The organism is Streptomyces sp. NPDC046925, assembly GCF_040644915.1.
Taxonomy (GTDB): Bacteria; Actinomycetota; Actinomycetes; order Streptomycetales; family Streptomycetaceae; genus Streptomyces.
The window spans coordinates 55,855-168,089 of sequence record NZ_JBEYWZ010000011.1; the positions used below are offsets into that span (position 1 = coordinate 55,855).

The window sequence follows — 112,235 nt, forward strand, 5'->3', positions numbered from 1 at the left end:
TCGGTGAGAACTCCGAGTACGCCGTGGTGAAGAACACGCTGACCAAGATCGCGGCCAACGAGGCCGGGATCAACACGCTGGACGACCTGTTCTCGGGTCCGACGGCGGTTGCCTTCGTCACCGGTGACCCGGTGGAGTCGGCGAAGGGTCTTCGTGACTTCGCCAAGGACAACCCGAACCTCATCATCAAGGGCGGTGTCCTTGACGGTAAGGCGCTGTCCGCCGATGAGTTCAAGAAGCTCGCGGACCTCGAGTCCCGCGAGGTTCTGCTCGCCAAGCTGGCCGGCGCGCTGAAGGGCAAGCAGACGCAGACTGCGCAGCTCTTCCAGGCTCTGCCGTCGAAGTTCGTCCGCACCGCGGAAGCGCTTCGTGCCAAGAAGGCCGAGCAGGGCGGTGCCGAGTAATTCGGCTCGCGCATTGATCGCCGCCCGCTAGGGCGACGGTCGCAGCGGGCCGCACGTACGCCCGCCTTCATATACACCCGGCACCAGCCGAATTAGTGGAAGGATCGCCCATCATGGCGAAGCTCAGCCAGGAAGACCTGCTTGCCCAGTTCGAGGAGCTCACCCTCATCGAGCTCTCCGAGTTCGTGAAGGCCTTCGAGGAGAAGTTCGACGTCACCGCCGCCGCGGCCGTCGCCGCCGCCCCGGCCGGCCCGGGCGCCCCGGTCGAGGCCGCCGAGGAGCAGGACGAGTTCGACGTCATCCTCACCGGCGCCGGCGAGAAGAAGATCCAGGTCATCAAGGTCGTGCGCGAGCTCACCTCCCTGGGTCTCAAGGAGGCCAAGGACCTCGTCGACGGCACCCCGAAGCCGGTCCTCGAGAAGGTCGCCAAGGAGGCCGCCGACAAGGCTGCCGAGTCCCTCAAGGCTGCCGGCGCCTCGGTCGAGGTCAAGTAACCTCGCGAGTCTTCCGACTCCTTTCAGGCGCTGCTCAGGCAGCGCCTCGTCAAGGGCGATCACCCATCTGGGTGGTCGCCCTTCGGCGTTCTCCGGCGCACCCTTACGGCTGCCTTGCGCTGTCGGTCCCGACGAGTATGGTGATCTTCGTTGTGCCTTGGGACGGCCGTGACGGTGACGATCCGAGAGCCAAGTCGGGGCAGGGGGGCCTTGACGAACCGCACGCAGCGCGCAATTCTCAGGACGCGTCGTCACAACGATCCGCATCCGAGGCATGGATCGGCGGCGAAGAGGGCAGTATCGATGTGCATCGAGGGCGTGGCTTGCAGCAGGGGTTGAGAACAACGAGGGTCTCCCAGAACCCGCACTGGACATCAGTGGGCCAACTGGCTACACTGACCCTTTGCGCTGCCTGTTAGCTGCCTCCTGCCCGTCACCAGGGGCATGCCCATGCTTGAGCACCGTGGACCGAATCCTCCCTGACCAGGGAATTCTGTCTCTGTGCCCAGCCTGGGACCGGTACGCGCGTAGTGAGTCCGAGCCCTCGGAAGGACCCCCTCTTGGCCGCCTCGCGCACTGCCTCGACCGCGAATACGAACAACGGCGCAAGCACCGCCCCGCTGCGCATCTCCTTTGCAAAGATCAAGGAGCCCCTCGAGGTTCCGAACCTTCTTGCGCTGCAGACCGAGAGCTTTGACTGGCTGCTCGGCAATGAAGCGTGGAAGGCTCGTGTCGAGGCGGCTCTGGACAGCGGACAGGACGTCCCCACCAAGTCCGGTCTGGAGGAGATCTTCGAGGAGATCTCCCCGATCGAGGACTTCTCTGGGTCGATGTCGCTGACATTCCGCGACCACCGTTTTGAGCCTCCGAAGAACTCCATCGACGAGTGCAAGGAGCGCGACTTCACGTTCGCCGCCCCGCTCTTCGTCACCGCCGAGTTCACCAACAACGAGACCGGCGAGATCAAGTCCCAGACGGTCTTCATGGGCGACTTCCCGCTCATGACGAACAAGGGCACCTTCGTCATCAACGGCACCGAGCGTGTCGTCGTGTCGCAGCTGGTCCGTTCGCCGGGTGTTTACTTCGATTCCTCCATCGACAAGACGTCCGACAAGGACATCTTCTCCGCCAAGATCATCCCGTCCCGGGGTGCCTGGCTGGAGATGGAGATCGACAAGCGCGACATGGTCGGTGTCCGCATCGACCGCAAGCGCAAGCAGTCGGTCACCGTTCTGCTCAAGGCTCTCGGTTGGACGACCGAGCAGATCCTCGAGGAGTTCGGCGAGTACGAGTCCATGCGCGCCACCCTGGAGAAGGACCACACCCAGGGCCAGGACGACGCGCTGCTCGACATCTACCGCAAGCTCCGTCCGGGCGAGCCGCCGACCCGTGAGGCCGCTCAGACCCTGCTTGAGAACCTCTACTTCAACCCCAAGCGCTACGACCTCGCGAAGGTCGGCCGCTACAAGGTCAACAAGAAGCTGGGTGCGGACGCTCCGCTCGACGCGGGCATCCTCACGGTCGAGGACATCATCGCCTCGATCAAGTACCTGGTGAAGCTGCACGCCGGTGAGGTCGAGACCGTTGGCGACAGCGGCACGTCGATCGTCGTCGAGACCGACGACATCGACCACTTCGGCAACCGTCGTCTGCGCAACGTCGGCGAGCTCATCCAGAACCAGGTCCGTACGGGTCTGGCTCGTATGGAGCGCGTCGTCCGCGAGCGCATGACGACCCAGGACGTCGAGGCGATCACGCCGCAGACCCTGATCAACATCCGCCCCGTGGTGGCGTCGATCAAGGAATTCTTCGGCACCTCGCAGCTGTCGCAGTTCATGGACCAGAACAACCCGCTGTCGGGTCTCACCCACAAGCGCCGTCTGTCGGCTCTTGGTCCGGGTGGTCTCTCCCGTGAGCGGGCCGGCTTCGAGGTCCGTGACGTGCACCCGTCCCACTACGGCCGTATGTGCCCGATTGAGACGCCTGAAGGTCCCAACATTGGTCTGATCGGTTCGCTGGCCTCCTACGGCCGCGTGAACGCGTTCGGCTTCGTCGAGACGCCGTACCGCAAGGTCGTCGAAGGTGTCGTCACCGACGACGTCGACTACCTCACGGCCGACGAAGAAGACCGCTTCGTGATCGCGCAGGCCAACGCCGTGCTCGGCGAGGACATGCGCTTCACCGAGTCGCGCGTCCTGGTCCGCCGTCGTGGCGGCGAGATCGACTACATCCCCGGCGACGACGTCGACTACATGGACGTCTCGCCGCGCCAGATGGTGTCGGTCGCGACCGCGATGATCCCGTTCCTCGAGCACGACGACGCCAACCGTGCCCTCATGGGCGCGAACATGATGCGTCAGGCCGTGCCGCTGATCACCGCCGAGGCTCCCCTCGTCGGCACCGGCATGGAGTACCGCTGCGCGGTCGACGCCGGTGACGTGATCAAGGCCGAGAAGGCGGGTGTGGTCCAGGAGGTCTCCGCGGACTACGTCACGGTCACGAACGACGACGGCACGTACACCACGTACCGCATCGCCAAGTTCTCCCGGTCGAACCAGGGCACCTCCGTCAACCAGAAGGTTGTCGTCGACGAGGGCGCCCGCGTGATCGAGGGCCAGGTCCTGGCCGACGGTCCCGCGACCGAAGAGGGCGAGATGGCCCTCGGCAAGAACCTGCTCGTGGCGTTCATGCCCTGGGAAGGTCACAACTACGAGGACGCGATCATCCTGTCGCAGCGCCTCGTACAGGACGACGTCCTCTCCTCGATCCACATCGAGGAGCACGAGGTCGACGCCCGTGACACCAAGCTCGGCCCGGAGGAGATCACCCGGGACATCCCGAACGTCTCCGAAGAGGTCCTCGCCGACCTCGACGAGCGCGGCATCATCCGTATCGGTGCCGAGGTCGTCGCCGGCGACATCCTCGTCGGCAAGGTCACGCCCAAGGGTGAGACCGAGCTGACGCCGGAGGAGCGCCTGCTCCGCGCGATCTTCGGTGAGAAGGCGCGCGAGGTGCGCGACACCTCGCTGAAGGTGCCGCACGGCGAGATCGGCAAGGTCATCGGCGTCCGCGTCTTCGACCGTGAAGAGGGCGACGAGCTGCCGCCGGGCGTGAACCAGCTGGTTCGTGTCTACGTGGCGCAGAAGCGCAAGATCACGGACGGCGACAAGCTCGCTGGCCGGCACGGCAACAAGGGTGTCATCTCCAAGATCCTTCCGATCGAGGACATGCCCTTCCTTGAGGACGGCACGCCGGTCGACATCATCCTCAACCCGCTGGGTGTCCCGTCCCGAATGAACCCGGGTCAGGTCCTGGAGATCCACCTCGGCTGGCTCGCCAGCCAGGGCTGGGACGTCTCCGGTCTCAGCGAGGAGTGGGCGCAGAGCCTGCAGCGCATCGGCGCCGACCAGGTGGCCCCGCGGACGAACGTCGCGACTCCGGTCTTCGACGGCGCCCGCGAGGACGAGCTGGCCGGTCTCCTCGAGCACACCGTCCCGAACCGCGACGGCGACCGCATGGTCCTCCCGTCCGGCAAGGCGCGGCTGTTCGACGGTCGCTCGGGCGAGCCGTTCCCGGACCCGATCTCGATCGGGTACATGTACATCCTCAAGCTGCACCACCTGGTCGACGACAAGCTGCACGCTCGCTCGACCGGTCCGTACTCCATGATCACCCAGCAGCCGCTGGGTGGTAAGGCTCAGTTCGGTGGTCAGCGCTTCGGTGAGATGGAGGTGTGGGCGCTGGAGGCATACGGCGCCGCATACGCCCTCCAGGAGCTGCTGACGATCAAGTCCGACGACGTGACCGGCCGCGTGAAGGTCTACGAGGCCATCGTCAAGGGCGAGAACATCCCCGAGCCGGGCATTCCCGAGTCCTTCAAGGTGCTCATCAAGGAAATGCAGTCGCTCTGCCTCAACGTGGAGGTGCTGTCCTCGGACGGCATGTCCATCGAGATGCGCGACACCGACGAGGACGTCTTCCGCGCGGCGGAGGAGCTCGGTATCGACCTGTCCCGGCGCGAGCCGAGCAGCGTCGAAGAGGTCTGACGGGTTGGCCGGCCGGATCTCGTATCCGGTCGGCTCTCCCCGGACCCGTTCAGACCATGATTGAGACACGACCCCGAAAGAGGGATTGACGACAAGTGCTCGACGTCAACTTCTTCGACGAGCTGCGGATCGGCCTTGCCACCGCGGACGACATCCGACAGTGGTCGCACGGCGAGGTCAAGAAGCCGGAGACCATCAACTACCGCACGCTCAAGCCCGAAAAGGACGGACTCTTCTGCGAGAAGATCTTCGGTCCGACCCGGGACTGGGAGTGCTACTGCGGTAAGTACAAGCGTGTCCGCTTCAAGGGCATCATCTGCGAGCGCTGCGGCGTCGAGGTCACTCGCGCCAAGGTGCGTCGTGAGCGGATGGGCCACATTGAGCTGGCCGCCCCTGTCACGCACATCTGGTACTTCAAGGGCGTTCCGTCGCGCCTCGGCTACCTGCTTGATCTCGCCCCGAAGGACCTCGAGAAGGTCATCTACTTCGCGGCGTACATGATCACGTTCGTGGACGAGGAGCGCCGTACGCGTGACCTGCCCTCCCTGGAGGCGCACGTCTCCGTGGAGCGTCAGCAGGTCGAGAACCGTCGCGACTCCGACCTGGAGGCCCGCGCCAAGAAGCTCGAGACCGACCTGGCCGAGCTCGAGGCCGAGGGTGCCAAGGCCGACGTGCGCCGCAAGGTGCGCGAAGGTGCCGAGCGGGAGATGAAGCAGCTGCGCGACCGTGCGCAGCGCGAGATCGACCGTCTCGACGAGGTCTGGAACCGCTTCAAGAACCTCAAGGTCCAGGACCTGGAGGGCGACGAGCTGCTCTACCGCGAGCTGCGTGACCGCTTCGGCACGTACTTCGACGGTTCGATGGGTGCCGCTGCCCTGCAGAAGCGCCTTGAGTCGTTCGACCTGGACGAGGAGGCCGAGCGCCTCCGCGAGATCATCCGTACCGGCAAGGGCCAGAAGAAGACCCGTGCGCTCAAGCGCCTCAAGGTCGTCTCCGCGTTCCTGCAGACCAGCAACAGCCCCAAGGGCATGGTGCTCGACTGCGTGCCGGTCATCCCGCCGGACCTGCGTCCGATGGTGCAGCTGGACGGTGGCCGCTTCGCGACCTCCGACCTGAACGACCTGTACCGCCGCGTGATCAACCGCAACAACCGCCTGAAGCGGCTTCTCGACCTCGGTGCGCCCGAGATCATCGTGAACAACGAGAAGCGCATGCTCCAGGAGGCCGTGGACGCCCTCTTCGACAACGGTCGTCGTGGTCGCCCGGTCACCGGTCCCGGCAACCGCCCGCTGAAGTCCCTGAGCGACATGCTCAAGGGCAAGCAGGGTCGCTTCCGTCAGAACCTTCTCGGTAAGCGTGTGGACTACTCCGCGCGTTCCGTGATCGTCGTCGGCCCGCAGCTGAAGCTGCACCAGTGTGGTCTGCCGAAGGCCATGGCACTGGAGCTCTTCAAGCCGTTCGTGATGAAGCGCCTGGTCGACCTGAACCACGCGCAGAACATCAAGTCGGCGAAGCGCATGGTCGAGCGCGGCCGCACGGTCGTGTACGACGTCCTGGAAGAGGTCATCGCGGAGCACCCGGTTCTCCTGAACCGTGCGCCCACGCTGCACCGCCTCGGCATCCAGGCCTTCGAGCCGCAGCTGGTCGAGGGCAAGGCCATTCAGATCCACCCGCTCGTCTGCACCGCGTTCAACGCGGACTTCGACGGTGACCAGATGGCCGTGCACCTGCCGCTCTCCGCGGAGGCGCAGGCCGAGGCCCGCATCCTGATGCTGTCCTCGAACAACATCCTGAAGCCGGCCGACGGTCGTCCCGTCACCATGCCGACCCAGGACATGGTCCTCGGCCTCTTCTTCCTCACGACCGACGAGGAAGAGCGCAAGGTCATCGGTGAGGGCCGTTCCTTCGGCTCCTCCGCCGAGGCGACCATGGCGTTCGACGCCAAGGAGCTCTCGCTCCAGGCGAAGGTCGACATCCGCTTCCCGGTGGGCACCATCCCGCCGCGCGGCTGGACCCCGCCGGCCGTCGAAGAGGGCGAGCCCGAGTACCAGCAGGGCGACAGCTTCCGGCTGCGTACGACCCTGGGCCGCGCGCTCTTCAACGAGCTGCTGCCCGAGGACTACCCGTTCGTCGACTACTCGGTGGGCAAGAAGCAGCTCTCCGAGATCGTCAACGACCTGGCCGAGCGCTACCCCAAGGTCATCGTGGCGGCGACGCTCGACAACCTGAAGGCGGCCGGCTTCTTCTGGGCGACCCGTTCCGGCGTCACCGTGGCCATCTCCGACGTCGTGGTCCCCGAGGCCAAGAAGGAGATCGTCGCGGGCTACGAGGCCCAGGACGAGAAGGTCCAGAAGCAGTACGAGCGCGGTCTGATCACCAAGGACGAGCGCACGCAGGAGCTCATCGCGATCTGGACCAAGGCGACCAACGAGGTTGCCGAGGCGATGAACGCGAACTTCCCCAAGACGAACCCCATCTTCATGATGGTTGACTCGGGTGCCCGAGGAAACATGATGCAGATGCGTCAGATCGCCGGTATGCGTGGTCTGGTGTCGAACGCCAAGAACGAGACGATCCCGCGCCCGATCAAGGCCTCCTTCCGTGAGGGCCTGTCGGTGCTCGAGTACTTCATCTCGACGCACGGTGCTCGTAAGGGTCTTGCGGACACGGCTCTCCGTACCGCTGACTCCGGTTACCTCACCCGTCGTCTGGTCGACGTCTCGCAGGACGTCATCATTCGCGAGGAGGACTGTGGCACCGAGCGCGGTCTGAAGCTGAAGATCGCGGTCAAGGGCGAGGACGGTGTGCTCCGCAAGACGGAGAACGTCGAGACCTCGGTGTACGCCCGCATGCTGGCCGAGGACGTCGTCATCGACGGCAAGGTCATCGCGCCGGCCAACGTCGACCTCGGTGACGTGCTCATCGACGCCCTGGTCGCCAACGGCGTCGAGGAGGTCAAGACCCGTTCGGTCCTGACCTGCGAGTCCGCGGTCGGCACCTGTGCCTTCTGCTACGGCCGTTCGCTCGCCACCGGCAAGCTGGTCGACATCGGTGAGGCGGTCGGCATCATCGCCGCCCAGTCCATCGGTGAGCCCGGCACGCAGCTGACGATGCGTACGTTCCACACCGGTGGTGTCGCCGGTGACGACATCACCCAGGGTCTGCCCCGTGTCGTCGAGCTCTTCGAGGCTCGTACGCCCAAGGGTGTCGCCCCGATCTCGGAGGCGGCAGGCCGCGTCCGTATCGAGGAGACCGAGAAGACCAAGAAGATCGTCGTCACTCCGGACGACGGCAGCGACGAGACGCCGTTCCCGATCTCGAAGCGTGCCAAGGTCCTCGTGCGTGAGGGTGACCACGTCGAGGTGGGCCAGAAGCTCACCTTCGGTGCCACCAACCCGCACGACGTGCTGCGGATCCTCGGTCAGCGCGCGGTCCAGGTCCACCTGGTCGGCGAAGTCCAGAAGGTCTACAACAGCCAGGGCGTGTCGATCCACGACAAGCACATCGAGATCATCATCCGGCAGATGCTGCGCCGCGTGACGATCATCGAGTCCGGCGACGCGGAGCTGCTGCCGGGCGAGCTCGTCGAGCGCTCGAAGTTCGAGACCGAGAACCGTCGTGTGGTCACGGAAGGCGGCCACCCGGCCTCCGGCCGTCCGCAGCTGATGGGTATCACCAAGGCCTCGCTGGCAACGGAGTCGTGGCTGTCCGCGGCCTCCTTCCAGGAGACGACCAGGGTCCTGACGGACGCGGCGATCAACGCCAAGTCCGACTCCCTGATCGGCCTCAAGGAGAACGTCATCATCGGTAAGCTCATCCCGGCCGGTACGGGTCTCTCCCGCTACCGCAACATCCGGGTGGAGCCGACCGAGGAAGCCAAGGCCGCGATGTACTCGGCCGTCGGCTACGACGACATCGACTACTCGCCCTTCGGGACGGGGTCGGGCCAGGCTGTGCCGCTGGAGGACTACGACTACGGGCCTTACAACCAGTAGGCGTGCTCAGCTAGCCGCTTGAGTTGATGGGCGGTCATCCCGACAGGGGTGGCCGCCCTTCGGCGTTTCAGCGCCCGCCGTCCAGACCCTGCTGGAGGTGGTGTAGCCGGGTGTGCAGATCGGGGTGCGAGGAGAGCAGCCGGGCGATCAGGCCGGGCACCCGGAGCGGTGAGCCGAGTGCCGCTGCCGTGGCGCGTTCTGATTCCTGGCCCGCCTGCTCTTTGCGGAGCACCGCCATGAGCTGGGGCGCGAAGCCGAGCGCCGCCGCGTGCCGATCAGCCCGGAGTTCTGACTGCCGGGCGACCGCTGCCACCAGATAAGGCGTGACCAGGGGCAGGAGCACCAGGCCGTACGTGGCGACCGCGACGGCCAGTAAAGCGGCTCCGGCCAGGGTGACCACGGCGGCCGTCGCTCCCACGGAGAGCCGGTCGACGAGCGAGGCGAGCCGGAGCAGGAGGCGCCAGGCGATGCGCCCCGGCAGCGCGTACCAGAAGCTGAGCAGCGATGCCCATGCGTGGCCCCTGGTGTGGTGACCGAGTTCATGCGCGAGTACGCCGCCGAGCTGGGCGGACGGTAGCTCGTTCAGCGAATGGCTCGTGACCCCGACGATGTGCCCGGCGGCCGCCATGGCGTTGATGCCATCGCTGTCCTCGACCCACAACTGGTAGGCGTTCCCGTCCACTCCGGCACGCGCCGTCACCTCACGCCAGACCGGCCCGAATCGCCGGTGCTCCTCCTGGGTCGGATGGCGAAGGCCGAAGAGGTGGCGGGCCAGGACGCGTTCGCTGGGGCGGTGGAAGACGAGAGTTCCGCTCAGGGCCCACGCTCCGACACCGACCCACCAGGGGATGCCGATGAGGGCATCGATGGCGTACGACACGAGGAAGACCACAGCCGCGCTCATGGCCACGTGGGGCAGGTGCAGCAGCAGACTGCCGAGTGTGAGAGCGTCCGCACGGCGCTGCCTGGCCGTGATGTGAACTCGTCCGTCGCGGAAGGCGAGGTCCGGGTCCTCCGGGGGCTCCGGCGCGCGGGGTATCTCGGGTTCGGGAGGCGGGGACATGTGTGCTCCTTCCATGGGCGGTTCAGTCGATGAGCAGCGATCCGGTGAGCAGGAGCGAGGCGCAGCCGAAGGCGATCAGGCCAATGCGGATCCACAGGTGCTTGCGCGCCGCGATGCGGCTGGTCTCGGTGAGGGTGGGGAGCAGACCGCGCATGGGATCCAGCCCGGCCTCGGCTAGGGCGGCGTCGAGCTGTCCGGCCCGTGCTGCCCGGTGCACGTCGCCGAAGTAGGTAAGTGGCTCGCCTGACCTCCAGCGGCTTCTGCGGTAGCGGGGGATCACGGCGAGCAGGAGGGAGATGAGCGCGCCGGCGAGGGAGGTGACTCCTGCCCACCACAGGACGCCGGCGGGAGCCGAGAGCAGGGAAGGGGTCCAACTTCGGCTGGCCAGCAGACCGCCGAGCAGTCCGGTCGACATGCTGAGTGCTCCGACCAGAACGGTGGCTTTGGAGTCGGCGCGGGCGATCTCCGTACGGAGGTCGGCGAGCAGCTGTGCGCCTGCATGAGTCCGGGGGTCGCCCACGGTGGTCATGCCGGGCGCTCCGGACGCTTCTCGACCGGTGGCTGCGGGGGCAGCTCCGGGTAATGGGGCGGGAGTTCGTCCGGGGCTTCGGACGTCGGCTTGAGGATGTCCGTCATGCGCTCGGCGATGAGTCGATGGGGCTCCTCCATCTGGTAGTCCTCCAAGCCCTGGCTCTCCAGGGCCTGGTCGATCAGATGGAGCTGGGTCTGTACGAGTTCGGCCTGGTCGGCGCGGAGATGCTCCAGGACCAGCTTGGTGTCCTCGCGGTGTTCGGCCAGGTGCAGGGAGAGCGCGCCGACACCGCCCTTGGCCAGGTGGCTCTCGTAGAACTTGATTTTCTCGGCCATGAGCTGCCGGTCCTGCTCGTCGCGCAGCACCGCCACCTCGTGCTCGGGCGTGGCAGCCTCCCTCTCGTGCAGGGCTGTCCGCAGCCGGTCCTGATGGGCACGCTCGGAGGCGTCACGCCGCAGGCGTACGGAGCAGTCGACCCACAGGCCTTCGCGGCCGCCGACGCCGCCACCCCTCTCCACCGCCTGCTGGACATCGATCTCGGCGGCGGCGCTCGCGGTGATGGAGTGGCGGCGGCCAGCCGCGCGCATGAGCCGCAGCAGTTCGCGGGTGAGGAGGGCTGGGACGTCGCGCTCCTGGCTGATCACGAAGCACTTCGGGTCGGCGACGCGCCAGGTGACGTCCACGGCGGCCTCGAACTCGAAGCTGTCCACCGAACTGGGGAGGGGGACACGCACCGAGAAGGAGTGCGGGTCCGTGTTCACCTCGTACAGGGCTACGTACCGCCTGAGGGAGGTGGGGCGAGCGGGCGGTGGGAACGTCTCGTACTCCCCTTTGCGGGTGACGAGGACCAGGGTGTGGTCGATGCGACCGGTGTAGCGGCGGCCACCGAGGCTGATGCGCGGCAACTGCCACACGGTGATCACCGGGTCGGGCCGTTGCGAGTAAGTCGTAGGGGACTCGGGCCTCTGCTGCAGCCAGTTGGGTTCGTCGGGCTGTATGTGGGTGTCTTCCATGTTCCGTCTCCTCGGCGAGGGGTCAGGCAGCGGACAGCGCCGACAGCAGCCGTGTGCTCGCCTCCGGTATCCGGCCGTCGGTGCCGCGTGCTGTGCGCAGCAGATGGCCGATGCGCTGGCGGTCGGCGGGCGCGGTGGCAAGAGCGGGAAGCAGTGCGGTGAGCGCTGCTTCGGACGCCGGGTCCCGGTCCGCGATGCGCACCCAATCGCGCAGCACGCTCAGGGCCTCTGAGGTGTGGGCGCGGTCGTTGAGCGCGTTGTGCCAGAAGGTGAGCAGGTGTTCCCGGTCCTCGGGCGTGTCCTCGTCTGCCGCGCGGGCATACCAGCCGAGGACCAGCGGGCGGTCGCTGTCCTCCTCCAGTTGCTCGCAGGCGTGGAGAAAGGCGAGCAGCGCGTGATCCCGGACCGTGTGATCGTCACGAATGTATTCGGCGAGGCGGGCGAGGACCGGTCCTTCCACCGCGAGGAGCAGCAGTTCGAGGGCGTCAGCGAGCTGCAGCGCCTCCTCCTGCTCGCCCGCCTCTTCTTCCGCGTTCCACCGCTGTTGGCCGGCGACGTCCAGCAAGGATTGGAGGGCCTCCTCGTGGAGCACAGGGCCCAGCAGTCCGTATGCGCGGATGGCTGTCCAGCGACGGCTCTCGTTCTCGCCGGTGCACCAGCCGTGCAGGATCTGGGGGACGGCGGGCACTTTCAGGAGTACGGCCAAGGTGAGGGCATTCGCCGCGTTCAGCCAGGCGCCATGGCTGTTCGCGTCGGCCCACGGCTCGATGAGCAGGGCCAGCGAGGACGGCAGATCCGCCGCTGCCAGTAGCGCAGCCGCCGCGGCGGCACGGGTACGCACGAGGGGGCGGCCGTCACTGGCGAGCTGTTTGATCCAGGCGACCAGGGCGGGGCGGGCGGACGGGTGCAGATTCCACACCTCGTGGAGCAGGATCCGGGCGATGTCCCGGTCCCGGAAGCCGGCGACGAACTGCTCGACCGCGCCCCACTCGGTGACCTCCGTTCCCATGTGGCCCTCGGCGCGGGCCATTTGGAGGCGGTCGGCCCGTGTGCTGCCGAAGACGGGGATGCGGGGTGGCTCGTCGGGGTCCTCGATCTTCTGCAGCAACGCGAAGAGCCGGTCGCCGAGCTCGGCTGTCACCGCGTACGAGGCTCCGTCGAAGACGGCGAGCGAGATGAGGAACGCCTTGTCGAGCAGCGGGGGCTTCTCGCCGGTCAGCCACTGGGTGACCTGGGCGGCGACATCGGCCTGTCCGTGGGCGACCAACTCCTGTTCGCTGGTCTCACCGCGGTGCAGGGCGACGAGCCGCTGTGCGAACCGGGCGATCTCATCCGGTCGATGCTCCCGGTCGAGGAACTCCCGCACCGGCGCCAGTCGGCACAGCTCCGCCCACGCAGCCGCTCCCACGGACTGGGTGACATGGGCGCACAGCATGTCCTGCACTGGTGGGGGTGCCCAGCGCACGGACGGTACGTCGCCGAGCGCCGCAGACGGTTCGATCGTGATCACCAAATGGCCGCCGGCGTGCTCCAGTTGCTCGCGCATGCTCCGCAGATGCAGCTCTCGCAAGGGGCGACTCCTGCTGGTCGCCAGGTTGCACAGGACGTATCCGGCTGCGCCGTCCAGATGCTCGCGCAATGCCGCGGGGGAGGTGCCCGGTTCCAGGTCACGCATCCGCTCCACGCCCAGCTGAAGCAGCAGCATCATCGCGGCGGAGCGGCGGCCCGTCGCGTGGCCCCCGGACAGGACCACGACGCGCTCGGTCCGCAGCCGGGCGAGCGCCTCGTCGAAGCTGGGGCAGCGCTGGAAGACCGCTGCCAGCGCCTCGATCTCGGCCCGGGGGATGGGTCCGGATGCAGGGCCGGCGAGCGTGTCTGAGGGGCCGCCGAACTGGTAGATCACGTTGCCCTGTACGTGCCCGCCGCTGACTCCGTACTGGTCCCGCTTGACCAGGCTGGAGACGAAGGACGGGGCGTGCTCGATCAGGTCCCGCCGGGCGGCCCAGGCCTTCTGGCGCTGTTCCTGCGCGTCGGGCGTCCCCTCCTGCTTCTGGTCGCCGCCCTCGGTGGTCTCGTCGGCCGTGGCCGTGCCTTCTGCCTCATCCTGGCTCATCGTCCGTCCCCTCCGCCGAAGCGGTAGTGGACGTCGCCCTGGACGTGGGTGTTGCCGCCGTACTGGTCTCGGCCCACGTGCGTGGTGTTGTGCTGCATTCCCGGCTCGGGTTCCTGCGGCGCTCTGTCTTCGTGAGCGGTGGACGGCGCGGCGCCGCCGGCCTCGCCGTGCACCCACGCGATCGTCGGCCCCTCCTTCGCGTCCACTGTGATCCGCCGGAACTGTTCCGGCCGCACGCCCAGGGGCCCGTGCCGCACCACCCCTTGGTAGACGCCGTCGGACACGCACAGCACGCTGTCCTCCTCGCGTTGCCGCAGCGCCTCGCGCAGGGGGGCTGCGTCCAGCAGTCGGCAGGCATGGTTGAGATCCGAGCCGACCCAGCCGTTGAGTTCGTCCACGGCGACGTGGCCCGTGGAGAGGACGATGCGCAGACGCATCTGGGCGCTGTTCGAGGCCACGCGGTTCTTGTTGCGCAGCAGCGCAGGGGTCTCGGCCAGCAGGCTCTTCAGGAGCACGGACACCGGGATGTTGGCGTCGATGAGTTCCATGACGGAATCGCCGCGGTCGGCGCGCAGCCGGGCAGTCTCGTCGATGCCCGCGGCCGTGAGGGTCTGGTCGGCGACGTCGTACAGCAGACGTCGCAGGAAGGCCTGCTCCACGTCGTCGCGCCTGCCGAACTGCTCGATGTCGAAGAGCAGGATCGTGCGGTTCACAGTGGCGGTCATGTCTGCCTCTCGCTGAGCCGGTCCGTTGACCAGCACGATGGCGGTCCGGGACGGGGACGGCAGAGGGCGGATGACACGGACGAAGTGTGACCGTATACATAGAACAACAACAGGTGACGACTCAGCTACTTTCCGCCACCCATCATGCGGCGCAGGATGTCGGGTCGTACGACAACGATGCGGCGGCGGCTCGTGACGACGACTTGGCGGTCGCGCAACTCCTTCAGGAGCCGGGCCACTGCCTCGCGTGAGGAGCCGACCGAGCCCGCGAACTCCTGCTGGCTGAGCGGGACGGTCAGCTCGATGCCCTCCTCGGTCCGCGTCCCGTGCGTGCGTACGAGATCCAGCAGCAGGACGGCTAGCCGCTCGCGCACCGAGAGCGCCGCCCACTCCAGACGGCGGCGGTCGGTCGAGCGCTGACGGTCGGTGGCCAGGCCGAGGAGCTTGAGCGCCACCTGCGGGCTGCCCGTGAGGAACCGGGTGAAGCGGCGCTCCTCGATGGCGGTCGCTTCGACCTGCTCCAGGGCGGTCACGGTCGCCGAGCGGCCACGACCGCTCAGGGCGGCGCCTTCGCCGATGATGTCGCCGGGACCGCGCAGGGCGAGGAGTGCTTCGTAGCCGTTGGCCGCAGTGGCCGTGACCTTGGTCCAGCCCTGAAGGAGAAGCAGGACATGAGTGGACGGCTCGTCCTGGCGCATGATGACGCTTCGTGCTGGATAGCTCAGGGGTCGGCCGATGGCGAGCAGGGCCGTGCGATCGTCCCTCTCCAGTCGCGCCAGAAAGGGCACCCGGTCGTCCAGGCCGTCATCGTCCCGCGTGTGCGTTTGTCCCCCGGCCATCCCGCTGCCCCCGTGTTCACGTGCGCCGATGCCGCTGATCTCGCAACCAGTCAACGTACTTGAGGTGTCCGTGGAGGGAACGGGTGATAATCGGCCCTCGTGGCCGAGTCCGGTCAGGTCAGCGCCGAAAAGCCCGGCGTGTCGCCCCCCACCGCATTTGTTTTGACCGAACCCGATGAGGTAGGTACGCTCAGACCTTGTGCCTGGGGTGTGCCTGGGCTCGTGCGCGTGTCTTCAGCCGCAGCGCGAGTCCGAGAACGGCCACCGCAATCTGCGCTCCCTTCCGCCTTGCGGCGGGAGTCTGCAGCATTCGACACACCCGACCGCGTGGGTCGGCGACGTTCCAGGTTAGCTTTACTATTCGGCACACAGAAACCGGAGAAGTAGTGCCTACGATCCAGCAGCTGGTCCGGAAGGGCCGGCAGGACAAGGTCGAGAAGAACAAGACGCCCGCGCTCGAGGGATCGCCCCAGCGCCGCGGCGTCTGCACGCGTGTGTTCACGACCACCCCGAAGAAGCCGAACTCGGCACTCCGTAAGGTCGCGCGTGTGCGTCTGACCTCCGGGATCGAGGTCACGGCCTACATTCCGGGTGAGGGACACAACCTGCAGGAGCACTCCATCGTGCTCGTGCGTGGTGGCCGTGTGAAGGACCTGCCGGGTGTTCGCTACAAGATCATCCGCGGCTCCCTTGACACCCAGGGCGTCAAGAACCGCAAGCAGGCCCGCAGCCGCTACGGCGCCAAGAAGGAGAAGTAAGAATGCCTCGTAAGGGCCCCGCCCCGAAGCGCCCGGTCATCATCGACCCGGTCTACGGTTCTCCTCTGGTGACCTCCCTCATCAACAAGGTGCTGCTGAACGGCAAGCGCTCCACCGCCGAGCGCATCGTGTACGGCGCCATGGAGGGCCTGCGCGAGAAGACCGGCAACGACCCGGTCATCACGCTCAAGCGCGCGCTGGAAAACATCAAGCCGACCCTCGAGGTCAAGTCCCGCCGTGTCGGTGGCGCGACCTACCAGGTCCCGATCGAGGTCAAGCCGGGCCGTGCGAACACGCTCGCCCTGCGCTGGCTGGTCGGTTACTCCCGCGCCCGTCGCGAGAAGACCATGACCGAGCGTCTGCTCAACGAGCTCCTCGACGCCTCCAACGGCCTTGGTGCCGCTGTGAAGAAGCGCGAGGACACCCACAAGATGGCCGAGTCCAACAAGGCCTTCGCGCACTACCGCTGGTAGTCGCTACCCCCATCGAGACCGAGAGAAGACTGAGCCGATATGGCTACCACTTCACTTGACCTGGCCAAGGTGCGCAACATCGGCATCATGGCCCACATCGACGCGGGCAAGACGACGACCACCGAGCGGATCCTGTTCTACACCGGTGTCTCGTACAAGATCGGTGAGGTCCACGACGGTGCCGCGACCATGGACTGGATGGAGCAGGAGCAGGAGCGTGGCATCACGATCACCTCTGCTGCCACCACCTGTCACTGGCCGCTGAACGACGTCGACCACACCATCAACATCATCGACACCCCGGGTCACGTCGACTTCACCGTCGAGGTAGAGCGTTCGCTCCGTGTCCTCGACGGTGCCGTGACGGTGTTCGACGGCGTCGCCGGTGTTGAGCCCCAGTCCGAGACCGTGTGGCGTCAGGCGGACCGCTACGGCGTCCCCCGCATCTGCTTCGTCAACAAGCTCGACCGTACGGGTGCCGAGTTCCACCGCTGCGTCGACATGATCGTCGACCGCCTCGGTGCGACCCCGATCGTCATGCAGCTGCCCATCGGCGCAGAGGCTGACTTCCAGGGCGTCGTCGACCTCGTCACCATGAAGGCCTTCGTCTGGTCCGCAGAGACCAAGATGGGCGAGGCCTACGACATCGTCGACATCCCCGCCACGCACACCGAGGCCGCCGACGAGTACCGCGGCAAGCTCCTCGAGGCCGTCGCGGAGAACGACGAGCAGATGATGGAGCTGTACCTCGAGGGCCAGGAGCCCACCGAGGAGCAGCTGTACGCGGCGATCCGTCGCATCACCATCGCCTCCGGCAAGGGCGGCGACACCACCGTCACCCCCGTGTTCTGCGGCACCGCGTTCAAGAACAAGGGCGTCCAGCCCCTGCTCGACGCGGTCGTGCGGTACCTGCCTTCGCCCCTGGACGTCGAGGCCATCGAGGGCCACGACGTCAAGGACCCCGAGACCGTCGTCAAGCGCAAGCCTTCGGACGAGGAGCCCCTTTCGGCTCTCGCGTTCAAGATCGCGAGCGACCCGCACCTCGGCAAGCTCACCTTCGTCCGGATCTACTCCGGTCGCCTCGAGGCCGGCACCGCGGTGCTGAACTCGGTCAAGGGCAAGAAGGAGCGCATCGGCAAGATCTACCGCATGCACGCGAACAAGCGTGAGGAGATCGCGTCGGTGGGCGCCGGTGACATCGTCGCCGTCATGGGTCTGAAGCAGACCACCACGGGCGAGACGCTCTGTGACGACAAGGCCCCGGTCATCCTGGAGTCCATGGACTTCCCGGCGCCGGTCATCCAGGTCGCCATCGAGCCGAAGTCCAAGGGTGACCAGGAGAAGCTGGGTGTCGCCATCCAGCGCCTCTCGGAGGAGGACCCCTCCTTCCAGGTGCACTCGGACGAGGAGACCGGCCAGACCATCATCGGTGGTATGGGCGAGCTTCACCTCGAGGTGCTCGTCGACCGCATGAAGCGCGAATTCCGCGTCGAGGCGAACGTCGGCAAGCCCCAGGTCGCGTACCGCGAGACGATCCGTCGGGCCGTCGAGCGCGTGGACTACACCCACAAGAAGCAGACCGGTGGTACCGGTCAGTTCGCCAAGGTGCAGATCGCGATCGAGCCCATCGAGGGCGGCGAGGCGTCGTACGAGTTCGTGAACAAGGTCACCGGTGGCCGTATCCCGCGGGAGTACATCCCGTCGGTGGACGCCGGTGCGCAGGAGGCCATGCAGTTCGGCATCCTGGCGGGCTACGAGATGACTGGTGTTCGCATCACGCTTCTCGACGGCGCCTACCACGAGGTCGACTCCTCCGAGCTGGCGTTCAAGATCGCCGGTTCGCAGGCCTTCAAGGAGGCCGCGCGCCAGGCAAAGCCCGTGCTGCTCGAGCCGATGATGGCCGTCGAGGTCACCACGCCCGAGGACTACATGGGCGATGTCATCGGTGACATCAACTCCCGCCGTGGCCAGATCCAGGCCATGGAGGAGCGCAGCGGCGCTCGCGTCGTGAAGGGCCTCGTGCCCCTCTCGGAGATGTTCGGCTACGTCGGAGACCTCCGCAGCAAGACGTCGGGTCGCGCAAGCTACTCAATGCAGTTCGACTCCTACGCCGAGGTTCCGCGGAACGTCGCCGAGGAGATCATCGCGAAGGCCAAGGGCGAGTAACTCACCCGAGTTGACGCTTTAGGCTTGACTCCGGAGTCTCCGGGGCATTCCGACCCTCTTCGGGCCGGGTGCCCCGGGCCCCGGGTATCCCAGCAAAGATCACCTGGCGCCGATGAAGCAAGGCGTACAGAACCACTCCGCAGGAGGATTCAGTGGCGAAGGCAAAGTTCGAGCGGACTAAGCCGCACGTCAACATCGGCACCATCGGTCACATTGACCACGGTAAGACGACCCTCACGGCCGCCATTACCAAGGTGCTGCACGACGCGTACCCCGAGCTGAACGAGGCCTCGGCCTTCGACCAGATCGACAAGGCTCCCGAGGAGCGCCAGCGCGGTATCACCATCTCGATCGCGCACGTCGAGTACCAGACGGAGACGCGTCACTACGCGCACGTCGACTGCCCGGGTCACGCGGACTACATCAAGAACATGATCACGGGTGCCGCGCAGATGGACGGCGCGATCCTCGTGGTTGCCGCCACCGACGGCCCGATGCCGCAGACCAAGGAGCACGTGCTCCTGGCCCGCCAGGTCGGCGTTCCGTACATCGTCGTCGCCCTGAACAAGGCCGACATGGTGGACGACGAGGAGATCCTGGAGCTCGTCGAGCTCGAGGTCCGTGAGCTCCTCTCCGAGTACGAGTTCCCGGGCGACGACCTGCCGGTCGTCAAGGTCTCGGCGCTCAAGGCGCTCGAGGGCGACAAGGAGTGGGGTGAGTCCGTCCTCAACCTGATGAAGGCTGTCGACGAGTCCATCCCGGAGCCCGAGCGTGACGTCGACAAGCCGTTCCTGATGCCGATCGAGGACGTCTTCACGATCACCGGTCGTGGCACCGTCGTCACCGGTCGTATCGAGCGCGGCATCCTCAAGGTCAACGAGACCGTCGACATCATCGGCATCAAGACCGAGAAGACCACCACCACGGTCACCGGCATCGAGATGTTCCGCAAGCTGCTCGACGAGGGCCAGGCCGGTGAGAACGTCGGTCTGCTCCTCCGTGGCATCAAGCGCGAGGACGTCGAGCGCGGCCAGGTCATCATCAAGCCCGGTTCGGTCACGCCGCACACCGAGTTCGAGGCCCAGGCCTACATCCTGTCGAAGGACGAGGGTGGCCGTCACACCCCGTTCTTCAACAACTACCGCCCGCAGTTCTACTTCCGCACCACCGACGTGACCGGCGTCGTGACCCTCCCCGAGGGCACCGAGATGGTCATGCCGGGCGACAACACTGAGATGACCGTTGAGCTCATCCAGCCCGTCGCGATGGAAGAGGGCCTGAAGTTCGCCATCCGCGAGGGTGGCCGGACCGTCGGCGCCGGCCAGGTCACCAAGATCAACAAGTAAGCTCCGCTTGCTTGAAGATCGGGGTAACCCGGTCGCTCTGAACTGAGAGCACAGCAGTACGGCAGTAACGGAAGGGCCCGCACGACTTCGGTCGTGCGGGCCTTTTCGTGTTGCGTGGCGGGGGAGAGTGATCACTGTGGCGGGAGGGCCCGAGATGATCAGCCGACGTGGTGCGTGCTCCGTCGCGATCCTGGCGGCCGGCCTCCTGCTGTCCGGGTGCGGAGTGCCGGACGCGGGGGATCGCCCGGTGACCGAGGGCCGCGACTGGCACTGGCACTGGGACCGGGATGCGGGAGCGGACGAGGCATCGGCCTTCATGGGCGTGGCGGTGCCCGAGGGTGCGGCACAGCTCAGAGGTGCCGTCCAGGTCAACCCGCAGGAGGACGTGTACCTCCTCTCCTTCGTCACGGGGGAGAAGGGCGCCGAGGGCGTCGCGGAGGCGCTGCACTCCGAAGAGCCCCTCAGGGCGCGTACAGCGGAAGCCGTGCCGAAGGCCGAGCTCTTCGGACATCTGGGGCTGGCCGAGCCGCAGACGCTGGAGGGGGCGCGCTGGGCGGGCGTCTGCCCGCCGTGCGTGAAGGACGAGCACCGTAAGAAGGTTCAGTGGATCGAGATCCATGTCCAGGCTCTCGGGTCCGACCGGGCGCGGGTCTACCTGCAGGCGTTCTAAGACTCTCTGGACTCAGAAGCCCAGGTAGGTCAGCTGGACGACATAGACGCGTTCGCTGCGTACGACGATCTGGTAGCGGAACATTCCGCCGGGGACGGTGATGTCGCCGCCCTTCGGATCGACATCTTGGTGACCGCGGCCGTGTACGTACAGCGCCTCGGCCGCCCTGACCAGCTCTGCGGCCTTGCGCTCCACTTCGGCGAGAAAGGCTGGTGACGCGGTGCGGGCGGCTTCCTCTGCCGCGAAGGCGTACTCCCAGCGCCAGTTCAAGTCCTTACTGCCTTCATGGCCTCGTCCAAGACGCCGCTCAGCTCGCGCAAGGCGTCATGGGCGACGGAGGCGTCCTCGTGCTCAAGGTCCCGCGTGGCGCGGGCGTGCCGGGCGGACAGGTCGGGGCGGCGGGCGATCTCGATGTCCCGGGCCCAGGCAAGGACCCAGCTTTGCACCGGGCTGAGGGACTGCCATTCGACGGCCTTGGCGAAGGCCTCGTCCTTGGTCCGCTGCATCTCCGGCAGGCGCGCGGGGGCGACGACGGCGAGGGCGGCGCGCAGGGCGTCCGGGGTCTGCTCGGGGCGCGGCGCCAGCTCGTGCCCATGGTCTGACTGCGTGCTCATGGAGTCCTCCCGTGAGTGCACTGGCCAGGTTAGTCGGCTGGGGCTCGCGGGGTGTGGGGACGCGAACATTGCTGGGTATTTCCCCTGGTCAGGCGACGTGCGGGGCGCTGTGGCAGGCGAGGCAGCGGCCTGATTCCGGGCTGCGGAAGGCGCGGTCACAGGGGTCGCAGTTCTGGAGGGGGTGCCGGGTCGGTGGTGCGGACGGCGTCGGCGGCAGCAGTGCGGTGAGCCGGTGGGCGAGCAGCGCGGCCGGGCGGCGTGGGCCCTCAGGGGGCAGGTCGCGTGTCAGGGCGAGGCATACGGCATCGGGGGCCACGTCTCGTTCCAGCCAGGCGGCGACGCCAGGGGCGAGGTGGGCGGCGTCGCGAGCCGAGAGGAGCAGCCGTGGGTCTTCGTGGCGCAGATCGGCCAGCAGGTCGGTGGCCTGCTGGAGGAGGGGTGGGGCCGGGTAGGCCGGGTGCGGCACGGCAGGGAGGGGGCGGGCCTTCTTGCGAGGAGGGTGTGGGGCGCAGGGCTCGCTGGGCTTGGGCTCTGGGGGCCGTGCCGGGGCCGCGTGCGGCTGGTTGCAGGATGTCGTGCGGGTGACGATGCGGCCGGCGGGGGTGCGTTCGCGTTCGCGGCGCAGGTAGCCGTGGGCCTCCAGCTCGCGCAGAGCGGCTGCGATGCGGGTCGCGCCTTCGGGGAAGCGGGCGGCGAGCGTCTTGATGTCGACGCGGGCTCCGGCGGGTAGTGACTGCATGTGGCAGCCCAGGCCGATCGCCAGGAGGGAGAGGTCCTGGTGCTGCGTGAGGTGGTTGCCGATCACCGTGAAGCGGGCGATGTGGCGGGTGTTGTCGTGGGCGATGCCGGACGGGCGCGCAGCGGTGGGGCGGGGCTGGCTGCGGGGGCGCCGGGTCGCTCGTGCGTGGGATTGACTGCCGCCAACGGCGGACCGGGCGCGCGGGGGCGCGCTAAGGTTTTGGGTGTCCATCGGGAAGCCTCTTTCTTCCTCGGTGGTCAGGCCCTCGCCTCGGGATTGCCGTCCCGGCGGGGGCCGTCGCATGTCTGCTGTTGTTTTGCGTGCTCGGGCTGAGATTAGGGCAGTCGGGGGATCGGAAATCCAGCTGAGCAGGTGATGTTCACTCGCGTGAGTGAGCGGCGTCCCGTGGGTTGCCGACCAGCACAAGGACCAAGACCGGCCCGTGGCCGTGCGGGCCTGGCCGTGGGCGGGTGGGGTGGGGCTTGGTGGGTTCTTTCTCCCTCGGGTTACTTGGGAGAAAGGCGCCGGTGATACCGGAACACGAGGGGCCGGGTGCCGGTGGAGAGGGGTTCCGGCTCGCGCGGCTGGAGGGTCGGGTTTGATCTCCGGCGGGTACGGGGTAGTCTCTCCGGCCCCGATTGGCCAGGTCCTACGCTCGTATGGCAGACTGTCGGGGTTGCTCGGTTGAGTGCCGATGCTGCGCGCCTCCCGCCGGGGGGACCGGAAGCGAGTCCCACAGTACTCGTCGCCCCATCTGCCGTAAGGCAGCGCTGGAGCGGACGTACGGGAATCTTCTGGGAAGTGCAGTGCGGAAGCTTAGCCAGGCGCCCGGTGGGTTTCTTCCCCCGGACCCGCGGTCATCTGGGCCGCAGCCCCTAGCAGGGAAATCCTTCGGGAAATCTCCGTGAGCGGGACTGCGACACGCCCGACCGCGTGGGTCGGAGGAAGTAGAAAAAAGGGCCTCCCGGGAGCCAGAGCGTTCGAGACAAAGGACTACCAAGTAGCCATGGCGGGACAGAAGATCCGCATCCGGCTCAAGGCCTACGACCACGAGGTCATCGACTCCTCGGCGAAGAAGATCGTCGAGACGGTGACTCGCACTGGTGCGTCGGTCGCGGGCCCGGTGCCGCTGCCCACTGAGAAGAACGTGTACTGCGTCATCAAGTCGCCGCACAAGTACAAGGACTCGCGCGAGCACTTCGAGATGCGCACGCACAAGCGCCTGATCGACATCCTCGACCCGACGCCCAAGACCGTTGACTCGTTGATGCGCCTGGACCTTCCGGCCGGCGTCGACATCGAGATCAAGCTCTGAGAGGCGCGGACAGATGACTAAGCAGATCAAGGGCGTCCTGGGCGAGAAGCTCGGCATGACCCAGGTCTGGGACGAGAACAACCGTGTCGTCCCGGTCACCGTCGTCAAGGCCGGGCCCTGCGTCGTTACCCAGGTCCGTACGAATGACTCCGACGGCTACGAGTCGGTCCAGATCGCCTTCGGCGAGATCGACCCTCGCAAGGTGAACAAGCCCCTCAAGGGTCACTTCGCCAAGGCCGACGTGACCCCCCGCCGCCACCTGGTGGAGATCCGCACCCCCGACGCCAGCGAGTACACGCTGGGCCAGGAGGTGACTGCCGAGGTGTTCGAGTCCGGCGTCAAGGTTGACGTCACGGGCAAGAGCAAGGGCAAGGGCTTCGCCGGTGTCATGAAGCGTCACAACTTCAAGGGACTCGGCGCCGGTCACGGCACCCAGCGCAAGCACCGCTCTCCCGGTTCCATCGGTGGCTGCGCCACCCCGGGCCGTGTGTTCAAGGGCCTCCGCATGGCGGGCCGTATGGGCAACGAGCGGGTCACCACCCAGAACCTGACCGTTCACGCCGTTGACGCGGAGAAGGGCCTGCTCCTGATCAAGGGCGCAGTTCCCGGTCCGAACGGCGGCCTCGTCCTGGTCCGTACCGCGGCCAAGGGGGCTTGAGGAACCGATGAGCACCATTGACATCCTTTCGCCGGCAGGCGACAAGGCCGGGACCGTCGAGCTCCCCGCGGAGATCTTCGACGTCGAGAAGATCAGCATCCCGCTGATCCACCAGGTCGTTGTCGCACAGCTGGCCGCTGCCCGTCAGGGCACGCACAAGACCAAGCGCCGCGGTGAAGTCCGCGGTGGTGGTAAGAAGCCGTACCGCCAGAAGGGCACCGGCCGCGCGCGCCAGGGTTCGACCCGTGCGCCGCAGTTCGCAGGCGGTGGCGTCGTCCACGGCCCGCAGCCGCGTGACTACTCGCAGCGGACCCCGAAGAAGATGAAGGCCGCGGCCCTGCGCCACGCCCTCACCGACCGGGCCCGCAACGCTCGTATCCACGTTGTCACCAACGTGGTCGAGGGCGACATCTCCACGAAGGCCGCGAAGACGCTGCTCGGCAAGGTCAGCGAGCGCAAGAACGTGCTCCTGGTCATCGACCGCGCGGACGAGACTTCGCTGCTCTCCGCCCGCAACCTGCCCCAGGTGCACATCCTGGAGCCGGGCCAGCTGAACACGTACGACGTGCTCGTCTCGGACGACGTGGTCTTCACCAAGGCCGCCTTCGAGTCCTTCGTGTCTGGCCCCCAGGCCGTTGAGACCGAAGGGAGCGAAGCCTGATGGCTACGCGTCACCCGAGCATCGCCCCGAAGGCGGCCAAGGCCGCCAAGGCAGCGCGCGTCGCCAAGGCGAAGCGCCACGCCACCGAGGGCAAGAACACCGTCGAGACGCCGCTGAGCAAGAGCTTCACGGACCCCCGTGACGTCCTCGTCAAGCCGGTCGTCTCCGAGAAGAGCTACGCGCTCCTCGACGAGGGCAAGTACACCTTCATCGTTGCGCCCGGCGCCAACAAGACCCAGATCAAGCAGGCCGTCGAGGCGGTCTTCTCGGTCAAGGTCACTGGGGTCAACACGATCAACCGCCAGGGCAAGCGCAAGCGCACCCGCACGGGCTTCGGTAAGCGCGCTGACACCAAGCGCGCGATCGTGACCCTCGCTGAGGGCGACCGTATCGACATCTTCGGCCAGGCCTCCTAACGGAGCGCCCTGGTCCGAATATCGGACGAGGACTGAGAAATGGGAATCCGCAAGTACAAGCCGACTACGCCGGGCCGTCGTGGCTCCAGCGTCGCCGACTTCGTCGAGGTAACGCGGTCCACGCCGGAGAAGTCGCTGGTCCGCCCGCTGCACAGCAAGGGCGGCCGTAACAACGCCGGTCGTGTGACCGTTCGCCACCAGGGTGGCGGACACAAGCGCGCCTACCGAGTGATCGACTTCCGTCGTCACGACAAGGACGGCGTGCCGGCGAAGGTCGCGCACATCGAGTACGACCCGAACCGCACCGCGCGCATCGCGCTCCTGCACTACGCGGACGGCGAGAAGCGCTACATCCTGGCCCCCCGCAACCTGTCGCAGGGTGACCGGGTCGAGAACGGACCGGGCGCGGACATCAAGCCGGGCAACAACCTGGCCCTCCGCAACATCCCGGTCGGTACGACCATCCACGCCATCGAGCTGCGGCCCGGCGGCGGCGCGAAGTTCGCCCGCTCCGCGGGTGCCTCCGTGCAGCTGCTGGCGAAGGAGGGCTCCATGGCCCACCTTCGTATGCCGTCCGGTGAAATCCGCCTGGTCGACGTCCGCTGCCGCGCCACCATCGGCGAGGTCGGCAACGCCGAGCAGTCGAACATCAACTGGGGCAAGGCCGGCCGTAAGCGCTGGCTGGGCGTTCGCCCGACCGTTCGCGGTGTGGCGATGAACCCGGTCGACCACCCGCACGGTGGTGGTGAAGGCAAGACTTCCGGTGGTCGCCACCCGGTCTCGCCGTGGGGTCAGAAGGAGGGTCGTACTCGTTCGCCGAAGAAGGCGAGCAACAAGTACATCGTCCGCCGCCGCAAGACGAACAAGAAGCGCTAGGAGCGGGTTTAGATGCCGCGCAGTCTCAAGAAGGGACCCTTCGTCGACGGCCACCTCGTAAAGAAGGTGGACGCTCAGAACGAAGCAGGTTCCAAGAACGTCATCAAGACCTGGTCCCGTCGCTCGATGATCGTCCCGGCCATGCTGGGCCACACGATCGCGGTGCACAACGGCAAGACCCACATCCCGGTGTTCGTCACCGAGGCGATGGTCGGCCACAAGCTCGGCGAGTTCTCGCCGACTCGCACCTTCCGCGGCCACGTCAAGGACGACCGGAAGTCGAAGCGCCGCTAGCGCGGGGTGGAACGACTATGACTTACACCGAAGGGACAACCATGGAAGCCAGGGCCCAGGCGCGGTACATCCGCGTCACGCCCATGAAGGCCCGCCGAGTGGTGGACCTCATCCGTGGCATGGATGCCACGGAGGCTCAGGCGGTCCTGCGTTTCGCCCCGCAGGCCGCGAGCGTGCCGGTTGGCAAGGTGCTGGACAGCGCCATTGCCAATGCCGCGCACAACTACGACCACAGTGACGCCTCTTCGCTGGTCATCAGCGAGGCGTACGTGGATGAGGGCCCGACCCTGAAGCGGTTCCGTCCGCGTGCTCAGGGCCGTGCCTACCGGATCCGTAAGCGGACCAGCCACATCACCGTGGTCGTCAGCAGCAAGGAAGGAACCCGGTAATGGGCCAGAAGGTAAACCCGCACGGGTTCCGGCTCGGCATCACCACCGACTTCAAGTCGCGTTGGTACGCCGACAAGCTGTACAAGGACTACGTCAAGGAAGACGTCGCCATCCGTCGGATGATGACGTCCGGCATGGAGCGCGCCGGCATCTCGAAGGTTGAGATCGAGCGCACCCGTGACCGCGTGCGGGTGGACATCCACACCGCGCGTCCCGGCATCGTCATCGGCCGCCGTGGCGCCGAGGCCGACCGCATCCGCGGTGACCTCGAGAAGCTCACGGGCAAGCAGGTTCAGCTGAACATCCTCGAGGTCAAGAACCCCGAGGTCGACGCTCAGCTGGTCGCGCAGGCCGTTGCGGAGCAGCTGTCCTCCCGCGTCTCCTTCCGTCGCGCCATGCGCAAGAGCATGCAGTCGACGATGAAGGCCGGCGCCAAGGGCATCAAGATCCAGTGTGGTGGCCGTCTCGGCGGCGCCGAGATGTCCCGCTCGGAGTTCTACCGCGAGGGCCGCGTGCCCCTGCACACCCTCCGTGCGAACGTCGACTACGGCTTCTTCGAGGCCAAGACGACCTTCGGCCGTATCGGCGTGAAGGTCTGGATCTACAAGGGCGACGTCAAGAACATCGCCGAGGTCCGCGCCGAGAACGCCGCGGCCCGTGCGGGTAACCGCCCGGCCCGTGGTGGCGGCAACGACCGCCCGGCCCGTGGTGGCCGTGGTGGCGAGCGTGGCGGCCGCGGCCGCAAGCCGCAGCAGCAGTCCGCGCCGGCTGCCGAGGCCCCCAAGGCCGACGCTCCCGCCGCAGCTGCCGCTCCGGCTGAGAGCACCGGAACGGAGGCCTGACCGACATGCTGATCCCTCGTAGGGTCAAGCACCGCAAGCAGCACCACCCCAAGCGCAGCGGTATGAGCAAGGGTGGTACGCAGGTTGCGTTCGGCGAGTACGGGATTCAGGCCCTCACTCCGGCGTACGTGACCAACCGCCAGATCGAGGCGGCTCGTATCGCGATGACCCGCCACATCAAGCGTGGCGGCAAGGTCTGGATCAACATCTACCCGGACCGCCCGCTGACGAAGAAGCCCGCCGAGACCCGCATGGGTTCCGGTAAGGGTTCCCCCGAGTGGTGGGTCGCGAACGTCAAGCCCGGACGGGTGATGTTCGAGCTGTCCTACCCGAATGAGAAGACTGCGCGTGAGGCGCTTACCCGCGCTGCTCACAAGCTTCCGATGAAGTGCCGGATTGTTCGGCGCGAGGCAGGTGAGTCGTGATGTCGGCCGGTACCAAGGCGTCCGAGCTGCGCGAACTGGGTGACGAGGAGCTTCTCGCGAAGCTTCGCGAAGCCAAGGAAGAGCTGTTCAACCTCCGCTTCCAGGCGGCGACCGGTCAGCTCGAGAACCACGGGCGGCTCAAGGCCGTCCGCAAGGACATCGCGCGGATCTACACCCTGATGCGTGAGCGCGAGCTGGGCATCGAGACGGTGGAGAGCGCCTGATGAGCGAGAGCAACGTGACTGAGACGAAGACCGACCGCGGATTCCGCAAGACCCGTGAGGGTCTGGTCGTCAGCGACAAGATGGACAAGACCGTCGTCGTCGCTGTCGAGGACCGCGTGAAGCACGCGCTGTACGGCAAGGTCATCCGCCGTACGAACAAGCTCAAGGCGCACGACGAGCAGAACGCTGCCGGCGTCGGCGACCGTGTCCTCCTCATGGAGACGCGTCCGCTGTCGGCGACCAAGCGCTGGCGCATCGTCGAGATCCTCGAGAAGGCCAAGTAATTCTCTGAGGCATTCCTCAGGGTTCGTTCCGCCAGGCTCGGCAGGGGCCCTCTCGTAAGAGAGAAGCCCCTGCCGGGAACCGGCAGACAAACAGGAGATAGACGTGATCCAGCAGGAGTCGCGACTTCGGATCGCCGACAACACGGGTGCGAAGGAAATTCTCACCATCCGTGTTCTCGGTGGCTCGGGTCGCCGCTACGCGGGCATCGGTGACGTCATCGTCGCCACCGTCAAGGACGCGATCCCCGGTGGCAACGTGAAGAAGGGTGACGTCGTCAAGGCCGTCATCGTTCGCACCGTCAAGGAGCGCCGCCGTCCCGACGGCTCGTACATCCGCTTCGACGAGAACGCCGCCGTCATTCTGAAGAACGACGGCGACCCTCGCGGCACCCGTATCTTCGGCCCGGTCGGCCGTGAGCTGCGCGAGAAGAAGTTCATGAAGATCATCTCGCTCGCGCCGGAGGTGCTGTAAGCATGAAGATCAAGAAGGGCGACCTGGTCCAGGTCATCACCGGTAAGGACAAGGGCAAGCAGGGCAAGGTCATTGCCGCTTACCCGCGCGACGAGCGCGTCCTGGTCGAGGGTGTCAACCGGGTCAAGAAGCACACGAAGGCCGGCCCGACCGCCAGCGGTTCGCAGGCCGGCGGCATCGTGACCACCGAAGCCCCTGTCCACGTCTCCAACGTCCAGCTGGTCGTGGAGAAGGACGGCAACAAGGTCGTCACGCGTGTCGGTTTCCGCTTCGACGATGACGGCAACAAGATCCGCGTTGCCAAGCGGACGGGTGAGGACATCTGATGACGACCACCACCACTCCGCGTCTGAAGACGAAGTACCGCGAGGAGATCGCGGGCAAGCTGCAGGAAGAGTTCTCGTACGAGAACGTCATGCAGACCCCCGGCCTCATCAAGATCGTGGTCAACATGGGTGTCGGCGACGCCGCCCGTGACTCCAAGCTCATGGACGGTGCCGTCCGTGACCTGACCACCATCACGGGTCAGAAGCCGGCCATCACCAAGGCCCGGAAGTCCATCGCGCAGTTCAAGCTGCGCGAGGGTCAGCCGATCGGCTGCCACGTCACGCTTCGTGGCGACCGCATGTGGGAGTTCCTGGACCGCACCCTGTCGCTCGCGCTGCCGCGCATCCGCGACTTCCGTGGTCTGTCCCCCAAGCAGTTCGACGGCCGTGGCAACTACACCTTCGGTCTCACGGAGCAGGTCATGTTCCACGAGATCGACCAGGACAAGATCGACCGCGTCCGGGGTATGGACATCACCGTGGTCACCACGGCGACCAACGACGCCGAAGGCCGTGCCCTTCTCCGTCACCTCGGCTTCCCGTTCAAGGAGGCGTAAGCGAGATGGCGAAGAAGGCTCTTATTGCCAAGGCTGCTCGTAAGCCCAAGTTCGGTGTGCGTGGCTACACCCGCTGCCAGCGCTGTGGCCGCCCGCACTCCGTGTACCGCAAGTTCGGCCTGTGCCGCGTCTGCCTTCGTGAGATGGCTCACCGTGGCGAGCTGCCGGGCGTGACCAAGAGCTCCTGGTAATTCCCCTCTGTCCTCAGGGACTTGGGAATTACCGGAGGCTCTCGGTAAGTATCTGGTCGGTAGGTGGCCCACCTCTCCATGCCTTAGGCTAGGAGGGTTGGGCGCCTGCCGCCCTGACCGACTTACTACGCCGTAGGTCCCCGCGCCGCACCCGTCCCGCCTCTGAGTGGGGAGAGGGATGGCGCAGATAGGAAACCACGGCGAGAGAGGCCGAAGGCCAATTCATGACCATGACTGATCCGATCGCGGACATGCTGACTCGTCTGCGTAACGCGAACTCGGCGTACCACGACTCCGTGGCGATGCCGCACAGCAAGATCAAGTCTCACATCGCGGAGATCCTCCAGCAGGAGGGCTTCATCACGGGCTGGAAGACCGAGGACGCCGAGGTCGGCAAGAACCTCGTCCTCGAGCTGAAGTTCGGCCCGAACCGTGAGCGCTCCATCGCGGGCATCAAGCGGATCTCCAAGCCCGGTCTCCGGGTTTACGCGAAGTCCACCAATCTGCCGAAGGTGCTCGGCGGCCTGGGCGTGGCGATCATCTCCACGTCGCACGGTCTGCTCACCGGCCAGCAGGCAGGCAAGAAGGGCGTAGGTGGGGAAGTCCTCGCCTACGTCTGGTAGTCGGGAACGGAGGAATAGCTAATGTCGCGTATTGGCAAGCTCCCCATCACGGTTCCCGCCGGCGTGGACGTCACCATCGACGGCCGGACGGTTTCGGTTAAGGGCCCCAAGGGTTCCCTTTCCCACACCGTCGTCGCGCCGATCGACATCGCTAAGGGTGAGGACGGCGTCCTGAGCGTCACCCGCCCCAACGACGAGCGTCAGAACAAGGCCCTGCACGGCCTGTCCCGCACGCTGGTGGCGAACATGATCACCGGCGTGACCACGGGTTACGTGAAGAAGCTCGAGATCAGCGGTGTCGGTTACCGCGTGCTCGCGAAGGGCTCCAACCTGGAGTTCTCGCTGGGTTACAGCCACCCGATCCTGGTCGAGGCCCCCGAGGGCATCACCTTCAAGGTGGAGTCCGCGACCAAGCTTTCGGTCGAGGGCATCGACAAGCAGAAGGTCGGCGAGGTTGCGGCCAACATCCGCAAGCTGCGCAAGCCCGACCCGTACAAGGCCAAGGGTGTCAAGTACGAGGGCGAAGTCATCCGGCGCAAGGTCGGAAAGGCAGGTAAGTAAGCCATGGCATACGGTGTGAAGATCGCCAAGGGTGACGCTTACAAGCGTGCCGCCAAGGCCCGCCGCCACATCCGCATCCGCAAGAACGTGTCGGGTACGGCGGAGCGTCCGCGCCTCGTCGTGACGCGCTCGAACCGCAACATCGTCGCTCAGGTCATCGACGACCTCAAGGGTCACACCCTTGCGTCGGCGTCGACCCTGGACACCACGATCCGCGGTGGCGAGGCCGACAAGTCCGAGCAGGCCAAGCAGGTCGGCGCACTCGTCGCCGAGCGTGCCAAGGCCGCGGGTGTCGAGGCCGTCGTGTTCGACCGCGGTGGCAACAAGTACGCCGGGCGCATTGCCGCTCTGGCGGACGCCGCCCGCGAAGCCGGGCTGAAGTTCTAAGCCCCGGTTCCGGAGCTAGCGGACGTAACAGAGAGAGGTAATTCCAATGGCTGGACCCCAGCGCCGCGGAAGCGGTGCCGGTGGCGGCGAGCGGCGGGACCGGAAGGGTCGCGACGGTGGCGCTGCCGCCGAGAAGACCGCATACGTTGAGCGCGTTGTCGCGATCAACCGTGTCGCCAAGGTTGTCAAGGGTGGTCGCCGCTTCAGCTTCACCGCGCTGGTCGTGGTGGGCGACGGTGACGGCACCGTAGGTGTCGGATACGGCAAGGCCAAGGAAGTTCCCGCGGCCATCGCCAAGGGCGTTGAAGAGGCCAAGAAGAACTTCTTCAAGGTTCCGCGTATCCAGGGCACCATCCCGCACCCGATCACGGGCGAGAAGGCCGCAGGCGTCGTCCTGCTCAAGCCTGCTTCCCCCGGTACCGGTGTTATCGCCGGTGGCCCGGTGCGTGCCGTGCTCGAGTGCGCGGGCGTGCACGACATCCTGTCGAAGTCGCTCGGTTCGTCGAACGCGATCAACATCGTGCACGCGACCGTGGAGGCCCTCAAGGGCCTGCAGCGTCCCGAGGAGATCGCGGCTCGCCGTGGTCTGCCCCTCGAGGACGTCGCTCCCGCGGCTCTTCTCCGTGCGCGTGCCGGGGCTGGTGCGTAATGGCGCAGCTCAAGGTCACGCAGGTGAAGTCGTACATCGGCAGCAAGCAGAACCACCGCGACACGCTGCGTTCGCTTGGCCTCAAGCGGGTCAACGACGTGGTCGTCAAGGAAGACCGCCCCGAGTTCCGCGGAATGGTGCACACCGTCCGCCACCTCGTGACGGTTGAGGAGGTCGACTGACATGGCGGAGCAGAACCCGCTGAAGGTCCACAACCTCCGGCCCGCCCCGGGCGCCAAGACCGCCAAGACCCGTGTGGGTCGTGGTGAGGCGTCCAAGGGTAAGACCGCTGGTCGTGGTACCAAGGGCACCAAGGCCCGTTACCAGGTTCCGGAGCGCTTCGAGGGTGGCCAGATGCCCCTCCACATGCGTCTCCCGAAGCTCAAGGGCTTCAAGAACCCGTTCAAGACCGAGTTCCAGGTCGTGAACCTCGACAAGCTGAGCGCGCTGTTCCCCGAGGGTGGCGAGGTCACCGTCGAGGCCCTCGTGGCCAAGGGTGCGGTTCGCAAGAACAGCCTCGTCAAGGTCCTCGGCCAGGGTGAGGTCACCGTGGCGCTGCAGGTGACGGTTGACGCCGTCTCCGGCTCCGCCAAGGAGAAGATCACCGCCGCCGGCGGTACCGTCACCGAGCTCGTCTGAATTCTTCAGGCACCTCGATGACTTGAGCGATTCCCAGCCGGGGATGCCCCACATATGGGGCATCCCCGGTTGGTCGTTCCAAGGGGGGCACGGTCGCCGGTAAGGTGGCGTGCACTGTCTAAGCTCCGTGCGGTCTTGCCGTGCGGTTTTTCTGACTGATACGTATTCGTCGATCCTCAGACCACTACCTCTGACGCACGCGCGCGGGGGTCGCAGGAGGCACCGTGCTCACCGCGTTCGCCCGGGCGTTCAAGACGCCCGACCTGCGCAAGAAGCTGCTCTTCACTCTCGGCATCATCGTGATCTACCGGCTCGGAACGCATATTCCGATCCCCGGCGTCAGCTATAAGAACGTCCAGGTCTGCATGGACCAGGCCAACTCCAACCAGGGGTTGTTCGGCCTGGTCAACATGATGAGTGGCGGGGCGCTGCTGCAGATCACGATCTTCGCGCTCGGCATCATGCCGTACATCACGGCGAGCATCATCCTGCAGCTGCTGACCGTGGTGATCCCGCGGCTCGAGGCCCTCAAGAAGGAGGGTCAGGCCGGCACGGCGAAGATCACGCAGTACACGCGTTATCTGACCGTCGCGCTCGCGATCCTCCAGGGGACCGGCCTCGTGGCCACGGCTCGTACGGGCTCGCTGTTCTCCGGCTGCCCCGTCGCCACCGAGATCGTTCCGGACCAGTCCATCTTCGTCACCGTCACCATGGTCATCACGATGACCGCGGGAACGGCCTGCGTCATGTGGCTCGGTGAGCTCATCACCGACCGCGGCATCGGCAACGGCATGTCGATCCTGATGTTCATCTCGATCGCCGCCACCTTCCCCGGCGCGCTGTGGGCCATCAAGAAGCAGGGCTCCCTCGCCGGTGGCTGGATCGAGTTCGGCACCGTCATCGCGGTCGGTCTCGTCATGGTCGGTCTGGTCGTCTTCGTCGAGCAGGCTCAGCGCCGCATTCCCGTCCAGTACGCGAAGCGCATGATCGGCCGCCGTTCCTATGGCGGTACCTCGACGTACATTCCGCTGAAGGTCAATCAGGCGGGCATCATCCCTGTGATCTTCGCCTCTTCGCTTCTCTACATCCCCGCTCTCGTCGCCCAGTTCGCGGGTGGCAATTCCGGGTGGAAGCAGTGGATCGAGGCGAACCTGACCAAGGGCGACCACCCGATCTACATCGCGACGTACTTCTTGTTGATCGTGTTCTTCGCCTTCTTCTACGTGGCTATCTCGTTCAACCCCGAGGAAGTCGCGGACAACATGAAGAAGTATGGTGGCTTCATCCCGGGCATCCGGGCTGGCCGTCCGACCGCTGAGTACCTGAGTTACGTACTCAACCGGATCACGTGGCCGGGCTCGCTGTATCTGGGTCTGATCGCTCTTGTACCGACGATGGCGTTGGTGGGCTTCGGCGCGAACCAGAACTTCCCGTTCGGCGGGACAAGCATCCTGATCATCGTGGGTGTGGGTCTGGAGACCGTGAAGCAGATCGAGAGCCAGCTCCAGCAGCGCAATTACGAAGGGTTCCTCCGCTGATGCGAATCGTCCTCGTCGGGCCGCCCGGTGCGGGCAAGGGAACGCAGGCCGCGTTCCTCGCCAAGAACCTGAAGATTCCGCACATCTCCACGGGCGACCTGTTCCGCGCCAACATCAGCCAGGGCACGGAGCTGGGCAAGCGGGCGAAGGCCTACATGGACGACGGCAACCTCGTCCCCGACGAGGTCACCATCGGCATGGCGAAGGACCGCATGGCGCAGCCGGACGCCGAGAACGGCTTCCTGCTCGACGGCTTCCCGCGGAACGTGTCGCAGGCCGAGGCCCTGGACGAGTCGCTCAAGGCGGACGGCCAGAAGCTCGACGCGGTGCTCGACCTTGAGGTCCCCGAGGACGAGGTGGTCAAGCGCATCGCCGGCCGCCGTATCTGCCGGAACGATTCCAGCCACGTCTTCCACGTGACGTACAGCAAGCCGAAGACCGAGGGCGTCTGCGACGTCTGCGGCGGCGAGCTCTACCAGCGCGGTGACGACAAGGAAGAGACCGTGCGCAAGCGGCTCGACGTGTACCACCGCGAGACCGAGCCGATCATCGACCACTACAAGACCCAGGGTCTCGTCGTGACGATCTCGGCGCTCGGCAAGGTGGACGAGGTCACCAAGCGCGCGATGGACGCGCTCAAGGGCGACAAGTAGCCACTGCGCAGTCCAGTACGCTGTTTCGGCCGCGGTGCCCTTCGGGGGACCGCGGCCGTAGTGTTGTGCAGGTAGTCGGTTCGTGTACGTGACCGGTTGTCGGACGGATGACGGAGAGCGGAAGCCCCATGGTGCAGATCAAGACCCCCGAGCAGATCGCGAAGATGCGTGAGGCGGGCCTTGTCGTCGCCGCCATCCACGCCGCGACCCGTGAGGCCGCGGTGCCCGGCGCCACCACGCGGGACCTGGACGAGGTCGCCCGCAAGGTGATCGCCGAGCACGGCGCGAAGTCGAACTTCCTCGGGTACGGCGGATTCCCCGCCACGATCTGCACCTCGGTCAACGAGGTCGTCGTGCACGGCATCCCGGACGACAAGACCGTCCTGAAGGACGGCGACATCATCTCCATCGACGCGGGCGCCATCATCGACGGCTGGCACGGTGACGCGGCCTACACGGCGTTTGTGGGCACCGGTCACGCTCCGGAGCTGATCGAGCTCTCCCGGGTGACCGAGGAGTCGATGTGGGCCGGTCTGGCCGCCATGAAGCAGGGCAACCGGCTCGTGGACATCTCCCGCGCCATCGAGTCGTACATCCGGCGCCAGCCGAAGCCCGGCGGCGGCAAGTACGGCATCGTCGAGGACTACGGCGGCCACGGCATCGGCACCGAGATGCACATGGACCCCCACCTCCTGAACTACGTCGAGCGCCGCCGCGGCAAGGGCCCCAAGCTGGTCCCCGGCTTCTGCCTGGCCATCGAGCCCATGGTCTCCCTCGGCACTCCGCGCACGGAGGTCCTGGAGGACGACTGGACGGTCATCACGACCGATGGAACCTGGTCCTCGCACTGGGAGCACTCCGTCGCGCTGACGGAGGAGGGCCCGATCGTGCTGACGGCCCCTGACTGCGGTAAGGCGAAGCTTGCGGAGTACGGGGTTACCGCCGCGCCGGACCCGCTGGGCTGACGCGCTCGCCGGGCCCAGCTCCGACGGACGGAGTCCGGCGCAGCCGCGCCGGACCCGCTGGCGAAGTGAACCCCCTGCTTAAGGATCTTCGTCGTGGGGCATTCTTCCTCGATTCGTCTTTCCGGGTGGCCTGACGTAGACTGACGCGTCGGCTCTCGTGCATCCGTGTGTCTGCATGCGTTGAGCGGAGTCGATCAAGGTAGTCGATTCGAAGGGCAAAGCGTGGCCAAGAAGCAAGGTGCCATCGAGATCGAGGGCACTGTCGTTGAGTCTCTTCCGAACGCCATGTTCAAGGTTGAGCTCCAGAACGGCCACCAGGTCCTGGCACACATCAGCGGCAAGATGCGTATGCACTACATCCGCATCCTCCCTGACGACCGGGTCGTGGTGGAGCTGTCTCCGTACGACCTGACGCGTGGCCGGATCGTCTACCGGTACAAGTAGATCTTGCCCGAACCCCATTCGCGTGGGGTGATGGCACTGACCCGGAGAACCTCACCCAATGAAGGTCAAGCCGAGCGTCAAGAAGATCTGCGACAAGTGCAGGGTGATCCGCCGTCACGGCCGGGTCATGGTTATCTGCGACAACCCGCGCCACAAGCAGCGCCAGGGCTGACGCACGACTGCAGTTCGCAGATTTTCGCGCGACGCACGTAAAGCACATGTGCAGGACCCGTCCCTCTTCAGATCCATCGGTAATGGAGGGCGACACCCCCGGTCGGAGGCCGGGGACCCGGGATGTACCTCGTACGGCACCCGGGACCGGTCCTGCTGAAGACCTCCGAAAATCAACAGGAGCCTTGAATGGCACGCCTTGAAGGTGTTGACCTCCCGCGCGATAAGCGTGTTGAGGTTGCCCTCACGTACGTGTTCGGCATTGGCCGCACGCTGTCCCAGCAGACGCTGGACGCCACCGGTGTGGACCGCAACACCCGTGTTCGTGATCTGTCCGAAGAGGACCTGATCAAGATCCGCGAGTACGTGGACGCCAACATCCAGACCGAGGGTGACCTCCGTCGCGAGATCCAGGCCGACATCCGCCGCAAGGTCGAGATCGGCTGCTACGCGGGTATCCGTCACCGTCGTGGTCTGCCCGTCCGCGGTCAGCGCACCAGCACCAACGCCCGCACCCGTAAGGGCCCGCGTCGCGCCATCGCCGGTAAGAAGAAGCCGGGCAAGAAGTAGTCCTCAGCGGTCGATCGACAGCTGTCGCTGCAGGACCGACCACCTCGCGTAGGAGTTAATAGATGCCCCCCAAGGGTCGTCAGGGCGCTGCCAAGAAGGTGCGCCGCAAGGAAAAGAAGAACGTCGCTCACGGGCACGCCCACATCAAGAGCACGTTCAACAACACGATCGTCTCGATCACGGACCCCACGGGCAACGTGATCAGCTGGGCCTCCGCCGGCCACGTCGGCTTCAAGGGCTCGCGCAAGTCGACTCCGTTCGCCGCGCAGATGGCCGCCGAGTCGGCCGCGCGTCGCGCCCAGGAGCACGGCATGCGCAAGGTCGACGTCTTCGTCAAGGGTCCCGGCTCCGGCCGTGAGACCGCGATCCGCTCCCTCCAGGCCACCGGCCTCGAGGTCGGCTCGATCCAGGACGTCACCCCCACGCCGCACAACGGCTGCCGTCCCCCCAAGCGCCGCCGCGTCTGACGCACGTCGCTTGACCCAGGGATTTTCGGGCGGTGCGGCTCTCCGGAGCCGTACCGCCCGTACCCTTGTAACAACATCAGGGCATCAAATAGTGGGTGCCCCTGGCTGAAGGAAACACTTCATGCTGATCGCTCAGCGTCCCTCGTTGACCGAAGAGGTCGTCGACGAATTCCGCTCCCGGTTCGTGATCGAGCCGCTGGAGCCGGGCTTCGGCTACACCCTCGGCAACTCCCTGCGTCGGACCCTTCTCTCCTCGATCCCGGGTGCGGCCGTCACGTCCATCCGCATCGACGGTGTCCTGCACGAGTTCACCACCGTGCCGGGCGTCAAGGAAGACGTCACCGACCTCATCCTCAACATCAAGCAGCTGGTCGTTTCCAGCGAGCACGATGAGCCCGTCGTGATGTACCTGCGCAAGCAGGGTCCCGGTCTCGTCACCGCCGCTGACGTCGCCCCGCCCGCCGGTGTCGAGGTGCACAACCCCGACCTGGTCCTCGCCACGCTCAACGGCAAGGGCAAGCTGGAGATGGAGCTGACCGTCGAGCGCGGTCGCGGCTACGTCTCCGCCGTCCAGAACAAGCAGGTCGGTCAGGAGATCGGGCGCATCCCGGTCGACTCGATCTACTCGCCGGTCCTGAAGGTCACGTACAAGGTCGAGGCCACGCGTGTCGAGCAGCGCACCGACTTCGACAAGCTGATCGTCGACGTCGAGACCAAGCAGGCCATGCGTCCCCGTGACGCCATGGCGTCGGCCGGCAAGACCCTGGTCGAGCTGTTCGGCCTGGCGCGCGAGCTCAACATCGACGCCGAGGGCATCGACATGGGCCCCTCGCCGACGGACGCGGCCCTGGCCGCCGATCTCGCCCTGCCGATCGAGGAGCTCGAGCTCACCGTTCGGTCGTACAACTGCCTCAAGCGCGAGGGCATCCACTCCGTGGGTGAGCTCGTCGCCCGCTCCGAGGCGGACCTGCTCGACATCCGCAACTTCGGTGCGAAGTCGATCGACGAGGTCAAGATGAAGCTCAACGGCATGGGCCTTGCGCTGAAGGACTCGCCTCCCGGCTTCGACCCGACCGCTGCGGCTGACGCCTTCGGCGCCGACGACGACGCGGACGCCGGTTTCGTGGAGACCGAGCAGTACTGATGAACTGCCCGGGGGCGCCCGCCCTCGGGGCCCTGTCCCCGGTACCTGATACGGCCGGGGCAGATCACTAGGAGAAACACCATGCCGAAGCCCACCAAGGGTGCCCGTATGGGCGGCAGCGCCGCGCACGAGAAGCTTCTTCTGGCGAACCTCGCCAAGCAGCTCTTCGAGCACGGCCGCATCACCACCACCGAGGCGAAGGCCCGTCGTCTGCGTCCCTACGCGGAGCGTCTGGTCACCAAGGCGAAGAAGGGTGACCTTCACAACCGCCGCCAGGTGCTGTCCGTCATCACCGACAAGAGCATCGTGCACACGCTCTTCACGGAGATCGGCCCGCGCTACGAGAACCGCCCGGGTGGCTACACCCGTATCACCAAGATCGGTAACCGTCGTGGCGACAACGCGCCCATGGCCGTCATCGAGCTGGTGGAGGCCCTGACCGTGGCGCAGGCTGCCACCGGTGAGGCCGAGGCGGCCACCAAGCGTGCCGTCAAGGAAGACGCCCTCAAGAAGGACGACGCGCCCGTCGAGGACGCGAAGCCGGCTGAGGACGCTGCCGAGGAGTCCAAGGACGCCTGAGGCTCTGCCTTGCTGTGAGCGGGTCCGCCCTTCGGGGCGGGCCCGCTTTCGCATGGTCGGCCTCCTGAGAGGATCTGTTCTGTGAGTGATGAAGTAGAGCCCGGCTTCGTGCGGGTGCGTCTCGACCTTTCGTACGACGGCAAGGACTTCTCCGGCTGGGCCAAGCAGAAGCAGGGGCAGCGGACGGTCCAGGGGGAGATCGAGAGCGCGCTGCGGACCGTGACGCGCTCGCAGGAGACGTACGAGCTGACCGTCGCCGGGCGCACCGACAGCGGGGTGCACGCGCGGGGGCAGGTCGCGCACGTCGATCTGCCCGAGGACGTGTGGGCCGAGCACAGCGACAAGCTGCTGCGCAGGCTCGCGGGGCGGCTGCCGCACGACGTACGGGTGTGGAAGGTCGCCGAGGCGCCCGCGGGGTTCAACGCGCGGTTCGCGGCCGTGTGGCGGCGCTACGCCTACCGCGTGACGGATCACCCCGGCGGTGTCGACCCCCTGTTGCGCAGTCATGTCCTGTGGCACGACTGGGAGTTGGACCTCGACGCCATGAACGCCGCCGCCGAGAAGCTGCTCGGCGAGCATGACTTCGCCGCCTACTGCAAGAAGCGCGAGGGCGCCACGACCATTCGTACGCTCCAGGAGCTGCGCTGGGAGCGGCGGCCGGACGGGATTCTCGAAGCGACCGTGCGGGCCGACGCGTTCTGCCACAACATGGTGCGCTCGCTGGTCGGCGCCATGCTGTTCGTGGGCGACGGGCACCGGCCCGTCGAGTGGCCCGCGAAGGTCCTTGCCGCGGGAGTGCGGGACTCCGCCGTGCACGTCGTACGGCCGCACGGGCTCACGCTTGAGGAAGTCGGCTACCCCGCCGACGAGTTGCTCGCCGCGCGCAGCAAGGAAGCGCGCAACAAGCGGACGCTGCCCGGCGCCGGGTGCTGCTGAGCCCCGGTCACCGGACGCCCGACTGCCGTACTACTCGGGGGCGTTGGCCGCGGCGGAAGCCTGGGCCTCGCCCCGCCGGTGGATCTGGCCGAAGGCGAAGCGGGCCAGGTCGTCGCCGACCGTGTAGACCTTGCGCTCCTTCTCCGTGACGTCCTTGTCGCTGGTGAAACCGGAGGTCGTGAAGTAGGCGTAGCGGCCGTACGCGTTGTACGTGCCGCGGCAGACCGCCGTACGGCAGAAGCTGGGCACGCCCTTGCCGGGCAGCGAGACGACCAGGCCCTTCTTCGCCTGCTCGTTCACCTTCTTGGCCTGGGCCTCCGAGTCGAAGACGGCGACGCCGACCGTCACGGCGATGTTGTCCCGCACGTAACTGGCGCGGAAGAGTCGCGTGCAGTCGTTCTTGGTGAGGACCGCGCCGAGCGCGGCCTGGGTGACGCTCGCGCACTTCTTCGTGCTGTCCGTGTCGCCCTTCTTGTAGACGCGCTCGCCCGAGGTCAGCGTCTTGCCGGGGAAGAGCGTGTCGGCGCTGAGCGGCGCCTTGTCCTTCTTGGCGCTGGAGATGAACTCCTTGGGGTCCGGCGGGGGCGGCGGCGTCGTCTCCTCGAAGGACGGCCCCGGCTTCTCGCTCGCGCCGGGGATGTCCGCGGTCGAGGGCAGCTCGCTGGCCGGTTTGTTCGAGGCGGAGGTGTTGTCGCTGTTGGCGGAGACCACCGCGACGGCGACCGCGGCCGCGACCACGACGGTGGCGAGCGCGCCGCCGCCGATCATCAGCCATTTGCGGCGCCGGGTGCGCGATTCGGACGCCTCGGCGAGCGCCGCCCAGTCAGGCGTCCGCGAATCCCCTGGACCCCACTGAGGTCCCCCTTGCCCAAAGCTCATGCGCCGCATCTTAGACGGGGACTCGGGGATGTTGAGCGGGGGCCGGGGGAGGGGCTCGACCTAGCCTGACCCGTATGAATACGGGCAAAGTAGCTGTTAGCGGGTGGATGCTGCGGCCGGCCACCCGGTACGCCTGGGGGGCGCTCGGTCTCGTGCTGCTCGCCACGGTCGTCCGGGTGGGGCTGCGGCACTCGGGCGGCGGGATGGACAACGCCATCGTGGTGCGGGCGGCCGAGGCCTGGCTGGAGGGCCGCTCGCCCTACGACGACCGGCACTTCCTCTATCTGCCGGGGGCCGTGCTCGCCGCGGTGCCGCAGGCGCTGCTCCCGGAGCCCGTCGTGCGCTACCTCGTGCCGACCGGGGTCACGGCCTCGCTCGTCTTCGGGTGGGGGTGTGCGCTGCGGATCCATGGAGTGGAGTGGCGCAGCCGGTTCGCGGTGCTCGGGCTGCTCGCGCTCGCCCTCGGCTTCGCCCCGTTCGTGCACCTCGTCGAGCTCGGCAACTGGACGGTGGCCTCGGCGGCCGCGCTGCCGCTCGCGCTGCTCCTCGTGTGCCGGGGGAGGTGGGTGGCCGCGGGTCTGGTGATCGGGGCCGCCGTCGCCGTGAAGCCGCTGCTCGCGCCGGTGGTGCTGCTCTTCGTCTTCGCGCGGCGGTGGCGGGCGCTCGGGGGCGCGGTGCTCGTGCCCGCGGCGGTGTCCGCCGGGGTGGCGGTCGTCATGCCGGATCCGGCGGGGTTCTTCACGCGGACGCTGCCGTTCCTGCTGCGGGGCGACGACAGCTTCGTACGGCTCTATGAGGCGTCGCCCGCCGCCGTGCTGCCGCGGCTCGGGGTGCCGCAGGGGGCGGCGACGCTGCTGGCCCTCGTGGCGGCCGCCGCGGGGGTGTGGTGCGCCTGGCGGCGGTGGGGGAGCGGGGGCGCGCAGCCTTCGCGGGTCGTCGAGACGGCCGTGATGCTGATGCTGGCGGCCTTTCTGGTGTCCAGGCCGTCGTACGACCACTATCTGCTCGTCGTCGTGCCGCTGCTGCTCGCCGGCGTCCGGGAGCCCGGCGCGGCGGCCCGGCGGCCGTGGTTCTGGCTGGCGCTCGTGCCGCAGGTCCCGGGGTTCGACTGGCCCTGGCTGGAGGAGGGCACCCTGCGGGCCTTCCGGGACTGTGTGACGCTCTGTGTGCTGGCGCTCACGGTCGGTCGCAGCTGTGTCCGCGCGGGCGGGACCACCCTGGAAAAAGCGGCCCCTCTCGTGGTGGGCGAGTCGCGGGTGCCCGGTCTCCAGGGACGCGTTTTGACCCGTACGGGGCGGCGCGGGTAGTCTCGACGTTTGTTATGCGTATCGGCATCGTCGTTCTCACGCGAAGGGCCCATACGTAGGTTCCCTGGAGCAGTTACCAGTGGCTCGCATACGGGCAGCGTCCCCGGCATTGTGAGCCCCAGCTGCATGATCGCTTCCTGGGTGCCGTGTGTCTGGACCCCATCCACTGAAGAAGCGAAGGCTACGAAGTGCGTACGTACAGCCCCAAGCCCGGCGATGTGACCCGCCAGTGGCACGTCATCGACGCTCAGGACATCGTCCTGGGCCGTCTGGCGACCACGGCCGCCAACCTCCTGCGCGGCAAGCACAAGGCGATTTACGCGCCCCACATGGACATGGGCGACTTCGTCATCATCATCAACGCCGACAAGGTTCACCTGTCCGGCAACAAGAAGACTCAGAAGATGGCGTACCGCCACTCCGGTTACCCGGGTGGTCTGCGTTCCGTCCGTTACGACGAGCTTCTTGAGAAGAACCCCGAGAAGGCCGTCGAGAAGGCCATCAAGGGCATGATCCCCAAGAACACCCTGGGCCGTCAGATGCTCTCGAAGCTGAAGGTCTACGCGGGCGACCAGCACCCGCACGGCGCTCAGCAGCCGGTCCCGTTCGAGATCACCCAGGTCGCGCAGTAGTTCCGGCCACCCCCAAAGACGTAAAGAAATCTGAGGAGAATCGTGGCCGAGACCACCGTTGAGCAGCCGGTCGAAGAGACCGAGGTTGTTGACGTCGAGCAGTACACCACCGAGTCCGAGGCGCCCGTCGAGGGCGAGTACACCTCTGAGTCGAACGCCGCGCGCTTCGGCGACCCCCAGCCGGCCGCCGGCCTGGGCCGTCGCAAGAACGCCATCGCCCGCGTCCGGATCGTCCCGGGCACCGGCAAGTGGAAGGTCAACGGGCGCACGCTCGAGGACTACTTCCCGAACAAGGTCCACCAGCAGGAAGTCAACGAGCCCTTCAAGGTGCTCGAGCTCGACGACCGCTACGACGTCATCGCCCGCATCTCGGGTGGCGGCGTCTCCGGCCAGGCCGGTGCGCTCCGTCTCGGTGTCGCCCGTGCGCTGAACGAGGCCGACGTCGAGAACAACCGCGCCGCCCTCAAGAAGGCCGGTTACCTCAAGCGTGACGACCGTGCGGTCGAGCGCAAGAAGGCCGGTCTCAAGAAGGCCCGCAAGGCTCCCCAGTACAGCAAGCGCTAATCTGCCTGCTTGTACTGTTCGTTCGCCCCGGCGGCACGTTGTGTGCTGCCGGGGCGTTCGTCTATCGGAATCCCTGGAGGAGGACAGCAGTGGGACGACTCTTCGGCACGGACGGCGTGCGCGGCGTCGCCAACGCGGATCTGACGGCCGAGCTCGCGCTCGGGCTCTCCGTGGCGGCGGCTCATGTGCTCGGCGAAGCGGGCACGTTCGAGGGCCATCGGCCGGTCGCGGTGGTCGGCAGGGACCCCCGCGCGTCAGGAGAGTTCCTGGAGGCCGCGGTGGTCGCAGGTCTCGCGAGCGCGGGCGTGGACGTCCAGCTCGTCGGTGTGCTGCCCACCCCCGCGGTGGCGCATCTCACCGGTGCGCTGGGCGCCGACCTCGGCGTGATGCTCTCCGCGAGCCACAACGCCATGCCGGACAACGGCATCAAGTTCTTCGCGCGCGGCGGCCACAAGCTGGCCGACGAGCTGGAGGACCGCATCGAGTCCGTGTACGAGGAGCACCGCACCGGCGCTCCCTGGCAGCGCCCCACGGGCGCGGGCGTCGGCCGTGTGCGCACGTACGACCAGGGCCTCGACCAGTACGTGGCGCATCTCCTGGGTGTGCTGCCCAACCGCCTCGACGGACTGAAGATCGTCCTCGACGAGGCGCACGGCGCAGCCGCCCGCGTCTCGCCCGAGGCGTTCGCGCGCGCCGGTGCCGAGATCATCACGATCGGCGCCAAGCCGGACGGCCTGAACATCAACGACGGCTGCGGGTCCACGCACCTGGACCTCCTCAAGGCCGCCGTCGTCGAGCACGCCGCCGACTTCGGTGTCGCGCACGACGGCGACGCTGACCGCTGCCTCGCCGTGGACCACACGGGCGCCGAGGTCGACGGCGACCAGATCCTCGCCGTCCTCGCGCTCGCCATGCGGGAGCACGGCACGCTGCGCGAGAACACCGTCGTCGCCACGGTCATGTCGAACCTCGGCTTCAAGCTCGCCATGGAGCGCGAAGGGCTCTCCCTGGTGCAGACCGCCGTCGGCGACCGCTACGTCCTGGAGTCGATGAAGGAGCACGGCTTCGCCCTCGGCGGCGAGCAGTCCGGGCACGTCATCGTCCTGGACCACGCGACCACCGGTGACGGCACGCTGACCGGGCTGCTGCTCGCGGCGCGCGTCGCCGAGACCGGGCGCAGCCTCGCGGAACTCGCCGGGGTCATGGAGCGGCTTCCGCAGGTCCTGATCAATGTGCCCGACGTCGACAAGTCGCGGGTCACGACCTCCGCCGAGCTGACGGCCGCCGTCGCCGAGGCGGAGCGCGAACTGGGGGCCACGGGACGGGTGCTGCTGCGCTCCTCCGGCACGGAGCCGCTGGTGCGCGTCATGGTCGAGGCCGCCGACATCGAGCAGGCCCGGTCCGTGGCGAGCCGCCTCGCCGACGTGGTGAAGTCGGCCCTGGGCTAGAGCAGTTGGCCGCGCCCGGTCAGGCCGGGCGCTTCCTGGCCGTACGTTCGTGCTGCCTGGCCCAGAAGAACTTCTGGGCCAGCAGCGTGAGCGTGCCGGCCAGGATGATCCCGAGCAGGTTGAGCAGGAGCTGCTCGGTGGAGCCCCAGGCCTGCTTGTACTCGTCGTAGCTGAAGGCGACGGCCGCGTTCGCGGCGGCCGGGACCGTCGTCACCGAGATCGCCACGCCCACGAGCGCGCCCGACTTGGCGGAAGTGAGCGAGAGCGTGCCCGCCGCGCCCGCGAGGACGGCCACGACGAACGAGAACCAGTCGGGCCGGTAGATGAAGTTCGTGTTCGGGCGCTCCGACCTCAGGGCGTCGTCGCTGAACAGGTCCATCGCGTCCATGAAGAAGCTGAAGCCGACGGTCACCGCCATCGCCACGGCGAAGCCCGCGAGCAGCGCGATCAGCGAGCGCATGGCCAGTCTCGGGGCGCGCTGGACGAGCGCGGTGCACAAGCCCGCCAGGGGGCCGAACTCGGGGCCCACCGCCATCGCGCCCACGATCAGGATCGCGTTGTCGAGGACCACGCCGCAGGCCGCGATCATCGTGGCGATCGTGAGGAAGGCCAGGTACGTGACCGAGAGCGTCGACTCCTCGTGCGTCACGTCGGAGAGCTGCTCCCACAGGACCGCGTCGGCGCCCTCGCCCGGCGCCTCGGCCTCCGCCTTGTCCGCGCGCAGGGACAGCGACAGGTCGATGTTCTCCAGGGCGATCGAGCCCGATTCGTGGATGTCCAGTTCGCGCAGGGCGCTGATCAGCGCGTCGCCGGCCTCCCTGGCGACATCGCACATCACGACGTCCCCCGCGGGATTGCGGGCCGCTCCGGGGACGACGGCGAGGTGCGTGGCGCCGACCGTCCCCTCGATCAGGCGCACCACGTCGTCCGTCTTGTCCGCCGGGGTGATCAGTCGCAGGTGCAGCATGCGCGCAGGTTACCCGGGCGGCCTTGCTTTCCGTGGCTACAGCTTGCGCAGGCTGAGCTTCTGCACCTTGTGGTCGGGGCCCTTGCGGATGACCAGGGCGGCCCGGCCGCGCGTGGGGGCCACGTTCTCCAGGAGGTTGGGCTTGTTGATCGTGCGCCAGGTCGTACGGGCGTAGTCCAGGGCCTCTTCCTCCGAGACCTGCGTGTACTTGCGGAAGTACGAGGACGGGTCCTGGAACGCCGTGGCGCGCAGCTTCTTGAAGCGGTTCAGATACCAGCGCTCGATGTCCTCGGCGCGTGCGTCCACGTACACGCTGAAGTCGAAGTAGTCGGCCAGACCCACGCGGGTGCGGCCGTCCTTGCCGGGGAGGGCCGGCTGGAGGACGTTGATGCCCTCGACGATGAGGATGTCGGGGCGCCGGACGGTGAGGCGCTGGTCCGGCACGATGTCGTAGATCAGGTGGGAGTAGACGGGCGCCGTCACCTCGTCCTTGCCCGCCTTGATGTCCGCCACGAAGCGGGTCAGGGCCCTTCGGTCGTACGACTCGGGGAAACCCTTCCTGGACATCAGGCCGCGGGCCTCAAGCTCCCTGGTGGGCAGCAGGAAGCCGTCCGTCGTCACGCGCTCCACGCGGGGGTGCTCGGGCCACCGGGAGAGCAGGGCCTGGAGGAGGCGGGCGACGGTCGACTTGCCGACGGCCACCGAGCCCGCGACCCCTATGACGAAGGGCGTGCCCGACTGGGAGCCCTTCTCGCCGAGAAAGGTGTTGAGCGCGCCGCGCAGACCGTCCGTGGCGCCCACATAGAGGTTCAGGAGCCGGGAGAGCGGCAGATAGATGTCCCGCACCTCGTCCAGGTCGATGACATCACCCAGGCCGCGGAGCTTCTCCAGCTCCTCGGCGGTCAGGGGGAGCGGCGTCTTGTCACGCAGGGCGCTCCACTCGGTGCGGGTGAGGTCGACGTAGGGAGTCGCCTCCGGCCGGTGCCGGTGGGCGCTCCGCGCGGTCGTCGGGGGTACGGAGACCGAAGAGATCACAGTCCATTGTTACGGCTGTTTGAACGGGGCGGGGGGTGGGGTGCGTCACCCCCTGCGGGGCTTGAACCGTTAGGGTGCGGCGCCCTGCGGGGCTTGAGCCGTGGTGGTGCCCGGCCTCGTAGGCTGCTGCCCGTGATTATTGGGGTCGGTATCGACGTGGCCGAGATCGAGCGGTTCGAGGCGGCGCTGGAGCGTACGTCCGGGATGGCCGGGCGGCTGTTCGTGGAGCGTGAGCTGCTGCTTCCGAGCGGGGAGCGGCGGGGGATCGCCTCACTCGCGGCGCGGTTCGCTGCCAAGGAGGCGCTGGCCAAGGCCTTGGGGGCGCCTTCGGGGCTGCGGTGGACGGACGCGGAGGTGTACGTCGAGGAGAGCGGGCAGCCGCGGCTGCGCGTGAAGGGGACGGTGGCCGCGCGGGCCGCCGAGTTGGGGGTGCGGTCGTGGCATGTGTCGCTCAGCCATGACGCGGGGGTGGCTTCGGCCGTGGTCATCGCCGAGGGCTGATTGCTGATTGCCGGTGGGTGGGCGCCGGGTGACACTCGGGGCATGCGTACTGCGTATTCGGTGGAGACGGTCAGGGCCGCTGAGCGGGAGCTGATGGCCCGGGTGCCGGAAGGTGCCCTGATGCAGAGGGCCGCGGCGGGGCTCGCGGTGGCCTGTGCAGAGGTGCTCGGCAAGGTGTACGGGTCCCGGGTCGTGCTGCTCGTGGGGAGCGGGGACAACGGCGGCGACGCGCTGTACGCGGGGGCTCGGCTCGCCCGGCGCGGGGCGGGGGTCTCCGCGGTGCTGCTGTCGCCCGAACGGGTGCATGCGGGCGGGCTCGCGGCGTTTCGGGGGGCCGGGGGGCGGGTCGCCCCTGCGGGTGACGTGGAGGGTGTTCTTCGCCGGGCCGATCTTGTCGTGGACGGGATCGTGGGCATCGGGGGCAAGGGCGGGCTGCGGGCGCCGGCCGCTCAACTGGCGGGTGCGGTACGGGAGTCCGGGGTGCCTGTCGTCGCCGTGGATCTGCCGAGCGGTGTCGACGCGGACAGCGGGGAGGTCGCCGGCGAGGCGGTGCGGGCGGACGTGACGGTGACGTTCGGGGCGTACAAGCCGGGGCTGTTGGTCGATCCGGGGCGGGAGTACGCGGGGGTCGTGCGGTTCGTCGACATCGGGCTCGCGATGGAGGGGGGTGACGGCTCGGGCGGGGGTGAGGGCTCGGGCGGGGGTGACGGCTCGGGTGGGGGTGCGGTCCAGGCTCTTCAGTACGCCGATGTCGCCTCGCTCCTGCCGTTGCCGACGGGGGAGAGCGACAAGTACCGGCGGGGTGTCGTGGGGATCGTCGCCGGGTCCGCCCGGTATCCCGGAGCCGCCGTGCTCTGCGTGGCCGGTGCGCTGCGGGGCGGTGCGGGGGCCGTGCGGTACGTGGGGCATGCGGCGGACGCGGTCATCGCGCGGTTCCCGGAGACGCTGGTATCCGCGGGGCCTCCTTCCAAGGCGGGGCGGGTGCAGGCCTGGGTGGTCGGTCCGGGGCTGGGGGACGACTCCGAGCGGCTTGAGGACGTGGTCGGCGCGGATGTGCCGGTGCTGATCGACGCGGACGGGCTGCGGCTCGCGGACGAGGCGGCCGTACGGGGGCGGAGCGCGCCTACTCTGCTCACGCCGCATGCGGGGGAGGCGGCGGCGCTTCTGGGGGTCGCGCGGGAGGAGGTCGAGCGGGGGCGCCTTTCCGCTGTGCGGGAGTTGGCGGGGCGGTACGGGGCGACCGTGCTGCTCAAGGGGTCTACGACGCTGGTTGCGGATGCGGGTGGGGCTGCTGGTGCCGGTGGGGGTGGGGGTGGGGTCGTGCGGGTCAATCCGACGGGGACGCCGTGGCTGGCCACCGCGGGGAGCGGGGACGTGCTTTCGGGGCTCGCGGGGGCGTTGCTGGCGGCTGGGCTCGGGGCGGCGGACGCGGGGGCCGTGGGGGCGTATCTGCATGGCCTTGCGGGGCGGCTTGCGGCGGATGGGGCGCCGGTGGGGGCGCATGATGTGGCGGAGGCTGTTCCGTTGGCCTGGCGGGATGTACGGGGGGACTAGCGTCCGGCTTGGGCGGGGGCGGGGCGTTCCGGGTGCGGGTGCGTTCGGGGGCGGTGCGGGTCCGGCTGTGGGTGCGGGGGCGCGCCGGTATGTCCGTCCTCGCCATCCGCTTGTGGGCGTCTGATTGCTTCGGGTCCGGAGCGTTGCGAACCGTGCTCCGGGCGGAAATACCGACACACCCCCTCGCGTCCGCTGCCGGGTGCAGGCCGTCATCAACTGGGCCGTTCCTACGTCCATGGCCGAACTCGGCGATACGGGTGGGCGGGCGGGAAAGGTCCTACGGGGTGCTCGAGGTGGGGTGCGTCGGCATGTCCGTGCCCGCCATCCGCCGGTGGGCGCCCGGGACCGGCACACCTCCGCTCTGAGAGACTGGGCGGCGATATGACTGAGACCTTGCGTGCCCGCGCCGAGATTGATCTGGCTGCCCTGAGGGCCAATGTGCGCTCCTTGCGCGCCCACGCGCCGGGCGCCGCCTTCATGGCCGTCGTGAAGGCGGACGCGTACGGGCACGGGATGGTGCCCTGCGCCCGTGCCGCCGTGGACGCGGGAGCCACCTGGGTGGGCACCGCGACCCCCGAGGAAGCGCTCGCGCTGCGGGCCGCCGGTATCGGGGGCAGGGTGATGTGCTGGCTGTGGACGCCCGGCGGACCCTGGCGCGAGGGTGTCGAGGCCGATCTCGATATGTCCGTGAGCGGCATGTGGGCCCTGCGGGAAGTGGTGTCCGCCGCGCGGGACGCGGGCCGCACCGCCCGTATCCAGCTGAAGGCCGACACCGGCCTGGGACGCAACGGCTGCATGCCCGCCGACTGGCCCGAACTCGTCTCGCAGGCACGGCAGGCCGAGGCCGAGGGCCTGGTGCGCGTCACCGGCATCTGGTCGCACTTCGCCTGTGCCGATGAGCCCGGAGATCCCTCCATCGCCGCTCAGCTGACGCTGTTCCGGGAGATGATCGCCGCCGCCGAGGAGCGCGGTATCCGGCCCGAGGTGCGGCACATCGCCAACTCGCCCGGCACGCTCACGCTCCCGGAGACCCACTTCGATCTCGTACGCCCCGGAATCGCGATGTACGGGATCTCGCCGGTCCCGCAGGTCGGCACCCCGGAGGACTTCGGGCTGCGGCCCGTCATGACGCTCAGCGCGTCGCTGGCCCTGGTGAAGCACGCTCCGGGGGGTCACGGCGTCAGTTACGGGCATCAGTACGTCACACCCGGCGAGACGACCCTCGGGCTCGTCCCGCTCGGGTACGGGGACGGGATTCCCCGCCACGCTTCGGGCACCGGGCCCGTACTGGTGGGCGGCAAGCTGCGGAAGGTCGCGGGAAGGGTGGCGATGGACCAGTTCGTGGTCGACCTCGGCGGTGACGAGCCCGCGGTGGGCTCCGAAGCCGTCCTGTTCGGCCCCGGCGACCGGGGGGAGCCGACCGCCGAGGACTGGGCCCGGGCGTCGGGCACCATCGCGTACGAGATCGTCACCCGCATCGGTTCGCGTGTTCCGCGCGTCCATGTGAATGAGCGACCCGACGACTGAGTAGGAGCGGCACGTGAGCGAGACCAGCACGGGGGCGGCCGCGCAAGCGGTGACGGAAGTCGCCGCGACGGCCGGAAACTGGCGCAGGGCCGGCCTCGCCGGGGCCGCGATAGGCGTCGTCGCCGCGGGCGCGGCCGCCGGTGTCGCCATCGAGCGGCTGACCGTCGGCCGCGGCATGCGCAAGAAGGCGCGGCTCGCACTCGACGCCTCGGGGCCGTACGGCTCGCTGCGCGGCATGCCGGGCCAGGCGTACGCGGACGACGGCACGGTGCTCTCGTACGAGGTCGACGAGGTCGAGCAGGACGCCGCGCAGGCACCGCGCCGCCGCAGGCTCTTCGGCCGCAAGGCACCCGCTCCCGTCACCGTCGTCTTCAGCCACGGCTACTGCCTGAGCCAGGACTCCTGGCACTTCCAGCGGGCGGCCCTGCGCGGTGTCGTGCGCTGTGTGTACTGGGACCAGCGCAGCCACGGCCGTTCGGAGCGCGGCGCGGCGCAGCTGACGGACCGGACGCCGGTCTCCATCGACCAGCTGGGGCGTGACCTGAAGGCCGTCATCGACGCGGCGGCGCCCGAGGGGCCGCTGGTCCTGGTCGGGCACTCCATGGGCGGCATGACGACGATGGCCCTCGCCGACCACTTCCCGGAGCTGATCCGTGAGCGCGTCGTCGGCGTGGCTCTCGTCGGTACGTCGTCCGGGCGGCTCGGGGAGGTCAACTTCGGGCTTCCGATCGCGGGGATGAACGCCGTGCGCCGCGTGCTGCCGGGCGTGCTCAAGGCGCTCGGCTCACAGGCCGAGCTCGTGGAGAAGGGGCGGCGGGCCACCGCGGACCTCTTCGCCGGGATCATCAAGCGCTACTCGTTCTCGTCGAAGGACGTGGATCCGGCCATCTCGCGGTTCGCCGAACGCATGATCGAGTCGACGCCCATCGACGTGGTCGCGGAGTTCTATCCGGCGTTCGCCGAGCACGACAAGACCAAGGCCCTGGAGCGCTTCGCCGGGATGCCGGTGCTCGTGCTCGCCGGGGACAAGGACCTGGTGACGCCGAGCGAGCACAGCGAGGTCATCGCCGATCTGCTGCCGGACGCGGAGCTCGTGCTCGTACCGGACGCGGGACATCTGGTCATGCTGGAGCACCCCGAAGTCGTCACGGACCGCCTCGCGGACCTCCTCGGGCGGGCGGGAGCGGTGCCGGAGGCGGCCGGGGCACGGACGTCCAGCGGCTAACGTGGGTGGGCATGGAAGCACCGCACAACCCGGCCCCCGTGAACTCCCTCGACCTCACCGTCACCTCGCCCGAACAGATGGGTGATCTGGGTCGCCGCCTGGCCAAGCTGCTCCGGCCCGGCGACCTCGTGATGCTCACCGGCGAGCTCGGCGCGGGCAAGACGACGCTGACCCGCGGCCTGGGCGAGGGCCTCGGCGTCCGGGGCGCCGTCACGTCCCCGACGTTCGTCATCGCCCGCGTCCATCCCTCCCTGTCCGACGGGCCGCCCCTGGTGCACGTCGACGCGTACCGCCTGGGCGGCGGGCTCGACGAGATGGAGGACCTCGACCTGGACGTCTCGCTGCCCGAATCGGTGATCGTCGTGGAGTGGGGCGACGGCAAGGTCGAGGACCTCTCGGACGAGCGGCTGCACGTCGTCATCGACCGGGCCGTCGGCGACACGACGGACGAGGTGCGCGAAGTGACGCTGACCGGCGTCGGGGAGCGGTGGACGCAGGCCGATCTCACGCTGCTCTCGGCCTGAATCCCCTCGTCGGACCCGAACCCCTCGTCTTTTCGCCCGAACATTCCGACAAGGCGTCGGCAAGATGTTGCGCGGCGCGCGTCCGGCATGGTCACATGGATGCCAGTACTGGTTAGGTCTACCTAACCACGTCTGCCCCCGGAGCCCAGGAGGCATCCATGTCGGCTGCAGAACGTGACGTAAAGCCCCGGCCGCACGGGCTGTCGGGGCCGGCGGGGCCATCGGGGATTTCCATGCGCGATCTGCTGGCGTCCTGCGCCGCCGCGAGCGAGGTCTCGACGCCGCCGCGCGATCCCGCGCCCACCGAAAACCGTCCCGCGCCCACGGGAAACCGCCCTGCGGACCGGCGTCCTACGGAACGACGACGACCTTCTTGCTGATCGTCGCGAACTCCCACATCGCGTTGCCGTCCTTGCGCGACTCGCGGATGCCGCCGGTCTTCTTCGACGGGTCCGGCTTCGGCGTCGAGCCGTCCGTCGCGGCGCTGAAGCCGATCGCGATGCCGTCGACGTTCGCGAAACGCACGACGTGCTCGATCGCGACGCCGTCCGTTCCGGTGACGGTGCCCGAGCGCGAGGTGACGGCGTACGTACCGGGGGCCGGGTCCACCGTGCTCGGCGTGACCTTGAAGGTGCGCTGCGCCTTGCCCGCCGCGCCGACCAGCCATACGCGGTCCTCGCCCACGGAGTAGACGACCCGCTCGCCCGTACCGGACTGCGCCGGGACCGTTGTCGGGTCGGCCTTGTCCTTGGGGGAGCGCGACGCCGAGGCGGAGGGGGACTTGTCCGGCTTCTTGCCCAGGTCGTCCGGCGCGCTCGCCGACGCCTGGTAGGCGAGGAAGCCGACCGCGGCGATGGCGGCGGCGGTGAGCCCGGCCACGAATCCCGAGCTGCTCCTGGACAACTGCGCCACCCTCTTCGTACTCCGTACGGCTATGGGGTGACGTTAGCAGCAGGTGTGCGGCATCCCCGGTCGGCCGTGCGCCGGGCGCCGGAGCCGTAGGCTATTCGCGTGCTCTTGCTCGCTCTGGATACCGCCACCCCCGCCGTCACCGTCGCGCTGCACGACGGCTCGTCCGTCGTCGCAGCCTCCAGCCAGGTGGACGCCCGCCGTCACGGCGAGCTGCTCCTGCCCGCCGTCGACCGGGTACTCGCCGAGGCCGGGCTGAGACTCGACGCCGTCACCGGCATCGTCGTCGGCGTGGGCCCCGGCCCCTACACCGGTCTGCGCGTCGGTCTGATGACCGCCGACACCTTCGGACTCGCGCTCGGCGTGCCCGTGCACGGCGTCTGCACGCTCGACGGCCTCGCGTACGAGTCCGGCATCGAGAGCGGGCCCTTCGTCGTCGCCACGGACGCGCGGCGCAAGGAGGTCTACTGGGCGAGGTACGCCGACCCGCGCACCCGCCTCACCGAGGCCGCCGTGGACCGCCCCGCCGACATCGCGGACGAGGTGGCGGGCCTGCCCGCCGTCGGCGCCGGCGCGGTGCTCTACCCCGAGACCTTCACCGACGCCCGCGCCCCCGAGCACGTGTCGGCGGCCTCGCTCGCGTCCCTCGCCGCGGAGAAGCTCGCCGCGGGGGAGGAACTGCTGGCCCCCCGGCCGCTGTACCTGCGCCGCCCCGACGCGCAGGTGCCCAAGAACTACAAGGTGGTCACCCCCAAGTGACATCCGTGACGACAGCCGTCCTGCGCGAGATGCGCTGGTGGGACATCGAACCGGTCTTCGTCCTCGAGAAGGAGCTCTTCCCGGACGACGCCTGGTCGCGCGGCATGTTCTGGTCCGAGCTCTCCCACGCGCGCGGGCCGCAGGCCACCCGCCGCTATGTGGTGGCGATGGACGGGGACCGCCTCGTCGGGTACGCGGGGCTCGCGTCGGGCGGCGACCAGGCCGACGTGCAGACCATCGCGGTGGCCCCGAGCCACTGGGGCACGGGGCTCGGCTCCGCGCTCCTGGCCGACCTGCTGAGCGCGGCGACCGCCTTCGAGTGCGCCGAGGTCATGCTCGAGGTGCGGGTCGACAACACCCGGGCGCAGAAGCTGTACGAGCGCTTCGGCTTCGAGCCCATCGGCTTCAGGCGCGGCTACTACCAGCCGGGCAACGTGGACGCCCTGGTGATGCGTCTGACCGATCCATCGACATCCGTACAAGGAACCGACACCCATGGCTGACTCGCGCCACCAACCTCTCGTTCTCGGCATCGAGACCTCCTGCGACGAGACCGGCGTCGGCATCGTCCACGGCACCACCCTGCTCGCCGACGCCATCGCCTCCAGCGTCGACGAGCACGCCCGCTTCGGCGGCGTCGTCCCCGAGGTCGCCTCGCGCGCGCACCTGGAGGCGATGGTGCCGACCATCGACCGCGCCCTGAAGGAAGCGGGCGTCACGGCGAAGGACCTGGACGGCATCGCGGTGACCGCGGGCCCCGGTCTCGCGGGCGCGCTGCTCGTGGGCGTCTCGGCGGCCAAGGCGCTCGCGTACGCCTACGGAAAGCCCCTCTACGGCGTGAACCACCTGGCGTCGCACATCTGCGTCGACCAGCTGGAGCACGGCACGCTGCCCGAGCCGACGATGGCGCTGCTCGTCTCCGGCGGCCACTCCTCGCTGCTGCTCTCCGCCGACATCACCTCGGACGTGCGGCCCCTTGGCGCGACCATCGACGACGCGGCGGGCGAGGCCTTCGACAAGATCGCGCGGGTGCTGAACCTCGGCTTCCCCGGCGGTCCCGTCATCGACCGGTACGCGAAGGAGGGCGACCCGGACGCGATCACCTTCCCGCGCGGCCTCACCGGGCCCCGCGACCCTGCGTACGACTTCTCCTTCTCCGGTCTGAAGACGTCCGTCGCGCGCTGGATCGAGGCGAAGCGGGCCGCGGGCGAGGACATTCCCGTACGGGACGTGGCGGCGTCCTTCCAGGAGGCGGTCGTCGACGTGCTGACCCGCAAGGCCGTGCGGGCCTGCAAGGACGAGGGCGTGGACCATCTGATGATCGGCGGCGGCGTGGCCGCCAACACGCGGCTGCGCGCCCTGGCGCAGGAGCGGTGCGACGCGGCCGGGATCCGGCTGCGGGTGCCGCGCCCGAAGCTGTGCACGGACAACGGCGCGATGGTGGCGGCGCTCGGCGCGGAGATGGTGGCTCGGGGCCGCTCGGCGTCCGACTGGGACCTGTCGGCGGACTCCTCGCTCCCGGTGACGGAGCCGCACGTCCCCGGCCACGCGCACTCCCACGCCCACGACCACGATCACGTCCACGAGGTCAGCAAGGAGAACCTGTACTCGTGACCGTCGCGCTGATGTGGGAGGCCCGCGCCGCCGAGGGGCGGGGCGGGGAACTGCTGGCGTGGGCGCGTGCGCAGGTCCTGGACGGCGACCCCGTCCGGCGGGAGAGCTTCCGTGCCCCGCAGGACCGGGTGCTCGTCCTGACCTGGTGGGACGCCCCTTACGACGCGGACCTGCCCGAACTCCCCGAGCCCGCGCCGGAGTTGGTGACGCGGGCGGTGCACCGGTGGCGGTTCGAGTCGCTCGGCACGGACTGACGCGGGGGCGGGGGCACGTCAGTCGCGTTCCCCTGCCCGCAGGAGCCCGTCGATGACCGCTGCCAGCTGCGTCGGCATGTCGAAGGCCGCCGTCAGTTCCAGCCAGCGTCCCGCGAGCGCGGTCATGTGGGGGAGTTCCTCTGCGTCCGCGTCGTCGAGCAGGTCGGGGAAGTGGCGCTTGCGGTCCGGCTCCTCGGCGCGGCGGGCCATCGCCTGACGGAAGACCAGATCGCCGTAGACGCAGTGCCAGATCGTGCGGTACGCGGCGACCGCCTGTGCCTGGGTGAGTCCGCGGGCCAGGCAGCAGTCGATGATCTCCTCGACCATCCACAAGGCGCCCTTGTCGGTGAGGTCGCCGAGGCTGAGCACCTCGACCACCCAGGGCATCCGCGCCAGCGTGCCGTGCATGTGCACGGAGACCGCCAGCATCCTCTCGCGCGGATCGTCGGGGAGCTCGGGGCGCGGGACCGAGTCGGCGGTCCCGGCCAGGGTGAGCATCAGGAGCTCGTCCTTGTCGCGTACGTGGTGGTAGAGCGCCATCGGGGTCGTGCCGACCTCCTTGGCGACCCTGCGCATGCTCAGGGCGGCCACGCCCTCCTCCTGGAGGATGCGGCGCGCGACGGCGACGATCGTGTCGAGGTCGATGCGGCTGGGGCGGCCGCGCTTCCGCTTCTTCTCCGGGGCCGGCTCCGACGCTTCCGGAGCTTTCGGCACTTCCGCCGCTTTCGGCGCTGGGGTCTCCGCTGCCGCTTTCTCTGCTTCCACGTGGCTCATTGTCGCGCCCGCGACGGGCGGGCGGAGCACGCGGGCATGCTCCGGTACGCGCTCCGATGCATTTTCTATACGCGTATAGTAATGTCTGTGGGCATGGTGAATCCCGTTGACTCGAAATCCTCGGGGACCCGTTGGCTGCTGCCGGTGCTGCTCACCGTGCAGTTCCTGGTCTCCCTCGACATGTCCGTCGTGAACATCGCGCTGCCCGACATCGGAGACGACCTCGGCTTCGGCGCCGATTCGCTGCTCTGGGTCGTCAACGCCTACGCGCTCGCCTTCGGCGGACTCCTCATGCTGGGCGGGCGCCTCGCCGACGTGGTGGGGCGGCGGCGCACCCTGCTCGCCGGGTTCGCGGTCTTCGGCATCGCGAGCCTCGCGGGCGGGCTCGCGCAGACGCCGGGGCAGCTCGTCGCGGCGCGTGCCGTGCAGGGCGCGGGAGCGGCGGCGCTCGCCCCCGTCGCGCTCGCGCTGATCACCGTCAACTACGCGGCCGGGCCCGCGCGATCGCGGGCGCTCGGGCTCTGGGGCGCGGCGGGCGCGCTCGGCGGTGCGGTCGGCGTGATGGCGGGCGGGCTGCTCACGGACTGGGCGGGCTGGCGCTCGGTGATGCTGATCAACGTCCCTGTGGTGCTCGCGGTGCTGCTCCTCTCCCGGCGCGGAGTGCCCGCCGACCGGCGCACCGGGCCCGCGCCGCGCCTCGACGTGGTGGGCGCACTCCTTGTCACGGGCGGCATGGCGGTACTCGTCCTGGGCCTCGTGCGCACGGAGACGCACGCGTGGGGGTCCGGCACGACGCTCGGCACCCTCGCGGCCGCGGCCGTGCTGCTCGCCGCGTTCGCCGTCGTCGAGTCCCGGCAGCGTCAGCCGCTGCTCCGGCTCGGCCTGCTCGGGAACCGGCCGGTGCTCTCCGCGAACGCGTTCGCGCTGCTGATGTCGTCGGGGCAGTTCGCCGCCTTCTACTTCACCTCGCTCTACTTGCAGGAGGTCCTGTCGTACGGATCGACGCGGGCGGGGGCGGCCTTCCTGCCGTTCTGCGCGGGCATCGTCGCCGGGTCGGTGATCTCGACGCGCAACGCCGGGCGCTTCGGGGAGCGGGCGACGCTGGTGACCGGGGGGCTGCTCGGGGCCGCGGGGTTCGTGTGGTTCGCGCTCACGGTCGGGCCCGACGGCACCTTCCTCGGGTCCATCCTGGGGCCCTCGCTGGTGGCGAGCGTCGGCATCGGCATGTGCTTCGTGCCGCTGGGCACCGCGGCGACCTCCGGTGTGGCGGCCGGGGAGACCGGGATGGCTTCGGGGCTGCTCAACAGCTCGCGGCAGCTGGGGGGTTCGCTGGGGCTCGCGGTCCTGGTGACGGTGGCGTCGGGCGTCACGGGGAGCGCGGGGCCCGCGGGGGACGGCGGGGGGCCCGGCGCGCTCGCGGACGGGTACGCGACCGCCTTCGGGGTCGCCGCGGCGCTGCTCGTGGCGGCAGCGGCGGCCACGGCGGTGCTGCATCCGGCGCGTACACCTTCGCGACCTGCGGAAACGTCCGCGGAGACGTCCGACGCGGCCGAATCTGAAAAAAGTCCGAAGAATCTCGCAGACGGTGTCGATCCGCGCCCCTACCGTTCGACGCAGAGGTGAGAGGCGGGGAAAAGCCCCGCCCGTCGCCCGGCCCGCGAAGGGCATGCGACAGCCGAACGGAGACATGACCATGCCGCGCTTTCTGACGATGATCCGCGTCAACGAGAAGAACTCCCCCGAGGGCGGCCCCAGCCCCGAGATGGGCGAGCGCATGGGCGCCCTGCTCGAAGAGATCACCAAGGCGGGCGTCATGCTCGACACCGCGGGTCTCACCCCGAGCGCCCAGACCACCCAGGTGCACTTCGAGGGCGGCAAGCTGTCCGTCACGGACGGCCCGTTCACCGAGGCCAAGGAGGTCGTCGGCGGCTACTCGATCACGCAGTGCAAGGACAAGGCCGAGGCGGTCGAGTGGGCGAGCCGGTTCCTGAAGACCCACGACGAGCACTGGACCGTGACGGCTGAGGTCCGGGAGATCATCGAGGGCTGAGCGGCCGGCGCAGGCCCTTTGCGGTGACAGTGCGGGGGTGCTCTGATGGGTGGCCGTGACGGCCCACTTCTCAGAGCCCCCTCGCCCGGACACCCCCCGCGCCGCGATCGAGACCGTCTTCCGGATCGAGTCGCCGCGCCTCATCGCCGGAGTCGCGCGGATCGTGCGCGACGTGGGCATCGCGGAGGAACTGGCGCAGGACGCGCTGGTCGCGGCGCTCGAACAGTGGCCACGGACCGGCGTCCCCGACAATCCCGGCGCCTGGCTGATGACCACCGCCAAGCGCCGCGCCATCGACCTCGTACGCCGCAGGGAGCGCTACGCGCGCAAGCTGGAGGAGATGGGCCGCGACCTGGAGACGGCCCCGCCGCACGCCGTCGAGCCCGTCGAACCCCCTGATCCCGACGACATCGACGACGACCTCCTGCGCCTCGTCTTCACCGCCTGCCACCCGGTGCTCTCCGCCGAGGCCCGCATCGCGCTCACGCTGCGCCTGCTCGGCGGTCTGACGACGACGGAGATCGCCCGCGCGATGCTGGCCCCCGAACCGACGGTCGCCCAGCGCATCGTGCGCGCCAAGCGCACCCTCGCCGCGAAGGGGGTGCCCTTCGAAGTGCCGTACGGAGCCGAGCGCGAGGCCCGGCTCGGGTCGGTGCTCGAAGTCATCTACCTCATCTTCAACGAGGGGTACGCGGCCACGGCGGGCGACGACTGGCTGCGCCCCTCCCTGTGCGAGGACGCCCTGCGCCTGGCCCGCGTCCTCGCCGGGCTGATGCCGCAGGAAGCGGAAGTGCACGGCCTCGCGGCGCTCCTCGAACTCCAGACGTCCCGCGCGGCGGCGCGTACGGGCCCGAAGGGCGAGCCGGTGCTCCTCGCCGACCAGGACCGCCGCCACTGGAACCGGCTCCTCGTCCGGCGGGGCTTCGCCGCCCTCGCCCGCGCGCACTCGGCGGCTCAGGGCGCGGCGGGCCCGTACGCCCTCCAGGCCGCGATCGCCGCCTGCCACGCGAACGCCGCTTCGTACGAGGAGACGGACTGGCCCCGGATCGTCACCCTGTACGAACTGCTTGCCGCCCGCACTCCCTCACCGGTGATCGAACTGAACCGCGCGGTGGCGGTGTCGATGGCGTCGGGCCCGGCGGACGCGCTGCGCCTGGTGGACGCGCTCGCGGAGGAACCGGCTCTGAAGGGCTATCACTTGCTGCCCAGCGTGCGGGGCGACCTGCTGCTGCGGCTCGGTCGTACGGCGGAGGCGCGGGCGGAGTTCGAGCGGGCGGCGGAGCTTACGCGCAACGAGCGGGAGAGGGAGTTGTTGCGGGGGCGGGCGGAAGGAATCAGCCCGTCCGGCGGTTGAGGACGAACGCGGCGCAGCCGGTGATTCAGTTCCCCGGCACCGGCTGCCCGATCAGCATCGCGGGCGCCCCCGCCACCCGCGTGAGGAAGACCGTCGCGGAGTTCTTGCCCTGCGGCTTCACCTTGCGCCGCAGCTCCTCCGGCTCCACCGCTGACCCCCGCTTCTTCACCGTCAGGATTCCGACCTCACGCTCTCGCAGCACCGCCTTCAACTTCTTCACGCCGAAGGGCAGTTGATCGGTGATCTCGTACGCCACGGCGTACGGGGTGGCGTGCAGCGCGTCGGAGGTGACGTACGCGATGGTCTCGTCGATGAGCCCGCCCTCCACCCGCGCGGCCACCTCCGCCACCAGATGCGCACGGATGACGGCGCCGTCCGGCTCGTAGAGGTAGCGGCCCACCGTCCGCACCTGCGGGTCCGGCAGCATCGCGTCGAGCGGGGACGACAGGGACGCGCCCGAGGGCAGCAGCGTCGCGCGGTGCGACGACGGGGCGTCCGTGCCGAACCACAGCACGGCCTCCTTCACGTCGCCGCCGTCCGAGATCCACTCCGCGGCGGCCTCCGCGGGCACCGCCTCGTGCGGAATGCCGGGAGCGATCTTCAGGGCCGCGTGCGGGGCCTTGCGGGCGGCGCCGACGGCCCAGGAGAGGGGCGGGGAGTAGGCCTCGGGGTCGAAGATGCGGCCACGGCCGCCACGCCGTGCCGGGTCCACGAAGACCGCGTCGTACGCGGAGGTGTCGACCTCGGTCACATCGGCCTCGCGCACCTCGACGAGGTCCGAGAGGCCGAGCGCTTCCGCGTTCGCGCGCGCCACCGCGCAGGTCAGCGGGTCACGGTCGACGGCGAGCACGGCGATGCCGGCCCGGGCGAGGGCGATCGCGTCGCCGCCGATGCCGCAGCAGAGATCGGCCGTGCTGCGTACGCCCAGGGCCTTGAAGCTCTCGGCGCGGTGCACGGCCACGCTGGTGCGCGTCGCCTGCTCGACGCCGTTGGGGGTGAAGAACATCCGCCCCGCGTCCTCGGCGCCGAACTTCGCCACCGCGCGCCGCCGCAGCCGCGCCTGCGCTAGGACCGCCGTGACCAGCTCCGCAGGGTGCTCGCGGCGCAGCCGGGTGGCGACGGCGAGCTCCCGTGCCGGATCGGCGTCGCGCACCTCGTCGAGATCGAGCAGCGACCGGCCTTCGGCGGTGAGCAGCGCGGAGAAGGAGGTCAGGGCGGCCGAGGCGCGGTCGAGGTCGTTCACCCGGCCCATTGTGGGCCAGTCGGTGGATGGTGCGCGCCCGGCGGCGGTGTCGGCCCTGTGCCAGGGCCGTGAGCTGCAAAGATCCGGCGCCATGCAACTAGTACGACAAAAAGATGAATTCAGGGCAAAGCGGGAGGGCCGGGAGCGGGGTTCCGCACGGCGCCGCCGCCGGGCGGTGGGCCGGGCGCGGGCCGGGGCAGCCGTGCTCACCGTCGCCGCCATCGCCTCCGGATGTGCCTCGGGCGCCGACGGCGGAGCGAAGCCCGCACCCGGTCAGCAGCGCCTGGATGCGCCGCCCGCCCGCGCCCTGGACACCTACGCCCAGAAGCTCCGCGTCACCCAGGTCGCGCGCGCCGCCGCCGCGAAGCGCTGGGGCCTGGCGAAGCCCCCGCTGGCCGCGCCCGAGCCGCCCGCCGTGAAGCCGAAGATCACCACGCGCAAGGGCTTCGAGGTCAAGGGCCAGGAGCACCTGCCGCCCGTCTTCACGACCATCCCCACGAAGAAGAAGGTCGTCTTCCTCACCATGGACGACGGCGCCGAGAAGGACCCGGCGCTGCTCAAGATGATGAGCGAGCTGCAGATCCCGTACACCGCGTTCCTCAGCGACTACCTGGTCAAGGAGGACTACGGCTACTTCAAGAAGATGCAGTCGCGCGGCGTGGAGCTGAACAACCACACCCTCCACCACCGCTACCTGCCGGGGCTCTCGTACGCGGGCCAGCGGCGCGAGATCTGCGGCATGCAGGACATCATCCACCAGCGCTACGGCAAACGGCCCGAGCTCTTCCGGCCGCCGTACGGCAACTACAACGCGGACACCCTGCGCGCGGCCAAGTCCTGCGGGATCAAGGCCGTGCCGCTGTGGGCGTCCGAGGCCTTCGCCGACCACATGGAGTGGCGCGAGTGGGACCGGGACCTGCATCCCGGCGACATCATCCTCACGCACTTCCGGGGGCGCGAGGACTGGAAGGGCACGATGCCCGACATGATTCGCAAGGTCATGAAGACGGTCACCGACAAGGGGTACGCGGTGGCCAGGCTGGAGGACTACCTGTGACGGGGCGGGCGCGGGCGCGGCGGTTCCTTGTCGGCGTGCTCGCGGCAGGCGTGCTCGCGCCCGCACTGCTCACGGGCTGCGCCCAATCGGTGGACCCGATCGAGAGGCTGGGGAGGAAGGCGGCGGAGAAGGTCCCCAAGCGGAAGCCGGAGGCCGACCGCTGTGGGGAGGCTCCCCGCAGGGCGATGGGCGTCTCCCCTGGTCGAGCGGAGCCGAAAGCTCGGGGAGGGGCGGGCACAGCCCCACCTGCCGGGCCGCAGAAAACGGAGCGGCGCGAGGCAACGGAGACGGAACCCTCCACCGCGGGAAAGCGTTGCCCCGAGGGGCGCGGGGACGCCCCCGCAGCTCCCGAACGCACCCCAGCCGGTTAAGACCCGCGTCAGCGAATTAGCAGTCCGCTTGACCGAGTGCTAATCGCCGTCCTAGTCTCGCCCTTGGCACTCACCACTGGAGAGTGCCAACAGCGACGGGCAGGTCCGGCACCCGCGACGACGGATCCACCTGGTCGCCACCCCAGACTGTTAACCCCGTAGATCTCCGAAGGGGGAGACCGGATCGTGACGACCGCCAGCTCCAAGGTTGCCATCAAGCCGCTCGAGGACCGCATTGTGGTCCAGCCGCTCGACGCCGAGCAGACCACGGCCTCTGGCCTGGTCATTCCGGACACCGCGAAGGAGAAGCCCCAGGAGGGCGCTGTCCTCGCCGTGGGCCCGGGCCGCTTCGAGAACGGCGAGCGCCTGCCGCTCGACGTGAAGGTCGGCGATGTCGTGCTGTACAGCAAGTACGGCGGCACCGAGGTGAAGTACAACGGCGACGAGTACCTCGTCCTCTCGGCTCGCGACGTGCTCGCGATCGTCGAGAAGTAATTCACCTGCTTCACCAGCAGATTTGCTTTTGAGCTGCGCCCCTGGTCACCCCGCTGATTGCCGGGCGGCGAGGGGCGCAGTTCGTTCACCCGAGTTTTCGAGAGGGCTGAATCGCTCCCATGGCGAAGATCCTGAAGTTCGACGAGGACGCCCGTCGCGCCCTTGAGCGCGGCGTCAACAAGCTTGCCGACACGGTGAAGGTGACGATCGGCCCCCGCGGCCGCAACGTCGTCATCGACAAGAAGTTCGGCGCCCCGACCATCACCAACGACGGCGTCACCATCGCCCGTGAGGTCGAGGTCGAGGACCCGTACGAGAACCTCGGCGCGCAGCTCGTCAAGGAGGTGGCGACCAAGACCAACGACATCGCGGGTGACGGCACCACCACCGCGACCGTGCTCGCCCAGGCCCTGGTCAAGGAAGGCCTGCGCAACGTAGCCGCCGGCGCCTCCCCGGCCGCCCTGAAGAAGGGCATCGACGCCGCCGTCAAGGCCGTGTCCGAGGAGCTTCTCGCGACCGCGCGCCCGATCGACGACAAGGCCGACATCGCGGCCGTCGCCGGTCTGTCCGCCCAGGACCCGCAGGTCGGCGAGCTCATCGCCGAGGCGATGGACAAGGTCGGCAAGGACGGTGTCATCACCGTCGAGGAGTCCAACACCTTCGGGCTCGAGCTGGACTTCACCGAGGGCATGGCCTTCGACAAGGGCTACCTGTCGCCGTACTTCGTGACGGACCAGGAGCGCATGGAGGCGGTGCTCGAGGACCCGTACATCCTCATCCACCAGGGCAAGATCTCCTCGATCCAGGACCTGCTCCCGCTGCTCGAGAAGGTCATCCAGGCCAACGCCTCGAAGCCGCTCCTGATCATCGCCGAGGACGTCGAGGGCGAGGCCCTGTCGACCCTGGTCGTGAACAAGATCCGCGGCACCTTCAACGCCGTCGCGGTGAAGGCCCCCGGCTTCGGCGACCGCCGCAAGGCCATGCTCGGTGACCTCGCCACCCTCACCGGCGGCACCGTCATCGCCGAAGAGGTCGGCCTCAAGCTCGACCAGGTCGGTCTCGACGTGCTCGGCACCGCCCGCCGCGTCACCATCACCAAGGACGACACCACGGTCGTCGACGGTGGCGGCGACGCTGCCGAGGTCACGGGCCGCGTCAACCAGATCAAGGCCGAGATCGAGGCCACGGACTCCGACTGGGACCGCGAGAAGCTCCAGGAGCGCCTCGCGAAGCTGGCCGGCGGCGTGTGCGTGATCAAGGTCGGCGCCGCCACCGAGGTGGAGCTCAAGGAGAAGAAGCACCGTCTGGAGGACGCCATCTCCGCGACCCGCGCCGCGGTCGAGGAGGGCATCGTCTCCGGTGGTGGCTCCGCTCTGGTGCACGCCGCCAAGGTGCTCGGCGAGTCGCTGGGCAAGGAGGGCGACGAGGCCACCGGTGTCGCCGTCGTCCGCCGCGCCGCCGTCGAGCCGCTGCGCTGGATCGCCGAGAACGCCGGCCTCGAGGGCTACGTCATCACCTCGAAGGTCGCCGAGCTCGACAAGGGCTTCGGCTTCAACGCCGCGACCGGCGAGTACGGCGACCTGGTCAAGGCCGGCGTCATCGACCCGGTCAAGGTCACGCGCTCCGCTCTGGAGAACGCCGCGTCCATCGCCTCGCTGCTCCTGACGACCGAGACCCTGGTCGTCGAGAAGCCGGCCGAGGAAGAGGCGGACGCCGGTGCCGGCCACGGGCACGGTCACTCCCACTGACCCGAGCTTGACGCAGGCGCTTAGCTGAACTGAGGCCCGGTACCCCGAGCAGGGGTACCGGGCCTCAGTGCGTTCTCAAGAGCGAGTCCGGCGTGGCTTGTCGCGTAGTTCCCCGCGCCCCTCACGGGGCGCTCCTGCGAGAGCTTCTACTGCGGGCCGTACTTCCTGCCCGTCCGTGACGTGATGCCGCCCAGCAGGCCCCTCGGCGTCACCTTCACCACGCCCATCAGGGCCTTGTAGCGCGGGTCCGGGATGGACAGGGACTTGCCCCGCGCCAAGTCGGAAAGCGCCGCCGCGACCAGCTTGTCCGCGTCGAGCCACATCCAGTTGGGGATGTTGGACGTGCCCATCCCGGCACGCTCGTGGAACTCGGTCCGTACGAATCCGGGGCACAGGGCCATCAGCCGCACCCCGGAGCCGGCCAGATCCTTCGCCGCGCCCTGCGTGAACTGCACGACCCACGCCTTCGAGGCGCCGTACGTCCCGCGCGGCACGAACGCCGACACCGACGCGACGTTGACGACGCCCCCGCGGCCCCGCTCCCGCATCGATTCCGTCGCCGCCGACGTGAGGCGGAGCACCGCCTCGCAGTGCACCTTGAGCATCGTCAGCTCGTCCTCGATCGACACCTCCAGATACCGGCCCTTGTTGCCGAACCCGGCGTTGTTGACCAGGAGGTCGACCGTGTTCCTGCGGTCCGAGAGCCGCTTCTCGACGGCGGCGATCCCGTCGTCCGTCGCGAGGTCCGCGGTCAGGACCTCCGCCTCGATGCCGTGCCGGTCGTGCAGTTCGGTCGCCTGTTCCCGCAGTCGCTCGGTGTTCCGTGCCACAAGGACCAGGTTGTGGCCGTCACCGGCGAGCCGCCGGGCGAAGGCCGCGCCGATACCGGCGGTCGATCCCGTAATCAGAGCCGTAGTCATGGACCAAGGCTAGTGAGATCCCGGGGCCGCCGTGTCGCCCGGACGGCCCCCCGGCCCGTCCCCGTACTTCTGCGCGTACGAGCGGGCCGTCTCGATCAACTCGGAGTGCAGCGCGTCCCCCGCGGCGAGCAGGCTCGGCAGCAGCTTCCGCTCGGTCGTCACGGCCCTGAACTGGAGGGACACGGTGATGTCGTGCTCCGGGCGGTGCACGATCTCGACGGTGTCCCCGGCCCGGATCTCGCCCGGTTCGATCACCCGCAGATAGGCGCCGGGAGTGCCCTGCTTGGTGAAGCGCCTGACCCACTTCGTCTCGCCGAGGTGGCCCTGGAACGTCTGGCAGGGAATGCGGCCCGAGGTCACTTCGAGGAGCAGATCGGGGCCGACGCGCCAGCGCTCGCCGATCCTCGCGCCGCTCACGTCGAGCCCGGACGTCGTGAGGTTCTCGCCGAAGGAGCCGTTCGGCAGCGGCCGTCCGAGCTGCCGCTCCCACGCGTCGAGGTCCTCGCGCGCGTAGGCGTACACCGCCTGGTCGTTCCCGCCGTGGTGCCGCAGATCGCAGACCTCGTCCCCGGCGAGCCCGCTCCCGGCGGTGCCCTTCGGGCCGGGAGCCGCCACCCGCACGGCACCGTCGGCGGGCTTCTTGTCGATGCCCGTGCCGCCCGAGGGCGCGTCGGTGTACCCCACGGCTTTGAACCGGCCCAGATTCACGGAGAGAAGCTTCATGACAAAAGGCTAGGCGAGGCGGCTCAAAGCGGCGAAGCATTATTGGGTGCCTGATCCAAGCGTCACTTATGCTTGACGCATGATCGAGGCCCGCCATCTCCGCGTACTGCGCGCCGTCGCCGCCACCGGCTCCTTCTCCGCCGCCGCGCGCGACCTCGGCTGCACGCAGCCGGCCGTCAGCCAGCAGATGAAGGCCCTCGAAGCCTCCGCGGGCACGCCGCTCCTCATCCGCACGGGCCGGGAGATGCGCCTGACCCAGGCGGGCGAGTCCCTGGTCCGGCATGCCGCCGGGATCCTGGCGGGTCTTACCGCCGCCGAGGAGGAGGTCGCCGCCATCGCGGGCCTGCGGGCCGGCCGGGTCCGGCTCGTCTCCTTCCCCAGCGGCAGCTCGACGCTGGTGCCGAGCGCCCTGGCCGCCCTGCGCGCGGCCCATCCCGGTACGCGCGTCTCGCTGGAGGAGGCCGAACCGCCGCGCTCGGTGGAGATGCTGCGCGAGGGCGACTGCGATGTGGCGCTCGCCTTCCGCTATGACGGCGCCACCGCCGCCGAGGAGTGGGACGACCTGGTGGTACGGCCTCTGCTGGCCGACCGGCTCGTCGGCCTCGTGCCGGAGGGGCACCGGCTCGCCAAGGCCGACGCGGTCGCCATCGGGGAACTGGCCGACGAGCCGTGGATCGCGGGCTGTCCGCGCTGTCGCAGGCAGCTGGTCGAGGTGTGCGAGGGAGCGGGTTTCGTGCCCCGCATCGATTTCGCGACCGACGACTATCCGGCGGTGATCGGCCTGGTGGGCGCGGGCCTCGGAGTCGCGGTCCTGCCGGAGCTCGCCATCGAGTCCGTACGCCCCAAAGGTGCACGCACAGTGACGGTGGAGCCTGCCGTCCAGCGCGAGATCGTCGCGCTCACCCTGCCTGATCTGGCGCAGGTGCCCGCGGTGGCCGCCACCCTTGACCACCTGGCGCGTGCCGCGGAGCGCTGAGCGCTCGCGGAGAAACGTTCCTTCAGGAACGCGTGACCATGTCGCCGCGCGCTGCCGACGCCGCCGCGGCTGCCGAGGCCGATGCCGCCGCCGAGACCGACGGCGCGGACGTCGTGACGAGGCGGTTGCGTGCCCGGCCCATCAGTTCCTCGCGTTCGTCCTCGGTCAGACCGCCCCACACGCCGTACGGCTCGCGCACCGCAAGGGCGTGAGCAGCGCACTCCGCACGTACGGGGCACCTCATGCAGACCTCCTTGGCGGAGTTCTCACGCGCACTGCGCGCCGCGCCCCGCTCGCCCTCGGGGTGGAAGAAGAGCGAGCTGTCGACCCCGCGGCAGGCCGCGAGGAGCTGCCAGTCCCAGAGATCTGCGTTCGGTCCGGGAAGGCGGGAGAAATCTGCCATTGCGTGTCTCCTGGTGGCCGTTCTGCGCGGATACGGTGCCCACGACCGTACATCTACTGTCTAAGGAGATGAAAATATGACTCATTGGAAAATCTAGTCACAGACACCAGGAAAAGGGAAGGAAAGCGTCTAAATGGGGCATGGGTTGTGATGAAAGGTTGAGGGTCTCTTGCGCCGCCTGCTCTGTGTTGGCGCCCTCACGTAGAGTGCCGAACGAGGCCGACCGCCCCGTAACTCTTTCGAGTGACCGTCGTTGAGAGTGCGAGGCGGTTGAAAGAACAAGCGCTCGGGCAGATGTCCGAGAGCGTCAACCGCACAGGTGACGAATATGTACCAGCCTGGAGGCTCAAGGTGACGCGCAGCAGCTGTGAGAGCCGCGGAGGACAGTCATGACATCCGTCCTCGTCTGCGACGACTCCCCGCTTGCCCGAGAGGCGCTCCGCCGCGCGGTCGCGACCGTGCCCGGCGTGGAGCGCGTGACGACGGCGGCCAACGGCGAGGAAGTCCTCCGCCGCTGGGGCGCCGACCGCTCGGACCTGATTCTGATGGACGTACGCATGCCCGGTCTGGGCGGCGTCGAGACGGTGCGGCGGCTGCTGTCCGCCGACCCCGGTGCGCGCATCATCATGCTCACCGTCGCCGAGGATCTGGACGGTGTCGCGCTCGCGGTCGCCGCCGGTGCCCGCGGCTATCTGCACAAGGACGCCTCGCGCGCCGAACTGCGCGCGACCGTCACGCAGGCGCTCGCCGACCCGACGTGGCGGCTCGCTCCGCGCAGACTGCGCTCGGCCGAGATGGGCGCGGCGCCCACGCTCACCGCGCGTGAGATCCAGGTGCTCGAAGGCATGAGCCACGGCCGGTCGAACGCCGAGATCGGACGTGAGCTTTTTCTCTCCGAGGACACGGTCAAGACCCACGCCCGGCGGTTGTTCAAGAAGCTCGGCGCCTCGGACCGCGCGCACGCCGTGGCGCTCGGTTTCCGCTGGGGCCTGGTCCGATAGGTGTATCGCCGTGCGGGCACGGCGATCCCCGCCCGCCGAGTGGTGGGCGGGGTCACGGACGCCCGTCGCTCCCTCACCCGGGAGCGATTGCCGTCGCTTCGCCGCCGATGCCGCATCCTTGAGGTGTGGAGTTCCTCGGGGACAGGTCGGTCGAGCGGGAGGGGAGGGCGCACGAGATGAGTTCCGGCGCACCTGCTCATAACGCTTCGGTGCACAACTACGGACGTGGTGCCACGGATCAACCGGCGCCAAGGCACCATGGACCGATGCGCGATGACAAGACGACGGTGATCGGTGCCCTCGTCCTTCGCGCGGTCGAGGGTGACGAGCAGGCCACGCACGATTTGCTGGCCCATGTGCACCCCCTGGCGTTGCGGTACTGCCGCACACGGCTCTCTCGACTGCCCGGTGACGCACGGCACTTCGTGGAAGACCTGGCGCAGGAAGTGTGCGTCGCGGTCCTGCTCGCGCTGCCTCGTTACAAGGACACGGGACGCCCCTTCGAAGCGTTCGTCTTCGCGATCGCCGCGCACAAGGTCGCCGATCTGCAGCGCGCGGCCATGCGCCATCCCGGATCCACGGCGGTGCCGTCGGACGAGATGCCCGAGCGACCGGACGATTCCCTCGGTCCCGAGGAGCGCGCGCTGCTCAGCAGCGACGCCGAGTGGGCCAAGAAGCTCATGGCCAACCTCTCGGAGAACCAGCGTGAGCTGCTGCTCCTGAGGATCGCGGTCGGGCTCACGGCCGAGGAGACCGGGCAGATGCTGGGGATGTCCCCCGGTGCCGTGCGGGTCGCGCAGCATCGCGCGCTGAGCAGGTTGCGGGCGCTGGCCGAGCAGTAGTCGTCGAAGGTCGCCCGGTGGCGGGCCCTCGATGTCAGTTCGTGCCGTATGAACGTACAAACCTGATCGATGATCTTGATCGTGGAATGAGACACTCTCCGTTCCCGTTAGCATGGACATCCGCACCGATCAAGGCCATTTGGGGAAGGTGTCATGACTGCAAACGGCGGTTCTTCGACCGGGGTGCCCGATAAATTCGCGACACTCGGGCTGACCTACGACGACGTGCTGCTGCTGCCCGGCGCGTCGGACATGGCGCCGGACCAGATCGACACTTCCTCGCTCATCTCGAAGAACGTGCGCGTGAACGTCCCGCTGCTCTCCGCGGCGATGGACAAGGTCACCGAGTCCCGCATGGCGATCGCCATGGCGCGGCAGGGCGGCGTCGGCGTACTGCACCGCAACCTCTCCATCGCGGACCAGGCCAACCAGGTCGACCTCGTGAAGCGCTCCGAGTCCGGCATGGTCTCCGACCCGATCACGGTGCACCCGGACGCGACGCTCGCCGAGGCCGACGCGATCTGCGCCAAGTTCCGCATCAGCGGCGTCCCGGTGACCGACCCGGCGGGCAAGCTGCTCGGCATCGTCACCAACCGCGACATGGCCTTCGAGTCGGACCGCACGCGCCAGGTGCGCGAGGTCATGACGCCGATGCCGCTGGTCACCGGCAAGGTCGGCATCTCCGGCGTGGACGCCATGGAGCTGCTCCGCCGCCACAAGATCGAGAAGCTTCCGCTCGTCGACGACAGCGGTGTCCTCAAGGGCCTCATCACGGTCAAGGACTTCGTCAAGGCCGAGAAGTACCCCGGTGCCGCCAAGGACAGCGAGGGCCGCCTCCTGGTGGGCGCCGCCGTCGGTGTCGCGGGCGACGCCTTCGAGCGTGCCCAGGCCCTGATCGAGGCGGGCGTCGACTTCATCGTCGTCGACACCGCTCACGGCCACTCCCGTCTGGTCGGCGACATGGTCGCCAAGATCAAGTCCAATGCCTCGGGCGTGGACGTCATCGGCGGCAACATCGCCACGCGTGACGGCGCGCAGTCCCTCATCGACGCCGGTGTCGACGGCATCAAGGTCGGCGTCGGACCCGGCTCCATCTGTACGACGCGTGTCGTCGCCGGTATCGGCGTCCCGCAGGTGACGGCCATCTACGAAGCGTCGCTCGCCGCCAAGGAGGCCGGTGTCCCGGTCATCGGCGACGGCGGCCTGCAGTACTCGGGCGACATCGCCAAGGCGCTCGTCGCCGGCGCGGACACGGTCATGCTGGGCTCGCTGCTCGCCGGCTGCGAGGAGTCCCCCGGTGAGCTGATGTTCATCAACGGCAAGCAGTTCAAGTCGTATCGCGGCATGGGCTCGCTCGGCGCGATGCAGACCCGCGGCGACCAGAAGTCCTTCTCCAAGGACCGCTACTTCCAGGAGGGCGTCGCCTCCGACGAGAAGCTGGTCCCCGAGGGCATCGAGGGCCAGGTGCCCTACCGCGGCCCGCTCTCCTCGGTCGTGCACCAGCTGGTCGGCGGCCTGCGCCAGTCGATGTTCTATGTGGGCGGCCAGACCGTTCCCGAGCTCCAGAGGAACGGCCGTTTCGTACGGATCACCTCGGCGGGCCTCAAGGAGAGCCACCCGCACGACATCCAGATGACGGTCGAGGCGCCGAACTACACGAACAAGCGCTGACGCTCCGTGCGGCGCCGATGGCGCCGCACGCGCGCGTGGGGGCGGTCCGGATTCCCGGGTCCGCCCCCTTTGCGCGCGTCGGGGATACTGGAACGGCAGACCGAGTGCCGAAGTGCCTAAGAAGTGCGAAGTACCGAAGAAAACTGAAGGGCCACCCACGTGACTGAGATCGAGATCGGGCGCGGCAAGCGCGGCCGCCGGGCGTACGCCTTCGACGACATCGCCGTCGTCCCGAGCCGCCGTACCCGCGACCCGAAGGAGGTCTCGATCGCCTGGCAGATCGACGCCTACCGCTTCGAGCTGCCCTTCCTTGCCGCGCCCATGGACTCGGTCGTCTCGCCGCAGACCGCCATCCGCATCGGTGAGCTGGGCGGTCTCGGCGTCCTGAACCTCGAAGGCCTGTGGACGCGGTACGAGGACCCGCAGCCGCTGCTCGACGAGATCGCGGAGCTGGACACCGACAACGCGACCCGGCGCCTCCAGGAGATCTACGCCGCGCCGATCCAGGCCGACCTGATCGGGCAGCGCATCAAGGAGGTGCGCGACTCGGGCGTGGTCACCGCCGCCGCGCTCTCCCCGCAGCGCACCGCCGAGTTCTCCAAGGCCGTCGTGGACGCCGGTGTCGACATCTTCGTCATCCGCGGGACGACCGTCTCCGCCGAGCACGTCTCCGGTGCCGCCGAGCCGCTGAACCTGAAGCAGTTCATCTACGAACTCGACGTGCCGGTGATCGTCGGCGGCTGCGCCACGTACACCGCCGCGCTGCACCTGATGCGCACCGGCGCTGCCGGTGTCCTCGTCGGCTTCGGCGGCGGCGCCGCGCACACCACGCGCAACGTCCTGGGCATCCAGGTCCCGATGGCCACCGCCGTCGCGGACGTCGCGGCCGCCCGCCGTGACTACATGGACGAGTCCGGCGGCCGGTACGTCCACGTCATCGCGGACGGTGGCGTGGGCTGGTCCGGCGACCTGCCCAAGGCGATCGCCTGCGGCGCCGACTCGGTGATGATGGGCTCCCCGCTGGCCCGCGCCACGGACGCGCCCGGCAAGGGCCACCACTGGGGCATGGAGGCCGTCCACGAGGACGTGCCGCGCGGCAAGCGCGTCGACCTCGGTGTGGTCGGCACGACCGAGGAGATCCTCACCGGTCCCTCGCACATCCCGGACGGCTCGATGAACTTCTTCGGGGCGCTGCGCCGGGCGATGGCGACGACGGGCTACAGCGAGCTCAAGGAGTTCCAGCGCGTCGAGGTGACGGTCGCGGACTCGCAGCACAAGCGCTGACCGCCTGCTTCTTACAGAAGGGCCCCGGTATCCGTACCGGGGCCCTTCTTGTGCTTCACAGGCGGTGGGCCGCGCCCGCCGGGGTCGCGCCGCGGGTGTCCAGGAGCAGCTGGGCCTTCACGGCGAGGCCCTGGAGGTCGTACGTGCGGTGGTGCTGGAGCAGGATCGTGAGGTCGGCGTCCGCGGCGGCTTCGTAGAGGGAGTCCGCGCGGGGGACGGGGTGGCCCAGCACGCTCCAGCTGGGGACGTAGGGGTCGTGGTAGCTGACGGACGCGCCCATTTCCATCAGGCGGGTCGCGACCTCTCTGGCGGGGGAGCCCTGCTGGTCGGCGAGGTCGGGCTTGTAGGTGACGCCGAGGAGCAGGACGCGGGCGCCGCGGGCGGACTTGCCGTGTTCGTTGAGCAGCGTCGCCGAGCGCTGGATCACGTAACGGGGCATGCGGTCGTTGACCTGCTGGGCCAGTTCGACCATGCGCAGGGGGCGGGCGCCGCGGCCGGGGTTCGGGATGTCCAGGGGGACGCCGTGGCCGCCGACTCCGGGTCCGGGGCGGAAGGCCTGGAAGCCGAAGGGCTTGGTCTCGGCGCAGCGGATGACGTCCCACAGGTCGATGTTCAGGTCGTGGCAGAGCACGGCCATCTCATTGACCAGGGCCATGTTCACGTGCCGGTAGTTGGTCTCCAGGAGGTGCACGGTCTCGGCTTCTCGCGGGCCACGCGCGCGTACGACCTTGTCGGTGAGGCGGCCGTAGAAGGCGGCAGCCGATTCGGTGCAGGCCGGGGTGAGACCGCCGATGACCTTGGGCGTGCCCGCGTAGCCGTGGGTGCGGTTGCCCGGATCGAGGCGGCCCGGCGAGTGCGCCAGGTGGAAGTCGCGGCCCGCGCGCAGGCCGGAGCCCTCTTCGAGGATGGGGCGCAGGAATTCCTCCGTGGTTCCCGGGTAGGCGGGTGACTCGAGGATGACCGTGGTGTGCGGGCGCAGGCGCGCGGCCAGGGCGCGGGCGGCGTCGGCCACCTGGCTCAGGTCGAGGGTGCGGTCCGCTGCCGGAGGAGTGGGAGCACAGATGACCGCGGTGCGGACCCGGCCGAGCTGGGCGGGGTCGGTGGTCGGCCGGAAGCCCCCCGAGAGCATCCGGCGGACATCGGCGGCAGTCAGGGTTCCCTCCGCGCCGTCGCAGGGCAGGCGGCCGCTTGCCAGGTCGGCGGCGCGGGCGGGGTCGTAGCCGATGGTGGCGATGCCACCAAAGACGGCGGCCCGGGCGAGGGGCAGGCCGAGGTGGCCGAGACCGATGACTGCGAGATCTGCGGGCATGGCGGTGGGCCGTCCTCCTAGTAGCCGGAGCGGGACGAGTGCGCAAGTCCTGTGGACAAGGTGGACCAGCGCAATGTCAGACTAGGAGTAAATATGACCGTTATGTGGCATTGCCTCGGTGTCAGGTGTCGGAGTGTTGGCCGCGTCGGTCGTGTTATCCACAGGCGGCGACCCGAACTCAGCGGACCTGAGCAGAATCTGGGCATGATGTGAGCGCGACCACACCCGACAAACCAACGGGAGGCAGCGGTGAGGACAGCGACCTTGGGGCCGGCGGAGCGTGCCGAGTCACTTGCGGAAATGGCCGAGCGGGAGCTGGATGTCCTGGTCGTGGGCGCGGGAGTGGTCGGTGCGGGCACTGCACTTGACGCCGTGACCCGCGGTCTTTCCACCGGCCTCGTCGAGGCACGGGACTGGGCGTCGGGCACGTCGAGCCGTTCGAGCAAGCTGATCCACGGCGGTCTGCGCTATCTGGAGATGCTGGACTTCGCGCTGGTGCGTGAGGCGCTGAAGGAGCGCGGCCTGCTCCTGGAGCGGCTCGCCCCGCACCTCGTGAAGCCGGTGCCGTTCCTCTACCCCTTGCAGCACAAGGGCTGGGAGCGGATCTATGCCGGATCGGGCGTCGCGTTGTACGACGCCATGTCGATGTCGAAGGGACACGGCCGCGGTCTCCCGATGCACCGCCACCTGACCCGGCGTCACGCCCTGCGCGTGGCACCCTGCCTGAAGAAGGACGCCCTGGTCGGCGCCATGCAGTACTACGACGCGCAGATGGACGACGCGCGCTATGTGGCCACCCTGGTGCGCACGGCGGCGGCCTATGGCGCCAAGGTCGCCAACCGGGCCCGCGTGACCGGCTTCCTGCGCGAGGGAGAGCGGGTCGTCGGCGCCCGCGTGCAGGACGTCGAGGGCGGCGGGGAGTACGAGGTCCGGGCCAAGCAGATCGTGAACGCCACCGGCGTGTGGACGGACGACACCCAGGCGATGGTCGGCGAGCGGGGCCAGTTCCACGTCCGGGCGTCCAAGGGCATCCATCTGGTCGTGCCCAAGGACCGGATCAACTCGACGACCGGCCTGATCCTGCGGACCGAGAAGAGCGTCCTCTTCGTCATTCCGTGGGGACGGCACTGGATCGTGGGCACGACCGACACCGAATGGGACCTGGACAAGGCGCACCCCGCCGCCTCCAGCGCCGACATCGACTATCTCCTCGAGCACGTGAACTCGGTTCTCGCGGTGCCCCTTTCCCGGGACGACGTCCAAGGGGTGTACGCGGGACTGAGGCCGCTGCTCGCCGGGGAGTCGGACGCCACGAGCAAGCTGTCGCGCGAGCACACGGTGGCGCATCCGGCGCCGGGCCTCGTGGTCATCGCGGGCGGTAAGTACACGACGTACCGCGTCATGGCGAAGGACGCCGTGGACGAGGCGGTGCACGCCCTGGACCAGCGCGTCGCCGACTGCGTCACCGAGGACATTCCGCTGGTCGGCGCCGAAGGGTACAAGGCGCTGTGGAACGCGCGCGCCAGGATCGCGGCACGCACCGGCCTTCATGTGGTGCGCGTGGAACACCTGTTGAACCGGTACGGCTCGCTGGCCGAGGAGGTCCTCGCCCTCATCACGGCCGATCCCAAGCTGGGCGAGCCGCTGCCTGCCGCGGACGACTATCTGCGCGCCGAGATCGTCTATGCCGCGTCGCACGAGGGAGCACGGCACCTGGACGACGTGCTGACCAGGCGCACGCGCATCTCGATCGAGACGTTCGACCGGGGCACGCGCAGCGCGCGGGTGTGCGCGGAGCTGATGGCATCGGTCCTCGGCTGGGACAAGGACCAGGTGGAGCGGGAGGTACAGCACTACGAGAAGCGGGTTGAGGCGGAGCGCGAGTCGCAGCGGCAGCCGGACGACCTGACGGCCGACGCGGCGAGGCTGGGGGCACCGGACATCGTGCCCCTGTAGCGCGCGGACTGCGGGCCCGCCCGCCGTCCGCCCGGCGCGTTGTGGCTGGTCGCGCGGCGCCCCGCGCTTCTGCGTGCCTCCTCGACGCGAACCTCACTGACCAGTGGGGCCCGTTGGGGCGCCTGCCGTCCCTGGCGCCGCAGCGGGGGCCTTGCCTCAGATGACCGGCAACGGAAGAGTGGCGTCCGTGGCCGGATTCGCGGTCGGCGGCACACCGGCGGACGCCGGGCCGACGAGGGGCACGGCAGGGGGCAAAGGCGGCAGTGCCCGTCGAAAGGCGTGACGGTCCTCCTTGTGCGGGGCCTGTCATGAGGGACGTTGGACCCTGGGCGTAGAGCGGTCCTGAAGTAAGGGACAATGAAGGCTCTGTCAGGGCGGGTTGCGCGGGTAGCAGCGGTAGCAGCAGAGGGGACGCATGTCGGACGCGGAGAAGACGGGTCAGTCCCGTCAGGACAAGAGCGAACGTCTCCTCTCCGGGCGCTACCGGCTGGGAGAAGTGCTCGGCCGCGGCGGAATGGGAACCGTCTGGCGCGCCAAGGACGAGACACTCGGTCGTACGGTCGCGGTGAAGGAACTGCGCTTTCCCTCCAGCATCGACGAGGAGGAGAAGCGCCGGCTCATCACGCGTACGTTGCGTGAGGCCAAGGCGATCGCGCGGATCCGCAACACCAGCGCGGTGACCGTGTACGACGTGGTCGACGAGGACGACCGGCCGTGGATCGTGATGGAGCTGGTCGAGGGCAAGTCCCTCGCCGAGGCCATCCGCGAGGACGGGCTGCTCACGCCGAGGCGCGCGGCCGAGGTCGGCCTCGCGGTGCTCGACGTGCTGCGCTCGGCGCACCGCGAGGGAATCCTGCACCGCGACGTGAAGCCGTCCAACGTCCTCATCGCCGAGGACGGCCGGGTCGTTCTCACGGACTTCGGCATCGCGCAGGTCGAGGGCGACCCGTCGATCACCTCCACCGGCATGCTCGTCGGCGCCCCGTCGTACATCTCGCCCGAGCGGGCCCGCGGGCACAAGCCGGGCCCCGCGGCCGACCTGTGGTCGCTGGGCGGACTGCTGTACGCGGCAGTTGAGGGCGTTCCCCCGTACGACAAGGGGTCGGCGATCGCGACCCTCACCGCGGTGATGACCGAGGACGTCGAACAGCCGACGAACGCCGGTCCGTTGGAGAAGGTCATCTACGGCCTGCTGGCCAAGGACCCCGAGCAGCGGCTCGACGACGCGGCGGCGCGGGCGCTCCTGATCGACGTGATCCACGCACCCGAGGTCAAGGACGAGCCGGAGCCGGTCGACGCGACGAAGGTCGTGCCGCTGCCGCCCGTGCCGCCCTCCCTGGGCAAGCGGTTCGGCAAGGGCAAGTCGGGCGCGGGCCGTGCGGCCGGGGCGGGCGCGGCCGGTGGCGGCGCCGCGGGTGCCGCGGGTGCCGCCGGGTCCGCGGCGGCCACGTCCGGATCCGGTGCCGCCGATACGGCCGGGTCCTCCGGGTCCTCCGGGTCCTCCGCGGACTCCGGTGAGCGGCTGAAGGGCGCGCTCAGGTCGGTGCGGAAGGCCGCGGCCGCGGCGACCGCTCGGGGGGCGGGTGCCGGGGCGGCTGCTTCCGGTGCTGACGCGGCTTCTGGTTCCGGGGCCGGGGCCGGTGCCGCTGGTGAGTCCTCCTCCGGTGCGGTGGCGGAGAAGCCGACGCGGTCCGGTGCGGCTTCCGGCGCCGCTGCCTCGTCCTCTGCCGCCACCTCCGTTTCGTCTGCTCCCGCTTCGGGGGCTTCGGCTTCCGGGATGCCGCCGCGTGCGACGCCTCCCAAGGCCTCGCTCACCGACGTGGTGCCCCGGCGCACGCTGGTCATCTTCTCGGTGGCCCTGGCGATCGCGGTGCTCGGCACCGTGCTGGCCTTCGCGTTCAGCGGCGGGGACGAGGACAACGGCAAGGACAGCAAGAACGGCAGCGACAAGTCCGCGTCCAGCGGGGCGACCGCGGGCGGCGGCGAGAAGGGCAAGGAGCCGGACAAGGGCGCCGGGCAGGACGACGGCGCCGAGAAGGGCAAGGGCGAGACGGACACGGACGCCGGTTCGGGGTCGAGCCCGGGTTCGGACGAGAGCAAGGATCCGGGCGAGAGCGGCGAGGACGGTGACGACGACTCCGGCAAGGAGCCGGGTGACGGCGCCGAGTCGACGTACAAGCACTCCCAGGGATTCTCGGTCGGCCTGCCCAAGGGCTGGAAGTACCAGACCACGGCCGCCGCGGGCGCGCGTTTCACCGGGCCCGACGGGCAGAAGCTGCTGATCGGCTGGACCAACACCCCCAAGTCCGACCCCGTGGGTGACTGGAAGAGCCAGGAGTCGTACATGGTCCGGTCGCAGTACAAGCGCATCCGGATAGAGAAGGTCGACTACCGGGGCTGGAACACCGCCGACTGGGAGTTCACGTACGTCGACGGCGGCACGAAGTACCGCTCGATAGACCGCGGCTTCGTCGTCAACGGCCACCTGGGCTACGGAATGATGTACACGGCCAAGGACGCCAAGTGGGGCAGCGACGAGCGCAAGGACGCCTGGCAGACCTTCACGAAGACGTTCAAGCCGAAGAAGTAGCGAAGAGCGGGTCCGGGGCGCCGCGGACAACGGAATCGGGGAGTCCGCGGCAATCGCCCCAGTGAGATCTGGAATCCCCTCAATGCGGTTTGCCTCGGGCACGTATCGTGAGTGTCTGCGGACCGTACGCAGCCGCAACAGTGCACAACACGAACGGATTTGACCACCGGGCGGACGCAGGAGGCGGCGTGGACGAATACGCGGGGCGGGTTCTCGCCGACCGCTATCGCCTCCCGCTGCCTCCCGCGGACGAGTACGAACTCGCGGAGACGCGGGCCTTCGACACGTACAGCGGGCAGGAAGTCCTGGTCAGGCAGGTGCCGTTGCCCGAGGTCGTCGACGCCGAAGTGCTTGAGCTCGATGAGCGCGACCTGCCGGACGGTGAGCTCCCCGCCGGGTTCGTGAGCGCGGGGGCGGTCCGGCGGCCGTCGGCGCGTACGACGCGCAGGCCGTCGGATCCGGCGGTGCGGCGCGCGATAGAGGCGGCGCAGGCCGCCGCGCAGATACCCGACCATCCGCGGCTCGACCAGGTCTTCGACGTGTTCGCCGAGGGCGGTTCGCTGTGGATAGTGAGCGAGTTGGTGGCGGCGAGGTCGCTGGCCGCGCTGCTCGCGGACCGGCCGCTGAGTCCCTACCGCGCGGCGGAGATCGCGTCGGACGTGGTGACGGCGCTGCGGGTGCTGCACGCGCACGGCTGGGTCCACCGGAACATCACCGCGCGCACGGTTCTGGTCTGCGACGACGGCAGGGTGGTCCTCACGGGCCTCGCGGCGGGCGCGGCGGAAGAGGCATTGTGCGGGTACGACCCCCGGCCCGAGGAGCTTCTCGCGGGGTTCGATGCCGGGGGCGGGGCCGGCTCCGGTGCGGGGACCGACGCCGGTGTGGCGGCTGACTCCGACGTGGAGGCCGGCTTCGACTCGGAGGCCGGCATCGACGCGGATGAGGCTGATGGGGCGTACGCGGCTGACGGGGCGTACGAGGTTGATGAGGCCGGCGATGCGCGTGGGCATGCCGCGATCGAGGCCGCCCCGCACGCGGAGCCCGGCGGTGACGCCCGGGTGGCCCGGCCCAGCGCCATAGCCGCCTACCGTGCCGGGACGCGGGCCGCGGCGCGGGTGAGCGAGGAGCCGGGGGGTGGCCCTGGGTTCGGTGCGGGCGGCGATCCCGCCGAGGGTTACGACGAGGATGCTCCGGAGGGTCCGGGCAGCGGTGAGCCCAAGGCTGCCGGGCTGATCCTGGATCCGTACGGCGTCAGCGGCAAGAAGCAGTGGCACGGGGCCGTGCCGAGGGGCGGCGGGGGTACGGGTCTCGGCGGGTTCTCCGGTGCGGTTCCGGACCAGCGGGGGGCTGCGGAGCCGGGCTCGGCCGTAACGGGCTCGGCCGGAACGGGCTCTGTTGGGACGGGTTACGACGAGCTCGGCTATGACGAGCGGCGCCACGAAGATCAGGGCTTAGACAGCCGGGGCAATGGCGAGCGGGGTTTCGACGGCGGCCAGGGACGTGGGACCGGCCGTACGGCGCCGGGCCCCGCAGCCACGCGAGGCGGAGGCGGACCTAAGGCAGCCCCCGGCGGAGAGGGACCGGGCTCCACCCCCGCCCCCTCCGTAACCGGCCACAGCTACTGGGACTCCCTCGTCGCCGAGCGCAGCGGCGCGCGGCGCGGGCCCGCCACCGCCCTTGCCGCGGAGCGCGCCCGGCATGCCCGGATGACCGTGGTCGGCGGAGTGACCGAGCGGTGGGCGCCCGAACAGGCCGGGCCCGTGCACGAGAACTGGCGGCTCGCCCCGCCCATCGGGCCCGCCACCGACCTCTGGGCCCTCGGAGCCCTGCTGTTCAGGGCGGTGCAGGGCCACGCGCCCTACCCGGAGGAGAGCACCTTCGAGCTCGTCCAGCTGGTCTGCGCCGAGCCGCCCGCCTTCGCGGAGGAGTGCGGTCCGCTCAGGCCCGTGGTCGAGTCGCTGCTGCGACAGGACCCCACGGAGCGGCTCGACTTCGAGGAGCTGAACGGCTGGCTGCGTTCACTGGTCCGCTCGGCGCCCGAGCCGGAAGCCGGTGCGAACGTCGTGCCCGCGCCGCCGTTCGACGCCAAGCGCCTGCCCGTCGTACGCCGTCGCGGTGACCTCGTACGCCGGAAGAAGCGACGCGCGCCGGAGAAGCGGCGCTCACCCGAGAAGCGACGCAAACCCGAGAAGCAGCGTGCCGCATCCGCGTCCGCGCCCGCGGCCGACCCGGCGCCGAACCGGCAGAACGGACGGCACAGGCACAAGCAGCCCAAGCAGCTCAAGCAGCAGAAGCGAGTACGGGAAACCGGCTTTTCGGCCTCCGCGCCCGCGGCGGCCCCCCGCCGGAGCAGCCCGCCCCGGCAGAGCGGTACGGGACAGCCGCGCTCCCTGGGTCGCCTCATGCTCCTGCTCATCCTGGTCGGCCTTGTCGCGGCGGTCGCGTACGCCGTTGCCTTCATGCCCAAGTCGGGGGAGAACGAGGGCAGTGAGCGGGCCGGCTCCGTCGGGGACCCCGGCACCAGCCAGGGCCCCGAGCCCGGCAGCAGCTCCAGCGCCCGCCCCAGCGAGGACGGCAAGTCCGACCGGCCGAGCGACAAGCCGGAGAAGAGCCCCGACGCGGAGAAGCCGCGGACCAGCGGCCCCGAGCTGCCGCAGGGCTTCACGCTCCGCAAGGACGCCGAAGGCTTCCGGGTCGCCGTCGCGAGCGGCTGGGACCGGCAGCCCAAGAACGGGCGTGGGCAGGTCCTTTACACGCACGGCGACTTCGAGCTGATCGTCGTGCCGGGGCGGGACGGCACGGACGAGTACGGCAAGGACCCCATGAAGTACCAGCGCGAGCACGAGCGCGAGCTGCAGCCGTTCCGCGATTCGACCTGGGCCACGTCCAGCGGGATGCGCACGGTGGAGGTCGGCGGGCGGACCATGGCCGAGGGGCAGTTCACCTGGCAGGACACGGAGGGGCGCGAGACCTTCGTGCGCAACCTCGCGATGGCGGTCGGCGGGAAGTACCACGTGGTGCAGATCCGGGGCCCTGAAGCCGAGCGTGACGAGGTGTCGAGACTCTTCGAGCAGGCCTCGGCGACGTACCAGGCCGATTGAAATCGTTCGCCCGCGGTCCTGGACGGTCACGGTCGTTCAGAGATGTGCATAAAACTTCACAGACCTTCACCAATGCTGCATCAGCCCTGTACCCGGCGGCAGTTGACGTCCCGAAAGGCGCCGAAATGCTGCCTCACGCGTCACAGTGAGGTCTCCGTGCACCCCCCGGAGGTTCCGCGCACGCCACCCGCTCCCTAATCTGGGGCATGTCAGGAACCAATGCGGGGGATCGTGAATCAGATGCAGGGCCTGCTCCTCGCGGGCCGCTACCGGCTCGGAGAGTCCATAGGCCGCGGTGGCATGGGCCGGGTATGGCGAGCACATGACGAGGTGCTGCACCGGACCGTCGCCGTCAAGGAGCTGACGGCTGCCCAGTTCGTGGCGGAGGCCGACCGCGCCGTCCTGTTCGCGCGTACGCACGCCGAGGCGCGGGCCGCGGCCCGGATCAACCACCCCGCGGTCGTCACCGTCCACGACGTCCTGGAGTACGACGCCAGGCCCTGGATCGTGATGGAGCTCGTCGAGGGCTGTTCGCTCGCCGACGCCGTCAAGGACAAGGGCCGCATCGAACCCGTGGAGGCCGCCCGCATCGGCCTGTGGACCCTCAAGGCCCTGCGCGCCGCGCACGCCGCCGGGGTCCTGCACCGCGACGTCAAGCCCGGCAACGTACTTCTGGCGAACGACGGCCGCATCCTGCTCACCGACTTCGGGATCGCCGCGATCGAGGGGGACTCGACGATCACGCGGACCGGCGAGGTCGTCGGGTCCGTGGACTATCTGGCGCCCGAGCGGGTCAGCGGCGCCAACCCCGGCCCCGCGTCGGACCTGTGGGCGCTCGGCGCCACCCTGTACACGGCGGTCGAGGGCAACTCCCCGTTCCGGCGCACCTCTCCGCTGGGCACGATGCAGGCCGTGGTCACGGAGGAGCCCGCGCCGCCGGAGTACGCGGGTGCGCTCGGCACCGTCATCGGCGCGCTCCTGCGCAAGGAACCGGACTCCCGGCCGACCGCGGAAGTGGCCGAGCTGATGCTCGCCGAGGCGGCGGAGGGGCGCAGGCCGAGCGCCGGGCCCGCGTACGTGGCGACGCAGGTCCACGCCACGTCCCAGCAGGCGCAGGCACATGCGCAGCCGCAACAGCAGGCGCAGCCGCATCCGCAGGACCCGCGCCAGCACACACCGCAGTCCGGCACGGTCGCCCCCGGAAACGGCAACGGCAACGGCTACGCCAACGCCAACGGAAGCGGCTACGGCGGCGAATACGGCAGCGGAGACAGCACCAGGGTCGGCACCGGCACCGGCCCCAACTCCGGCCCCACCTACGCCCCCCACCACTCCGGCACCGTCGTCCAAGGCGGCCACCAGTCCTCGTACGACCCCTCCCGCCCCGCGAAGCGCCGCAAGTGGCCCGCGGTCGTCGCGGTCGTCGCCGCGGTCGTGCTGCTCGGCGGCGGTGGCCTCGGCGGCTATCTGTACTTCCAGGACGGCAACGACGGCGGTACGTCGCAGGTCGGCGACGGAAAGCCGGGCAAGTCCGTCGGCGGCATCCCCGCCAACTGGGAGCGGGTGCACGACGCCGAGGGCTTCAGCCTCATGCTCCCCAAGGGCTGGGAGCGCGAGGTCGACGGCAGCCAGATCGACTACACCCCGGACCACGGGCGGCACTTCGTACGCATCAGCATCGACCGCCACACGACGTTCGAGAGCCCGTACACGCACCAGCTGGAACTCGAAAAGAACCTGCGGCCCAAGCTGCCCGACTACAAGCGGCTGCAGCTGGACCAGAACACCTTCCGCGACCGGCAGGGCGCGCTCTGGGAGTTCAGCTGGAAGGCGGGTGCGAACGACACGACCGCGGGCCCGCGACGCGCCATCTCACAGAGCTATATCAGCCGTGACGGCGTCGAATACGTGGTTTACATGTCGTCCCCCGCAGGCGACTGGAACAAGACGCGCACTCAGTTCGACGCGGTACTCCGGGGCTGGCGAGAGGGCTGAACGCGGGCGTCCGCAGCCGGGATGCCCGGGACGAGCGGCCGGAACCAGTCCGCCGCGCAGGCCGACAGGGTCCGACCGCACACGGGTGGGGCATGATGGCCGCATGGGGAGCGTGGGGGACAACCCCCGGGTCATAGCCGGCCGTTACCGCCTGGATGCGCGGCTCGGCAGGGGTGGCATGGGCGTGGTCTGGCAGGCCACGGATCAGTTCCTCGGCCGCCGGGTCGCCGTCAAGGAACTCGCCCTCGACGACACGCTCTCCGAGTCCGACGCGATGCAGCAGGTCGAACGCACCCTGCGCGAGGCACGGGCGGCGGCGCAGCTGCGGCATCCGCACATCATCGTCGTCCACGACGTCGTCGTGCAGAGCGACCACCCGTACATCGTCATGGAGTTGATCGAGGGCGGTTCGCTCGCCGGGCGCATAGCGCGGTCGGGTCCGATGCCGGCGCGGACGGTGGCCCGGATGGGCATCGATCTGCTCGGCGCGCTGCGTGTCGCGCACGCCGCCGGGGTCCTGCACCGCGACATCAAGCCCGCGAACGTCCTCATGGAGGAGGCGACCGGGCGTGTCGTCCTCACCGACTTCGGGATCGCGCAGGTCAGCGGCGCGACGACGCTCACGGAGATCGGGTCCTTCGTGGGCTCTCCGGAGTACACCGCGCCCGAGCGGATGTCGGGCGAGCGGACCGGGCCCGAGTCCGACCTCTGGTCGCTCGGCGCGCTCCTCGTCGCCGCGCTGACCGGCGAGTCGCCCTTCCGCCGGGAAACGATCAGCGGGGTCCTGCACGCCGTCGTCTTCGACGAGATCCGTCCGCCGCCCGCGGCCGCGCCGCTGCTGCCCGTCGTCCTCGGCCTCCTCGAACGCGACCCCGAACGGCGCCTTGGCGTGGCGGAGGCGGAGCGGCTCCTGCGGACGTACGTGGAGACGGGGCGGATGCCGTCGACGCCCGCGGGCCGGGCGGGCGGGCAGCCGTCGGCGCTGCCGGGCGGAAGGCCGGGCGGGAGAACGGGCGGGAGGACGGGCGGAAGACCGGGGGGCTACACGCCCACCTACCGTGACCTGCCCACCGGTCCGCCCGCGCACCCGGAGGGACCCTCACGCCGCCGCCGTCGCGCCATGCTGATCGCCGCCGCCCTCGTGGCCGCCGTCGCCGGGGCCGCGGTGTCCGCCGCGCTCCTGCTGGGCAGGGACGGCGACGGGAACGGCCGTACGCCCTCGACGCCGGCCTCGACGGGCCAGAGCGCGCCGACGCGGACGGTGACCCCGTCGCCTTCGCCGACGCCGACGGTGACGGTGACGCGCAGTTCCGACACGCCCGAGCCCTCGACGCCCGAAGCCCCCGAGGGCTACCGCGTCACGAAGGACCCCAAGGGCTTCACGCTCGCCGTGCCGGACGGCTTCACGCGCGAGGTGGACGGGCCCCGCGTCTTCTACAAGTCGCGGGGCGGAACGTTTCGCATAGGCATCAAGGTGTCGGCCCCGCAGCCGGGCGGGCCGCTCGCCGTGCAGCGCCGCTCCGACGCCGAGGGGCCCGAGAACAACCCCGGCTACCGGGACGGCGAGGTCACCGAGACCTCGCAGAACGGACGGCCCGCCGCGCTCTGGCAGTTCACCTGGGACGGCTTCACGGCGGCGGAGGGCGACCGGCACACGTACGACCTGTGCTGGCAGGAGGGCGGCCGGATGTACGACGTCTGGGTCTCGGCGCCGGTCGGCAGGGCCAAGGAGGGCAGGCGCTACTTCGACACGGCGGTGGACTCCTTCGTACGCGGCTGAGGCCTGGTCGTACACCGTGAGGCCTGGTCGTACGCCGCTGAGGCCCCGCCCCGCGCATCGCCCCTGTCACAAGTCGGTGACCCCAGTGGAACCGGATGCCTTCGGCAAGGTAGTGATGTGGCCATGAGCAATGACGGGGGAGCCTCCTACGGCCCGTACGAACCAACCAGTTTCGGCCTGCAGCCGCCACAGCCGCAGCAACCGCAGCAACCGCAGTCGCAGCAGCCGCCGCACCAGCAGCAGCCCCAGCACCCTGCCGCGCCGACCCCGCCCCCGTCGCCGTACGCCCAGCCCACCCAGGCGGTGCCGAACCAGCAGAACCAGCCGAGCCACCAAAACCACCAGAACCACCCGAACCAGCAGCCCGAGGCGGACCCCGGCGCGGGCCGCCTGATCGCGGGCCGCTACCGCCTCCTCTCCAAGCTCGGCCACGGCGGCATGGGCACGGTCTGGCGCGCGAAGGACGAGACGGTGGACCGCGAGGTCGCCGTCAAGGAACCCCGGATCCCCGACCACCTGCCCGAGCGCGAGCGCGCCAACGCCTTCGAGCGGATGCGCCGCGAGGCGCGCGCCGCGGCCCGCCTCGACCACCCGGCCGTGGTCAACGTCCACGACGTCGCGGTGGAGGACGGCCAGCCGTGGATCGTCATGGAGCTGGTGCAGGGCCGCTCGCTGGGCGCCGCGCTCCAGGAGGGCACCCTGGGCGCCCGGGACGCCGCCCGCATCGGCCTCGAGGTGCTCGGCGCGCTCGACGCCGCTCACCAGGCGGGCATCCTGCACCGCGACGTCAAGCCGGACAACGTGATGCTGGGCCGGCACGACCGGGTCGTCCTCACCGACTTCGGCATCGCCCAGATCGAGGGCGAGACGAACCTGACGGACACCGGAGGCTTCGTCGGTTCGCCCGAGTTCATCGCCCCGGAGCGGGTCCTCGGCCAGCGCCCCGGCCCGGCGTCGGACCTCTGGTCCCTCGGCGTGGTCCTCTACGCCGCTACGGAGGGCGTCTCGCCGTTCCGGCGCAACAACACCCCCGCGACGCTGCAGTCCGTCCTGAACGCGACGCCCGCGGCACCCGCATCGGCCTCGGGTCCGCTCGCGCAGGCGATCAACGGACTGCTGGTCAAGGAGCCGGGCCAGCGCCCGCGCGCCGCGCAGGTCCGCGCCCTCCTGGAGGAAGCGTCCCGGCCCCCGCAGCCTGCGCCCACGCAGGTCGTCACGGCCGCCGGAGACGGACGCGGCGGCGCCAAGGGCATCTTCCTCAGCCGCAAGGCGCTGGCCGTCGTAGCCGGTGTGGTCGTCGCGGCCGTGGCGGCGGGCGTGCTGGTCGCCCTGAACCCCTTCGCGGGTTCGGACGCGGAGGGGTGGAAGGACCACGAGTCGAAGGCGGTCGCCGCTACCGTCTCCGCGCCCGAGCACTATGTGGAGAGCAAGCCCGAGCCCACCGAAACGGACAAGACCTGGGTGCGGTACACCGACCCCAGCGGCGCCATCTTCATCACGCTCGACCTCGCCGAGAAGAAGGACACCTCCGCGGAGGTCCTCGGGTCCGCGGCGTCCCAGGCGTACGCCGACATGGAGGACTTCAAGGCGAGCGGCGAGTCCTCGTTCAGCCACATGTCCGGCGACCCCGTTCCGCAGGGAACGACGAAGGACGCCACGTACAAGGAGAAGGACGCCGCCGAGAACACGGTCAAGTACACCGACTCGGAGACCGAGCAGCCGCACGAGGCGAAGATCTTCTACTACCGGACCGAGTCCGGGAACATGTACCGGCTCTGGATCGACTACCCGGGCAAGGGCGACTTCACCGACCGCGGCCGCGAGGTCGCGCAGACCGCCATCGACAACCTGGAGATCGAAAAACTCTGACCCGCCCGGAGTCGCGTAGCCCTGCGAGCCCACTAAGCCCCTGATCAGGCCCTTTGCCGCCAGCAATCGCTGGCAAGGTGTGTGCGCCCGGTGAAAGCTGATTACCGACGGGTACCCAAAACTCTGACCTGGGCCTACGCTCACCACCATGACGGACTCGCAGGCCACCGCAGCGGCCATCGGAACGAACCCGGCAGCCACCGCTCCCGAAGGCGCGCGCACCGCCGCCGACGTGGTGACTCCCGAGCTGATCGCGCAGCTCACCAGGGACGTGGTCGGCTCGGGACGGACCGCCAACCACACGCCGTTCACCGGCGAGAAGCTGGCCGACCTGCCCGAGTCCACCCCCGAGGACGTGGCCACCGCCTTCGAGCGCGCCCGGGTCGCCCAGGTCGCCTGGGAGCGCACCCCGGTCCGGCAGCGCGCCGCGGTCCTGCTCCGCTTCCACGACCTGGTTCTCCAGCGCCAGGCCGAGGTCCTCGACCTCATCCAGCTGGAGACCGGCAAGGCCAGGCTGCACGCGCACGAGGAGCTCCAGGCCGTCGCCGTCGCCGCCCGGCACTACGGCCGCAGGGCCCCCGCGTATCTGAACCCCAAGCGGCACACCGGCGTCGTACCGACCCTCACGAAGGTCACCGAGAACCGGCAGCCGCGCGGTGTGGTCGGCCAGATCGCGCCCTGGAACTACCCCCTCGAGCTCTCCATCGGCGACGCCCTGCCCGCCCTCGTCGCGGGCAACGCGCTGGTGATGAAGCCCGACACGGAGACCTGCCTGACCGCCCTGTGGGCCCGCGACCTCATCATCGAGGCCGGTCTGCCCGCCGAGGTCTTCCAGGTGGTCCTGGGCGAGGGTCCTGTCATCGGCCCCGAGATCGTCAAGCACGCCGACTACGTGTCCTTCACCGGCTCCACGCGCGTCGGCCGCGAGGTCGCGCAGGGCGCCGCGGGCCGCCTCGTCGGCGTCTCGCTCGAACTCGGCGGCAAGAACGCCATGCTGGTCCTGCACGACGCCGACATCGAGAAGGCGGCGGCAGGCGCCGTGCGGGCCTGCTTCTCGTCCGCGGGCCAGCTGTGCATATCCATCGAGCGGCTGTACGTCCACGAGTCGATCGCCGAGGAGTTCGTGGAGCGCTTCGCGGCGCGCACGAAGGCGATGCGCCTCGGCCGTTCCCTCGCGTACGGCGCGGAGATGGGTTCGCTGGTCGGCGAGCGGCAGCTGGAGACCACCAAGCGGCACGTCGACGAGGCGGTCGCCAAGGGCGCCAAGCTGATCGCGGGCGGCGTCGCCCGGCCCGACATCGGCCCGTACTTCTTCGAGCCGACGATCCTGGACGGCGTCGAGTCCCCGATGGCGGTGTGCGGCGAGGAGACCTTCGGTCCGGTCGTCTCCATCTACCGCTTCACCGACGAGAACGAAGCCGTCGAGCTCGCCAACTCCACGTCGTACGGCCTGAACTCCTCGGTCTGGACGAAGGACGGCAGCCGTGGCCGCAAGATCGCGGCCCGCCTGCGCACCGGCACGGTCAACGTGAACGAGGGCTTCGCGCCCGCCTACGGCAGCGTGCAGTCGCCGATGGGCGGCATGAAGGACTCGGGCCTGGGCCGCAGGCACGGCTCCGAGGGCATCCTGAAGTACACCGAGGCGCAGACCGTCGCGCACCAGCGTCTGATGCCGCTCGCGCCGTCCTTCGGCATGGACGACGAGAAGTACGCGGCGTTCATGAGCCTGAGCCTGAAGGTCATGAAGTCACTGCGCCTCCGGTAGGCGCGGCGCCGGGCCACGGCGCCTCAAGGCCACGGCGCCTCAAGAGCCTTTCTCTAGGGGTCAGTTCTCAACGAGGAGAGTCAATGTCACAGGAGAGCTCTGTCCAGAAACAGCCGGACAGCGAGGCGCGCGGTCACGACGACGCGTCGTACGACTACGACGTCATCGTGGTCGGTTCGGGCTTCGGCGGCTCCGTCTCCGCCCTGCGCCTGACGGAGAAGGGCTACCGCGTCGGCGTGCTCGAAGCGGGGCGCCGCTTCACCCGTGAGTCGCTCCCGAAGAACTCCTGGGACCTCAAGAACTACCTCTGGGCACCTGCTCTCGGCCTCTACGGCATCCAGCGCATCCACCTGCTCGGCAATGTGATGGTGCTCGCGGGGGCGGGCGTCGGCGGAGGTTCGCTCAACTACGCGAACACGCTCTACGTGCCCCCCGCGCCGTTCTTCAACGACCCGCAGTGGAAGGACATCACGGACTGGCAGGACGAGCTCGGCCCCTACTACGAGCAGGCCAAGCGCATGCTCGGGGTGCGGCTCAACCCGACCGAGACTCCGTCCGACGTCCACCTGAAGGCGACCGCCCAGGCCATGGGAGTGGGCGACAGCTTCCACATGGCGCCGGTCGGCGTCTTCTTCGGCGACGAGCAGGACGCCTCAGGATCTTCAACGGCCAAGCCCGGCGAAGAAGTTCCCGACCCCTACTTCGGAGGCGCGGGCCCCTCCCGCAGGGCGTGCAGCGAGTGCGGCGAGTGCATGACCGGCTGCCGGCACGGCGCGAAGAACACCCTCAACGAGAACTACCTCTACCTGGCGGAGAAGGCGGGCGCCGTCATCCACCCGATGACGTCCGTCGTCACCCTCACCGAGGACTCGCGGGGCGGGTACGCCGTCGCCACCCTGCCCACCGACAGCAAGCGCAAGGGCAAGGGGCGTACGTTCACGGCGCGCCACGTCGTCGTCGCCGCGGGCACCTACGGCACGCAGACCCTGCTGCACCGCATGAAGGACACCGGCCTGCTCCCGCGGATCTCCGGGCGGCTCGGCGCGCTGACCCGCACCAACTCCGAGGCCCTGGTCGGCTCGCAGACCACCGACCGCCGCTACCGCAAACAGCACGGCGTCGCGAAGGCGGACTTCACCAAGGGCGTCGCGATCACCTCGTCGATCCACCCGAACGCGACCACGCACATCGAGCCGGTCCGCTACGGCAAGAAGTCCAACGCCATGGGCGGCATGACGATCCTCCAGGTGCCGTACAGCCTCAAGGGAGGTGGGAAGGCGCGCGTCGCGGGATGGCTCGGCAATGTCGCCAAGCACCCCTGGCTGACGGTCCGCTCGCTCTCCAACCGGCGCTGGTCCGAGCGGACCATCATCGGCCTGGTCATGCAGACGCTCGACAACTCCCTGACCACGTACCGCAAGGAGAAGGGCATCGGGAAGGGCCTGCTGACCGCGCGGCAGGGCCACGGCGCGCCCAACCCGACGCAGATCCCCGAGGCCACCGAGGCCGCGTCACTGCTCGCCAAGGAGATCAACGGCTTCGCGGGGTCGAACATTGGCGAGCTGATGGGCACCCCGCTGACCGCGCACTTCCTCGGCGGCTGCCCGATCGGCGACTCCGCCGAAGCCGGGGTCATCGACCCCTACCACCGCCTCTACGGCCACCCCGGCATCTCCGTCGTCGACGGCGCCGCGGTCTCCGCGAACCTGGGCGTGAACCCCTCCCTGACGATCACCGCGCAGGCCGAGCGCGCGATGTCGTTCTGGCCCAACAAGGGCGGCGAGGACACACGTCCCGCGCAGGGCACGCAGTACGTACGTCTCGCCGCCGTCGAGCCGAAGACCCCGGCGGTACCGGCGGACGCGTTCGGCGCGCTGAAGCTGCCCTTCCTGGGGATGCCCGCCGTGCCGGCCAAGAAGTAACTCCGGCCGCCTCACGGCACGTACAGCCGCCTCACGGCACGTACATACGCGAAAGGACCTGCGCCCCCCTCCGAGCGCAGGTCCTTTCGCGTGCTTCAGGTGCCGCTTGGCGGCGTGCCGTTACCGGCGGGCTGACGCACGTGCTTACGCGCCGGCGTCGGCCTTCTTGCGACGGACGACGAAGACCGCGCCCGCACCGGCGATGACGGCGACACCGCCGACGAGGCCGATGGTCGGCAGCGCGGAGCTGGAGCCGGTCTCGGCGAGGCTGCCGGTGGTCGGGATCTTGTTGGCGCCGCCCTGGGGGGACTTGGCGCCGGACGGCTTCTTGCCGCCCTCGTTCTCCTCGGCCTCGCCCGGGTTCTCGTTGTTGCTGCCGGCCTTCAGGACGGTGAACTCGTAGAACGCGAACGAGTTGTGCACGCAGTTCTGCTCGGAGTCGAGGTAGCCGCCCAGACCGAGCGCGTAGCCGTCACCGGCCGGAGCCTTCGCGCTGATGTTGACGCGCAGCTTGATGTCGACCTTCTCCTTGGCACCCAGCTCGGTGGTGCCGAAGTAGATGCCGCCCGAGACCTCGTCCGCGATGGACTCCCAGGCCTTGGTGTCGGGGTTGAAGTACTGGATCTGCGCGTAGTTGGCGAGCCAGTCCTTCTCCTTCTCGCTGTCCGTGAAGTTGTCCACGGCGGCGAGCCACTGGACCTCGCCGAGGTCCTCGTCGGTCGGGTTGGCGGCGGTCAGCTTGAACTGGTGCCAGCCGCTACCGGCGACGATCTTGCCGGGCAGACCCGAGATGCCGAGCTCCAGCTTCGAGTCGACGTCGTTGCCGTCCTCGTCGACCGCGCACTCCGTGGGCTCCTCGGAGGGCTCGTCGGTCGGGTCCTCGGTCTCGGCCGGCGGGGTCGTCGCCGGAGGCGTGGTCGGCGGCGTCTCGCCCGGCTTCGTGGGCGGCGTCTCACCGGGCGTGGTCGGCGGCGTCTCGCCCGGCGTGGTGGGCGGCGTCTCACCGGGCGTGGTCGGCGGCGTCTCGGACGCGGGGGCCGACGAGCTCGGAGGCGCGGTGGTGGGTTCGTCGGTCGCGAAGGCGGCAGGGGCCGACAGCAGCGCGAGCGGGGCTATGGCGGCGGTCGCGGCCGCGGCGGCCATGACACGGCGGAGCTTCATGAAGACCTCAGTCAGTCCGGCGTACCGCCTGGTGGGCGATACGGAGGTGGAGGCCTCCGCGGTGGGGACGCGGGTGTGGCCGTTGTTACGCATGCATGACCTGCGTCGGCGGTGAATGGTTGTCCTTTACCTCACAGAATTCTTATGTGGCTTGGATCACACAGCTTGTGCCGTCATCGCCGGGTGCCGTAGAAATTCCCCCGCTCTACGGTGATCCGCCGGGAGCAAGGGCATCAGGAGGGGGCGTCGTGGCGGAGCCGGACGAGAAACCGGATCGAATACCGGACGAGATACCTGACCGGCTGCCGGACGACGTGTGGGAGCGGTTCGAGCGCGACAGCCTGCGCGACATCCGCACCTCGGCGCCGAAGGAGCCGTCCGCACGGGCGCGCATGGTGGCCGAACGGCTGCGGCGCCTCGACGAGGAGGCGGCCGTCCGGAAGGCCGCGGAGTCGCGGGCGCTCGGCCGCAGGCGCAGGAAGCGCAAGGCGGCGCAGGGGGAGGGTGCCGCCGGGGCGTGGCGCCCCGACGAGTGGCGGGCCGCGCCGACCGGGCCGCGGGGCAACGAACGTTCGGAGCGCAGCCGCCGGGTGTGGAGCGTGGTGATCGTGGTGGGCGGCATGGCACTGGCGATCGTGTTGCTGAGCCCGTTCCGGTTCTGGATCTGGCGGTAGCGGGGGTGTGGCGGTAGCGGGGTGTGGCGATAGCGCGGGGTCCGGCGGTAGTCCGGACGGGTGGTGGCGCGTCCCTGGTGGAACCGCCGGTAACGATCTTCCGTCGTAGGAGGAGTGCGGGTGACTCCGCATGATGCGAGGCGAAAGTGGGGGAGCGGAGACGTGAAGTCAGCTGTGTCGCGTGGCGTGGTGGCTGTTTCAGTGGTGGCGGTGCTCGGTCTTGCGGCGGGGTGCAGCGGGAGCGGCGGCGGTAAGGACGACGGCGCCGGCGACGGAGGCGGGAAGCCGTCGAAGTCCGCGCAGGCTCCCGGTGCGTCTTCCGATGCGTCTTCCGATGCGCCCTCCGACGCGTCTGCGACCGTGGCGAGGCTGCAGAAGGCGGCTCTGGCCTCGGGCGACGTCAAGAAGTACGAGGTCGAGGAGGCGCCCGCGAAGGCCGCGGCGCAAGGACGCGTGACCCCGGCGGATTGCCGCCCGCTGTCCGACTGGCTCGACGCCACCACCCCGCAGAAGTCGACGGCTCACGTCAGCCGCACGCTGACCAGCACCGATGTCGAGGACGGCACGACGACCGAGGTCGTCCTTTTCGCATACGACCGGGCCGACGCCGAGAAGACCATGGACACGCTGCGTGCGGCGACGAAGTCGAAGAAGTGCGCCACGTTCCGGGACGGCAGCCACCGCTACATCGGTGTCAGGCCGCAGCCCGCGCCCGTCGGGGGCGACGAGGCCGTCTCGTACAAGCTCGCGAACCGCGCCGACGAGTTCCTCGAACGGCACCGCGTCTCGGTCGTACGCAGCGGCTCGACGCTGATCGCTTTCCGCGCCGTGAACATCTTCGACCCGGAGTCGGTCGGGGGTGACGCGGGCGACAAGGGCGGGGCCGCGGGCGACCCGGAGGTGGCCGAGGCGATCGTCGACGCGCAGCTGGAGAAGCTGGCGGGAACGAAGTAGTCGCTGGCGGGAACGACGTAGTCACGGCAGCTGGTCGCGACAGGTGGGTCACGGCATACGGTCACGGCAGACCGAAGGGCCCCGCGGGACGGATCCGCGGGGCCCTTTGGCTGTCAGCACCGACGTCAGGGCAGCGTCGGTGCCACGGAGCGGCGCCGGGGGAGTGCGCCGCGAGTCGGGAGGCGCTGGTGGCCGCCCCGGCGCACGGGGGGCGCACTAGTGGTCTCGACCAATGGCAATTGAGTTGTGCACTGCCGCGCTTGCGACCTGTCCTGCTAGGCATCGTGCTGGATGCGCCGTGACCCGCGCAACCAGTTCGACGTGATCCTGACGAACAGGGACAGCTGGGGCGTTCCGAGGGGACGGACAAGCCCAAGAGGTGAGGGACCGGGGACCTTCAAGCGGTGGGGGGCGCTTGAGGGGCGCTTGGGGAGCGCTTGGGGGAGGACGCCTCGGGAAGACGCTTGGGGAGGCGCTTCGGGGGACGGAGGCCGGTCGGCTCCGGGCGTCCCCGAAGCCGACCGTTCCCTGGGTGACCGGGCATGCTGTCCCCTGCCGTCCGGTCACGTCTCTGGAGCGAGGTCCCACGGCACACACGAGGTGTGTGCCTCATCGCTCCAGCGGAGCCACGCGTGGTTTTTCCGTGCCCGCCCCTGGCTGGCACGGACATCGGGACCAACGAAGCCCCGCCGGGCCCGGTCACGCGCCGTACGGGTGAGAGCGGACCCGAACTCAGATCCGGTGGACCCGTGGCGCGACCGGCGGGTTTCAGGCCCGGCAGGTTTCAGGCCCGGCAGGTTTCAGACCCGGCCCCTGCACAGTTCGAGGAGCGTCATCGCGAGCGACGTACCGGGCTTGCCGAGGGCGTCCCTGTAGTGGCCGAGGACCTCCATCTCGCGGGAGAGGTTGACGCGCCGGCCGCCCGATCCGATGCGGGCCTCCTGGATGACGGCCGATACGGCCATCCGTTCCTGTACGAGACCGATGATGCGGTCGTCGAGTGCGTCGATGCGGTCGCGCGCGCCCTCGATCACGTCGGCGGCCTCGGGGGTGCGGGCGCCGGTCTTGTCGGTCGTGGCGATGGTCATCTGGGGCTCCTCGTCGATGAAGTGCCCCGGAGTGACAAGGACCGGAAATGACAGAACGCCCCGGGCCTTGTCGGCCCGGGGCGCCTGGGAAGTCGCTTGTCAGTGGATCAAGCAGCTCGACCATGGCAGCCGGCGGGCCGGTTGCCATAGGTAAAGAGGAAGCTGAGGTGCTTGGTCACGCAGCCAGTATGCCCCCACACGCGCGTGCCCGGTCAACACGGCTCGGGCACGGCTCGGATACTGAGACGCCCCTGCGCCGCCATGGACGGGGGGCGGGCTCCGTCGGATGCGACGAAGGGGGTGTCCGCGGGCCCGTTAGAATCGACAAAACAGACCCCACTGCTCACGCACGAGCCGCAGCTCGCGCGGGGGCTCAAGCTCAACGCCGGAAGGCCGCCGCCGTGCCATCAGCGTCCCCCGCTGCCGCCGCCCCCGACACCGTTCTGGTCGTCGACTTCGGAGCGCAGTACGCCCAGCTCATCGCCCGCCGCGTCCGCGAGGCCCGGGTCTACAGCGAGATCGTGCCGAGCACCATGCCGGTCGCCGAGATGCTCGCGAAGAAGCCCGCCGCGATCATCCTCTCCGGCGGCCCCTCGTCGGTGTACGCGGACGAGGCCCCGCGCCTGGACCGCGCGATCTTCGAGGCCGGTGTCCCCGTCTTCGGCATGTGCTACGGCTTCCAGCTGATGGCCACCACCCTCGGCGGCACCGTCGACAACACGGGCGCGCGTGAGTACGGCCGCACGCCTCTGCACGTCTCCAAGTCCGGATCGACCCTCTTCGAGGGCACCCCGGACGAGCAGTCCGTGTGGATGTCGCACGGCGACGCGTGCAGCGCGGCGCCCGAGGGCTTCTCCGTCACCGCGTCCACGGACGTCGTACCGGTCGCGGCCTTCGAGGACGACGAGAAGAAGCTGTACGGCGTGCAGTACCACCCCGAGGTCATGCACTCCACGCACGGCCAGCAGGTGCTCGAGCACTTCCTCTACCGGGGCGCGGGCCTGAAGCCCGACTGGACCACCGGCAACATCGTCGAGGAGCAGCTCGCCGCGATCCGCGAGCAGGTCGGCAACAAGCGCGCGATCTGCGGCCTGTCCGGCGGCGTCGACTCCGCCGTGGCCGCCGCCCTCGTGCAGCAGGCCATCGGTTCGCAGCTGACCTGCGTGTATGTCGACCACGGTCTGATGCGCAAGGGCGAGACCGAGCAGGTCGAGAAGGACTTCGTCGCGGCCACGGGCGTGAAGCTCAAGGTCGTCGACGCACAGGAGCGCTTCCTGACCGCGCTTGCCGGTGTCTCGGACCCCGAGCAGAAGCGGAAGATCATCGGCCGCGAGTTCATCCGCGTCTTCGAGCAGGCCCAGGCGGAGATCGTCGCCGAGGCGCCCGGTGACCAGCCCGTCGAGTTCCTGGTCCAGGGCACGCTCTACCCCGACGTCGTGGAGTCCGGCGGCGGCACCGGCACCGCGAACATCAAGTCCCACCACAACGTGGGCGGCCTCCCCGAGGACATCGAGTTCCAGCTGATCGAGCCGCTGCGCCAGCTCTTCAAGGACGAGGTGCGCATGGTCGGGCAGGAGCTCGGCCTGCCGGACGAGATCGTCCAGCGCCAGCCCTTCCCCGGCCCCGGCCTCGGCATCCGCATCGTCGGCGACGTCACCAAGGAGCGCCTCGACCTGCTCCGTGAGGCCGACGCGATCGCCCGCGAGGAGCTGACGGCGGCCGGTCTCGACCGGGAGATCTGGCAGTGCCCCGTCGTGCTGCTCGCGGACGTGCGCAGCGTGGGCGTGCAGGGCGACGGCCGGACGTACGGCCACCCGATCGTGCTGCGGCCCGTCTCCTCCGAGGACGCCATGACGGCCGACTGGACGCGTATGCCGTACGACGTCCTCGCGAAGATCTCGACGCGCATCACGAACGAGGTCGCCGACGTGAACCGCGTCGTCCTCGACGTGACGAGCAAGCCGCCGGGCACCATCGAGTGGGAGTAGTCGCCGGGGCCCGCTGAGGGCCCGGACTCGAACGCCGGTGCCGCCGTCCCTCGATGCAGGGTGGCGGCACCGGCGTTTTCTTTTCAGGTCCGCCTGTTCGTCCGCGCCGGCGCACCCGGCTTCCACAGCTGCACCGCCAGATACTTCCCGTCCTCGACGTACGTCCGCACCACCTCCGTCAGCTCCGTGCGGAAGAGGTGGAACGCGTCCGGGTCCGGCGGGTTCACGTCGCCCGCGTACCGCGCGATGACCTCGGGGTCCTCGACCTCGATCGCCCGACCGGAGATCCGGATGTCGCCGCCCGCCATCTCCGTGCCCGGGCCCGGGTTCGCCTGGATCGAGAAGCGCGGATCGCGGCGCAGATCGAGCGCCTTCAGCGAGTCCGGCATCATGCCGAGCCACAACTCCCCGTACAGGAAGCGGACCTCGAGCCCGGTCGTGCGCGGCGATCCGTCCTTGCGCAGCGTGGCCAGGACGTGATGCGTGAACAGGCCGAACCGCTCCTGCGCGATCCGCGCGAAGTCGGGTTCCGCCGCGCCGAAGGCTGCCCAGTTCGTCGTCATACGGTGAGTGTCGCGCCGATACCCGACACCTTCGGTCCGGATTGACGCACCGATTTCTGTCCGGCGTCGCGCTCCGCGTGCGCACTCTCTTCACAGGGGACCCCTGTCTTCCTGCGCTGACCGGCGGTAACTTCCGCTCCGTACAGCCAGGGATGGAGGACACATGCAGGCGCCCACACCGATACCCGTCGAGCGGTTGCAGTTCGCGATGCCGCCGGTGCACGACTCGTTGGCGGACGAACGGCGCTACCGCAAGGAACGGCTCGCGGGGGCGCTGCGGATCTTCGGGCGGCTCGGATACGAGGACGGGGTGTCCGGGCACATCACCGCGCGGGACCCGGAGCACGAGGACTGCTTCTGGGTGAACCCCTTCGGGATGCCCTTCAAGCACGTCACCGTGGGCGATCTGGTCCTCGCCAACGCGCAGGGGCAGGTCGTCGAGGGGCGCCACCACGTCAACCAGGCCGCCTTCACCGTCCACGCCCAGGCACACCTGGCGCGGCCCGACGTCGTCGCCGTCGCGCACTGCCACTCGCTGCACGGCAGGGCCCTGTCCACACTCGGCGAACTCCTCGACCCGATCACCCAGGAGTCCTGCGCCTTCTACGAGAGCCACGCGCTGTACGACGGCTACACCGGCGTCGTCGTGGACTCCGACGAGGGCCGGCGGATCGCCACCGCGCTCGGCGGCCACAAGGCCGTCATTCTGCGCAACCACGGGCTGCTCACCGTCGGCGACTCCGTCGACGCCGCGGCCTGGTGGTTCCTCACGATGGAGCGCTCCTGCCAGGTCCAGCTGAGCGCGCGGGCCGCGGGCCGCCCGATCCTCATCGGCCACAAGCAGGCGGTGGCCACGCGCGAGCAACTCGGCAGCGATCTCGTCGCGTGGATCAACTACCAGTCCCTGTGGCAGGACATCAGCCGCAGTGAACCGGATCTCCTGGCATGAGCCGATGATCTCCGGCGTCAACACGGGGACGCGGAATTCACCCTCGCTGACCTGACCCCGGTCATCTGATCGTCTTCCAGTACGGCACAATCCCCTTTCATCGCAAGGAAGTTCACGTTTCGGTGCCCTTGAGGGGGCGGGGAAGGCGGCGTACGCGGTGGTGGCGGTGCAGGAGGCGCGGCAGGGCGCACACGGGGGCGGCTGCACATGTGGCGACTGCCCGCACGGTGCGCGGCAGGGGCATCGGCGTGCCGTGGCCGCGTTTCTCGCCAAGCGCGACGAGCTCGCGGCGGGACAAGGGCTGCCCGCGGCGGTCGCCCACTCGGCGGGCGCTTCCCGGCAGTGGGTGTCGGACGAGCTGACCCAGTCGGCGCGCGACGTCGCCGAGCGCGGCCGGGCCGAGGGCGAGGCCTGGCTCGGTCTGCTGTGGCGGCGCACCGTCGGCGTCGTCTGGGTCGCGGTGGGCCTGCTGCTCCTGGTCCAGGCGCTCACCGCGATCGGCACCGGGTGGACCCTCGCCCGGACCGGCGGAGTACTCGCGGCCGTGGTCGTCGGCGGGCTGCTGACCGGCGCCGGATACGCGCACCGGGCGCGCGGCGGCATCATCGCCCCGCTGCTCGGCGAGGACAACCGCCTCTCCACCTCCCGCGCGGTGGCCGCCTGTTGGGTACTGCTCGTCGTCTTCGCCGTGCTCGTCCTCGCGGGCCAGCTCGCCGGGGCCTCGGGGCACCGCGAGCGGGACGAACTGATCGCCGGGCTCGACCTCGCCCGCGCCGCCGGTGCCGTGACCGTCCTGGCCGTGGTCTGCGGGGTCGCCGTGCTCGTACGCCGCGTGGTGGGCTTGCGGGTGCTCGGCCAGCGGCTGCAGAAGGTGCCCGCAGACCGCCCGCGCGCCGCCGATCTGCTCACCGACGACGCGGGCCGCGGCAGCTTCACTGACGCGCAGTACGTCCTGGTCAGCGCCGTCGCCATGGTCTTCGCCGCCGTGCGCCTCGCGCGCCGCCCCGAACAGCTGCCCGACCTGCCGTGGGGGCTCGCCGTCCTCGTCCTGGTGTCGGCGGCGACATACCTCACCGGCAAGTACACCGAGGGCGGCCGTCCCGTGATCCTCTCCGTGGTGCGCGCCCGCGAGGCCGGTGACCTCGACGGGCCCATCCGCACGGGAGACGACATCGAGATCCGCGGCGCCGGATTCGTGCCCCCGGGCGCCCAGACCGCCGATCGGCTCGCCCGTATGGCCGTTCGCATCGGCACCGTGCACGTCCATGTGCCGCTCGTCCCCGTGCCGGGCGGTTTCACCAACCCGACCGACGTGACCCTGACGGTCCCCGTCCCGGTCGACGTGGAGCCCGGGCGCGTCGACGTCCAGGTGATCACGGCCGCGGGCGTGGAGACGAACCGCTGCACGATCGACGTCACGGACTGAGCACCCCGGCCCCCTGTGGGTCCGGTCCTCGCGAATTCGGTGCAAGCCACTGAGCAGGCCCCCCTGTTCGTACGTATCGTCAGATGACGGGTCCATGGGCGAAGCGGGTCAACGGGAGAGGCGGCGAGAGCTATGGCTCACGGCATGCGCACCGACAGCCACACCAGCTACGTCAGAAGCAGCGGCTGGCGCGAGAGCGCCTCCCGGTACGCCCTGCTCCCGCTCCGGATCTTCCTCGGCGTCACCTTCATCTACGCCGGCCTGGACAAGCTCACCGACAGCGCCTTCATGTCCGCCGGTGGCGCGGGATCCATCGGCGAGATGATGGAAGGCGTCCGCGACATCTCCGCCTTCCCCGGCCTCGTCGACCTCTCCCTCAAGAACCCCGTCGGCTTCGGCTACGCCATCGCCTTCGGTGAACTCGCCGTCGGCATCGGCACCCTCATCGGCCTGTTCGCCCGGATCGCCGCGCTCGGCGGTGCCCTCATCTCGCTCAGCCTCTGGCTGACCGTGAGCTGGTCCACCGAGCCCTACTACTACGGCAACGACCTCGCCTACCTGATGGCCTGGCTCCCGCTGATCCTCGCCGGAGCCGCCGTCTTCTCGGCCGACGCGATGATCGCCAACCGACGCAGGCACACCGCGGGCCTCGACTGAGCCGCTGGGCGCCGTCCGAAGCATGCCGGGGCGGGGTCCGGGCGGACCGGGTCCGGTAGGGCTGTGTCCGGTAGGGCCGGGTCCGGTCGTGCCAGGGCGGCGCGGCGCGGGCCGGGTGAGCCGGCGCGGTCCGGGTGAGCCTGGGTGAGCCAGGCGGGCCGGGCCGGCCAGGTCGGCTAGGCGTCCGTGGAGTCGTCCGCCGGGCCGCCCGGCGTGCGGTCGGCGGGCCGGCCGGGGCGAGCGGCGGGACGGCCGCGTATGCCGTAGGACACCGCTGCCGCCGCGCCTCCGAGCAGCAGACCCGCAAGGAGCAGCGGGAACGCCACGAACCACGGTGTGTCCCAGATGCCGCCCGCGTCACCCGCGTAGGCGACGGCCGCTATCAGCAGGAACAGGCCCAGGACCAGCTTGCCGGGATGGAACTCATGACGTAGCACGGGTCACCTCCACCTGTCCGATACCGACCTCGACGTGCACCTCGAGCGTGCCGCCGTCCTTGCTGCCCGCGGGCGGGTCCAGCGTCACCGACTTCTCCTTGCCCGGAGCGATGTCCACGTCACCCTTGCGGTCGTCCGGCAACTGGATGTCGCCGACGCCCACTTCGATGTCCAGCTTCACCGTGCCCGCCTTCGGCACGATGACCTTCAGCTGCCCCGCTCCCACCTCGGCACCGGTGCTCAGCGTCCGGCCCTTGCCGGGAGCGGCGCGGGTCAGGTCGAGGGTGCCGACGCCCGTCCCCAGTTCATACCGGGGCTTGACCTGGTCCGCCGCGGCCGGCCGCCACTCCGTCTCCGCCCAGCTGGTGCTGATGTCCTTGGGCAGCGCGGCCGAGCCGGCGAGCAGTCCGGCCGTGATCACCGCGAGCACGATCGAGCCCACTCCCGTGCGCCCGAGGAAGGCGCTGAGAGCGATACCGATGCCGAACACGGCGAGCGCGAGGGCGAGGCCGGTCTGCAGGCTGGTGCCCAGCGACTGCTGCTCCCACGTGAGGCCGGTGCCCAGACCTCCGGCGAGCAGCGCTCCCAGGAAGACGAAGCCGCCGATCCAGCGCGGACCGCGCGGCTTGGGCCGCGGGGCGGGCTCGGGTGCCCGCTGGGGTATCCGCCCGTGCGGGGGATCGGGCCGATATTCGACGGCCACTCCCTCGGGCCCCCAGAAATAGCCCGAGATCCCGTCGTGCGTGCCGTCCTTGATGATCGGGTCCCGCCACCACGAAGGGGCACCGGCCACCGGCGGTGCCTTCGCCTCGGGCGGGGCATCCGCCACGGCCTGGGCCGCCACCGGGTCGGGGTCGGTCGTGCTGCGCTGCTGCGACCAGTACCCCGCGCCCGCGAGAAGCAGGGCGAGGACCGCGGCGAAGGTCAGCGCACCGCCGTTGTTCAGCAAGGAAAGAAAGACGCCGCAGCCGACGAGCGCGAAGAGCACGGCCGTCAGCGCCTGGCCGTCCACCCGGCCGGAGAGGAGCCTGCGTGCCTCGTTCTCCTCCTCGTCCTCGTAGGGAACGAACAGCCACGCGAAGCCGTAAAAGACCAGTCCGAGTCCGCTGGTGACGGAGAGGATCGCGAGCCCGATCCGGAAGATGACCGGGTCCATGTCGCAGTGCTGACCGAGCCCCGCGCACACGCCGCCCAGCTTCTTGTGCCGCCGGTCGCGACGGAAGGCCCGCACGTCCAACGGCCCGCCCGGCCCCTGCGCCGAAGCGGCAAAGGGATCGCGCGGCGCGGCCTGCGGGCCCGTCCCGGCGGGCTGCTCGTCTGTCATGTGTCCATGGTGACGGGCGGGAGGCCGCCGCGGCAGTCGGGACAACCCTGGACGAACCCTGAGATCGCCCCTGACACCCCTGCCCCGACCCCCGGGCCCCGGCCGTCGGGGTCGGAGATCAGGGACGTCTCGGGGGTCGACCCTGATGCCCGCGCTCGCGTACGCGTGTGAATATCGGAGGCATGCCGGAAGCCGCAGCACTACCCATCGAAGACGAGCGGCCGCTGCGAAAGCTCTACCGCAGCGGTGACGGTCGTTGGCTCGGCGGTGTCGCTCGCGGCCTCGCCGGTCATCTCGGTCTGCCCGTCATCTGGGTGCGGCTGATCTTCGCGGGCCTGTTCATGGCGGACGGGCTCGGCGCCCTGCTGTATGCGGCGTTCTGGTTCTTCGTGCCGCTGGGCGTGGGCGGGGTCGACGCCCAGCGCCCGCCGTCCGCGGTCACCAGCGAGACGGCGTCCGACGGGCGCCGCAGACTCGTGGCCCGCAAGCCGGACAAGGGCCAGCTCGTCGCGCTGCTCGCGATGGTCGTCGTCGCCATGGTCTTCGTCGGCAACGTGGATCTGGGCAGCTCGACCAAGGCCTATCTCTGGCCGACGCTGCTCGTCGCCGCCGGTGTCGCCCTGGTCTGGCGGCAGGCGGACAACGCCCGCCGGGCCCGCTGGATGGCCGTCGGCCGCCGCAGGCGCACCCTGACCATCGCCCGCGCGGCGGCCGGAGTGCTGCTCGTCGGCGCCGGGGTCAGCGGCATCGTCGTGCTCCAGGGCTCCACCTCGCACCTCAGCTCCGTGCTGCAGGCCGCGCTCGCCGTGCTCGTCGGGGTCGCGCTGCTCGCCGGCCCCTATCTCGTGCGCATGATGCAGGACCTCTCCGAGGAGCGGCTGATGCGCATCCGTGCCCAGGAGCGGGCGGAGGTCGCCGCCCATGTGCACGACTCGGTCCTGCACACCCTGACCCTGATCCAGCGCAACGCGGAGAACGCGGGAGAGGTACGCCGCCTGGCCCGCGCCCAGGAGCGCGACCTGCGGCAATGGCTCTACAAACCCGAGGGCACGGGCAAGGACGAGGCGGACGAGCCCGACACCCTCGCCGAAGCGGTCCGGCGCAACGCAGCGGAGGTGGAGGACAAGCACGGCGTCCCCATCGAGGTCGTCATAGTCGGGGACTGCCCTCTCGACGACCGGCTCACGGCGCAGATGCAGGCCGCGCGGGAAGCAATGGTGAACGCCGCCAAGTACGGTGGCGAGGGCGGTGCGGTGCAGGTCTTCGCCGAAGTCGAGGGGGAGACGGTGTTCGTGTCCGTCCGGGACCGTGGGCCCGGCTTCGATCTGGATTCCGTGCCGGACGACCGCATGGGCGTACGAGAATCGATCATCGGCCGTATGCAGCGCAACGGCGGCACGGCGCGGTTGCGCGCGGTGCCGGGGGGCGGCACGGAAGTCGAGCTGGAGATGGAGAGGACGGCGACGACATGAGCGACGCGAGCGAGCCCACGGGGGCCAGGGGCGGGTCGGAAGGCGCGGCCGAGCCGATCACGTCGGCCGGGGCGGCTCAGCCCGCCGATGCGACGGCCGACGAGACGGCCGGTGCGGCCGGTGCCGCCGTCGGCGGTGAGCAGGAGGGTCGCCGGGCACGTGTCGTCCTCGTCGACGATCACCGGATGTTCCGCACGGGCGTCCAGGCGGAGATCGGCAGGACCGCGATCACCGGAGTCGAGGTCGTCGGCGAGGCCCCGGACGTCGACCAGGCGGTCACGGTCATCACGGCGACACGCCCCGAGGTCGTGCTCCTCGACGTGCACCTGCCGGGCGGCGGCGGTGTCGAAGTGCTGCGCCGCTGCGCGCCGTTGATGTCCGATGCCGAGAACCCGGTGCGGTTCCTCGCGCTCTCCGTCTCGGACGCCGCCGAGGACGTCATCGGAGTCATCCGCGGCGGTGCCCGCGGCTATGTCACCAAGACGATCACCGGCACCGACCTGGTCGACTCCATCTTCCGGGTGCAGGACGGCGACGCGGTCTTCTCGCCGCGTCTCGCCGGGTTCGTTCTCGACGCCTTCGCGTCGACCGACGCGCCGCCGGTCGACGAGGACCTGGACCGCCTCACACAGCGCGAGCGCGAGGTCCTGCGGCTCATCGCGCGCGGGTACGCGTACAAGGAGATCGCCAAGCAGCTCTTCATCTCCGTGAAGACGGTCGAGTCGCATGTGTCGGCGGTGCTGAGGAAGCTCCAGCTGTCCAACCGGCACGAGCTGACGCGGTGGGCGACGGCGCGGCGGCTGGTCTGACGGAAGGGGCGACGCCGCCCGAGGCGAGGGCCCGGCCCCGGTCCGGGGTCAGCGGTGCGCGCCCTCCGTCGCACGGGCGGGGCCCAGCCTCCGTATCGCCCAGCGGTAGTGGCCCACCGCCTTGGTGACGCCGATGAGGCCCGCCAGCCACAGGATCAGGCCCGTGCCCATGCCGAGCACGACGTCGCTGTAGGAGTCCCGCCCCGGCTCGGCGTATGCGGCGGCAGCGAAGGACGCCCACAGGCCGAGCGCGCAGCCGAGGAGGGACGTCAGGAGCCAGCAGAGGCTGAGGGCGGGGGAGCGCAGAGCGGAGTCCGACGCCGGGTTGCTGTCCAGGGCCAGCCAGCTGTCGGTGAGTTCGCGGGCCTTCCGGTCGCCGCGGATGCTGACCACGACGCCGAACACCGAAGGCGCGAGGGCTCCCAGGCCCAGGACCGCGCACAGCGGACCCATGAAGACCGCCATCGGGTCGTGGTCCTCGATCATCTCCAACGGCACCGTCAGAAGCGCCCAGCCGATGACGCAGCCGAGCGCGAACAGCCAGAGCAGCAGGATCCGGTGCACCCCCAGGGTGCGCCTGCGCAGCTCTTCGAGCGCCCTACCGCGGTCGTGCAGCAGTGCGTTGCGGTCCGGCCAGGTGCGCAGGTAGGCAGGCGGCGGAGGCGGGGGGAGCGTGCGACGGGGCATGACCCTGACAGTACTCGCGGGGCTGCGGCCCTCCGCCCGCCACCTGGACGGCCCTCACGCCACCCGTGCGGCCCTCTCAGGCCACCCGTGCGGCCCCGGCGAACGGCATCTGGCTGATCGGCGCGAGGCGTACCAGCGCGCTCGGGTTCGGGGCGTGGATCATCTGGCCGTCGCCCACGTAGATCCCGACATGGCTGATGCCCTGGTAGAAGAAGACCAGGTCGCCGGGCTGGAGTTGAGAACGCGGGACCCGTTCGCCCTCGGTGATCTGCGCGTACGTCGTGCGCGGCAGGGCGATCCCCGCGGACCGGTAGGCGGCCTGGGTGAGCCCCGAGCAGTCGAAGGCGTCCGGACCGGTGGCGCCCCAGACGTACGGGCTGCCGAGCGCCTTGTAGGCGTACGAGACGGCCGCTGCGGCGCGGGCGTTGGGAGCCTTGCCGGGGACGTGCGGGGAGCCGTCGCGGCCGGCCGTGCGGGAGGCCCTGTCCTGGTCCCCGCCCGCGAGGTCCGCGCGCTGGTCGCCGGTGAGCTGCGACAGCAGCCCCTTGGCCGCGTCGAGCTTTCCGTTGACGGTCTTCTTGTGCTTCTTCAGCTCCGCCTGGCGGGACTTGAGGTCCGCGAGGGTGTCGTCGGCCTCCGTGTGCAGCTGGTCGAGCTCCTGGAGCTGCTTCTGCACGCGGGAGACGGCCGAGGCCTGGCGGCTGTCCGCCCGGTCGGCGAGCGCGGCACGCTCGAGGTACTGGTCGGGGTCGGAGGAGAGGGCGAGCTGGACGGCAGGATCGATTCCGCCGCTGCGGTACTGCGCGGCGGCCATCGAGCCGAGGCCCTGGCGCGCGGAGTTGAGCTTCTCCGTCTTGCGGGCCGCCTCGTCACGCAGCTCGCCCAGGGACTTCTCGGCGTTCTCGGACTTCTCCTTGGCGCCGTTGTACTTCTCGGTGGCGATCTCCGCCTCGCGGTAGAGCGCGTCGACCTTGGACTTCACCTCGGACGGGCTGAGCCGTGGATCCGCGTGTCCCGTGCCGTCGAAGACGGTGGCCGTGGCCGCCCCGGCAAGGGCGATGGTGGCGGCGGTGCGGGCCGTATGGCCACTGAGCGAGCGCTGTCTGGGCTTGCGGTGCGCTGCCACGAAGGGGGGCTCCTTAAGGTTCCGGCGGCAGCCCGCACAGGGGGAGCGGACCGCCGCCGGATTCTCGGCGGTGGTGGCCGACTGCCGCCCCTGGTCCGGACGGCGGTGGGGAGCCGGTCACCTGACGAAGGACGCTAAACCTGGCGGTCACGACTTGGTGACGGATTGTCCGCAACTGACGGAAGTGCGCCGCCGGTGACCGCATGTGACTGCACGATCTGCCGGGCCGGGCGCCCTTCGCGCAGGTGTGTGACCGATGCGGCACTTGCGGCCGACCTGGCTGCGGAGTGGTGATATGACCCGGCTAGGCTCCGGAGCCATGGACGTTCTCACCCATCTCTTCGTCGGCCTGCACATCATCGGCATCGCCTCGCTCCTGGGTGGCTTCCTCACCCAGATGAAGCAGATGGGCCAGGGCACGGCCCGCTTCAACCCGGCGATGCTGCACGGCGCCCTGACGATGCTCGTCACGGGCGTCGTCCTGGTGGGTCTCAACCAGGCGGACGACAACCCGGTCAACAACGTCAAGATCGGCATCAAGATGGCCGTGCTGATCGTGATCCTCGCGCTGGTCTACGTGAAGCGCGACGAGGAGAAGGTGGACAAGGCGATGTTCGGCGCCGTCGGGCTGCTGACCGTCGCGAACATCTTCATCGCGGTGATGTGGACCTGATCCCGCCCCACTGACGTAAAACGGCCCTCCACGCGCGCGTGGAGGGCCGTTTTCGGCAAGCGATGGTTACGCGGGCCGCACCACGCTGTGGATCGGCATGTAGTAGATCGACTCGGTGCGGACGTTCGCACCCGGCTTCGGGGCGTGGATCATCTTGCCGTCGCCGATGTAGATACCGACGTGGCTGATGTCGTCGTAGAAGAAGACCAGGTCACCCGGCTTGGCGTCGGCCGTCTTCACGGTCGTGCCGACCTTCACCTGGTCCCACGTCGTACGCGGCAGGGAGATCCCCGCGGCCTTCCAGGCGTCCTGCGTGAGCCCGGAGCAGTCGTACGAGTCGGGGCCGGTGGCGCCCCACACGTACGGCTTGCCGATCTGCGCCTCCGCGAAGCTGATGACCTTCGCGGCCTTCGTCGCGTAGGCGCCATCCGTGCCGCCGGAGCCCGTGCCGGAGCCGGAGCCGGAGCCGGTGTCGGAACCGGAGCCCGAGTCGGGGGTCTCCTTGTTCTTCTCGCGCTCCTTGGCCGCGGCCTCTTCCGCCGCCTTGCGCTTGGCCTCCGCCTCGGCCTCCTGCTTGCGGGCCAGCTCGGCGGCCTTGCGCTTGGCCGCCTCTTCCTTCTTCTTCTCGATCGCCGCGAGCCGCGCCTTCTCCTCGGCCGTCAGCTCCGAGAGCAGCGTGCGCGCCTTGCCCAGCTTCTCCTGGACGGCCTGCTTGCTCGTCTTGAGGTCGTCCCGTGAGTCGCTCAGCGTCTGAAGGCTCTTGGCGGCCTTCGTGCGCTGCTTCGTCGCGGCGGCCTGCTTCGTCTGGTAGTCGTCGACCGCCTTCTTCTGGCGCGCGGTCAGCCGGTCCGACAGGTGGTTCTGGTCGAAGTACCCCTGCGGGTCGTCGGCCAGCATCATCGTGGCGGTCTCGGAGACGGCGCCGGTGCGGTACTGCGCGGCGGCGAACGAGCCAAGCTCCTGGCGGGCCTCGTTCAGCTTGTCGGTGCGCTCGGCGACGTCGTCGAGCAGGGTGTCGACCTTCTTGCGCTGCTTGTCGGTGCGCTCCTTGGCCGAGTTGTACTTCTGTGTGGCCACACCCGCCTGGTGGTAGAGGTCGTCGACCTTCTTCTGGACCTCTTCGAGGCTGGGCTTCTGCGGTGCGGACGGTGCCGCCTGCGCGCTCTGTGACAGCAGGGCCACGGAGGTGAGGGCCGCCGTCGTGATGCCGAGGGCGGGGGTTGCGCGCAGGGCGGCAATGCGGGTCCGCGGCTTGCGGTGCGACGCCAAGGGAGGCGACTCCTTCCGTAGACCGCCTACCGGGTTAGCTGTCGGGTTCGGGCGGGTGGTTCCGGAAGGTTGCCCTACAGTCCCGTACTGCGTACGGGACCGATTCACCCCAAGTTCATCGTGGGTCCCCGGCTCCGAGGAGATCGAACTCGGCGGAGGCCACCCGTTCCCGGCGGGGTTCGCCGGTGGGAGTACGAGCAGCCCGGGCAGCACGCTAGCCAACTCGTGTGGTCCGTGTGAAGGTTGATGTTCGATATGCCCGATACATTTTCGTTACTTTACGAAGCTCTTGACGTGGGCACGAAGTGCCGAAGCGGAGAGTGATCGTCCGCGAGCAGGGCGTAGGCGAGAGTGACGTGGCCGGAACCCGGGGCGGGTTGTCAGTGCGGCCGCCTAGACTCGGGAGGCGATGAGCAGCCTCTTTGATGACAGCTTCCTGGCGGACCTCAAGCCCTCGCGGGCTTCGGAGGAAGAGCCCCCGCCACCGCCCGAGGACAACACTCCGGAGTCCATTCCGGATGATCTGTTCGACGGGAAGTTCGACGCGCCCGCACCCCGCGACGCGCACTATCGCGGCGGCGCCCCGCGCCCCGTGATCGACCCGGCGGCCCTCCTCGACGGTCTGAACGAGAACCAGCGCGCGGCCGTCGTGCACGCGGACTCCCCGCTGCTCATCGTCGCGGGCGCCGGCTCCGGCAAGACCCGGGTCCTCACGCACCGCATCGCGCACCTCCTGGCCGAGCGGCACGTGCACCCGGGGCAGATCCTGGCGATCACCTTCACGAACAAGGCCGCCGGCGAGATGAAGGAGCGCGTCGAGCAGCTCGTGGGGCCGCGGGCCAACGCGATGTGGGTGTCGACCTTCCACAGCGCGTGCGTCCGCATCCTGCGCCGCGAGTCGAAGAAGCTCGGCTTCACGTCCTCCTTCTCGATCTACGACGCCGCGGACTCCAAGCGCCTGATGGCGCTGGTCTGCCGTGACCTGGACATCGACCCGAAGAAGTTCCCGCCGAAGTCCTTCAGCGCCAAGATCTCCAACCTGAAGAACGAGCTGATCGACGAGGAGACCTTCGCGGGTCAGGCCGCCGACGGCTTCGAGAAGACGCTCGCCCAGGCGTACGCGATGTACCAGTCGCGGCTGCGCGAGGCGAACGCCCTCGACTTCGACGACCTGATCATGACGACGGTCCACATGTTCCGCGCGTTCCCGGACGTCGCCGAGCACTACCGCCGCCGCTTCCGGCACGTGATGGTCGACGAGTACCAGGACACCAACCACGCCCAGTACGCCCTGGTGCGCGAATTGGTCGGCCCCTCCGGGGGCGAGGGGGACGACCCCGCCGAGCTGTGTGTCGTGGGCGACGCCGACCAGTCGATCTACGCCTTCCGCGGCGCCACGATCCGCAACATCCTCCAGTTCGAGGAGGACTACCCGGACGCGACGACGATCCTCCTGGAGCAGAACTACCGCTCCACGCAGACGATCCTCACCGCGGCCAACGCCGTCATCGAGCGCAACGAAAGCCGCCGCCCCAAGAACCTGTGGACCAACGCGGGCGCGGGTGCGGGCATCATCGGCTATGTCGCCGACACCGAGCACGACGAGGCGCAGTTCGTCGCCGACGAGATCGACCGGCTCACCGACGCGGGCGACGCGAAGGCCGGCGACGTCGCGATCTTCTACCGGACGAACGCGCAGTCCCGTGTCTTCGAAGAGATCTTCATCCGCGTCGGCTTGCCCTACAAGGTCGTCGGCGGCGTCCGCTTCTACGAGCGCAAGGAGGTCCGGGACGTCCTCGCGTATCTGCGCGTGCTCGCGAACCCGGAGGACTCCGTCCCGCTGCGGCGCATTCTGAACGTCCCCAAGAGGGGCATCGGTGACCGCGCCGAGGCGATGATCGACGCGCTCTCGCAGCGCGAGAAGATCTCCTTCCCGCAGGCGCTGAAGCGCGTCGACGAGGCGTACGGAATGGCGGCCCGCTCGGCGAACGCCGTCAAGCGTTTCAACACGCTGATGGAGGAGCTGCGGACCATCGTCGAGTCCGGCGCGGGCCCCGCCGTCGTCCTGGAGGCCGTGCTCGAACGGACCGGGTACCTCGCCGAGCTGCAGGCCTCGACCGACCCGCAGGACGAGACGCGCATCGAGAACCTCCAGGAACTCGCCGCCGTGGCACTGGAGTTCGAGCAGGACAACGGCGAAGCCGGTGAGAGCGGCGAAGGGGAGACCGAAGCCGCAGGGGAGACCGAGGGCGAAGGGGGCGCCGAGGCCGCGGAAGGGGACACCGAGGCCGCAGAGGACGCGGGCGCGGCCACGGCTGCTTCGGGCACGCTCTCCGAGTTCCTGGAGCGGGTCGCGCTCGTCGCCGACTCGGACCAGATCCCCGACGAGGAGGACGACGGCTCCGGAGTCATCACCCTGATGACGCTGCACACCGCCAAGGGCCTGGAGTTCCCGGTCGTCTTCCTGACCGGCATGGAGGACGGCGTCTTCCCGCACATGCGCTCCCTCGGCCAGGTCAAGGAGCTGGAGGAAGAACGCCGCCTTGCGTACGTGGGCATCACGCGCGCGCGGGAGCGGCTCTACCTCACGCGGTCCTCGATGCGCAGCGCCTGGGGGCAGCCTTCGTACAACCCGCCCTCGCGGTTCCTGGAGGAGATCCCGGAGGCGCACCTGGACTGGAAGCGGACGGGTTCCGTCGGCGCACCGGCATCCTCGGGTCCCGCGGCGGGAATCGCCTCCTCCTTGTCGTCGGCGCGCTCGCGCACCGGGGGCGCGCAGGGCTTCGCCACGCGCCGCGCCACGGAGAAGCCGGTGGTCGCACTGTCGATCGGGGACCGGGTCACGCACGACCAGTTCGGCCTCGGGACCGTGGTCGGAGTGAAGGGCACGGGCGCGAACGCCGAGGCGACGGTGGACTTCGGAGAGCCGAAGCCGAAGCGGCTGCTGCTGCGGTACGCGCCGGTGGAGAAGCTGTAACGCGCGCGGCGGCGGCCGGAGTTACGTCGGGTCGAGGCCGTGGCTGCGCAGCCACGGCAGCGGGTCGATCGCCGAGCCGCCGCCGGGACGCACCTCGAAGTGCAGGTGCGGGCCGGTGGAGTTGCCGGAGTTTCCGGAGAAGGCGATGGGGTCGCCTGCCTTGACCGGGCCGCTGGACACCTTGTGCGTGGAGAGGTGGCAGTACCACGTCTCCGTGCCGTCCTTGGCGGTCACGATCGCCATGTTGCCGTAGGCGCTGTTCCACTTCGTGGAGACGGTGCCGTCGGTGGCGGCGAGCACCTCGGTGCCGTACGACACCGGGAAGTCGATTCCGGAGTGCGCCGACATCCAGTTGATGCCGGCCTGTCCGTAGTACGCGCTCAGGCCCTGCTGCTTGACCGGCAGCGCGAACTTGGGGCGCAGGCGCTCCTTGCGCGCGGCTTCCTCGGCGGCCTTCTTCTCGGCGGCGACCTTCTCCGCCTTGAGGTCGATGCGCTCCTGGGTACGGCTCGCGCGGTCGGCGAAGTCACCGGCGTCCGCGGAGAGGTTGGCCAGCTGCGTGTCGAGCTTGTTGTTGGCGGCGGAAGGCTGCACGGACGCGGGGTCCGGAGCCGAGGCCGCCTGCGCCTCCTTCTCGTCGCCACCGCCGAAGTCGCCCACGGAAGCGGCGGCGATACCCGCGACGCCCATCACGCAGGCGGACGGCACGGCGACGGTGAAGAGTGCGGAGCGCTTGGCGGGCGAGCGGCGGCGGGCCCGCGAGCGGGAGCCGTGCGAGCGGTCCATGACCGGCGGCCCGTCGTCACCGGCGGGGCCGCCCGGGCTGGGCTCGATGGGGCTCGGCTCGACCGGGCCGA

General features: G+C 69.4%; 111 protein-coding genes and 1 riboswitch (2 of these 112 only partly in view). Of the genes, 83 read left to right on the forward strand and 28 right to left on the reverse strand.

Annotation, left to right across the window (positions count from 1 at the left end):
• From rplJ to ABZ906_RS33950, 4 genes are all read left to right on the forward strand, one after another.
• Positions 1-404 carry the 3' portion of a 50S ribosomal protein L10 gene (gene rplJ, locus ABZ906_RS33935; RefSeq protein WP_361182382.1) on the forward strand. The gene continues 127 nt to the left of window position 1, outside the view, so the window shows 404 of its 531 coding nt (coding positions 128-531); the start codon falls outside the window, past its left edge; its stop codon occupies positions 402-404.
• Between the two features lie 113 nt (positions 405-517).
• Complete coding sequence (gene rplL, locus ABZ906_RS33940; RefSeq protein ID WP_361389587.1) at positions 518-898, forward strand: 50S ribosomal protein L7/L12; 381 nt, start codon at positions 518-520, stop codon at positions 896-898.
• A gap of 560 nt (positions 899-1,458) precedes the next feature.
• The gene (gene rpoB / locus ABZ906_RS33945; protein ID WP_361182380.1) at positions 1,459-4,944 is read left to right on the forward strand and encodes a DNA-directed RNA polymerase subunit beta; all 3,486 of its coding nucleotides are present in this window, start codon (positions 1,459-1,461) and stop codon (positions 4,942-4,944) included.
• Positions 4,945-5,039: 95 nt separating this feature from the next.
• Positions 5,040-8,939: a DNA-directed RNA polymerase subunit beta' gene (locus ABZ906_RS33950; protein ID WP_361182378.1), complete on the forward strand. Its 3,900-nt coding sequence runs from the start codon at positions 5,040-5,042 to the stop codon at positions 8,937-8,939.
• Between the two features lie 67 nt (positions 8,940-9,006).
• Here ABZ906_RS33950 and ABZ906_RS33955 read toward each other — a convergent pair whose 3' ends face one another.
• The 6 genes from ABZ906_RS33955 to ABZ906_RS33980 all read right to left on the reverse strand — a co-directional run bounded on the left by ABZ906_RS33955 (position 9,007) and on the right by ABZ906_RS33980 (position 15,224).
• Positions 9,007-10,002 (reverse strand): M48 family metalloprotease, encoded by a 996-nt coding sequence (locus ABZ906_RS33955; RefSeq protein ID WP_361389589.1) that lies wholly within the window; start codon positions 10,000-10,002, stop codon positions 9,007-9,009.
• Positions 10,003-10,024: 22 nt separating this feature from the next.
• A complete protein-coding gene (locus ABZ906_RS33960) occupies positions 10,025-10,531 on the reverse strand; it encodes a Pycsar system effector family protein (protein ID WP_361389591.1) in 507 nt (168 codons plus the stop codon).
• Positions 10,528-11,547 carry a hypothetical protein gene (locus ABZ906_RS33965; RefSeq protein WP_361389593.1) on the reverse strand — a complete coding sequence of 340 codons (1,020 nt, stop codon included), beginning with the start codon at positions 11,545-11,547 and terminating at the stop codon, positions 10,528-10,530. Before ABZ906_RS33965 ends, ABZ906_RS33960 begins: the two co-directional genes overlap by 4 nt.
• Positions 11,548-11,569: 22 nt before the next feature.
• On the reverse strand, positions 11,570-13,660 hold the full coding sequence (locus ABZ906_RS33970) for a hypothetical protein (RefSeq protein WP_361389594.1): 2,091 nt from the start codon (positions 13,658-13,660) through the stop codon (positions 11,570-11,572).
• Complete coding sequence (locus ABZ906_RS33975; protein ID WP_361389596.1) at positions 13,657-14,385, reverse strand: hypothetical protein; 729 nt, start codon at positions 14,383-14,385, stop codon at positions 13,657-13,659. The genes ABZ906_RS33970 and ABZ906_RS33975 overlap by 4 nt, the downstream gene beginning before the upstream one ends.
• Before the next feature lie 125 nt (positions 14,386-14,510).
• On the reverse strand, positions 14,511-15,224 hold the full coding sequence (locus ABZ906_RS33980) for a Crp/Fnr family transcriptional regulator (protein ID WP_361389598.1): 714 nt from the start codon (positions 15,222-15,224) through the stop codon (positions 14,511-14,513).
• Between the two features lie 386 nt (positions 15,225-15,610).
• Here ABZ906_RS33980 and rpsL point away from each other — a divergent pair, with 386 nt between their 5' ends.
• The 5 genes from rpsL to ABZ906_RS34005 all read left to right on the forward strand — a co-directional run bounded on the left by rpsL (position 15,611) and on the right by ABZ906_RS34005 (position 20,637).
• A complete protein-coding gene (gene rpsL / locus ABZ906_RS33985) occupies positions 15,611-15,982 on the forward strand; it encodes a 30S ribosomal protein S12 (RefSeq protein WP_003948652.1) in 372 nt (123 codons plus the stop codon).
• 2 nt (positions 15,983-15,984) lie between these two features.
• On the forward strand, positions 15,985-16,455 hold the full coding sequence (gene rpsG, locus ABZ906_RS33990; RefSeq protein WP_003974303.1) for a 30S ribosomal protein S7: 471 nt from the start codon (positions 15,985-15,987) through the stop codon (positions 16,453-16,455).
• 39 nt (positions 16,456-16,494) lie between these two features.
• The gene (gene fusA, locus ABZ906_RS33995) at positions 16,495-18,621 is read left to right on the forward strand and encodes an elongation factor G (protein WP_361182366.1); all 2,127 of its coding nucleotides are present in this window, start codon (positions 16,495-16,497) and stop codon (positions 18,619-18,621) included.
• Positions 18,622-18,773: 152 nt separating this feature from the next.
• Positions 18,774-19,967, forward strand: a complete 1,194-nt coding sequence (gene tuf, locus ABZ906_RS34000) for an elongation factor Tu (protein WP_160506655.1) — start codon at positions 18,774-18,776, stop codon at positions 19,965-19,967.
• Between the two features lie 154 nt (positions 19,968-20,121).
• A complete protein-coding gene (locus ABZ906_RS34005; RefSeq protein ID WP_361389600.1) occupies positions 20,122-20,637 on the forward strand; it encodes a hypothetical protein in 516 nt (171 codons plus the stop codon).
• Between the two features lie 12 nt (positions 20,638-20,649).
• On the opposite strand, the gene ABZ906_RS34010 is transcribed toward ABZ906_RS34005, so the two are convergent.
• From ABZ906_RS34010 to ABZ906_RS34020, 3 genes are all read right to left on the reverse strand, one after another.
• Positions 20,650-20,907, reverse strand: coding sequence for a hypothetical protein (locus ABZ906_RS34010; RefSeq protein ID WP_361389602.1), 258 nt, complete (start codon positions 20,905-20,907; stop codon positions 20,650-20,652).
• The gene (locus ABZ906_RS34015) at positions 20,904-21,251 is read right to left on the reverse strand and encodes a hypothetical protein (protein ID WP_361389604.1); all 348 of its coding nucleotides are present in this window, start codon (positions 21,249-21,251) and stop codon (positions 20,904-20,906) included. Before ABZ906_RS34015 ends, ABZ906_RS34010 begins: the two co-directional genes overlap by 4 nt.
• Positions 21,252-21,339: 88 nt before the next feature.
• Positions 21,340-22,221: a helix-turn-helix domain-containing protein gene (locus tag ABZ906_RS34020; protein ID WP_361389606.1), complete on the reverse strand. Its 882-nt coding sequence runs from the start codon at positions 22,219-22,221 to the stop codon at positions 21,340-21,342.
• Between the two features lie 775 nt (positions 22,222-22,996).
• Here ABZ906_RS34020 and rpsJ point away from each other — a divergent pair.
• The 31 genes from rpsJ (at position 22,997) to truA (ending at position 40,246) form a co-directional block, all read left to right on the forward strand.
• Positions 22,997-23,305 carry a 30S ribosomal protein S10 gene (rpsJ, locus tag ABZ906_RS34025; RefSeq protein ID WP_003948644.1) on the forward strand — a complete coding sequence of 103 codons (309 nt, stop codon included), beginning with the start codon at positions 22,997-22,999 and terminating at the stop codon, positions 23,303-23,305.
• A 13-nt stretch (positions 23,306-23,318) separates the two neighbouring features.
• A complete protein-coding gene (rplC, locus tag ABZ906_RS34030; RefSeq protein ID WP_361182338.1) occupies positions 23,319-23,963 on the forward strand; it encodes a 50S ribosomal protein L3 in 645 nt (214 codons plus the stop codon).
• A 7-nt stretch (positions 23,964-23,970) separates the two neighbouring features.
• Entirely contained in the window at positions 23,971-24,624 is a 654-nt protein-coding gene (gene rplD, locus ABZ906_RS34035; protein WP_190084418.1) for a 50S ribosomal protein L4, read from the forward strand.
• Positions 24,624-25,040 (forward strand): 50S ribosomal protein L23, encoded by a 417-nt coding sequence (gene rplW, locus ABZ906_RS34040; protein WP_361182336.1) that lies wholly within the window; start codon positions 24,624-24,626, stop codon positions 25,038-25,040. Before rplD ends, rplW begins: the two co-directional genes overlap by 1 nt.
• A gap of 39 nt (positions 25,041-25,079) precedes the next feature.
• Entirely contained in the window at positions 25,080-25,916 is an 837-nt protein-coding gene (gene rplB / locus ABZ906_RS34045; RefSeq protein ID WP_160506661.1) for a 50S ribosomal protein L2, read from the forward strand.
• Between the two features lie 12 nt (positions 25,917-25,928).
• Positions 25,929-26,210 carry a 30S ribosomal protein S19 gene (rpsS, locus tag ABZ906_RS34050; protein WP_190084420.1) on the forward strand — a complete coding sequence of 94 codons (282 nt, stop codon included), beginning with the start codon at positions 25,929-25,931 and terminating at the stop codon, positions 26,208-26,210.
• A 41-nt stretch (positions 26,211-26,251) separates the two neighbouring features.
• Positions 26,252-26,599, forward strand: a complete 348-nt coding sequence (gene rplV, locus ABZ906_RS34055) for a 50S ribosomal protein L22 (RefSeq protein ID WP_016645177.1) — start codon at positions 26,252-26,254, stop codon at positions 26,597-26,599.
• On the forward strand, positions 26,599-27,441 hold the full coding sequence (gene rpsC, locus ABZ906_RS34060; protein ID WP_160506663.1) for a 30S ribosomal protein S3: 843 nt from the start codon (positions 26,599-26,601) through the stop codon (positions 27,439-27,441). The genes rplV and rpsC overlap by 1 nt, the downstream gene beginning before the upstream one ends.
• 5 nt (positions 27,442-27,446) lie before the next feature.
• Positions 27,447-27,866 carry a 50S ribosomal protein L16 gene (gene rplP, locus ABZ906_RS34065; RefSeq protein WP_135332557.1) on the forward strand — a complete coding sequence of 140 codons (420 nt, stop codon included), beginning with the start codon at positions 27,447-27,449 and terminating at the stop codon, positions 27,864-27,866.
• The gene (rpmC, locus tag ABZ906_RS34070; protein WP_003998824.1) at positions 27,866-28,090 is read left to right on the forward strand and encodes a 50S ribosomal protein L29; all 225 of its coding nucleotides are present in this window, start codon (positions 27,866-27,868) and stop codon (positions 28,088-28,090) included. Before rplP ends, rpmC begins: the two co-directional genes overlap by 1 nt.
• Positions 28,090-28,374, forward strand: a complete 285-nt coding sequence (rpsQ, locus tag ABZ906_RS34075; RefSeq protein WP_055564830.1) for a 30S ribosomal protein S17 — start codon at positions 28,090-28,092, stop codon at positions 28,372-28,374. The genes rpmC and rpsQ overlap by 1 nt, the downstream gene beginning before the upstream one ends.
• A gap of 103 nt (positions 28,375-28,477) precedes the next feature.
• Positions 28,478-28,846, forward strand: coding sequence for a 50S ribosomal protein L14 (gene rplN, locus ABZ906_RS34080; protein ID WP_073768975.1), 369 nt, complete (start codon positions 28,478-28,480; stop codon positions 28,844-28,846).
• A 2-nt stretch (positions 28,847-28,848) separates the two neighbouring features.
• Positions 28,849-29,172 carry a 50S ribosomal protein L24 gene (gene rplX / locus ABZ906_RS34085; protein WP_160506664.1) on the forward strand — a complete coding sequence of 108 codons (324 nt, stop codon included), beginning with the start codon at positions 28,849-28,851 and terminating at the stop codon, positions 29,170-29,172.
• A complete protein-coding gene (gene rplE / locus ABZ906_RS34090; protein WP_361182332.1) occupies positions 29,172-29,729 on the forward strand; it encodes a 50S ribosomal protein L5 in 558 nt (185 codons plus the stop codon). Before rplX ends, rplE begins: the two co-directional genes overlap by 1 nt.
• A gap of 5 nt (positions 29,730-29,734) precedes the next feature.
• Positions 29,735-29,920: a type Z 30S ribosomal protein S14 gene (locus ABZ906_RS34095; protein WP_003948630.1), complete on the forward strand. Its 186-nt coding sequence runs from the start codon at positions 29,735-29,737 to the stop codon at positions 29,918-29,920.
• 224 nt (positions 29,921-30,144) lie between these two features.
• Complete coding sequence (rpsH, locus tag ABZ906_RS34100; protein ID WP_160506666.1) at positions 30,145-30,543, forward strand: 30S ribosomal protein S8; 399 nt, start codon at positions 30,145-30,147, stop codon at positions 30,541-30,543.
• Positions 30,544-30,564: 21 nt separating this feature from the next.
• Complete coding sequence (rplF, locus tag ABZ906_RS34105; protein WP_249588331.1) at positions 30,565-31,104, forward strand: 50S ribosomal protein L6; 540 nt, start codon at positions 30,565-30,567, stop codon at positions 31,102-31,104.
• 3 nt (positions 31,105-31,107) lie between these two features.
• Positions 31,108-31,491 (forward strand): 50S ribosomal protein L18, encoded by a 384-nt coding sequence (gene rplR, locus ABZ906_RS34110; RefSeq protein ID WP_361182330.1) that lies wholly within the window; start codon positions 31,108-31,110, stop codon positions 31,489-31,491.
• A gap of 46 nt (positions 31,492-31,537) precedes the next feature.
• Positions 31,538-32,140, forward strand: coding sequence for a 30S ribosomal protein S5 (rpsE, locus tag ABZ906_RS34115; RefSeq protein WP_006126891.1), 603 nt, complete (start codon positions 31,538-31,540; stop codon positions 32,138-32,140).
• Positions 32,140-32,322 (forward strand): 50S ribosomal protein L30, encoded by a 183-nt coding sequence (rpmD, locus tag ABZ906_RS34120; RefSeq protein ID WP_190084424.1) that lies wholly within the window; start codon positions 32,140-32,142, stop codon positions 32,320-32,322. Before rpsE ends, rpmD begins: the two co-directional genes overlap by 1 nt.
• A 1-nt stretch (position 32,323) precedes the next feature.
• The gene (rplO, locus tag ABZ906_RS34125) at positions 32,324-32,779 is read left to right on the forward strand and encodes a 50S ribosomal protein L15 (protein WP_098244248.1); all 456 of its coding nucleotides are present in this window, start codon (positions 32,324-32,326) and stop codon (positions 32,777-32,779) included.
• A gap of 224 nt (positions 32,780-33,003) precedes the next feature.
• Positions 33,004-34,317: a preprotein translocase subunit SecY gene (gene secY / locus ABZ906_RS34130; protein WP_361182328.1), complete on the forward strand. Its 1,314-nt coding sequence runs from the start codon at positions 33,004-33,006 to the stop codon at positions 34,315-34,317.
• Entirely contained in the window at positions 34,317-34,970 is a 654-nt protein-coding gene (locus tag ABZ906_RS34135) for an adenylate kinase (RefSeq protein ID WP_361182327.1), read from the forward strand. The genes secY and ABZ906_RS34135 overlap by 1 nt, the downstream gene beginning before the upstream one ends.
• Before the next feature lie 128 nt (positions 34,971-35,098).
• Positions 35,099-35,935 (forward strand): type I methionyl aminopeptidase, encoded by an 837-nt coding sequence (gene map / locus ABZ906_RS34140; RefSeq protein WP_361182326.1) that lies wholly within the window; start codon positions 35,099-35,101, stop codon positions 35,933-35,935.
• Between the two features lie 222 nt (positions 35,936-36,157).
• Entirely contained in the window at positions 36,158-36,379 is a 222-nt protein-coding gene (gene infA, locus ABZ906_RS34145; RefSeq protein ID WP_003948620.1) for a translation initiation factor IF-1, read from the forward strand.
• Positions 36,380-36,437: 58 nt separating this feature from the next.
• Positions 36,438-36,551, forward strand: a complete 114-nt coding sequence (rpmJ, locus tag ABZ906_RS34150) for a 50S ribosomal protein L36 (protein WP_003974245.1) — start codon at positions 36,438-36,440, stop codon at positions 36,549-36,551.
• A 188-nt stretch (positions 36,552-36,739) separates the two neighbouring features.
• On the forward strand, positions 36,740-37,120 hold the full coding sequence (rpsM, locus tag ABZ906_RS34155) for a 30S ribosomal protein S13 (protein WP_190084427.1): 381 nt from the start codon (positions 36,740-36,742) through the stop codon (positions 37,118-37,120).
• A gap of 62 nt (positions 37,121-37,182) precedes the next feature.
• Positions 37,183-37,587: a 30S ribosomal protein S11 gene (gene rpsK / locus ABZ906_RS34160; protein WP_003948617.1), complete on the forward strand. Its 405-nt coding sequence runs from the start codon at positions 37,183-37,185 to the stop codon at positions 37,585-37,587.
• A gap of 121 nt (positions 37,588-37,708) precedes the next feature.
• Entirely contained in the window at positions 37,709-38,731 is a 1,023-nt protein-coding gene (locus ABZ906_RS34165) for a DNA-directed RNA polymerase subunit alpha (RefSeq protein ID WP_361389608.1), read from the forward strand.
• 81 nt (positions 38,732-38,812) lie between these two features.
• Positions 38,813-39,310, forward strand: a complete 498-nt coding sequence (gene rplQ, locus ABZ906_RS34170) for a 50S ribosomal protein L17 (RefSeq protein ID WP_361182324.1) — start codon at positions 38,813-38,815, stop codon at positions 39,308-39,310.
• An 81-nt stretch (positions 39,311-39,391) separates the two neighbouring features.
• The gene (gene truA, locus ABZ906_RS34175) at positions 39,392-40,246 is read left to right on the forward strand and encodes a tRNA pseudouridine(38-40) synthase TruA (protein ID WP_361389610.1); all 855 of its coding nucleotides are present in this window, start codon (positions 39,392-39,394) and stop codon (positions 40,244-40,246) included.
• A 30-nt stretch (positions 40,247-40,276) separates the two neighbouring features.
• Here truA and ABZ906_RS34180 read toward each other — a convergent pair whose 3' ends face one another.
• Complete coding sequence (locus tag ABZ906_RS34180; protein ID WP_361389612.1) at positions 40,277-41,125, reverse strand: hypothetical protein; 849 nt, start codon at positions 41,123-41,125, stop codon at positions 40,277-40,279.
• Between the two features lie 110 nt (positions 41,126-41,235).
• Between ABZ906_RS34180 and ABZ906_RS34185 the strand changes: the two genes are divergently transcribed.
• The 4 genes from ABZ906_RS34185 (at position 41,236) to glmM (ending at position 45,076) form a co-directional block, all read left to right on the forward strand.
• Positions 41,236-42,432, forward strand: coding sequence for a glycosyltransferase family 87 protein (locus ABZ906_RS34185; RefSeq protein ID WP_361389823.1), 1,197 nt, complete (start codon positions 41,236-41,238; stop codon positions 42,430-42,432).
• 188 nt (positions 42,433-42,620) lie between these two features.
• Complete coding sequence (gene rplM, locus ABZ906_RS34190) at positions 42,621-43,064, forward strand: 50S ribosomal protein L13 (protein WP_361182318.1); 444 nt, start codon at positions 42,621-42,623, stop codon at positions 43,062-43,064.
• A 42-nt stretch (positions 43,065-43,106) separates the two neighbouring features.
• Positions 43,107-43,628 carry a 30S ribosomal protein S9 gene (rpsI, locus tag ABZ906_RS34195; RefSeq protein WP_361182316.1) on the forward strand — a complete coding sequence of 174 codons (522 nt, stop codon included), beginning with the start codon at positions 43,107-43,109 and terminating at the stop codon, positions 43,626-43,628.
• Between the two features lie 89 nt (positions 43,629-43,717).
• Entirely contained in the window at positions 43,718-45,076 is a 1,359-nt protein-coding gene (gene glmM / locus ABZ906_RS34200; protein ID WP_361389614.1) for a phosphoglucosamine mutase, read from the forward strand.
• A gap of 19 nt (positions 45,077-45,095) precedes the next feature.
• Here glmM and ABZ906_RS34205 read toward each other — a convergent pair whose 3' ends face one another.
• Positions 45,096-46,043 carry a DUF389 domain-containing protein gene (locus ABZ906_RS34205; RefSeq protein ID WP_361182312.1) on the reverse strand — a complete coding sequence of 316 codons (948 nt, stop codon included), beginning with the start codon at positions 46,041-46,043 and terminating at the stop codon, positions 45,096-45,098.
• Between the two features lie 36 nt (positions 46,044-46,079).
• Positions 46,080-47,078: a type I pantothenate kinase gene (gene coaA / locus ABZ906_RS34210; protein ID WP_361182310.1), complete on the reverse strand. Its 999-nt coding sequence runs from the start codon at positions 47,076-47,078 to the stop codon at positions 46,080-46,082.
• Positions 47,079-47,210: 132 nt separating this feature from the next.
• On the opposite strand from coaA, the gene ABZ906_RS34215 reads away from it, so the two are divergent.
• The 6 genes from ABZ906_RS34215 (at position 47,211) to ABZ906_RS34240 (ending at position 52,789) form a co-directional block, all read left to right on the forward strand.
• Positions 47,211-47,579, forward strand: coding sequence for a holo-ACP synthase (locus ABZ906_RS34215; RefSeq protein ID WP_361389616.1), 369 nt, complete (start codon positions 47,211-47,213; stop codon positions 47,577-47,579).
• Between the two features lie 42 nt (positions 47,580-47,621).
• Positions 47,622-49,133 carry an NAD(P)H-hydrate dehydratase gene (locus ABZ906_RS34220; RefSeq protein WP_361389618.1) on the forward strand — a complete coding sequence of 504 codons (1,512 nt, stop codon included), beginning with the start codon at positions 47,622-47,624 and terminating at the stop codon, positions 49,131-49,133.
• A 381-nt stretch (positions 49,134-49,514) separates the two neighbouring features.
• On the forward strand, positions 49,515-50,660 hold the full coding sequence (gene alr / locus ABZ906_RS34225; protein WP_361389620.1) for an alanine racemase: 1,146 nt from the start codon (positions 49,515-49,517) through the stop codon (positions 50,658-50,660).
• Positions 50,661-50,673: 13 nt separating this feature from the next.
• Positions 50,674-51,885: an alpha/beta hydrolase gene (locus ABZ906_RS34230; protein WP_361389622.1), complete on the forward strand. Its 1,212-nt coding sequence runs from the start codon at positions 50,674-50,676 to the stop codon at positions 51,883-51,885.
• An 11-nt stretch (positions 51,886-51,896) separates the two neighbouring features.
• Positions 51,897-52,409, forward strand: a complete 513-nt coding sequence (gene tsaE, locus ABZ906_RS34235) for a tRNA (adenosine(37)-N6)-threonylcarbamoyltransferase complex ATPase subunit type 1 TsaE (protein ID WP_361182302.1) — start codon at positions 51,897-51,899, stop codon at positions 52,407-52,409.
• 158 nt (positions 52,410-52,567) lie between these two features.
• Positions 52,568-52,789: a hypothetical protein gene (locus ABZ906_RS34240; RefSeq protein WP_361182301.1), complete on the forward strand. Its 222-nt coding sequence runs from the start codon at positions 52,568-52,570 to the stop codon at positions 52,787-52,789.
• Here the strand turns inward: ABZ906_RS34240 and ABZ906_RS34245 are convergent.
• Positions 52,761-53,312, reverse strand: a complete 552-nt coding sequence (locus ABZ906_RS34245) for a hypothetical protein (protein ID WP_361182300.1) — start codon at positions 53,310-53,312, stop codon at positions 52,761-52,763. The genes ABZ906_RS34240 and ABZ906_RS34245 overlap by 29 nt on opposite strands.
• A 108-nt stretch (positions 53,313-53,420) precedes the next feature.
• Between ABZ906_RS34245 and tsaB the strand changes: the two genes are divergently transcribed.
• The 4 genes from tsaB to ABZ906_RS34265 are packed head-to-tail and all read left to right on the forward strand — an operon-like array spanning position 53,421 to position 55,945.
• Entirely contained in the window at positions 53,421-54,077 is a 657-nt protein-coding gene (gene tsaB / locus ABZ906_RS34250) for a tRNA (adenosine(37)-N6)-threonylcarbamoyltransferase complex dimerization subunit type 1 TsaB (RefSeq protein WP_361389624.1), read from the forward strand.
• Positions 54,078-54,106: 29 nt separating this feature from the next.
• Complete coding sequence (gene rimI, locus ABZ906_RS34255) at positions 54,107-54,580, forward strand: ribosomal protein S18-alanine N-acetyltransferase (protein WP_361182522.1); 474 nt, start codon at positions 54,107-54,109, stop codon at positions 54,578-54,580.
• The gene (gene tsaD, locus ABZ906_RS34260; protein WP_361389626.1) at positions 54,573-55,691 is read left to right on the forward strand and encodes a tRNA (adenosine(37)-N6)-threonylcarbamoyltransferase complex transferase subunit TsaD; all 1,119 of its coding nucleotides are present in this window, start codon (positions 54,573-54,575) and stop codon (positions 55,689-55,691) included. The genes rimI and tsaD overlap by 8 nt, the downstream gene beginning before the upstream one ends.
• Positions 55,688-55,945 carry a hypothetical protein gene (locus ABZ906_RS34265; RefSeq protein ID WP_361182295.1) on the forward strand — a complete coding sequence of 86 codons (258 nt, stop codon included), beginning with the start codon at positions 55,688-55,690 and terminating at the stop codon, positions 55,943-55,945. The genes tsaD and ABZ906_RS34265 overlap by 4 nt, the downstream gene beginning before the upstream one ends.
• Positions 55,946-55,963: 18 nt before the next feature.
• Here the strand turns inward: ABZ906_RS34265 and ABZ906_RS34270 are convergent, their stop codons facing one another.
• Entirely contained in the window at positions 55,964-56,659 is a 696-nt protein-coding gene (locus ABZ906_RS34270) for a helix-turn-helix domain-containing protein (RefSeq protein ID WP_361389825.1), read from the reverse strand.
• Between the two features lie 153 nt (positions 56,660-56,812).
• Here ABZ906_RS34270 and ABZ906_RS34275 point away from each other — a divergent pair, with 153 nt between their 5' ends.
• From ABZ906_RS34275 to ABZ906_RS34285, 3 genes are all read left to right on the forward strand, one after another.
• Entirely contained in the window at positions 56,813-58,342 is a 1,530-nt protein-coding gene (locus ABZ906_RS34275; protein ID WP_361389628.1) for an MFS transporter, read from the forward strand.
• Positions 58,343-58,412: 70 nt separating this feature from the next.
• Positions 58,413-58,769: a YciI family protein gene (locus tag ABZ906_RS34280; RefSeq protein ID WP_361389630.1), complete on the forward strand. Its 357-nt coding sequence runs from the start codon at positions 58,413-58,415 to the stop codon at positions 58,767-58,769.
• A gap of 55 nt (positions 58,770-58,824) precedes the next feature.
• The gene (locus tag ABZ906_RS34285; protein ID WP_361389632.1) at positions 58,825-60,123 is read left to right on the forward strand and encodes a sigma-70 family RNA polymerase sigma factor; all 1,299 of its coding nucleotides are present in this window, start codon (positions 58,825-58,827) and stop codon (positions 60,121-60,123) included.
• 25 nt (positions 60,124-60,148) lie between these two features.
• Here the strand turns inward: ABZ906_RS34285 and ABZ906_RS34290 are convergent, their stop codons facing one another.
• Entirely contained in the window at positions 60,149-61,375 is a 1,227-nt protein-coding gene (locus ABZ906_RS34290; RefSeq protein WP_361389827.1) for a methyltransferase domain-containing protein, read from the reverse strand.
• Between the two features lie 82 nt (positions 61,376-61,457).
• Between ABZ906_RS34290 and ABZ906_RS34295 the strand changes: the two genes are divergently transcribed.
• The 3 genes from ABZ906_RS34295 to groL all read left to right on the forward strand — a co-directional run bounded on the left by ABZ906_RS34295 (position 61,458) and on the right by groL (position 65,037).
• Positions 61,458-62,423 (forward strand): polysaccharide deacetylase family protein, encoded by a 966-nt coding sequence (locus ABZ906_RS34295; protein WP_361182290.1) that lies wholly within the window; start codon positions 61,458-61,460, stop codon positions 62,421-62,423.
• 557 nt (positions 62,424-62,980) lie between these two features.
• Positions 62,981-63,289 (forward strand): co-chaperone GroES, encoded by a 309-nt coding sequence (gene groES, locus ABZ906_RS34300; RefSeq protein ID WP_006347174.1) that lies wholly within the window; start codon positions 62,981-62,983, stop codon positions 63,287-63,289.
• Between the two features lie 119 nt (positions 63,290-63,408).
• Positions 63,409-65,037, forward strand: a complete 1,629-nt coding sequence (groL, locus tag ABZ906_RS34305) for a chaperonin GroEL (RefSeq protein WP_361182288.1) — start codon at positions 63,409-63,411, stop codon at positions 65,035-65,037.
• A gap of 146 nt (positions 65,038-65,183) precedes the next feature.
• Here groL and ABZ906_RS34310 read toward each other — a convergent pair whose 3' ends face one another.
• Both ABZ906_RS34310 and ABZ906_RS34315 read right to left on the reverse strand, forming a co-directional pair.
• Positions 65,184-65,957 (reverse strand): SDR family oxidoreductase, encoded by a 774-nt coding sequence (locus tag ABZ906_RS34310; RefSeq protein WP_361182286.1) that lies wholly within the window; start codon positions 65,955-65,957, stop codon positions 65,184-65,186.
• 9 nt (positions 65,958-65,966) lie between these two features.
• A complete protein-coding gene (locus ABZ906_RS34315) occupies positions 65,967-66,680 on the reverse strand; it encodes an MOSC domain-containing protein (protein WP_361389634.1) in 714 nt (237 codons plus the stop codon).
• Between the two features lie 79 nt (positions 66,681-66,759).
• Here ABZ906_RS34315 and ABZ906_RS34320 point away from each other — a divergent pair, with 79 nt between their 5' ends.
• Positions 66,760-67,656, forward strand: a complete 897-nt coding sequence (locus ABZ906_RS34320; RefSeq protein ID WP_361182283.1) for a LysR family transcriptional regulator — start codon at positions 66,760-66,762, stop codon at positions 67,654-67,656.
• Between the two features lie 22 nt (positions 67,657-67,678).
• On the opposite strand, the gene ABZ906_RS34325 is transcribed toward ABZ906_RS34320, so the two are convergent.
• A complete protein-coding gene (locus tag ABZ906_RS34325; protein WP_361182282.1) occupies positions 67,679-68,059 on the reverse strand; it encodes a WhiB family transcriptional regulator in 381 nt (126 codons plus the stop codon).
• Positions 68,060-68,448: 389 nt separating this feature from the next.
• Between ABZ906_RS34325 and ABZ906_RS34330 the strand changes: the two genes are divergently transcribed.
• From ABZ906_RS34330 to ABZ906_RS34345, 4 genes are all read left to right on the forward strand, one after another.
• Positions 68,449-69,060, forward strand: coding sequence for a response regulator transcription factor (locus ABZ906_RS34330; RefSeq protein WP_003948568.1), 612 nt, complete (start codon positions 68,449-68,451; stop codon positions 69,058-69,060).
• A 266-nt stretch (positions 69,061-69,326) separates the two neighbouring features.
• Entirely contained in the window at positions 69,327-69,902 is a 576-nt protein-coding gene (locus tag ABZ906_RS34335; RefSeq protein WP_190084454.1) for a sigma-70 family RNA polymerase sigma factor, read from the forward strand.
• 153 nt (positions 69,903-70,055) lie between these two features.
• The gene (gene guaB, locus ABZ906_RS34340; RefSeq protein ID WP_361182280.1) at positions 70,056-71,573 is read left to right on the forward strand and encodes an IMP dehydrogenase; all 1,518 of its coding nucleotides are present in this window, start codon (positions 70,056-70,058) and stop codon (positions 71,571-71,573) included.
• Positions 71,574-71,732: 159 nt separating this feature from the next.
• Complete coding sequence (locus tag ABZ906_RS34345; RefSeq protein ID WP_361182278.1) at positions 71,733-72,857, forward strand: GuaB3 family IMP dehydrogenase-related protein; 1,125 nt, start codon at positions 71,733-71,735, stop codon at positions 72,855-72,857.
• Positions 72,858-72,912: 55 nt separating this feature from the next.
• Here ABZ906_RS34345 and ABZ906_RS34350 read toward each other — a convergent pair whose 3' ends face one another.
• A complete protein-coding gene (locus ABZ906_RS34350; RefSeq protein WP_361389636.1) occupies positions 72,913-74,166 on the reverse strand; it encodes a nucleotide sugar dehydrogenase in 1,254 nt (417 codons plus the stop codon).
• Positions 74,167-74,415: 249 nt separating this feature from the next.
• Here ABZ906_RS34350 and ABZ906_RS34355 point away from each other — a divergent pair, with 249 nt between their 5' ends.
• The 8 genes from ABZ906_RS34355 (at position 74,416) to ABZ906_RS34390 (ending at position 91,144) form a co-directional block, all read left to right on the forward strand.
• The gene (locus tag ABZ906_RS34355) at positions 74,416-76,122 is read left to right on the forward strand and encodes a glycerol-3-phosphate dehydrogenase/oxidase (RefSeq protein WP_361182274.1); all 1,707 of its coding nucleotides are present in this window, start codon (positions 74,416-74,418) and stop codon (positions 76,120-76,122) included.
• A gap of 415 nt (positions 76,123-76,537) precedes the next feature.
• The gene (locus tag ABZ906_RS34360) at positions 76,538-78,712 is read left to right on the forward strand and encodes a protein kinase (RefSeq protein WP_361389638.1); all 2,175 of its coding nucleotides are present in this window, start codon (positions 76,538-76,540) and stop codon (positions 78,710-78,712) included.
• A 188-nt stretch (positions 78,713-78,900) separates the two neighbouring features.
• Complete coding sequence (locus ABZ906_RS34365; protein ID WP_361389640.1) at positions 78,901-81,813, forward strand: protein kinase; 2,913 nt, start codon at positions 78,901-78,903, stop codon at positions 81,811-81,813.
• Positions 81,814-82,053: 240 nt separating this feature from the next.
• Positions 82,054-83,808 (forward strand): serine/threonine-protein kinase, encoded by a 1,755-nt coding sequence (locus ABZ906_RS34370; RefSeq protein WP_361389829.1) that lies wholly within the window; start codon positions 82,054-82,056, stop codon positions 83,806-83,808.
• A 103-nt stretch (positions 83,809-83,911) separates the two neighbouring features.
• Complete coding sequence (locus tag ABZ906_RS34375; RefSeq protein ID WP_361182269.1) at positions 83,912-85,588, forward strand: protein kinase; 1,677 nt, start codon at positions 83,912-83,914, stop codon at positions 85,586-85,588.
• 123 nt (positions 85,589-85,711) lie between these two features.
• A complete protein-coding gene (locus tag ABZ906_RS34380; RefSeq protein ID WP_361389642.1) occupies positions 85,712-87,457 on the forward strand; it encodes a serine/threonine-protein kinase in 1,746 nt (581 codons plus the stop codon).
• 148 nt (positions 87,458-87,605) lie between these two features.
• Complete coding sequence (locus tag ABZ906_RS34385; RefSeq protein ID WP_361389644.1) at positions 87,606-89,222, forward strand: succinic semialdehyde dehydrogenase; 1,617 nt, start codon at positions 87,606-87,608, stop codon at positions 89,220-89,222.
• Positions 89,223-89,305: 83 nt separating this feature from the next.
• Complete coding sequence (locus ABZ906_RS34390) at positions 89,306-91,144, forward strand: GMC family oxidoreductase (RefSeq protein WP_361389646.1); 1,839 nt, start codon at positions 89,306-89,308, stop codon at positions 91,142-91,144.
• A gap of 144 nt (positions 91,145-91,288) precedes the next feature.
• On the opposite strand, the gene ABZ906_RS34395 is transcribed toward ABZ906_RS34390, so the two are convergent.
• Positions 91,289-92,398 (reverse strand): LPXTG cell wall anchor domain-containing protein, encoded by a 1,110-nt coding sequence (locus tag ABZ906_RS34395; RefSeq protein ID WP_361182262.1) that lies wholly within the window; start codon positions 92,396-92,398, stop codon positions 91,289-91,291.
• A 155-nt stretch (positions 92,399-92,553) separates the two neighbouring features.
• On the opposite strand from ABZ906_RS34395, the gene ABZ906_RS34400 reads away from it, so the two are divergent.
• Together ABZ906_RS34400 and ABZ906_RS34405 are read left to right on the forward strand one after the other, a co-directional pair.
• A complete protein-coding gene (locus tag ABZ906_RS34400; protein ID WP_361389648.1) occupies positions 92,554-92,979 on the forward strand; it encodes a hypothetical protein in 426 nt (141 codons plus the stop codon).
• Positions 92,980-93,339: 360 nt separating this feature from the next.
• Complete coding sequence (locus ABZ906_RS34405; RefSeq protein ID WP_361389650.1) at positions 93,340-93,933, forward strand: hypothetical protein; 594 nt, start codon at positions 93,340-93,342, stop codon at positions 93,931-93,933.
• An 800-nt stretch (positions 93,934-94,733) separates the two neighbouring features.
• On the opposite strand, the gene ABZ906_RS34410 is transcribed toward ABZ906_RS34405, so the two are convergent.
• A complete protein-coding gene (locus tag ABZ906_RS34410) occupies positions 94,734-95,021 on the reverse strand; it encodes a chorismate mutase (protein ID WP_361389652.1) in 288 nt (95 codons plus the stop codon).
• Between the two features lie 401 nt (positions 95,022-95,422).
• On the opposite strand from ABZ906_RS34410, the gene guaA reads away from it, so the two are divergent.
• Complete coding sequence (guaA, locus tag ABZ906_RS34415; protein ID WP_361389654.1) at positions 95,423-97,009, forward strand: glutamine-hydrolyzing GMP synthase; 1,587 nt, start codon at positions 95,423-95,425, stop codon at positions 97,007-97,009.
• Between the two features lie 83 nt (positions 97,010-97,092).
• Here guaA and ABZ906_RS34420 read toward each other — a convergent pair whose 3' ends face one another.
• Complete coding sequence (locus ABZ906_RS34420; RefSeq protein WP_361389656.1) at positions 97,093-97,572, reverse strand: pyridoxamine 5'-phosphate oxidase family protein; 480 nt, start codon at positions 97,570-97,572, stop codon at positions 97,093-97,095.
• Between the two features lie 163 nt (positions 97,573-97,735).
• On the opposite strand from ABZ906_RS34420, the gene ABZ906_RS34425 reads away from it, so the two are divergent.
• The 3 genes from ABZ906_RS34425 (at position 97,736) to ABZ906_RS34435 (ending at position 100,604) form a co-directional block, all read left to right on the forward strand.
• Positions 97,736-98,521, forward strand: a complete 786-nt coding sequence (locus ABZ906_RS34425) for a class II aldolase/adducin family protein (protein ID WP_361182250.1) — start codon at positions 97,736-97,738, stop codon at positions 98,519-98,521.
• Positions 98,522-98,681: 160 nt separating this feature from the next.
• Positions 98,682-99,947: a hypothetical protein gene (locus ABZ906_RS34430; RefSeq protein WP_361389831.1), complete on the forward strand. Its 1,266-nt coding sequence runs from the start codon at positions 98,682-98,684 to the stop codon at positions 99,945-99,947.
• 132 nt (positions 99,948-100,079) lie between these two features.
• Complete coding sequence (locus tag ABZ906_RS34435) at positions 100,080-100,604, forward strand: DoxX family protein (RefSeq protein WP_361182248.1); 525 nt, start codon at positions 100,080-100,082, stop codon at positions 100,602-100,604.
• Between the two features lie 176 nt (positions 100,605-100,780).
• On the opposite strand, the gene ABZ906_RS34440 is transcribed toward ABZ906_RS34435, so the two are convergent.
• Both ABZ906_RS34440 and ABZ906_RS34445 read right to left on the reverse strand, forming a co-directional pair.
• The gene (locus tag ABZ906_RS34440) at positions 100,781-101,041 is read right to left on the reverse strand and encodes a hypothetical protein (protein ID WP_361389658.1); all 261 of its coding nucleotides are present in this window, start codon (positions 101,039-101,041) and stop codon (positions 100,781-100,783) included.
• Complete coding sequence (locus tag ABZ906_RS34445) at positions 101,028-102,365, reverse strand: PspC domain-containing protein (RefSeq protein WP_361389660.1); 1,338 nt, start codon at positions 102,363-102,365, stop codon at positions 101,028-101,030. Before ABZ906_RS34445 ends, ABZ906_RS34440 begins: the two co-directional genes overlap by 14 nt.
• 182 nt (positions 102,366-102,547) lie before the next feature.
• Between ABZ906_RS34445 and ABZ906_RS34450 the strand changes: the two genes are divergently transcribed.
• Positions 102,548-103,837, forward strand: a complete 1,290-nt coding sequence (locus ABZ906_RS34450; RefSeq protein WP_361182244.1) for a PspC domain-containing protein — start codon at positions 102,548-102,550, stop codon at positions 103,835-103,837.
• Positions 103,834-104,646: a response regulator transcription factor gene (locus ABZ906_RS34455; protein ID WP_361182243.1), complete on the forward strand. Its 813-nt coding sequence runs from the start codon at positions 103,834-103,836 to the stop codon at positions 104,644-104,646. Before ABZ906_RS34450 ends, ABZ906_RS34455 begins: the two co-directional genes overlap by 4 nt.
• A 48-nt stretch (positions 104,647-104,694) precedes the next feature.
• Here ABZ906_RS34455 and ABZ906_RS34460 read toward each other — a convergent pair whose 3' ends face one another.
• Both ABZ906_RS34460 and ABZ906_RS34465 read right to left on the reverse strand, forming a co-directional pair.
• The gene (locus tag ABZ906_RS34460) at positions 104,695-105,333 is read right to left on the reverse strand and encodes a hypothetical protein (RefSeq protein WP_361389662.1); all 639 of its coding nucleotides are present in this window, start codon (positions 105,331-105,333) and stop codon (positions 104,695-104,697) included.
• A 76-nt stretch (positions 105,334-105,409) separates the two neighbouring features.
• The gene (locus ABZ906_RS34465) at positions 105,410-106,459 is read right to left on the reverse strand and encodes an NlpC/P60 family protein (protein WP_361389664.1); all 1,050 of its coding nucleotides are present in this window, start codon (positions 106,457-106,459) and stop codon (positions 105,410-105,412) included.
• A gap of 319 nt (positions 106,460-106,778) precedes the next feature.
• On the opposite strand from ABZ906_RS34465, the gene ABZ906_RS34470 reads away from it, so the two are divergent.
• A complete protein-coding gene (locus ABZ906_RS34470; RefSeq protein ID WP_361389666.1) occupies positions 106,779-107,132 on the forward strand; it encodes a hypothetical protein in 354 nt (117 codons plus the stop codon).
• Positions 107,133-107,198: 66 nt separating this feature from the next.
• Here the strand turns inward: ABZ906_RS34470 and ABZ906_RS34475 are convergent, their stop codons facing one another.
• Positions 107,199-108,401, reverse strand: a complete 1,203-nt coding sequence (locus tag ABZ906_RS34475) for a C40 family peptidase (RefSeq protein ID WP_361182236.1) — start codon at positions 108,399-108,401, stop codon at positions 107,199-107,201.
• A gap of 7 nt (positions 108,402-108,408) precedes the next feature.
• Positions 108,409-108,566, reverse strand: a riboswitch (cyclic di-AMP (ydaO/yuaA leader).
• A gap of 244 nt (positions 108,567-108,810) precedes the next feature.
• Here ABZ906_RS34475 and ABZ906_RS34480 point away from each other — a divergent pair.
• Positions 108,811-111,378, forward strand: coding sequence for an ATP-dependent DNA helicase (locus ABZ906_RS34480; RefSeq protein WP_361389668.1), 2,568 nt, complete (start codon positions 108,811-108,813; stop codon positions 111,376-111,378).
• 21 nt (positions 111,379-111,399) lie between these two features.
• On the opposite strand, the gene ABZ906_RS34485 is transcribed toward ABZ906_RS34480, so the two are convergent.
• Positions 111,400-112,235 carry the 3' portion of a M23 family metallopeptidase gene (locus ABZ906_RS34485; RefSeq protein ID WP_361389670.1) on the reverse strand. The gene runs 838 nt beyond the window's last position, so only the last 836 of its 1,674 coding nucleotides appear in the window; its start codon lies beyond the right edge, outside the window; the stop codon is at positions 111,400-111,402.

Coding starts and splice junctions, on each gene's coding strand:
- ABZ906_RS34445 (WP_361389660.1), bottom strand. CDS start 102,365: ATGACAGACGAGCAGCCCGCCGGGACGGGCCCGCAGGCCGCGCCGCGC.
- ABZ906_RS34280 (WP_361389630.1), top strand. CDS start 58,413: ATGCCGCGCTTTCTGACGATGATCCGCGTCAACGAGAAGAACTCCCCC.
- ABZ906_RS33970 (WP_361389594.1), bottom strand. CDS start 13,660: ATGAGCCAGGATGAGGCAGAAGGCACGGCCACGGCCGACGAGACCACC.
- ABZ906_RS34395 (WP_361182262.1), bottom strand. CDS start 92,398: ATGCGTAACAACGGCCACACCCGCGTCCCCACCGCGGAGGCCTCCACC.
- rplX (WP_160506664.1), top strand. CDS start 28,849: ATGAAGATCAAGAAGGGCGACCTGGTCCAGGTCATCACCGGTAAGGAC.
- ABZ906_RS34350 (WP_361389636.1), bottom strand. CDS start 74,166: ATGCCCGCAGATCTCGCAGTCATCGGTCTCGGCCACCTCGGCCTGCCC.
- rplP (WP_135332557.1), top strand. CDS start 27,447: ATGCTGATCCCTCGTAGGGTCAAGCACCGCAAGCAGCACCACCCCAAG.
- guaB (WP_361182280.1), top strand. CDS start 70,056: ATGACTGCAAACGGCGGTTCTTCGACCGGGGTGCCCGATAAATTCGCG.
- ABZ906_RS34310 (WP_361182286.1), bottom strand. CDS start 65,957: ATGACTACGGCTCTGATTACGGGATCGACCGCCGGTATCGGCGCGGCC.
- ABZ906_RS33960 (WP_361389591.1), bottom strand. CDS start 10,531: ATGACCACCGTGGGCGACCCCCGGACTCATGCAGGCGCACAGCTGCTC.
- rplV (WP_016645177.1), top strand. CDS start 26,252: ATGGAAGCCAGGGCCCAGGCGCGGTACATCCGCGTCACGCCCATGAAG.
- rpsH (WP_160506666.1), top strand. CDS start 30,145: ATGACCATGACTGATCCGATCGCGGACATGCTGACTCGTCTGCGTAAC.
- ABZ906_RS34375 (WP_361182269.1), top strand. CDS start 83,912: ATGGGGAGCGTGGGGGACAACCCCCGGGTCATAGCCGGCCGTTACCGC.
- rpsQ (WP_055564830.1), top strand. CDS start 28,090: ATGAGCGAGAGCAACGTGACTGAGACGAAGACCGACCGCGGATTCCGC.
- ABZ906_RS34460 (WP_361389662.1), bottom strand. CDS start 105,333: ATGCCCCGTCGCACGCTCCCCCCGCCTCCGCCGCCTGCCTACCTGCGC.
- rpsM (WP_190084427.1), top strand. CDS start 36,740: ATGGCACGCCTTGAAGGTGTTGACCTCCCGCGCGATAAGCGTGTTGAG.
- ABZ906_RS34205 (WP_361182312.1), bottom strand. CDS start 46,043: ATGCTGCACCTGCGACTGATCACCCCGGCGGACAAGACGGACGACGTG.
- ABZ906_RS34325 (WP_361182282.1), bottom strand. CDS start 68,059: ATGGCAGATTTCTCCCGCCTTCCCGGACCGAACGCAGATCTCTGGGAC.
- ABZ906_RS34450 (WP_361182244.1), top strand. CDS start 102,548: ATGCCGGAAGCCGCAGCACTACCCATCGAAGACGAGCGGCCGCTGCGA.
- rplD (WP_190084418.1), top strand. CDS start 23,971: ATGAGCACCATTGACATCCTTTCGCCGGCAGGCGACAAGGCCGGGACC.
- ABZ906_RS34360 (WP_361389638.1), top strand. CDS start 76,538: ATGTCGGACGCGGAGAAGACGGGTCAGTCCCGTCAGGACAAGAGCGAA.
- rpsK (WP_003948617.1), top strand. CDS start 37,183: ATGCCCCCCAAGGGTCGTCAGGGCGCTGCCAAGAAGGTGCGCCGCAAG.
- ABZ906_RS34390 (WP_361389646.1), top strand. CDS start 89,306: ATGTCACAGGAGAGCTCTGTCCAGAAACAGCCGGACAGCGAGGCGCGC.
- ABZ906_RS34330 (WP_003948568.1), top strand. CDS start 68,449: ATGACATCCGTCCTCGTCTGCGACGACTCCCCGCTTGCCCGAGAGGCG.
- ABZ906_RS34015 (WP_361389604.1), bottom strand. CDS start 21,251: ATGAGCACGCAGTCAGACCATGGGCACGAGCTGGCGCCGCGCCCCGAG.
- rpsG (WP_003974303.1), top strand. CDS start 15,985: ATGCCTCGTAAGGGCCCCGCCCCGAAGCGCCCGGTCATCATCGACCCG.
- rplW (WP_361182336.1), top strand. CDS start 24,624: ATGGCTACGCGTCACCCGAGCATCGCCCCGAAGGCGGCCAAGGCCGCC.
- rpsE (WP_006126891.1), top strand. CDS start 31,538: ATGGCTGGACCCCAGCGCCGCGGAAGCGGTGCCGGTGGCGGCGAGCGG.
- rplB (WP_160506661.1), top strand. CDS start 25,080: ATGGGAATCCGCAAGTACAAGCCGACTACGCCGGGCCGTCGTGGCTCC.
- ABZ906_RS34005 (WP_361389600.1), top strand. CDS start 20,122: ATGATCAGCCGACGTGGTGCGTGCTCCGTCGCGATCCTGGCGGCCGGC.
- ABZ906_RS34410 (WP_361389652.1), bottom strand. CDS start 95,021: ATGACCATCGCCACGACCGACAAGACCGGCGCCCGCACCCCCGAGGCC.
- ABZ906_RS34020 (WP_361389606.1), bottom strand. CDS start 22,221: ATGGACACCCAAAACCTTAGCGCGCCCCCGCGCGCCCGGTCCGCCGTT.
- ABZ906_RS34275 (WP_361389628.1), top strand. CDS start 56,813: ATGGTGAATCCCGTTGACTCGAAATCCTCGGGGACCCGTTGGCTGCTG.
- ABZ906_RS34290 (WP_361389827.1), bottom strand. CDS start 61,375: ATGGGCCGGGTGAACGACCTCGACCGCGCCTCGGCCGCCCTGACCTCC.
- rplQ (WP_361182324.1), top strand. CDS start 38,813: ATGCCGAAGCCCACCAAGGGTGCCCGTATGGGCGGCAGCGCCGCGCAC.
- ABZ906_RS33965 (WP_361389593.1), bottom strand. CDS start 11,547: ATGGAAGACACCCACATACAGCCCGACGAACCCAACTGGCTGCAGCAG.
- rimI (WP_361182522.1), top strand. CDS start 54,107: ATGCGCTGGTGGGACATCGAACCGGTCTTCGTCCTCGAGAAGGAGCTC.
- ABZ906_RS34165 (WP_361389608.1), top strand. CDS start 37,709: ATGCTGATCGCTCAGCGTCCCTCGTTGACCGAAGAGGTCGTCGACGAA.
- tsaD (WP_361389626.1), top strand. CDS start 54,573: ATGGCTGACTCGCGCCACCAACCTCTCGTTCTCGGCATCGAGACCTCC.
- ABZ906_RS34220 (WP_361389618.1), top strand. CDS start 47,622: ATGCGTACTGCGTATTCGGTGGAGACGGTCAGGGCCGCTGAGCGGGAG.
- alr (WP_361389620.1), top strand. CDS start 49,515: ATGACTGAGACCTTGCGTGCCCGCGCCGAGATTGATCTGGCTGCCCTG.
- ABZ906_RS34425 (WP_361182250.1), top strand. CDS start 97,736: ATGCAGGCGCCCACACCGATACCCGTCGAGCGGTTGCAGTTCGCGATG.
- rplO (WP_098244248.1), top strand. CDS start 32,324: ATGGCGGAGCAGAACCCGCTGAAGGTCCACAACCTCCGGCCCGCCCCG.
- rpmD (WP_190084424.1), top strand. CDS start 32,140: ATGGCGCAGCTCAAGGTCACGCAGGTGAAGTCGTACATCGGCAGCAAG.
- rplF (WP_249588331.1), top strand. CDS start 30,565: ATGTCGCGTATTGGCAAGCTCCCCATCACGGTTCCCGCCGGCGTGGAC.
- rpsS (WP_190084420.1), top strand. CDS start 25,929: ATGCCGCGCAGTCTCAAGAAGGGACCCTTCGTCGACGGCCACCTCGTA.
- ABZ906_RS34315 (WP_361389634.1), bottom strand. CDS start 66,680: ATGAAGCTTCTCTCCGTGAATCTGGGCCGGTTCAAAGCCGTGGGGTAC.
- rplC (WP_361182338.1), top strand. CDS start 23,319: ATGACTAAGCAGATCAAGGGCGTCCTGGGCGAGAAGCTCGGCATGACC.
- fusA (WP_361182366.1), top strand. CDS start 16,495: ATGGCTACCACTTCACTTGACCTGGCCAAGGTGCGCAACATCGGCATC.
- rpmJ (WP_003974245.1), top strand. CDS start 36,438: ATGAAGGTCAAGCCGAGCGTCAAGAAGATCTGCGACAAGTGCAGGGTG.
- rpsC (WP_160506663.1), top strand. CDS start 26,599: ATGGGCCAGAAGGTAAACCCGCACGGGTTCCGGCTCGGCATCACCACC.
- map (WP_361182326.1), top strand. CDS start 35,099: ATGGTGCAGATCAAGACCCCCGAGCAGATCGCGAAGATGCGTGAGGCG.
- ABZ906_RS34320 (WP_361182283.1), top strand. CDS start 66,760: ATGATCGAGGCCCGCCATCTCCGCGTACTGCGCGCCGTCGCCGCCACC.
- ABZ906_RS34435 (WP_361182248.1), top strand. CDS start 100,080: ATGGCTCACGGCATGCGCACCGACAGCCACACCAGCTACGTCAGAAGC.
- ABZ906_RS34095 (WP_003948630.1), top strand. CDS start 29,735: ATGGCGAAGAAGGCTCTTATTGCCAAGGCTGCTCGTAAGCCCAAGTTC.
- ABZ906_RS34240 (WP_361182301.1), top strand. CDS start 52,568: ATGTCGGCTGCAGAACGTGACGTAAAGCCCCGGCCGCACGGGCTGTCG.
- ABZ906_RS34385 (WP_361389644.1), top strand. CDS start 87,606: ATGACGGACTCGCAGGCCACCGCAGCGGCCATCGGAACGAACCCGGCA.
- ABZ906_RS34420 (WP_361389656.1), bottom strand. CDS start 97,572: ATGACGACGAACTGGGCAGCCTTCGGCGCGGCGGAACCCGACTTCGCG.
- rpmC (WP_003998824.1), top strand. CDS start 27,866: ATGTCGGCCGGTACCAAGGCGTCCGAGCTGCGCGAACTGGGTGACGAG.
- ABZ906_RS34180 (WP_361389612.1), bottom strand. CDS start 41,125: ATGAGCTTTGGGCAAGGGGGACCTCAGTGGGGTCCAGGGGATTCGCGG.
- ABZ906_RS34380 (WP_361389642.1), top strand. CDS start 85,712: ATGAGCAATGACGGGGGAGCCTCCTACGGCCCGTACGAACCAACCAGT.
- ABZ906_RS34335 (WP_190084454.1), top strand. CDS start 69,327: ATGCGCGATGACAAGACGACGGTGATCGGTGCCCTCGTCCTTCGCGCG.
- groL (WP_361182288.1), top strand. CDS start 63,409: ATGGCGAAGATCCTGAAGTTCGACGAGGACGCCCGTCGCGCCCTTGAG.
- ABZ906_RS33975 (WP_361389596.1), bottom strand. CDS start 14,385: ATGACCGCCACTGTGAACCGCACGATCCTGCTCTTCGACATCGAGCAG.
- rpsJ (WP_003948644.1), top strand. CDS start 22,997: ATGGCGGGACAGAAGATCCGCATCCGGCTCAAGGCCTACGACCACGAG.
- ABZ906_RS34370 (WP_361389829.1), top strand. CDS start 82,054: ATGCAGGGCCTGCTCCTCGCGGGCCGCTACCGGCTCGGAGAGTCCATA.
- ABZ906_RS34480 (WP_361389668.1), top strand. CDS start 108,811: ATGAGCAGCCTCTTTGATGACAGCTTCCTGGCGGACCTCAAGCCCTCG.
- ABZ906_RS34135 (WP_361182327.1), top strand. CDS start 34,317: ATGCGAATCGTCCTCGTCGGGCCGCCCGGTGCGGGCAAGGGAACGCAG.
- ABZ906_RS34455 (WP_361182243.1), top strand. CDS start 103,834: ATGAGCGACGCGAGCGAGCCCACGGGGGCCAGGGGCGGGTCGGAAGGC.
- rplE (WP_361182332.1), top strand. CDS start 29,172: ATGACGACCACCACCACTCCGCGTCTGAAGACGAAGTACCGCGAGGAG.
- rplL (WP_361389587.1), top strand. CDS start 518: ATGGCGAAGCTCAGCCAGGAAGACCTGCTTGCCCAGTTCGAGGAGCTC.
- ABZ906_RS33955 (WP_361389589.1), bottom strand. CDS start 10,002: ATGTCCCCGCCTCCCGAACCCGAGATACCCCGCGCGCCGGAGCCCCCG.
- tsaE (WP_361182302.1), top strand. CDS start 51,897: ATGGAAGCACCGCACAACCCGGCCCCCGTGAACTCCCTCGACCTCACC.
- ABZ906_RS34470 (WP_361389666.1), top strand. CDS start 106,779: ATGGACGTTCTCACCCATCTCTTCGTCGGCCTGCACATCATCGGCATC.
- rplR (WP_361182330.1), top strand. CDS start 31,108: ATGGCATACGGTGTGAAGATCGCCAAGGGTGACGCTTACAAGCGTGCC.
- ABZ906_RS33980 (WP_361389598.1), bottom strand. CDS start 15,224: ATGGCCGGGGGACAAACGCACACGCGGGACGATGACGGCCTGGACGAC.
- ABZ906_RS34295 (WP_361182290.1), top strand. CDS start 61,458: ATGCAACTAGTACGACAAAAAGATGAATTCAGGGCAAAGCGGGAGGGC.